This window comes from Hymenobacter baengnokdamensis, assembly GCF_008728635.1.
In the GTDB taxonomy this organism is placed as follows: Bacteria; Bacteroidota; Bacteroidia; order Cytophagales; family Hymenobacteraceae; genus Hymenobacter; species Hymenobacter baengnokdamensis.
The window spans coordinates 2175312-2290654 of record NZ_CP044285.1 but is presented as its reverse complement, the minus strand read 5'-3'; the positions used below and the strand labels follow the sequence as shown (position 1 = coordinate 2290654).

General features: G+C 60.5%; 89 protein-coding genes, 1 other RNA gene and 1 pseudogene (1 of these 91 only partly in view). 48 read left to right on the top strand and 43 right to left on the bottom strand.

Annotation, left to right across the window (positions count from 1 at the left end; genetic code table 11):
* From F6X24_RS09760 to F6X24_RS09745, 4 genes are all read left to right on the top strand, one after another.
* Positions 1–1081: the 3' portion of an SDR family oxidoreductase gene (locus tag F6X24_RS09760; protein WP_151087812.1), read on the top strand. The gene continues 386 nt to the left of window position 1, outside the view; only the last 1081 of its 1467 coding nucleotides appear in the window; the start codon falls outside the window, past its left edge; its stop codon occupies positions 1079–1081.
* Between the two features lie 655 nt (positions 1082–1736).
* Entirely contained in the window at positions 1737–4250 is a 2514-nt protein-coding gene (locus F6X24_RS09755) for an outer membrane beta-barrel family protein (protein ID WP_191906274.1), read from the top strand.
* Between the two features lie 102 nt (positions 4251–4352).
* Positions 4353–5180: a hypothetical protein gene (locus tag F6X24_RS09750; RefSeq protein ID WP_151087810.1), complete on the top strand. Its 828-nt coding sequence runs from the start codon at positions 4353–4355 to the stop codon at positions 5178–5180.
* A gap of 228 nt (positions 5181–5408) precedes the next feature.
* Positions 5409–7103, top strand: a complete 1695-nt coding sequence (locus tag F6X24_RS09745; protein WP_151087809.1) for a M28 family peptidase — start codon at positions 5409–5411, stop codon at positions 7101–7103.
* A gap of 124 nt (positions 7104–7227) precedes the next feature.
* On the opposite strand, the gene F6X24_RS09740 is transcribed toward F6X24_RS09745, so the two are convergent.
* Positions 7228–8091, bottom strand: a complete 864-nt coding sequence (locus F6X24_RS09740) for a transporter (protein ID WP_151087808.1) — start codon at positions 8089–8091, stop codon at positions 7228–7230.
* 112 nt (positions 8092–8203) lie between these two features.
* On the opposite strand from F6X24_RS09740, the gene hisS reads away from it, so the two are divergent.
* From hisS to F6X24_RS09700, 8 genes are all read left to right on the top strand, one after another.
* Entirely contained in the window at positions 8204–9652 is a 1449-nt protein-coding gene (gene hisS / locus F6X24_RS09735; RefSeq protein WP_151087807.1) for a histidine--tRNA ligase, read from the top strand.
* A 4-nt stretch (positions 9653–9656) separates the two neighbouring features.
* Positions 9657–10442 (top strand): SDR family NAD(P)-dependent oxidoreductase, encoded by a 786-nt coding sequence (locus F6X24_RS09730; RefSeq protein ID WP_151087806.1) that lies wholly within the window; start codon positions 9657–9659, stop codon positions 10440–10442.
* A gap of 50 nt (positions 10443–10492) precedes the next feature.
* Complete coding sequence (hutH, locus tag F6X24_RS09725; protein ID WP_151087805.1) at positions 10493–11983, top strand: histidine ammonia-lyase; 1491 nt, start codon at positions 10493–10495, stop codon at positions 11981–11983.
* 19 nt (positions 11984–12002) lie between these two features.
* The gene (locus F6X24_RS09720; RefSeq protein WP_151087804.1) at positions 12003–14042 is read left to right on the top strand and encodes a T9SS type B sorting domain-containing protein; all 2040 of its coding nucleotides are present in this window, start codon (positions 12003–12005) and stop codon (positions 14040–14042) included.
* Positions 14043–14136: 94 nt separating this feature from the next.
* Positions 14137–15858 (top strand): hypothetical protein, encoded by a 1722-nt coding sequence (locus F6X24_RS09715; RefSeq protein ID WP_151087803.1) that lies wholly within the window; start codon positions 14137–14139, stop codon positions 15856–15858.
* Positions 15859–15993: 135 nt separating this feature from the next.
* On the top strand, positions 15994–16206 hold the full coding sequence (locus F6X24_RS09710; protein WP_151087802.1) for a PID-CTERM protein-sorting domain-containing protein: 213 nt from the start codon (positions 15994–15996) through the stop codon (positions 16204–16206).
* 285 nt (positions 16207–16491) lie between these two features.
* Positions 16492–16830 (top strand): YbaB/EbfC family nucleoid-associated protein, encoded by a 339-nt coding sequence (locus F6X24_RS09705; RefSeq protein ID WP_151087801.1) that lies wholly within the window; start codon positions 16492–16494, stop codon positions 16828–16830.
* A gap of 30 nt (positions 16831–16860) precedes the next feature.
* On the top strand, positions 16861–17898 hold the full coding sequence (locus tag F6X24_RS09700; RefSeq protein WP_229725013.1) for a glycosyltransferase family 2 protein: 1038 nt from the start codon (positions 16861–16863) through the stop codon (positions 17896–17898).
* On the opposite strand, the gene F6X24_RS09695 is transcribed toward F6X24_RS09700, so the two are convergent.
* A complete protein-coding gene (locus F6X24_RS09695; RefSeq protein WP_151087800.1) occupies positions 17895–18113 on the bottom strand; it encodes a PspC domain-containing protein in 219 nt (72 codons plus the stop codon). The two genes, F6X24_RS09700 and F6X24_RS09695, sit on opposite strands and share 4 nt — an antisense overlap.
* A gap of 122 nt (positions 18114–18235) precedes the next feature.
* Here F6X24_RS09695 and F6X24_RS09690 point away from each other — a divergent pair, with 122 nt between their 5' ends.
* Together F6X24_RS09690 and F6X24_RS09685 are read left to right on the top strand one after the other, a co-directional pair.
* On the top strand, positions 18236–20071 hold the full coding sequence (locus F6X24_RS09690) for a tetratricopeptide repeat protein (protein WP_151087799.1): 1836 nt from the start codon (positions 18236–18238) through the stop codon (positions 20069–20071).
* Positions 20072–20278: 207 nt separating this feature from the next.
* Entirely contained in the window at positions 20279–21262 is a 984-nt protein-coding gene (locus F6X24_RS09685; protein WP_151087798.1) for a pyruvate dehydrogenase complex E1 component subunit beta, read from the top strand.
* 89 nt (positions 21263–21351) lie between these two features.
* Here the strand turns inward: F6X24_RS09685 and F6X24_RS09680 are convergent, their stop codons facing one another.
* From F6X24_RS09680 to F6X24_RS09660, 5 genes are all read right to left on the bottom strand, one after another.
* Entirely contained in the window at positions 21352–21834 is a 483-nt protein-coding gene (locus F6X24_RS09680; RefSeq protein WP_151087797.1) for a phasin family protein, read from the bottom strand.
* 288 nt (positions 21835–22122) lie between these two features.
* Positions 22123–23298 carry a lysophospholipid acyltransferase family protein gene (locus F6X24_RS09675; protein ID WP_151087796.1) on the bottom strand — a complete coding sequence of 392 codons (1176 nt, stop codon included), beginning with the start codon at positions 23296–23298 and terminating at the stop codon, positions 22123–22125.
* Positions 23299–23366: 68 nt separating this feature from the next.
* Positions 23367–24608, bottom strand: a complete 1242-nt coding sequence (locus F6X24_RS09670; protein WP_191906273.1) for an aspartyl protease family protein — start codon at positions 24606–24608, stop codon at positions 23367–23369.
* A gap of 204 nt (positions 24609–24812) precedes the next feature.
* The gene (gene menC / locus F6X24_RS09665; RefSeq protein ID WP_151087794.1) at positions 24813–25883 is read right to left on the bottom strand and encodes an o-succinylbenzoate synthase; all 1071 of its coding nucleotides are present in this window, start codon (positions 25881–25883) and stop codon (positions 24813–24815) included.
* Positions 25884–25908: 25 nt separating this feature from the next.
* Positions 25909–26184 carry a KGG domain-containing protein gene (locus F6X24_RS09660; RefSeq protein WP_151087793.1) on the bottom strand — a complete coding sequence of 92 codons (276 nt, stop codon included), beginning with the start codon at positions 26182–26184 and terminating at the stop codon, positions 25909–25911.
* Between the two features lie 280 nt (positions 26185–26464).
* Here F6X24_RS09660 and egtB point away from each other — a divergent pair, with 280 nt between their 5' ends.
* Positions 26465–27814, top strand: coding sequence for an ergothioneine biosynthesis protein EgtB (gene egtB / locus F6X24_RS09655; protein WP_151087792.1), 1350 nt, complete (start codon positions 26465–26467; stop codon positions 27812–27814).
* A gap of 42 nt (positions 27815–27856) precedes the next feature.
* Here egtB and F6X24_RS09650 read toward each other — a convergent pair whose 3' ends face one another.
* The 4 genes from F6X24_RS09650 to F6X24_RS09635 are packed head-to-tail and all read right to left on the bottom strand — an operon-like array spanning position 27857 to position 32319.
* Positions 27857–28438, bottom strand: a complete 582-nt coding sequence (locus F6X24_RS09650; protein ID WP_151087791.1) for an LOG family protein — start codon at positions 28436–28438, stop codon at positions 27857–27859.
* A 13-nt stretch (positions 28439–28451) separates the two neighbouring features.
* Positions 28452–29465, bottom strand: a complete 1014-nt coding sequence (locus tag F6X24_RS09645; protein WP_151087790.1) for a PDDEXK family nuclease — start codon at positions 29463–29465, stop codon at positions 28452–28454.
* Positions 29466–29497: 32 nt separating this feature from the next.
* Positions 29498–31291, bottom strand: a complete 1794-nt coding sequence (gene argS / locus F6X24_RS09640; protein ID WP_151087789.1) for an arginine--tRNA ligase — start codon at positions 31289–31291, stop codon at positions 29498–29500.
* Between the two features lie 53 nt (positions 31292–31344).
* Positions 31345–32319 (bottom strand): arginase, encoded by a 975-nt coding sequence (locus tag F6X24_RS09635; RefSeq protein ID WP_151087788.1) that lies wholly within the window; start codon positions 32317–32319, stop codon positions 31345–31347.
* A gap of 219 nt (positions 32320–32538) precedes the next feature.
* Here F6X24_RS09635 and F6X24_RS09630 point away from each other — a divergent pair, with 219 nt between their 5' ends.
* The 4 genes from F6X24_RS09630 (at position 32539) to F6X24_RS09620 (ending at position 35877) form a co-directional block, all read left to right on the top strand.
* Positions 32539–33957 (top strand): type III PLP-dependent enzyme domain-containing protein, encoded by a 1419-nt coding sequence (locus tag F6X24_RS09630; RefSeq protein ID WP_151087787.1) that lies wholly within the window; start codon positions 32539–32541, stop codon positions 33955–33957.
* Positions 33958–34087: 130 nt separating this feature from the next.
* Complete coding sequence (locus F6X24_RS18960; protein WP_191906272.1) at positions 34088–34234, top strand: hypothetical protein; 147 nt, start codon at positions 34088–34090, stop codon at positions 34232–34234.
* 94 nt (positions 34235–34328) lie between these two features.
* Positions 34329–35075, top strand: coding sequence for a DUF2625 domain-containing protein (locus F6X24_RS09625; RefSeq protein ID WP_229725011.1), 747 nt, complete (start codon positions 34329–34331; stop codon positions 35073–35075).
* Between the two features lie 166 nt (positions 35076–35241).
* Positions 35242–35877, top strand: a complete 636-nt coding sequence (locus F6X24_RS09620) for a DUF4304 domain-containing protein (RefSeq protein ID WP_151087786.1) — start codon at positions 35242–35244, stop codon at positions 35875–35877.
* A 4-nt stretch (positions 35878–35881) separates the two neighbouring features.
* Here the strand turns inward: F6X24_RS09620 and F6X24_RS09615 are convergent, their stop codons facing one another.
* The 7 genes from F6X24_RS09615 to F6X24_RS09585 form a co-directional block, all read right to left on the bottom strand.
* Positions 35882–38284, bottom strand: a complete 2403-nt coding sequence (locus tag F6X24_RS09615; protein WP_151087785.1) for a transglycosylase domain-containing protein — start codon at positions 38282–38284, stop codon at positions 35882–35884.
* Between the two features lie 51 nt (positions 38285–38335).
* Positions 38336–38767 carry a hypothetical protein gene (locus tag F6X24_RS09610; protein ID WP_151087784.1) on the bottom strand — a complete coding sequence of 144 codons (432 nt, stop codon included), beginning with the start codon at positions 38765–38767 and terminating at the stop codon, positions 38336–38338.
* A gap of 373 nt (positions 38768–39140) precedes the next feature.
* Positions 39141–39941: a ferritin-like domain-containing protein gene (locus tag F6X24_RS09605; RefSeq protein ID WP_151087783.1), complete on the bottom strand. Its 801-nt coding sequence runs from the start codon at positions 39939–39941 to the stop codon at positions 39141–39143.
* 515 nt (positions 39942–40456) lie between these two features.
* Positions 40457–41914 (bottom strand): B12-binding domain-containing radical SAM protein, encoded by a 1458-nt coding sequence (locus F6X24_RS09600; protein ID WP_151087782.1) that lies wholly within the window; start codon positions 41912–41914, stop codon positions 40457–40459.
* Positions 41915–41932: 18 nt separating this feature from the next.
* Positions 41933–43579, bottom strand: coding sequence for a DUF4153 domain-containing protein (locus F6X24_RS09595; RefSeq protein WP_151087781.1), 1647 nt, complete (start codon positions 43577–43579; stop codon positions 41933–41935).
* A 115-nt stretch (positions 43580–43694) separates the two neighbouring features.
* Positions 43695–43988, bottom strand: a complete 294-nt coding sequence (locus F6X24_RS09590; RefSeq protein ID WP_151087780.1) for a winged helix-turn-helix domain-containing protein — start codon at positions 43986–43988, stop codon at positions 43695–43697.
* Positions 43988–44653: a hypothetical protein gene (locus F6X24_RS09585; RefSeq protein WP_151087779.1), complete on the bottom strand. Its 666-nt coding sequence runs from the start codon at positions 44651–44653 to the stop codon at positions 43988–43990. Before F6X24_RS09585 ends, F6X24_RS09590 begins: the two co-directional genes overlap by 1 nt.
* A 242-nt stretch (positions 44654–44895) precedes the next feature.
* On the opposite strand from F6X24_RS09585, the gene F6X24_RS09580 reads away from it, so the two are divergent.
* The 3 genes from F6X24_RS09580 to F6X24_RS09570 all read left to right on the top strand — a co-directional run bounded on the left by F6X24_RS09580 (position 44896) and on the right by F6X24_RS09570 (position 47484).
* Positions 44896–45669 carry a DUF4197 domain-containing protein gene (locus tag F6X24_RS09580; RefSeq protein WP_151087778.1) on the top strand — a complete coding sequence of 258 codons (774 nt, stop codon included), beginning with the start codon at positions 44896–44898 and terminating at the stop codon, positions 45667–45669.
* A gap of 118 nt (positions 45670–45787) precedes the next feature.
* On the top strand, positions 45788–46585 hold the full coding sequence (locus F6X24_RS18955) for a class I SAM-dependent methyltransferase (protein ID WP_191906271.1): 798 nt from the start codon (positions 45788–45790) through the stop codon (positions 46583–46585).
* Between the two features lie 17 nt (positions 46586–46602).
* The gene (locus F6X24_RS09570; protein WP_151087776.1) at positions 46603–47484 is read left to right on the top strand and encodes a UbiA family prenyltransferase; all 882 of its coding nucleotides are present in this window, start codon (positions 46603–46605) and stop codon (positions 47482–47484) included.
* Positions 47485–47845: 361 nt separating this feature from the next.
* Here F6X24_RS09570 and rho read toward each other — a convergent pair whose 3' ends face one another.
* Positions 47846–50002, bottom strand: a complete 2157-nt coding sequence (rho, locus tag F6X24_RS09565; RefSeq protein WP_151087775.1) for a transcription termination factor Rho — start codon at positions 50000–50002, stop codon at positions 47846–47848.
* Positions 50003–50489: 487 nt separating this feature from the next.
* Here rho and serS point away from each other — a divergent pair.
* The 3 genes and pseudogenes from serS to F6X24_RS09550 all read left to right on the top strand — a co-directional run bounded on the left by serS (position 50490) and on the right by F6X24_RS09550 (position 53687).
* Positions 50490–51766, top strand: a pseudogene (gene serS, locus F6X24_RS09560) (serine--tRNA ligase).
* 479 nt (positions 51767–52245) lie between these two features.
* Positions 52246–52692, top strand: coding sequence for a hypothetical protein (locus F6X24_RS09555; protein ID WP_151087774.1), 447 nt, complete (start codon positions 52246–52248; stop codon positions 52690–52692).
* A 98-nt stretch (positions 52693–52790) separates the two neighbouring features.
* Positions 52791–53687: a DUF2911 domain-containing protein gene (locus tag F6X24_RS09550; RefSeq protein WP_151087773.1), complete on the top strand. Its 897-nt coding sequence runs from the start codon at positions 52791–52793 to the stop codon at positions 53685–53687.
* 79 nt (positions 53688–53766) lie between these two features.
* Here F6X24_RS09550 and F6X24_RS09545 read toward each other — a convergent pair whose 3' ends face one another.
* The 6 genes from F6X24_RS09545 to F6X24_RS09520 form a co-directional block, all read right to left on the bottom strand.
* A complete protein-coding gene (locus F6X24_RS09545) occupies positions 53767–55734 on the bottom strand; it encodes a CocE/NonD family hydrolase (protein ID WP_151087772.1) in 1968 nt (655 codons plus the stop codon).
* Positions 55735–55907: 173 nt separating this feature from the next.
* Positions 55908–57284, bottom strand: coding sequence for an aspartate kinase (locus F6X24_RS09540; protein ID WP_151087771.1), 1377 nt, complete (start codon positions 57282–57284; stop codon positions 55908–55910).
* Between the two features lie 55 nt (positions 57285–57339).
* Positions 57340–57951, bottom strand: coding sequence for a Uma2 family endonuclease (locus F6X24_RS09535; protein ID WP_151087770.1), 612 nt, complete (start codon positions 57949–57951; stop codon positions 57340–57342).
* Positions 57952–57979: 28 nt separating this feature from the next.
* Positions 57980–60601: a PIG-L family deacetylase gene (locus tag F6X24_RS09530; RefSeq protein WP_151087769.1), complete on the bottom strand. Its 2622-nt coding sequence runs from the start codon at positions 60599–60601 to the stop codon at positions 57980–57982.
* A gap of 120 nt (positions 60602–60721) precedes the next feature.
* The gene (locus tag F6X24_RS09525; protein ID WP_151087768.1) at positions 60722–61009 is read right to left on the bottom strand and encodes a hypothetical protein; all 288 of its coding nucleotides are present in this window, start codon (positions 61007–61009) and stop codon (positions 60722–60724) included.
* 212 nt (positions 61010–61221) lie between these two features.
* Positions 61222–61419 carry a hypothetical protein gene (locus F6X24_RS09520; RefSeq protein ID WP_151087767.1) on the bottom strand — a complete coding sequence of 66 codons (198 nt, stop codon included), beginning with the start codon at positions 61417–61419 and terminating at the stop codon, positions 61222–61224.
* A 198-nt stretch (positions 61420–61617) separates the two neighbouring features.
* Between F6X24_RS09520 and F6X24_RS09515 the strand changes: the two genes are divergently transcribed.
* The 3 genes from F6X24_RS09515 (at position 61618) to F6X24_RS09505 (ending at position 67932) form a co-directional block, all read left to right on the top strand.
* Positions 61618–64611: a PD-(D/E)XK nuclease family protein gene (locus F6X24_RS09515; RefSeq protein ID WP_191906270.1), complete on the top strand. Its 2994-nt coding sequence runs from the start codon at positions 61618–61620 to the stop codon at positions 64609–64611.
* Between the two features lie 94 nt (positions 64612–64705).
* Positions 64706–66514, top strand: coding sequence for a chloride channel protein (locus tag F6X24_RS09510; RefSeq protein ID WP_151087765.1), 1809 nt, complete (start codon positions 64706–64708; stop codon positions 66512–66514).
* A 239-nt stretch (positions 66515–66753) separates the two neighbouring features.
* Positions 66754–67932: a BaiN/RdsA family NAD(P)/FAD-dependent oxidoreductase gene (locus tag F6X24_RS09505; protein WP_151087764.1), complete on the top strand. Its 1179-nt coding sequence runs from the start codon at positions 66754–66756 to the stop codon at positions 67930–67932.
* A gap of 82 nt (positions 67933–68014) precedes the next feature.
* Here F6X24_RS09505 and F6X24_RS09500 read toward each other — a convergent pair whose 3' ends face one another.
* Complete coding sequence (locus F6X24_RS09500; protein ID WP_151087763.1) at positions 68015–68266, bottom strand: hypothetical protein; 252 nt, start codon at positions 68264–68266, stop codon at positions 68015–68017.
* Positions 68267–68490: 224 nt separating this feature from the next.
* On the opposite strand from F6X24_RS09500, the gene F6X24_RS09495 reads away from it, so the two are divergent.
* The 5 genes from F6X24_RS09495 to F6X24_RS09475 all read left to right on the top strand — a co-directional run bounded on the left by F6X24_RS09495 (position 68491) and on the right by F6X24_RS09475 (position 75507).
* Positions 68491–69957: a diadenylate cyclase gene (locus tag F6X24_RS09495; protein WP_191906269.1), complete on the top strand. Its 1467-nt coding sequence runs from the start codon at positions 68491–68493 to the stop codon at positions 69955–69957.
* A 100-nt stretch (positions 69958–70057) separates the two neighbouring features.
* The gene (locus F6X24_RS09490; protein WP_151087761.1) at positions 70058–70909 is read left to right on the top strand and encodes an N-acetylglucosamine kinase; all 852 of its coding nucleotides are present in this window, start codon (positions 70058–70060) and stop codon (positions 70907–70909) included.
* A 139-nt stretch (positions 70910–71048) separates the two neighbouring features.
* Positions 71049–72797, top strand: coding sequence for a cellulase family glycosylhydrolase (locus F6X24_RS09485; protein ID WP_151087760.1), 1749 nt, complete (start codon positions 71049–71051; stop codon positions 72795–72797).
* Positions 72743–73633: a hypothetical protein gene (locus F6X24_RS09480; RefSeq protein ID WP_151087759.1), complete on the top strand. Its 891-nt coding sequence runs from the start codon at positions 72743–72745 to the stop codon at positions 73631–73633. Before F6X24_RS09485 ends, F6X24_RS09480 begins: the two co-directional genes overlap by 55 nt.
* 122 nt (positions 73634–73755) lie before the next feature.
* Entirely contained in the window at positions 73756–75507 is a 1752-nt protein-coding gene (locus tag F6X24_RS09475) for a glycosyl hydrolase 53 family protein (protein ID WP_151087758.1), read from the top strand.
* A 73-nt stretch (positions 75508–75580) separates the two neighbouring features.
* Here the strand turns inward: F6X24_RS09475 and F6X24_RS09470 are convergent, their stop codons facing one another.
* Both F6X24_RS09470 and F6X24_RS09465 read right to left on the bottom strand, forming a co-directional pair.
* Entirely contained in the window at positions 75581–76828 is a 1248-nt protein-coding gene (locus F6X24_RS09470) for a T9SS type A sorting domain-containing protein (protein WP_151087757.1), read from the bottom strand.
* 185 nt (positions 76829–77013) lie between these two features.
* Complete coding sequence (locus tag F6X24_RS09465; RefSeq protein ID WP_229725477.1) at positions 77014–79866, bottom strand: alpha-amylase family glycosyl hydrolase; 2853 nt, start codon at positions 79864–79866, stop codon at positions 77014–77016.
* 248 nt (positions 79867–80114) lie between these two features.
* On the opposite strand from F6X24_RS09465, the gene F6X24_RS09455 reads away from it, so the two are divergent.
* The 5 genes from F6X24_RS09455 to F6X24_RS09435 all read left to right on the top strand — a co-directional run bounded on the left by F6X24_RS09455 (position 80115) and on the right by F6X24_RS09435 (position 84724).
* Positions 80115–81320: a Smr/MutS family protein gene (locus tag F6X24_RS09455; protein WP_229725476.1), complete on the top strand. Its 1206-nt coding sequence runs from the start codon at positions 80115–80117 to the stop codon at positions 81318–81320.
* Positions 81321–81344: 24 nt separating this feature from the next.
* Positions 81345–81914, top strand: a complete 570-nt coding sequence (locus F6X24_RS09450) for a DUF6642 family protein (RefSeq protein ID WP_151087756.1) — start codon at positions 81345–81347, stop codon at positions 81912–81914.
* A gap of 7 nt (positions 81915–81921) precedes the next feature.
* Positions 81922–82845 (top strand): metallophosphoesterase, encoded by a 924-nt coding sequence (locus F6X24_RS09445; protein ID WP_151087755.1) that lies wholly within the window; start codon positions 81922–81924, stop codon positions 82843–82845.
* Positions 82846–82998: 153 nt separating this feature from the next.
* Positions 82999–83395: RNase P RNA component class A (gene rnpB / locus F6X24_RS09440), an RNA gene on the top strand.
* 165 nt (positions 83396–83560) lie between these two features.
* Complete coding sequence (locus F6X24_RS09435; RefSeq protein WP_151087754.1) at positions 83561–84724, top strand: sigma-54-dependent transcriptional regulator; 1164 nt, start codon at positions 83561–83563, stop codon at positions 84722–84724.
* A 284-nt stretch (positions 84725–85008) separates the two neighbouring features.
* Here the strand turns inward: F6X24_RS09435 and F6X24_RS09430 are convergent, their stop codons facing one another.
* Together F6X24_RS09430 and F6X24_RS09425 are read right to left on the bottom strand one after the other, a co-directional pair.
* On the bottom strand, positions 85009–85689 hold the full coding sequence (locus F6X24_RS09430; RefSeq protein ID WP_151087753.1) for a hypothetical protein: 681 nt from the start codon (positions 85687–85689) through the stop codon (positions 85009–85011).
* Between the two features lie 124 nt (positions 85690–85813).
* Positions 85814–86842, bottom strand: a complete 1029-nt coding sequence (locus F6X24_RS09425) for an acyl-CoA synthetase family protein (RefSeq protein ID WP_151087752.1) — start codon at positions 86840–86842, stop codon at positions 85814–85816.
* A gap of 140 nt (positions 86843–86982) precedes the next feature.
* On the opposite strand from F6X24_RS09425, the gene F6X24_RS09420 reads away from it, so the two are divergent.
* On the top strand, positions 86983–87555 hold the full coding sequence (locus F6X24_RS09420; RefSeq protein ID WP_151087751.1) for a hypothetical protein: 573 nt from the start codon (positions 86983–86985) through the stop codon (positions 87553–87555).
* A gap of 86 nt (positions 87556–87641) precedes the next feature.
* Here the strand turns inward: F6X24_RS09420 and F6X24_RS09415 are convergent, their stop codons facing one another.
* Positions 87642–90062 carry an alpha-ketoacid dehydrogenase subunit alpha/beta gene (locus F6X24_RS09415; RefSeq protein WP_151087750.1) on the bottom strand — a complete coding sequence of 807 codons (2421 nt, stop codon included), beginning with the start codon at positions 90060–90062 and terminating at the stop codon, positions 87642–87644.
* 162 nt (positions 90063–90224) lie between these two features.
* Here F6X24_RS09415 and F6X24_RS09410 point away from each other — a divergent pair, with 162 nt between their 5' ends.
* The 4 genes from F6X24_RS09410 to F6X24_RS09395 all read left to right on the top strand — a co-directional run bounded on the left by F6X24_RS09410 (position 90225) and on the right by F6X24_RS09395 (position 93613).
* The gene (locus F6X24_RS09410) at positions 90225–90995 is read left to right on the top strand and encodes a DUF1573 domain-containing protein (RefSeq protein ID WP_151087749.1); all 771 of its coding nucleotides are present in this window, start codon (positions 90225–90227) and stop codon (positions 90993–90995) included.
* A 116-nt stretch (positions 90996–91111) separates the two neighbouring features.
* Positions 91112–91639 carry a VOC family protein gene (locus F6X24_RS09405; RefSeq protein WP_151087748.1) on the top strand — a complete coding sequence of 176 codons (528 nt, stop codon included), beginning with the start codon at positions 91112–91114 and terminating at the stop codon, positions 91637–91639.
* 111 nt (positions 91640–91750) lie between these two features.
* On the top strand, positions 91751–92878 hold the full coding sequence (gene ald, locus F6X24_RS09400) for an alanine dehydrogenase (protein ID WP_151087747.1): 1128 nt from the start codon (positions 91751–91753) through the stop codon (positions 92876–92878).
* Between the two features lie 189 nt (positions 92879–93067).
* Positions 93068–93613, top strand: coding sequence for a DUF4833 domain-containing protein (locus tag F6X24_RS09395; RefSeq protein ID WP_151087746.1), 546 nt, complete (start codon positions 93068–93070; stop codon positions 93611–93613).
* On the opposite strand, the gene F6X24_RS09390 is transcribed toward F6X24_RS09395, so the two are convergent.
* Positions 93610–94080: a type I restriction enzyme HsdR N-terminal domain-containing protein gene (locus F6X24_RS09390; RefSeq protein WP_151089574.1), complete on the bottom strand. Its 471-nt coding sequence runs from the start codon at positions 94078–94080 to the stop codon at positions 93610–93612. The two genes, F6X24_RS09395 and F6X24_RS09390, sit on opposite strands and share 4 nt — an antisense overlap.
* 230 nt (positions 94081–94310) lie before the next feature.
* Here F6X24_RS09390 and F6X24_RS09385 point away from each other — a divergent pair, with 230 nt between their 5' ends.
* Together F6X24_RS09385 and F6X24_RS09380 are read left to right on the top strand one after the other, a co-directional pair.
* Positions 94311–95081 carry an AMP nucleosidase gene (locus F6X24_RS09385; protein WP_151087745.1) on the top strand — a complete coding sequence of 257 codons (771 nt, stop codon included), beginning with the start codon at positions 94311–94313 and terminating at the stop codon, positions 95079–95081.
* 216 nt (positions 95082–95297) lie between these two features.
* A complete protein-coding gene (locus F6X24_RS09380) occupies positions 95298–96911 on the top strand; it encodes an amidohydrolase (RefSeq protein ID WP_229725500.1) in 1614 nt (537 codons plus the stop codon).
* Positions 96912–96998: 87 nt separating this feature from the next.
* On the opposite strand, the gene F6X24_RS09375 is transcribed toward F6X24_RS09380, so the two are convergent.
* The 8 genes from F6X24_RS09375 to F6X24_RS09340 form a co-directional block, all read right to left on the bottom strand.
* A complete protein-coding gene (locus tag F6X24_RS09375) occupies positions 96999–97517 on the bottom strand; it encodes a DinB family protein (RefSeq protein ID WP_191906529.1) in 519 nt (172 codons plus the stop codon).
* A gap of 40 nt (positions 97518–97557) precedes the next feature.
* Positions 97558–98985 carry an MFS transporter gene (locus tag F6X24_RS09370; protein ID WP_151087742.1) on the bottom strand — a complete coding sequence of 476 codons (1428 nt, stop codon included), beginning with the start codon at positions 98983–98985 and terminating at the stop codon, positions 97558–97560.
* Between the two features lie 84 nt (positions 98986–99069).
* Positions 99070–99675, bottom strand: coding sequence for a nucleotidyltransferase family protein (locus F6X24_RS09365; RefSeq protein ID WP_151087741.1), 606 nt, complete (start codon positions 99673–99675; stop codon positions 99070–99072).
* 150 nt (positions 99676–99825) lie between these two features.
* Positions 99826–102159 carry a xanthine dehydrogenase family protein molybdopterin-binding subunit gene (locus F6X24_RS09360; protein WP_151087740.1) on the bottom strand — a complete coding sequence of 778 codons (2334 nt, stop codon included), beginning with the start codon at positions 102157–102159 and terminating at the stop codon, positions 99826–99828.
* Between the two features lie 94 nt (positions 102160–102253).
* A complete protein-coding gene (locus F6X24_RS09355) occupies positions 102254–103234 on the bottom strand; it encodes an FAD binding domain-containing protein (RefSeq protein WP_151087739.1) in 981 nt (326 codons plus the stop codon).
* Between the two features lie 71 nt (positions 103235–103305).
* On the bottom strand, positions 103306–103944 hold the full coding sequence (locus tag F6X24_RS09350; RefSeq protein WP_151087738.1) for a (2Fe-2S)-binding protein: 639 nt from the start codon (positions 103942–103944) through the stop codon (positions 103306–103308).
* Positions 103945–104267: 323 nt separating this feature from the next.
* On the bottom strand, positions 104268–104669 hold the full coding sequence (locus F6X24_RS09345; RefSeq protein ID WP_229725474.1) for a DUF983 domain-containing protein: 402 nt from the start codon (positions 104667–104669) through the stop codon (positions 104268–104270).
* Between the two features lie 86 nt (positions 104670–104755).
* Positions 104756–105622: an AraC family transcriptional regulator gene (locus F6X24_RS09340; protein ID WP_151087737.1), complete on the bottom strand. Its 867-nt coding sequence runs from the start codon at positions 105620–105622 to the stop codon at positions 104756–104758.
* Between the two features lie 57 nt (positions 105623–105679).
* Between F6X24_RS09340 and F6X24_RS09335 the strand changes: the two genes are divergently transcribed.
* The 3 genes from F6X24_RS09335 to F6X24_RS09330 are packed head-to-tail and all read left to right on the top strand — an operon-like array spanning position 105680 to position 107542.
* Positions 105680–106930, top strand: a complete 1251-nt coding sequence (locus F6X24_RS09335; RefSeq protein WP_229725472.1) for an AAA family ATPase — start codon at positions 105680–105682, stop codon at positions 106928–106930.
* A complete protein-coding gene (locus F6X24_RS19450) occupies positions 106931–107044 on the top strand; it encodes a DUF3696 domain-containing protein (protein WP_394349940.1) in 114 nt (37 codons plus the stop codon).
* Positions 107045–107047: 3 nt separating this feature from the next.
* Entirely contained in the window at positions 107048–107542 is a 495-nt protein-coding gene (locus F6X24_RS09330; RefSeq protein ID WP_151087736.1) for a PIN domain-containing protein, read from the top strand.
* Positions 107543–107605: 63 nt separating this feature from the next.
* Here the strand turns inward: F6X24_RS09330 and F6X24_RS09325 are convergent, their stop codons facing one another.
* The 3 genes from F6X24_RS09325 to F6X24_RS09315 form a co-directional block, all read right to left on the bottom strand.
* Complete coding sequence (locus F6X24_RS09325; RefSeq protein WP_151087735.1) at positions 107606–109969, bottom strand: M1 family metallopeptidase; 2364 nt, start codon at positions 109967–109969, stop codon at positions 107606–107608.
* A gap of 142 nt (positions 109970–110111) precedes the next feature.
* Complete coding sequence (locus F6X24_RS09320) at positions 110112–110717, bottom strand: HupE/UreJ family protein (RefSeq protein ID WP_151087734.1); 606 nt, start codon at positions 110715–110717, stop codon at positions 110112–110114.
* A gap of 135 nt (positions 110718–110852) precedes the next feature.
* A complete protein-coding gene (locus F6X24_RS09315) occupies positions 110853–115301 on the bottom strand; it encodes a T9SS type A sorting domain-containing protein (RefSeq protein WP_191906528.1) in 4449 nt (1482 codons plus the stop codon).
* Positions 115302–115343 lie beyond the last annotated feature (42 nt).

The window sequence follows — 115343 nt, the reverse complement described above, 5'->3', positions numbered from 1 at the left end:
GCGCCAGGCCGTGGAAGACGTATTGGGCGAGGCCCGCACGGCGCGACTCACGGTACTGCGGGCCAGTATCATCATTGGGTCGGGCTCGGCATCGTTCGAGATTATCCGCGATATTGTGGAGAAGCTGCCGGTGATGATAACGCCGCGCTGGCTCAACTCGCGCTGCCAGCCGCTGGGCATTCGCGACGTGATGTTTTACCTCACGGCCGTGCTCAACAACCCCGACTGTTTTGGTCAACGCTTCGACCTGGGCGGGCCCGACATTCTGACCTACAAGGAGATGCTGCTCGGCCTGGCTGCCCAGCGCGGCTACCGGCGCTGGATACTTACCGTGCCCGTGCTCACCCCGCGGCTGTCATCGTGGTGGCTGTACCTGGTTACGAGCACCTCGTTTTCACTGGCCCAAAGCCTGGTCGAAAGCCTGAAGAATGATACCGTAGTCGACCCGGCGCGCAGCATTGCCCGCGTGGTGCCGCACGCCTGCATGAGCTACCGCGAGGCGCTGGCGCTGGCATTCCAGCGCATTGAGCAAAACGAGGTAGTGAGCAGCTGGAGCGATGCCATGAGCAGCGGCACGCTGCGCCAGAACTACATGGATGCCATTCAGATACCCAAAAACGGGATGTTCTTCGACCGGCAGCGGCGCACGTTTACGCGGCCGGTGGCCGAAGTGCTGGATAATATCTGGCGCATCGGGGGTGAGCGCGGCTGGTACAAAACCGACTGGCTCTGGCGCATACGGGGGCTGATGGATAAGCTGGTAGGTGGCGTGGGGCTGCGCCGGGGCCGCCGCTCGCCCAACCACCTGCGGGCCGGCGACCCGCTCGATTTCTGGCGCGTGCTGGTGGCCGACCGTACTGCCCGCCGCCTGCTACTCTACGCCGAGATGAAGTTGCCTGGCGAGGCCTGGCTCCAGTTTCGCATCGTCGACAACCCCGACGGCACCCACGCGCTGGAACAGCTGGCCGCCTACCGCCCCCAGGGCCTGGCCGGCCGGCTGTACTGGTATTCCGTGCTGCCGTTTCACGGCATTATCTTCAAAGGCATGATAAAGAACCTGCTGGACTATGAAAAGGAATAGTCGCTTTACATAGTAAATTTACTATACAAAGCGGCTATTAGTCGCCCTGTCCTTACTGCCCTGCCGCAACTGCTTTAGCAAGCGTTGCGGCAGGGCAGTTGCGCAAGCGGCCTTTCCCCAACGCCTTGCCTGCGGGGCCGAGCAACCGCTCAGCCCTGCGCTGCATCTGTCAGGTTTCGGGAAACAACCTGCAAAAATTGCCCTTCACGCCGCGTAACGTTTGGCACTCTGCCCGGTAGTAGGGCTTGCAAGGAGGCTAAAACGGGCAAGCCCCAAGGCACCATAAAAAATATTTTACTTAAAAACCGGCGCTAGGACGCTGCAATCGCAGTATTGCAAAAATATTTTGAAACAGTACTATGCGAAACAAAGTACCTGTTGTAGATTTGTTCTACCAAAAGCCAAGTACCACCTTACTACCTACAACCTTGCCGCGCCTAGCTGCGGCTGAAAGTAGCCTCTCAGCTGCCAACCGGGCCGCTGACTTGGGCCGGAAATAGTACCGGCCACCCATCCCGACTGGTTCGCTAGTCAGCCTGCTTACTCGCTCCAGTGCTTCTGCACCGGGCACTGATTCTTTCACTCACCAGAACTGCAGCTGGTTGGGAACGGACTCGCCATGCCCAAAAAAACCTACTTCTTCGCGCCAATTCCTATGTATTACTCTCTGAAAATCAACACACTGCTCCCGGTCGCCAGCTTCGCCTTGCTGCTGACGCTGCCGGCCGGGCTGCACGCCCAGGTGGCGCCGGCCGCCACTCGCGCTACCATCACCGGCACGGCGGTGGATGGCGGGGCCAAAGCGGAGCCGCTGCCTTTTGCCACGGTGCTGCTCCGCCACGCCGAGGCCGCCGATACCAGCCTGGTGGCCAGCGGCCAAACAACCCTGGAAGGCACCTTTGAGCTGCCCAAGGTGCCGGCCGGCGCCTACCGCCTGCGGGTATTGGCGCTGGGCTACCAGAGTCTGGCCCAGGCCGTGCGGGTGGCTCCCGGCCAAACCAGCGTAGCCCTGGGCTTGCTCAGGCTGAGCGCGGCCACGCACCAGCTGGCGGAGGTGAAGGTGACGGGCGAGAAAGCAGTTGTGCAGCAGGAGCTGGGCAAAACGGTCATCAACGTGGAGAAAGACCTGAGCAGCGTGGGCGGCACTGCCGTAAACGTGCTCGAAAACGTGCCCGCCGTGGCGGTGGATGCCACCGGCACGGTGAGCCTGCGCGGCTCCAGCAACCTCACCATTCTGATTGATGGCAAGCCGGCCGGTACCAGCAACGGCGGCCCCGGCCCGCGCCTCGACCAGATTCCGGCTTCGCAGATTGCGCAGGTGGAGGTAATGACCAACCCCTCGGCCAAGTACGATGCCAGCGGCGCGGGCGTCATCAATATCATTACCAAAAAGAATAAGAAAGAAGGCTGGAACGGCCAGGCCGCCCTGGTGGTGGGCAATGGCGACAAATACTCGCCCAGCCTGAGCTTGAGCCGGCACCACGGCAAGGCCACCTGGAACCTGGGCTACGACGGCCGCGACCAGCTTTACCGCACCCGCTCGAACAGCCAGCAAACCGCCCTGCTCACCGATGGCACCACTACCAGCAGCCTCTACACCACCCAGGACGGCACCGGCACCCAACACAATCGCAACCACAGCCTGAACCTGGGCCTGGACTACGACCTGACCAAGGAGCAAACCCTGAGCGTAAGCGTGCAGCCCCACTGGGAGCATCAGAGCGAGGTCGAAAACCAGACCCTGACCCAGCAAACGCTGGGCTCGCCCACCGTGACGACGCAGTACGGCCAGCAAACCGCGGACGTGAAGGTGACCGTACTGGAATCATCGGCCGACTACCGCCACACCTGGGAAGCCCACAAAGGCCGCGAGCTGACCGCCAACGCGGGCATGGTAAAAATCGACGCCAACATTCCGGTGAGCCAGCTGATAACCGGCAGCGCCCAGCCCGCCGGCTTCAGGCAGGCGCAGCAGGTAAATGCCCAGATTTACTTTGGCCAGGTAGACTACACGCTGCCCAGCGCCGATGGCAAGGGCAAGCTGGAAGCGGGCCTGAAAAACCAGGTGCTGCACAACACCGGCAGCACGGCCATGCTGAAGCCGACTTCGGTTGACCCTGGCGCCGAGTTTCAGCTCGACCCTGCCAACTCGTTTGCCTACAATTTTACGCAGGTGATGCCGGCGGCCTACGCTACCTACTCGCAGCAACTGGCCCACGGCTGGAGCGCCCAGGGCGGCCTGCGCAGCGAGGGCACCTTTCTAAACGGCGGCGTGGCCAACAACACGACGGCGGTAAACCGCCAGTATGTCAGCCTCTTTCCCTCAGCTACGGTGGCCCGCGAGCTGGGCAAGGAGGCCGGCCAGAGCCGCCTGCAATTCAGCTACGCCCGGCGCCTGAACCGGCCCGACTTTATGCAGCAGCTGCCCATCCAGCTCTACCAGGACCCGCGCAACTACCGCCAGGGCAACGCTGGCCTGCTCCCCGAGTTCAGCCACAACTTCGAAGCAGGCCACCAGCTGAACCTGGCCAACGGGGCCAGCATTACGAACACGGTCTTCGCCCGCTTCACCCAGAATGCCATCCAGCGCATCCGCACCATCGACAGCGCCGCCACCCGCACCAACAACGTGGGCGTGGTGACCCGCGAAACCTATGGCAACGTGGGCACCACCAACAGCTTCGGCCTCGAAACCACCTGGGCCCAGCCCCTGGCCAAGTGGTGGCGCGTGTCGGCTACCGGCTCAGTCTATTACGCCCAGATTGCCGCCAACGCCCTCAACACCGCCAACCGCGCCGCTCTGGCCGGCACCGCCCGGCTAGCCAACAACTTTACGCCCCGCCCGGGCCTCGACGTACAGCTGACCGGCAACATCCGCTCGACGGTGCTCACGGCCCAGGGCCGGCAGCTGGCCACCGGCGGCCTCGACCTGGCCCTGCGCCAGCGCCTGTTCAGCGAGCGCGCCGCCCTCACGCTGCGGGTTTCTGACTTGCTCAATACCCAGGTGCGCCGCACCGAAATCGCCACCCCCGAGCTGCAAACCGCGCTCTACAATAAGTTCGAGACCCGTGTGGCGTGGCTAGGCTTCACCTGGTACATCGGCGCCACCAAGGCCAAGCCCGGCCGCATCGACGCGGCCCCCAGCAGCAGCGGCGGCTTCGGCGGCTAATTATTTCCAACTACCTGGAATACAACCCTTTTTTGGAGCCTCCCAACGGCTACCCGGCCTCCTGTTGCCCTTCTTTTTCTTAACCCTTTATTCTTTGCTCATATGAAAACCACCGCTTTGTTGCTCGCCGCCGCGCTGCTGCCCGCTACCGGCGCCTTCGCGCAGTCTTTCGCCTTCACCGCTCCCGACCCCGACCTGCGCGAGCTGGTGGGCTGCCACCCAGCCGCCAGCCGTCCGGCTACACCTGCTGCCGGCACGGTCACCTACTTCGGCGTCGAAACCTCGCACAACACCCAGCACGAGCAGTTTGCCCGGCTGCGGCAGGTAGTTGAAGCCAGCAAGCCCACGCTGGTTTTCTTTGAAAAGCCTGACCTGGGCGTCGATAGCAGCGAATCCCTTACCATTACCCGCCTGGGCGAGTCGGGCTATGCCCGCTACCTGGCCCAGCAGCACGGCGCCAAGGCCGAGCGCCTCGACGACCCGGTGGCCGAATACGACTACCTGCGCGCCCGCCTCGAGCCCGCGCAGCTCAAGCTGTACTACCTGCTGCGGGTCGCCCGCCAGTACCAGCTGAGCACCGGGGCCTCGCGGGCTCAGGTGCGGCAGGCCGTGGCGGCCCTCATCGCCCAAAGCGCGCACTGGCTGCCGGGCACCGAGCAAGTGGTGCCAAACGTAGCCGCGCTGCAAGCCACCTACCGCGCGCAGTGCCCCAGCGGCCACTGGGAGCGGGCCGCCACGGCTGGCCCCAGCGGCCAGGCGGCCACCTTTATGGCCGCCATCGAGGCCCAGGTGCGCGAGTATCGTGCCCAGCGCCTGCAGCGTCAGGTAGCCGAGGCCGTGGCCCAGGGCGAACGGGTGCTGGTGGTGCTCGACCGGGCGCACCTGCCGGCCGCGCCGGCTACCCTGGCCCAGGCACAGCCCCGCCGCTAGCCCTACCCGCCCAAAACGTAGCATCTTGCTGCCGCCGGCTGCCTGGCGCGAAGACTTTATAGGGCAGCGGGGGGCGGCAGGGTGTTGCGTTTTGGGCCTCGGGCGGGCATTTTACTAAACTTCGTCGCGGCAGCGGAAGGTGTTTTCTCCCTCAATGAGCAAGCGCTGCCCAGCTGGGCGGCTTTACCTTAGCACCCCTACTTTTTTCTCACACCACCTGCTTTTCTCATGCGAAAACACTTTTTGCTGGCGGCCGCGCTCGGCCTCTCCACGGCTGCCCTGGCCCAGCCTGCGGTACCGGCGCCCACGTCGGGCAAGGTTAAAATCAAGACCAAGCCTGGCCACCACGCCGCCCCGGCCGATGCGCCGGCTACTGCCGATGCCGCCCCCACCGACTGGAGCCTGCCTTACGCCGCCACCATCACGCCCGATGCGCTGAAAGCCGACCTGTCGGTGCTGGCCTCCGATGCTTATGAGGGCCGCGAAACCGGCGCCAAGGGCCAGAAAATGGCCGCCGACTACATCGCCAAAGCCTTTGCAGCCGATGGGCTGGCCGGCCCGGTCAAAGACTCGGACAACCCCTATATTCAACATTTTACCATGAACCGGGTGAGTGTGGACCCGGCGACTTCGGTAGTTATCAAGGGTAAAACCTACGTGCTGGGCAAGGATTTTTATGCCTTGGCAGATGGCAAGTATGCCAAGGCCGCGCCGGTTACGCCCACGTTCGTGGGCTACGGCATCGGGGCCGAGGGCTACTCCGACTATGCCGCCGCCGGCAACCTCAAGGGCAAAGACCTGGTGATGCTGCTGGGCGAGCCGCTTACCAAAGCCGGCAAGCCCCTGCTGGCCAAGGGCGATGAGCCCAGCCCCTACGGCACGCCCGGTATGGGCGAGCTGATGGGCCGCGTGCCCAGCCTGCGCACGGCGCAGCCGGCCTCCGTGTTTATGATTGAGCCCACGGCCGCCGCCTTTGCCGAGGTGCCGAAGCTGATGAGCCAGATTTTTGGGGAGGAGCAGATGGAGTTTGCCGATGCCAAGCCCCAGCGGGGCCAGAACCTGTTCGTGGTATCGCCCGAGATGGGGGCGGCGCTGCTCGGCACCACGCCAGCCGGCCTGGCCAGGTACGGGCAAAGCGTAGCCGCCGCCGGCAAGCCGGTAGCTTCGCCCTTCAAGCCCGCCACGGCCACCGTGCACGCGGTGAAAAAGCGCGAGCCCTTCACCACCGAAAACGTGCTGGGCTACCTCGAAGGCAGCGATAAGAAAGATGAAATCGTGGTCATTTCGGCGCACTACGACCACCTGGGCATCAAGAACGGCGTGGTCTTCAACGGTGCCGACGACGATGGCTCGGGCACGGTGAGCGTGCTGGCTATGGCCCGCGCCTTTACGCAGGCCAAAAAAGATGGCCACGGTCCGCGCCGTAGCCTCTTGTTCCTGGCCAACGTGGGCGAGGAAGAGGGCCTGCTCGGGTCGCAGTACTACACCGACCACCCCATCTTCCCGCTCGAAAACACGGTCACCGACCTCAACATCGACATGGTGGGCCGCGTGGATAAGGAGCACGAGGGCAAGGGCGACTACGTGTACCTGGTGGGCGATGATAAGCTGTCGTCGGAGCTGCATACGCTCAGCGAGGCTACCAACCAGCAGTACAACCCGGTGGCCCTCGACTATAAATACAACGACCCTGCCGACCCCGAGCACATCTACTACCGCTCCGACCATTACAACTTTGCCAAGCACAAGGTGCCGGTTATTTTTTACACCAGCGGCCTGCACCCCGACTACCACAAGGAAACCGACGACGTGGATAAAATCGACTTCCCGGCCATGGCCCGCCGCGACCAGCTCGTGTTTCACACCGCCTGGGCCCTGGCCCAGCGCGATGCCCGCGTAGTCGTCGATTCGGCCAAGCCGTAGAGCGGGCAGCGTAAGCTTTAGCTTGCTTTTTGTGCCCAAAAAGGCCGGCTAATCCGCCCCCAGGAAAGCCCCGCTACCAGCAAGGTAGCGGGGCTTTTTGGTGCCCCGGCCAGCTAGCCAGCGCTTACCTTCTGAAGCTGATACCCAGAAAATATTCTCTGTCTACGGAGTGCGTAATGGGCAGGTGGGTCCCAAAATCAAGCTGCACATTGTCCGAGATGTCGAGCTGCGGCCCCACATTAATAGAGCTGCGCCAGGCGGCCTGGCGTAAGTCCCAGTACCCCACCAGCTCTACAAAGGATTGAAAGACTTTCGTAAACTGGTAGTCGGTGGTGAGCGTGGGGGTGAGCTGCACATAATGCTGGCTCACTGAGCGGTCGTAGTAGAGGTGGGCCGCCACCTGGCCGCCCACGCTCCACTTCTGGGTGCATTGAAATACGGCGGGCATCGTCAGGCCGGGCTCGTAGCCGCCATCGCCCACCAAGCCGCCGGTAGGCAGCTGCACGTAGCCAATGAGGCCCAGGGCCCAGCGGCTGTCGTCGTCGCCTACCAGCGTCTGCTTCACGCGCAGGGTGATATCGCCCACGCCATGTGCCACTACTGTGGCAGTAGGGTCGGCCGAATCGTAGTTGCGGGTATCGGTATACATATCGAGGGCCACCTGAAAATCGGTGCGGTCGGTGAGACCCACTTTCGCCAGGAAGTGGTTACCGTACCAGTCGTGGCCATAAGCGGTACCCTCGCGCCGGGTGAGCAGGCGCAGCACGTCAGACTCGTACTGCAAATGCCCCGCATCAACCGAGTAGGGACTTTCGGTAATGCCGGGGCGGTCGGGCACCATGGGCCGCATCACGGCGCGGGGCGTTGGGTGAAACAGGTTGAACTGCCGCTTATTGGTCAGCGTATCGTTCAGCAGCTTGGTATTTTGGGCGGCGGCCGGGGCGGCCAGGGTCAGCACCAGCACCAGGCAGGCGTAAAGACGAAGCATTGTATGAAGGCAAATTAAAGAAGGTGCCCCACATACGCAGGGTTTGCCTTAACAGTCATTACTCACGGCGCGCTATATCATTGCTCCCTGTCAAACCTACCTTTGCGGGGTAATGGAAAAACCCAGCATTCCGCAAGGCACCCGCGATTTTGGGCCGGCCCAGGTGGCCCGCCGTCAGCACATTTTCAACGTCATCCGGCGCACGTTCGAAACCTTTGGCTACGCCCCGCTCGAAACCCCGACGCTCGAAAACCTGTCGGTACTCACCGGCAAGTACGGCGACGAGGGCGACCAGCTATTGTTTAAAGTACTGAACTCCGGTAACTTTCTGGTAAAAGAGCGCCGGGGCGAAATCACGCCGCTCGTGACGGCCGCCGACCTCGAAGCCGGCCCCAGGGCCGTGCTGCCCAAGATTGCCGAAAAAGGCCTGCGCTACGACCTCACGGTACCTTTTGCCCGCTACGTGGCCATGAACCGGGGCACGCTCACCTTCCCCTTCAAGCGCTACCAGATGCAGCCCGTGTGGCGCGCCGACCGCCCCCAGCGCGGCCGCTACCGCGAGTTTTACCAGTGCGATGCCGACGTAGTAGGCACCGACTCGCTGCTCTGCGAAGCCGAGATTGTGCTGATGATGGCCCAGGTGCTCAATGGGTTGGGCCTGGAGGATTTTACCATTAAAATCAACCACCGGGGCGTGCTGCGCAATATTTACCAGGCGCTGGGCGGCGAGGGTAAGGAAACCGACTTATTCGTGGCCATCGACAAGCTCGACAAAATCGGGCGCGAGGGCGTGAGCAAGGAATTGCTGGAAAAAGGCTTTTCGGAGCCAACTATCGACACGCTCTTCGCCCTGCTGAGCGTGAGCGGCGACTACGGCGAGAAGCTGGAGCGCCTGCTGGCCGGCTTCGTCACGGCCGGCGTGGAGCCCGACGGCCAGCGCCCGGGCGCCACCAGCGAAGACGACGATGACGCCGCCTTTTACCGGGGCCTCAACGAGCTGGCCGAGGTGCGCGACTTGCTGGTTGCCAGTGGTTTCCGGCAGTTCGACCGCCTGGAGTTTGACCCCACGCTGGCGCGGGGCCTGAGCTACTATACGGGCTGCATCTTTGAAGTAAAAATCAACAACGTAGCCATGGGCAGCGTGAGCGGCGGCGGACGCTACGACAACCTCACCGGCGCGTTTGGCCTGCCGGGCGTGTCGGGCGTAGGCTTCTCGTTTGGCGTCGACCGCCTCTACGACTGCCTCGAAACCCTGAACCTGTTTACCGAAACCGGCGAAACACCCACGCGGGTGCTGCTCACGCACTTCAGCGCGGCGGCCGGCCGTGCCGCCCTGCCGCTGCTGGCCGAGCTGCGCGCCGCCGGCATTCCGGCCGAGCTCTACCCCGACGCGGGCAAGCTGCAAAAGCAGTTTAAATATGCTGATGCCAAAGGTATTCCGCTGGTGTTGGTGCTGGGCCCCGAGGAGCTGGCCGCCGGCGTGGCCAAGATTAAAATTATGAAAACCGGCGAGGAGAAAACGCTGGCAATAAGCGAGGTAGTAGCTGCCCTAACGATATAGCACTATGACCCGCAGCTCCACGCTAACCGGCAGGAAAGCCCTGATTACCGGCGCTTCCAGAGGCCTGGGCCTGGCAATGGCCGAGGCCCTGGCGGCGGCCGGGGCCTCGGTCGTACTTACGGCCCGCCACGAAGCAAGCCTCAACCAGGCACTGAACCAGTTCCGGGCCGCGCACCTGGATGCGCAGGCGCTTGTGCTCGATGTGCGCGACGAAGCATCCATTGCCGAAGCCGTGGCGTGGGTGCAGGCGCACTGGGGCGGGCTCGATTTGCTGGTAAATAATGCGGGCATTGGGATGCGCACTGTCAACCCCGACTTTCTGACCACGCCGCAGCCATTCTATGAGGTGAGCGCCGCTGGCTTCCGCGACTTAATCGACACTAACTTAACCGGCTATTTTCTGGTTGCCAAAGCCTTTGTGCCGCTGTTTCTGGCGCAGGGCCGGGGCAAAATCGTGAACATCTCGATGAACCACGAAACCATGCGGCGGCGGGGCTTCATCCCGTATGGCCCCTCGCGGGCCGGGGCCGAGTCGCTCTCGCTAATCATGGCCGAGGACCTGCGCGACGCCCACATCGACGTGAACATGCTGCTGCCCGGCGGGGCTACCGATACGGGCATGATACCGGCGGCGGCCAAAGCGGAGATTGCGGGCAGGTTTGAGCTGCTGAGCCCGGCCATCATGGCTGAGCCCATTGTATTCCTGGCTTCCGACGCCAGCAATGGCATTACCGGCCAGCGTCTTATCGCTACGGAGTTTGGCAGCTGGCAGGCCTCGCGGCCGCAGTAGCCGCGCCGGGCGGGCTAGAGCCGCAGCCGAAGCGCCTACTTTTGCAGCCTATGCCCCTGCTCTCCCCCACCCTGCCGCTTACCCTGCCCGAGCTGGCCGCTGCTCTGCAAAGCCGCGACGCCCTCCGCCTGCCCGCCGAAGCCGAAACCCGGATTCAGGCCTGCCACGATTACCTGCATCAGCGCCTGACCGCTGCCCCCGACCAGCCCATCTACGGCATCAATACCGGCTTTGGCTCGCTCTATAATGTCAGTATTCCGGCCGAAGCGCGGGCCCAGCTGCAAGTCAACCTGGTGATGTCGCACGCCTGCGGCACTGGCCCCGAAGTACCCGCCGACCTCGTGCGCCGCATGCTGCTGCTCAAAGCCCAAAGCTTGAGCTACGGCCACAGCGGCGTACAGGTGGCCACGGTTAAGCGCCTGCTCGACTTTTTCAACCGTGATGTGTGGCCGGTGGTGTACGAGCAGGGCAGCCTGGGGGCCAGCGGCGACCTGGCCCCGCTGGCTCACCTATGCCTGCCGCTGCTGGGCCTGGGCGAAGTAAACTACCAGGGCTATCGCCTGGCGGCCAGCGATGTGCTCAGCCTGTTTGGCTGGGAGCCCTTGCAGCTGCAAGCCAAGGAAGGCCTGGCGCTGCTCAACGGCACTCAGTTTATGCTGGCCTATGCCACCGAGGCGCTGGAGCGCACCCAGCGCCTGCTCAACGCCGCCGATGTTATCGGAGCGCTGTCGGTCGAGGCTTTTGGGGCGCACGCCCAGCCCTTTGCCGAGCCGCTGCACCGCGTGCGGCCGCACGCCGGGCAGGTGCGGGTGGCCGCACGCCTGCGCCAGCTGCTGGCCGGCTCCGAATTGCAGGCCCAGGACCGCTACGCGCTGCAAGACCCGTACTCCTTTCGCTGCCAGCCGCAGGTGCACGGAGCCAGCCGCGATGCCGTGGCATATGTCGAAAATATAGTAGAAATTGAATGTAATTCAGTTACCGACAATCCCAATATCTTCCCCGAAGAAGACCTGGTTCTGAGCGGTGGCAACTTTCACGGGCAGCCGCTGGCGCTGGCCCTCGACCACCTGGCCCTGGCCGTGGCCGAGCTGGGCAGTATTTCGGAGCGGCGCACCTACCAGCTCATTTCGGGGCAGCGCGGCCTGCCCGCCTTTCTGGTGGCCGAGCCGGGGCTGAACTCGGGCCTGATGATTCCGCAGTACACCGCCGCCGGCATTGTGAGCCAGAACAAGCAGCTGTGCACCCCCGCCAGTGCCGACAGTATCACGAGCAGCAACGGCCAGGAAGACCACGTGAGCATGGGCGCCAACGCGGCTACCAAGGCCCGCCGCGTAGTCGAAAACGTGGAGCAAATCCTGGGCATCGAGCTGCTGACCGCCGTGCAGGCCCTCGACCTACGCCGGCCCCACCGTAGTAGTCCGGCGCTGGAAGCCGTAGCCGCCGCCTTTCGTGAGGTGGTTACCTTCGTCCCGCGCGACCGGATTCTCTACCCCGACCTGCACCGCGCGGCCCGCTTCGTGCGCGAGCACGATTGGGTATAAAAACGCCGTTACCGTGGGCATGAAACCGCTTTTTCTTTTCTTGCTGCGGCAGCTGCTGCCGGCTCTGCTGCTGGGCGCACTTCTTTTTAGCGCCGCTACGCCGGCGCTGGCGCAGTGCATCATTAGTCCGCCGCTGCCGGGCTGCCCGGCGCCCTTTATTGCCATCGACGTAGCAACGGGCCAGGAAGTACAGGCCTTTTGCGTGGGCCGGCCAGTTCGGTTTGAGCCGGCTTGCGGGCGCACGGTATCGCCCAACCTCCTGTACTATAACGCCACGCTGACCAGCGGCGGCACCTTCACCACTCCGCCCAACTGCGACTTTGTGCCCGGCAAGCTGCCCAATAACACCTACACCCCCGTGCCCAGCAGCTTTGTTACGGTATCGGAGCTCACTAACCCCACGCTCAACGGGGGCACCGGCACCGTGTATGCGCGCAATTTTACGGTGTATAATCCCATACCGCCCATTATATACAGCCTGCTGCCCTGCGTAAATAATACGGCGCTCCTCATTATTGGCGACCATTTTTTTGACCAGTATTTCGCGCAGGTCAATAATGGCCCGCGTATCGGGCCCTTATATCCGGGCCGGCAGATTTTTCTGCCCGCTGCGCCCGGCAGCACGGTTACCGTAACGGGCAGCTTCCTGGCCACGGGCCTGTGCGAAGCCAGCGTGAGCCAGGTGGTGCCGGCGCTGCCGGCTTCCCCTGCCCCGCTGCTGCTCAGCCGCCTCACCATCATGGGCAGCTTGCCGGGCAGCATTCAGCTCGCCTTCAGTGGCTTGCTGGCCCCTTATGAATACAGCCTCGAACAGGCTTCGGCCGGCAGCGCGGGTAGCTTTAGGCAACTGGCAACGCTGCCGCCCGGCGCGGGCAGCCTGACTCTTACCGGAGCCACGGCCGGCGTGTACCGCCTGCGCCGGCGCGACGTATGCCATACCGATTCGGCTTTTTCAACCCCGGTACCAACCGTCGTTCTCACCGGTACTTCGCTGAATAATGTCAACACGCTCACCTGGCAGACCGCCGGCCCGGTAGCTGCCTACACGCTGCTGCGCGATGGCAAGACCCTGACTACGCTGGCCGCTTCCGCCACCACCTACGTGGATGCGGCCGTCACCTGCGGCACCAGCTATACGTATGAGGTACAGGCCATTGCGGCAGGCAGTAGCCAGTCGATATCTAACGACGTGCCGGTGCAAACGCTTTCCACCCTGCCCCCGCCCGCGCCGCTGCTCAACGCCAGCTTCGACTTGTCTAACCGCCTGGTGCTCACTGCCTCGCTGGCGGGGAGGGGTGCGCTCCCCACCGGCGGCCAGCTGCTTTACAGCCGCCAGGGCGGCCCGGCCCCTACCGACTTTGGCCCCGTGCCCGCCGCCACCGATACCCTGCGCGACCCTACTACCCTGGCCGACCTGCTGACCGCGCCGCCCTGCTACACGGCCCGCCTGCTCGACGTGTGCGGCAATACGTCGCCCGCCAGCCCGCCCACCTGCCCGAGCCTGCTCAGCGTAGCTGCGGCCGACCCCGAAGGCCTCACCGCTCAGCTCAGCTGGTCGGCTTTTCGGGGGCCGGGCAGTCCGGCGGTCGGCGTGAGCTACCGGGTTATCTCGTTGGCTGCCGATGGCACGGTGCTGACCACTTCGGCTCCTACTACCACGCTCAACTACCTCGACCCGGCCCCCCCTACCGACCGCCAGGTGCTACGCTACCGCATCGAGGCCAGCGGTGGGGGGCTGCCGGCCGGCGCAGTCAGCTACTCCAACGTAGCCAGCCTGGCCCGGCAGCCACGCGTGGTGGTGCCCAATGCCTTCACGCCCAATGGGGATGGCCTTAACGACGTGCTGGAGCTGAAAGGCCGTTACCTAAGCAGCTTTACTTTCGTAGTAGTTGACCGCGATGGCCAGGAGGTTTTCCGCGCCACCGACCGCAGCCAGACCTGGGACGGTACCATCCGGGGCCACGCTCCGGTAAACGCCGCCTACGTGTGGCGCTTTACCATGCGCGAGGAAACCGGCCAGGATTTCAGCCAGACCGGCACCGTTACTATCTTAAAATAGCCTTTGGCAGCTGGCAGCTAGAAGTTTTTGCTACGCTTCCGCTTATAGCTGCCAGCTGCCAACCAATAACTGCCAACCAACCAATAACTGCCACATGCCAGACACTCATTTTTCCGCCACCTACCACCTGGGCCAGTACCAGCCCGCCGTTGAGGCTGAAATTGCTACGCTCAACCAGCACGATTTCACTACCCGCTTCTGGCAAAAGGATGCCACGCTGTGGACTCAGGACGCCGAGGCTCAGCAGAGCATTCGCAGCTTCATGGGCTGGCTCCGGACTCCCGAAATCATGCTGGCGGCCGTGGCCGAAATCAAGGCTTTCGTACACGAGGTCAAGCAGGCCGGCTTCCAGCACGTGGTGGTGATGGGCATGGGCGGCAGCACCATGGCCCCGATTGTGTTTAAAAGCTCATTTCACTGGGGCGCGGGCGATTTACCGCTTTCCATCCTCGACACCACCGACCCCGGCACCGTAGCCGCCCTCGAAGCGGAGCTGCCGCTGCGCCACACGCTGTTTATCGTGGCCAGCAAGTCGGGCACCACGGCCGAGCCGCTGGCCTTCGGCGATTATTTCTACGATAAGCTCAAAGCTATTAAAGGCGAGCAGGCGGGGGAGAACTTCGTGGCCATTACCGACCCCGGCTCCAAGTTTGTGGACCAGGCCCGTGCCCAGGGCTACCGGCATATCTTCCTGAATTTCAGCGAAGTAGGCGGTCGCTTTTCGGCGCTTACCTATTTTGGCCTGGTGCCGGCCGCCTGCTACGGTATCAATATCGGTGCCCTGCTGCACGGAGCCGTTCAGATGATGCACGCCTGTGGCTCGCAAGGCCCCGTGGCCGATAATCCGGGCCTGGCCCTGGGAGCAGCGCTGGGCGTGCTGGCCCGGCAGGGGCGCGATAAGCTCACGCTCATCACCCCCGATAACCTGAGCAGCCTGGGCCTGTGGCTGGAGCAGCTGCTGGCCGAAAGCACTGGCAAGCACGGCAAAGGCATTCTGCCCGTAGCCGGCGAGCCGCTGGGCACTCCGCAGGAATATGGTACCGACCGTGTATTCTTGTATATCGGCTACGAGGAGTTTACCGATACGCCCAATCTGCACAAGCTTCAGGCCCTGGAGCAGGCCGGGCACCCGGTCATCATCATCCGCCTGAAGGAAGCCATGGACCTGGGCTCCGAGTTTTACCGCTGGGAGATTGCCGTAGCCGTAGTAGGCATCGTGCTCGGCATCAACCCCTTCGACCAGCCCAACGTGCAGGCCGCCAAAACTGCCACCGATGCGTTGATGAAGGTAGTAACCGAGAAAGGCCAGCTGCCCAGCCCCGGTCAGCCCGCCGCCAGCCAGAATGGCGTAAGCTACTACGCCCCCGTAACGGGCTCCGACGCGGCGGGGGTGCTAGGCGCTTTTTTTCAGCAAGCCAAGCCCGGCGACTTCCTGAGCCTGCAAGCCTACCTCCACGAATCGGAAAAGCTCAATGCCGAGCTGGCCGAGTTTCGCCGCCTGGTGCAGGATAAGCTGCGTATTGCCACTACCTCGGGCTACGGGCCGCGCTTCCTGCACTCTACCGGCCAATACCACAAAGGCGGCCCCAATACCGGCCTGTTTGTGCAGTTCACCGCCGACCACCCGCAGGATTTGCCGCTGCCCGGCCGCACGTACACCTTCGGCACCTTCGAAAATGCGCAGGCGCAGGGCGACCTGGAGGCCCTGCGCAATAACGACCGCCGGGCCCTGCACATTCACCTGGGCCCCAACCCCGAGCAAGGTATGCAAACGGTGCTGGCTGCGCTGCAAGCCGCCCTGGCGCACGTAAGCTAACGCGGGAAAATTTGGGGCAACATCGCGCAATCACCACGCGTACACAAACCCTGGCAGTAGTAAAGTGGCTGGCTTATTCAGGCCAGCCACTTTACTAGTCAGCCTGTTACCCTTCAGATTTATTTCCTGCCGCTTATGAGCTTCTGTACGCTAACTCGTCAATTTGCGGCTGCGGCTGCCCTGCTACTTGCTACCGGCGCGGCCCAGCAGGCACTGGCCCAGGCGCCCGGCTCGGGCGGCCCCGCACCTACCGACCCCACCGCCGTCCCAATTGATGGGGGAGCTTCGCTGCTGCTGGCCGGCAGCGTAGCCTACGGCCTGCGCAAGCTCCGCCAGCGGCGCAAGTAGTTTGCATTTAGCTCGTATCTGTTATAAGCCTGCCTTCTACCCGAAGGTAGGCTTTGCAATTTTAAATATAATAATTTTTTAATATTTAAAATTGCAACTTCTCTAGTATCTGTTTATTCCCAACCAGCTTTCTCCAGCCAGCTGCCGCAGGCCCGCGAAGCAGGTTTGAACTAAATTTGCGCTGCTGGGTTGCCCTTATCAAAGGCATCCGCAGCATTGTGCGCGCCTTTCAACTACCTACTACATTCACTGTTCCGGCTCGCCAGAACTACATATTTAATATATATGGCATTCGACATGATGGGCATGATGAGCAAGGTGAAAGAGCTGCAAGATAAGATGCAGTCGGCCCAGGCTCAGCTTCAGCATCTTACGGCTACCGGCGAGGCCGGCGGCGGCCTGGTAAAAGCCACGGCCAATGGTCACCGCACCCTTACCAAGCTCGAAATTGACCCCTCGCTGCTCACGCCCGAGGACCGTGACATGCTGCCCGACCTTATCGTGGCGGCCGTAAACAAAGCCCTCGAAGCCGTGGCTGAGCAGGCCCGCCAGGAGCTCCAGCGCCAGACCAGCGGCCTGATGCCCAACATCCCCGGCCTCGACCTTGGCAGCTTTGGCGCATAAGTTTAGGGCGCCGAAGCCAAACCAAACGCCTTGACTCCTCTTTCAACCTGTACTGATGTCGCCATTGTAATCCTGAATTACAATGGCGAGCATTTTTTGCGGCGATTTCTGCCCGGCGTGCTGGCTCACGCGGCCGGGGCGCGCGTGGTGGTAGCCGATAATGCTTCGACCGACGACTCTGTGCCCCTGCTGCGCCACGGCTTTCCGCAAGTCGAGCTGCTGCTTTTTGCGGAAAACCTGGGCTTTTGCGAGGGTTACAACCAGGCACTGGCCCAGCTCGAGAGCCCGTTTTTTGTGCTGCTCAATTCCGACGTGGCCGTGCAGCCCGGCTGGCTGCCGCCCCTGCGCGAGCTGCTGCAACACAACCCGCACATTGCCGCTGTGCAGCCTAAAATACTAGCTTACAGCGACCCTGCCTTATTCGAGCACGCGGGCGGCGGCGGTGGCTACCTCGACCGCCTGGCGTATCCCTTTTGCCGGGGTCGGCTCTTCGACACCCTCGAAACCGACCACGGGCAGTACGACGACCCGCGCCCCGTGGCCTGGGCCAGCGGGGCCTGCTGCCTGGTGCGCACCAGCGCCTGGCGCGAGCTGAGCGGCCTGGAACCCGCCTTTTTTGCCCACATGGAGGAAATCGACTTCTGCTGGCGCGCCCAAAATGCGGGCTACGAAATATGGTACCACGGCGGGGCCAGCGTGCACCACGTAGGCGGCGGCACGCTGCCCAAATCGAGCCCGCGCAAAACCTACCTCAATTTTCGCAACGGGCTGGCGCTGCTGTATAAAAACTCAGCTCCCAGCGAGTTGGCCGGTGCTTTTCTACTGCGCCTGGTGCTCGACTGGGTAGCCGGCCTGCGCTTTTTGCTGGCCCGCAACTGGCCAGAGGCCCAGGCCGTAGGCCGGGCCCATCTGCACTTTTTTCAGAAGCTTGGCTATTGGCGGCAGCGGCGGCAGCTCGCCAAGCCGCATTTACGGGTGCGCCAGCGGGCCGGCACCTACGCGGGCAGCGTGGTGTGGGCATATTTTGCCAGGGGCAAAAAGCGCTTTTCAGAATTAATGGAACGCTAAAGGTCCCACACCGTGCTACGCTGCTGGCGCCAGGCCCGGCGGATATTCATCCAGAATACCCCGGCAAAGTACAGCACAATGGGCGAGCCAAACGTAAAGAACGAGGCATACACAAACGACAGCCGGATGCTGCGCGTACTAAAGCCCCAGCGCTGCCCCAGCGCCGAGCACAGCCCAAAGGACTGCGATTCGATAAAGTCGGTAAGGCGGTGCATACGGGTAGTTTTAAGCGGCGCGATGCAACTTTGCCGGGCTAAGATACAACTCAACCAACGGCAAACGTTACGTACCAGCTTACGTTAAGGCGCGAACCGGGTTACTACCCGCCTGGTCTTATTTGTCGTCAATTTTCTTCGATTTGCATTTATACTCAATAAGTAAGCTCTATTTGCCGGGCCTGCTGCTGGCCTGGCTGCTCGCGGGCTGCTCACCGCTGCCCAAGATGCTGCAGCAGGCCGAAGCCGGCCGCCGCGTGTCGGTAGAGCCGGCGCCGCTCACGGCCGTGGGCGAATCGGTACCCTTCGAAGCTACTGCCCGCGTGGCTGGCCGCCACCTGCGCAAAGGGGCCGTGTATGAGGTGCTGCTTACGTATCGCTACGACCATGACCTGCGCCTCGATACCGTGGGCCGGCTCTCCTTTGCGCAGGGCGAGTTTACCTACGACGACTCGGTGAAGGGCCGCCTCGTGAGCCGCCGCCGCTTTACCATTGCCAACACGCCGGGGCGCTCGCCGGGCCAGCTGCTGGCCCGGGGCCAGGTGCGCGAGCTAAAGCCCCACGGCAAAAGCCTCACGGCAAAAACCGAAACCCTGGTAGCTCGCGGCATTGCCGACCCCGCCCGCCGCGTGGTGCTGGAAGACACGCTGCTGGCGCTGCTGCCCGAGCACGCCACTAATACCATGAGCGGCACCCGCACGCTGCCGCTGTATTTCGACCAGGGCCAGTGGTTTATCCGCTCGCACCTGGGCACCAATATCGCGGCCCTCGAAGACCTGATTGACCAGAATCAGCATACCCAGCGGGTGCTCATCGCGGCCGGCCACTCGCCCGATTCGCTCGATGCGCACAAGCCGCAGCTGGCCAGCAAGCGCGTAAAAATGCTGCTTTACTACTACAAGCAGCGCGTAAAAGGCTTTTCGTATCTCAATAAGGTAGAAGATATTACCTTCGACACCCTGGCCTACCGCAATAGCTGGGAGCTGCTGCTCAACCAGGTGCAGAACTCGGTGCTGAAGCCCGCCCAGCAGGATTCAGTAGTGAGCATCATCAACGACACGCACGGCACCTTTGCCCAGAAGGAGAAGGCGCTGCACAAGCTCAGCTACTTCGATTATCTGGAAGATTATATATATCCGGTGCTGCGCTGGGGCACCGTGGCTGTCACGTATACTGCGCCGCCGCGCTACGATTCGGAGGTATATATCCTGAGCAAGAAAATTCTCGCTAAAGAAGCCGATATCGACGCCCTTACGCCCGAGGAGCTGCGCTACTCGGCCACGCTCACCCCGCTGCTGGCCGAAAAGCAGCGCATCTACGAGCTGGCCGCGGCCAGCACGGCGCGCTGGGAGGCATTCTACAACCTGGGCACGGTGCTGGCCCTGCGCGCCGAAAAGGAAGTATCGCTGCGGGTGCAGCAAAACTATTACCACCGGGCGGCCGTCAACTTTACGCTGGCGGCCCACCGCCATCCCACGGCCGAGCTGTTTTACCGTGCCGCCTCGGCCCACCACCACGCCCAGGAGCGCCTGGAAGCCTTGCAGGACTACGACTATGCCATTAAGCTGGGTGGCGCCCGCAATATATTACGCAAGGTATTTTCCGACAAGGCCGCGCTGGAAATTCAGGTGGGCCAGCCCGACCAGGCGCTCACCAGCCTGCGCCTGGCCGGCCCTAGCTACCAGAACTACATGAACCAGGGGCTGCTGCTGGTGCAGCGTGGGGCCTACGATGCCGCCGCTGCCCAGTATCAGCTGGCGCTCGACCTGCGCCCGCAGGCCGCCGCCCCGCACTATGGCTTGGCCGTGGCGGCCGCCCGCCGCCACGACGAGCCCGCCCTGGCCGATGAGCTGCGCAAAGCCATCCACCTCAACCGCGCCCTCGCCACCCAGGCCGTAGAAGACCTGGAGTTTCAGGACTATGCCCAAGGCAAGGCCTTTCGGGAAGCGCTGAAGTAGAACAAGTATCTGTCTTGTTGCTGGCCCCGTCAGTCATTGCGAGCCTGCGAAGCAATCGCACCGGCACGATACCCAAACGATTTCGTTCTGCTGCGATTGCTTCGCAGGCTCGCAATGATAGACGTTTTATAGTCCTCGATTCCCAATTCTTGCTTCCCTATCGTAGCTTTGCGTACCGGCCGTGTGCCGGCTTTTGCTAGTCTATTGATGCGTACCATTCAATTCCGTGAGGCCCTGCGTGAGGCCATGAGCGAAGAAATGCGCCGCGACCCGTCGGTTTTCCTGATGGGCGAGGAAGTGGCCGAGTACAACGGCGCCTACAAGGTGAGCCAGGGAATGCTCGATGAGTTTGGGCCGGAGCGCGTGATTGATACCCCGATTGCCGAGCTGGGCTTTGCCGGCATTGGTGTGGGCGCGGCCGCCAACGGCCTCAAGCCGATTATCGAGTTTATGACCTTCAACTTCTCGTTGGTGGCTATTGACCAGGTGATTAACTCAGCTGCTAAAATCTATTCCATGTCGGGCGGGCAGTACTCCTGCCCCATCGTATTTCGCGGGCCCACCGGCAACGCCGGGATGCTCAGCAGCCAGCACTCGCAGAACTTTGAGAACTGGTACGCCAACTGCCCCGGCCTGAAGGTGGTGGTGCCGTCGAACCCGTACGACGCGAAGGGGCTGATGAAAGCCGCCATCCGCGACCCCGACCCCGTTATTTTCATGGAGTCGGAGCTGATGTACGGCGACAAGGGCGAGGTGCCCGAAGAAGAATACATTCTCGAAATCGGCAAGGCCAACATCGTGCGCGAAGGCAAGGACGTGACCTTGGTGAGCTTCGGCAAAATGATGAAGCTGCTCTACACCGCCGCCGACGAGCTGGCCAAGGAAGGCATTTCGGCCGAGGTAATCGACCTGCGCTCGGTGCGCCCCATCGACTACGATACGCTCATCAACTCGGTGAAGAAAACCAACCGCATGGTGGTAATTGAGGAAGCCTGGCCGCTGGCCAGCATCTCGGGCGAGCTGGCCTACATGGTGCAGCGCCGCGCATTTGACTACCTCGATGCCCCGGTTATCCGCATCACCTGCGCCGACGTACCGCTGCCCTACGCGCCTACCCTCATCGAAGCGTCGCTGCCCAATGTAGCCCGTATTCTGAAGGCGGTGAAGGAAGTAACCTACGCCAAGGCATAGCTTCGCCCAGGGCACTCAGTAAACACGAACAAGAACGCCTTGCTGCACACTGTGCCGCAAGGCGTTCTTGCATTCAGGCATTTAGCTGTCTACTTCGTATCAAGCGCCTCGCCGCTGTCGTCGGCCGATAATACGGGGGCTTTTTTGGGCGCGCCGGCTTTGGCCGCGGCCGAGTGCTGCGCCTTGCTGGTGGAAGCGCTCACTTTATCGGCGGCTTTTTTGGTAGTGCCGGCTGCTTTGGCAGCAGAACTCGCGGCTGGTTTTTTAGCGGCCGGCGCTTTGGGGGCGGGCTTAGCAGCGGCTTTGGCTTTGCTGGCCGGCGCGGCTTTTTTGTCGTCGGCTCCCAGGCCCACGCGCTCGCGCAGGCCGTCGGTGAGGTTCTTGAACTGCTTTTCGAGGTCCGTGCGCTTGGTTTCGCCGCTTTTCAGCAGGTCTTCCATTATTTTTTTACCTTCCTGCTCCGAAAGCTTGCTCTCCTTTACCAGCTTTTCGATGGCCGTTTGCACGGCCTTGTTGCCCTGCGAGAGAAACCCGACGCCGGTGTTGATGAATTTCTTAAACAGGTCATCCATGAGTGAAAAGGGTAAAGAGTGAAGAGTGAAGAAATTGAACGTGAACACCTTGTCTCGCTACAATAGTAGGCTTGCCTACTACCTGCCGTAAACTTACGTGCCCCAGGCGCGGCAACACCCCAAGGTACGGTTTTTAAAGCTGGAAGTACGCCGGCCGCTGATTAACAGGGCTGAACAGCGGAGTTATCAGGTCGGGAAATGCTGCTGCCTTTCTAGCCATGACACCCGAGAGCAGGAAACCAATCAATTCTTAATATTTATTATTTAATATATATTTTATAATTAATATTACCCCAGCTTTTCACGCCCCAGCTTGTTATCCCGGTAGCCTTTGATGGCCAGCGGCACCCAGCCTAGCACCGGAATAAAATAGGCGATTATGAGCGGGTTGCGCCAAATCATTTTCCAGAACGACCCCGGCTTATCGAGCTGCATATCGAAGTCGCGCTCGCCGTTTTTGACGAAGCGGCGCTCAAACTCGGTAAAGACGGCCGGCCAGGCGAACGGCAGGAAAAACGGGAAAAAGCGCCGGTTTTCCTGCATGCGCTGCCAAAGCTCGCGCCAGCGGTAGGGGTGCTGGCCATGAGCGGCCACGGCGGCATCCATTTCGCCCTGCATACGCTGGCGAATCTGCTCACTGATAGCCAGCAGCTCATCGCGGCTTAGCTCATCGTGCTTTTTAGCAGTAAGTTCGGTAGGCCGGATGCGGGTGCCCATTACGTAGGTAAGCTGGGCGGGCAGGGCCAGGTAAAACGCCCAGGGCTGAATAATGACCAGCAGCAGCAGCAGCGTAATGGGCAGGAACGGAATGCCGATTTTTTTGGTCAGCCGGTTTATCCAGTCAAAGCTGTAGGCGTAGGGGTTGAGGTACTCGGCGTTGATGGTGTAAAACGGCATAATATCGGTGCCGTGCATCAGGCTGAGCCTCAGCATACTGGTAGCCAGGCGCTGCAGCTGGTACTTGCGATTGAAGCCCTTGCCGATGCCCGGCACCCCTTCGGGATAAAGCATCAGGTTGTGGTCCTGGTAGTACATCATGGTTTCGAAGTTGAGCGTGGTGGCATCCACGCTGCCGCACTTCTTCCAGAAGTCCGTGATGAGGTAGGGGTTCATCAGCCTGGTAGCCGAAAGCATGGGCGCCGATAGCGGCCGGGGCAGGTCGCGCAGGGTGCCACGGGTGCGCAGCAGGTAGCGCCACAGGTGCGAGAGCGAGATAATGGCATCCCAGGGGAAGGCCATACCCGAATGATTGGAAGCAAAAATGAGCGGCCGGTCCGGGTTGTTGCGCTGCGGAAACGGCTCAAAGCCTACCAGCCGCGAGCGAAACCACACCCGGTCGAGCAGCTGCAGGATATTATCGTCGAGCGTCTGGGTAAACTCTTCCCGGAAATAATCGCTGTAGATGTGCTGATTGGCCTGGATAAGCGGGGGAGGCAGGGTATCGGGCACGGCAGCGGCAGACATAGCAGAAAATTAAGCAGCCGCGAAAGATAGGATTGTAACGACGAATGACTGAGGGTCAGTCTGCAAAATCATATTTGCCGCTTGAGCTTTACGCTGGCCGGATGCAGCTCGCCATCGGCGCGGCGCAGCACCATAAACAGCACCCGGCCATCCTGCGAGTGCAGCAGGCGGCTCAGCTCCGTAATGGAAATATTCGTGAGTGGCATAAAATTGATGCTGACCAGCTCTTCGCCTTCCATAATACCCGCTGAGGCCGCCGGGGAGCCGGGCACCACGCGCTGCACCAGGAAGCGATGGTAGCCGGGGCCGGCCGCCAGCAGGTCGAGGCCGCACATATCGTGCTCGAAAGGGTCGTGCAGCTCCGGAGTGGGCCGCAGCAGCAGGCGGCCATGTGGGTAGTCGATAACGGCCGTGAAGCGCTTGAGGACCTCAAAGCCCAGGCTGCCATTGCGCGAGCGCTCGGTGCCGGTGAGGCGGCCGTGCACCTGTGTAGAGTCGGGAAACGAGGTAAGGACCTGCGGCAGCTGGTAGCGCCCCAGGTGCATAGTGGCCACGCGCCCCAGCGAGCCGCTGATAAGCCCCGTGAGCCCCCGGCCCAGGTCGGTGCGCAGGCAGGTAGGCGGCAGGCTCAGGCGCTGGTCGGAAGTCGTTTCGAGGCTAAGCGCGTGGCCCGCGCCGGTATCGAGCAGCAGGCGTAGGGGCAGGTCGGTGCTGCCGGCAGTTGCCGTAAGCTGCTGCACGCTGGCCGTCAAGTATGCCTTATTGTTGTCGAGGGTAAGCGGCAGCGTGGTCCAGCGCCGGCCTTTGGGGGCTTTGTAGTAAGCCGGGTCACAGAGCTCGAGCTGCTGCTGCCCCGAATAAATAGTAACCACGAACGAGCGAAAGAGGTCGGCCCCGATAATGCCGTGCACGGGCATTCCCACGTAGCCCGAGAGGTCGAGCACATCGCTGCTGAGCACCAGCCAACTCATATCCGCGGCTTCGGCTCCGGCTACTTTCACGCGCACATTGGTTGCCTCATAAGCCCGCAGGCCGCTGTCGGCACCCCCTACGCCCAGGAGCTTGTACTGGGCTCCGTGCATCAGGCCCAGCGAGTCGGCCAGCTGTGGGTCGGTAACCAGGCTGGCGCTTACCCCGGTATCGAGCAAAAAATTGTAAGGCCCGCAGCCATTAAGGAAGGCCGATATAATTAGCAGGTTGCGCTGGGAGGTAAAGGGCAGCCGCACCTTATGGCAGCCCGGCTTGGTGAGTCGAAACGGGGCCCCAGGCGCTTGGGCAGCGCACAGGCGCGGGCCGGCCGACAGCAGCAAAAGCGCAGCTATCAGTCGCCAGCCTACCCAGCACGGGCAGCTCCACCTAAACAACACGCGAACTCGCATGGCCCCCGGCATACTTTAGCCTGTGAAAGGCTAAATATACAACGGTTTAGCAGCTTTAGCAAGCCCTTTACCGGTAAGCTTTTCGGCAGCACTTACCGCAGCAAATACAGCACTGCTTGCCTCCTGAACCCGGGGCTATCCGGGATGCTGCCAGTGGCCCGCCGGGTCGTAGTGCAGGGCCCCGGCGCCAATAGTGAGCGGCGCCGCCAGGTTGTTGCGGTAGAGCTGCCCGGTGCCCAGGCCCTGGGCAAAATCACCCACCGCGTACTCGCCCGTAAGCTGCGCCACGGCGTTGAGACCGATGTTCGATTCCAGCGCCGAGGTTATCCACCAGGCTATACCCCGGGCTTCGGCCAGCGCTATCCAGCGGCGGGTAGCGGCGTGGCCTCCCAGCAGCGTGGGCTTGAGCACCAGGTAGGGCGGGCGCACCTCCTCAAGCAGGGCCTGCTGGCGGGCCGGCTCGGTAAGGCCAATCAGCTCCTCATCGAGCGCAATGGGGATGGGCGACTCGCGGCAGAGCGTAGCCAGCGCCGACCACTGCCCGGCTTTGATAGGCTGCTCGATGGAGTGAATGTGAAAGCGGGACAGCGCGGCGAGCTTGGCGGGCGCCTCGGCGGGCGCAAAGGCACCATTGGCATCCACGCGCAACACCAGCTGTGCGGGGCCGGCCTCGGCTCTTATCTCAGCCAGCAGCTCCAGCTCGGTGGCAAAATCGAGGCTACCGATTTTAACTTTCAGGCACCCGTAGCCAGCAGCCAGCTTCTGCCGAATCTGCTCGCGCATGAAAGCGGCATCGCCCATCCACACCAGGCCGTTGATGGGCAGGGCGGCCCGCCCCTGGCTAAAGTCGTTGGCATACAGCTGCTGCCGCCCACCGCCGGCCAGGTCGAGCACGGCGGTTTCGAGGGCGAAGCGCAGCGCAGGCAGCTGGGCGGGCACCAGCGCGGCGGCCGCGGCGGCCGTTAGCTCATCGTGCCGGGCTTGGTTGAACTGCTGGCAAAATTGCGCAACAACCTCTTCAAAATCAGCCCGGTAATCGAGACTCAGACCTTCGAGCGGCGCGGCTTCGCCCCACCCGGTTACCTCAGGCTGCTGCTTGTGGTGCAGGCCGAGGTAATAAGCTACGTGCTGGCTGAGCGCGCCGCGCGAGGTGCGGGCCGGAAAGTTGAAGTGCAGCACCCGCCGCTGGTAGGTTAGAGTCAGCATGGTGCAAAGGTGCAGCCCAGCAGGGCTATGCGGCGTCAGAACCAGGCTTACTGGGACCGCGGCGGCTTATCTGGCCCCCTTTGCGGCCCGCGGCGCGTGCCTCCTCCGACGAAAAGCGGTGGCCCCGGCCACTTTCGTGCGAGGCCCGACCGCCTTCGCTGGCAATGCGCCGCTGCTGCTCGGGCGACATGGCCGCGAAGCCGCGGCGGCTTTTTTCACCAATGCGCCGGGCCGGACGCTTGGGCTGCTTGGCAGTAGGAAGGGAAGCGGGCGCAGTAAAATCAACACCAGTCGTACTCATAAACAACAACTTACTAAGCAAGGAAAAACCGGTCGAAACCATTTGGATGGCTACCACTACCGGCGGCTAGTGCAAACCACCTTAGCATGCGGTAAATTCCTTAGCGTTACTTTTTTCTTGGCTATTTTCATATTATTCAGCGGCCCGTAGCGCGTCAGCTTCACTGAACGCGGCCGGGCCGCCCCAGCCGGCCGGTTTTGGGCCGGGGCGCGTAACCCTGCGCCGGTCGGCGCGGTTACAAGGGTGGCTCGTCTGCTACCTTACTTTTTAGCTTCCATCTATGGCTTCTGCTGCCTCGCTTCTCCCCTCTCCCGCCGTAGCGCCTGGCGCTGTGGCCGGCTTACCGGCTCACTATCAGGCCGTGCGGGCCCAGTCGGTAGCGCTGGTGCAGCCGCTGCTGCCCGAAGACACGGTGGTGCAGCCCACCCTCGACGTGAGCCCGCCCAAGTGGCACCTGGCCCACACTACCTGGTTTTGGGAGACGTTTCTGCTCAAGCAGTTTTTGCCCGGCTACGCGGTATTTCACCCCGATTACGCCTTTTTATTCAACTCTTACTATAATTCGCTCGGCTCCAGAGTAAATCGGGCCGACCGCGGTACGCTCTCGCGCCCGCCGCTGGCCGATGTGTATCGCTACCGCGCCTACGTCGACGAGCACATGGCTAGGCTGCTGGCTGGCCTGAGCGAACTACCCCTCACGGCCACCGAGCTGGTCGAGCTGGGCCTGCACCACGAGCAGCAGCACCAGGAGCTGCTGGCAACCGATATTAAATATATCCTGAGCACCAACCCGCTGGCTCCGGCTTATATAGAAAATTTTGAATATAATAAAAGCTTCTTACCTTCCCTTGAGGCCAGCGACTTTTCCAGCCCCGGCGCTACGGCGCGGCCCGCTGCCTGGCTGCCGGTGCCCGGCGGAATCTACAGCATTGGTCACCAGGCGGCCGGCTTTTCATTTGACAACGAATTGCCGGTGCACGAAGTATTGGTGGCGCCTTTCGAGCTGCAAAACCGGCTCGTGACCAACGCCGACTATCTGCAATTTATCGAGGCGGGCGGCTACCAGCAGTTTCAGTTCTGGCTCGGCGAGGGCTGGGATTTAGCTAGCCGCGAGGGTTGGACGGCCCCGCTCTACTGGTCGAAAAATGCGGAGGGCCAGTGGCTGCGCTATGGCCCTACCGGCCTGGAGCCGCTTAAGCTGGCGGCGCCCGTTTCGCACATTAGCTTCTACGAAGCCGATGCGTATGCCCAGTGGGCCGGCGCCCGCCTGCCTACCGAGGCCGAATGGGAAACCGCGGCCCGCCACTTTAAGGCCACGCCCCAGGGCGGCAACTGGCTCGAAAGCGGCTACTTCGACCCGCAGCCGCTCGCCGCCGACGCCGACCCCACGCAGTGCCACCAGCTGCTCGGCGACTGCTGGGAGTGGACGTATTCGGCCTACCACCCCTACCCCGGCTATCAGCGCGCCGCCGGGGCGCTGGGCGAGTACAACGGCAAGTTTATGCTAAACCAGCTGGTGCTGCGCGGCGGTTCGTGCGCCACGCCCGAGAGTCATATCCGGGTGAGCTACCGCAATTTCTTTCATGCCGACAAACGCTGGCAGTTTACTGGGCTGCGGCTGGCGCGGTAGCAGAGCCAAAATCGCCGGTTATGGCAACGATTAATCTGCGGCTCAGCTCTTTTCCGACGTCAGCCATTTTTCCACTCGCAGGGGCTGGTACTGGGTCATGGCATCGAGCAGGGCCGTCGCGTTGGCATTTTGTAATACCTGCTTGCGATTTTCCGTGCGTACAAAGCCTTCGCTCACCATGTGGTCGCAGAGGCCAAGCAGCTGGTCGTAGAAGCCCGCTACATTGAGCAACGCAATGGGCTTGGCGTGCAGGCCCAGCTGGCCCCAGGTCAGCACCTCAAACAACTCTTCGAGCGTGCCGAAGCCGCCGGGCATGGCAATAAAGCCTTCGGCCAGGTCGGCCATCAGCAGCTTGCGCTGGTGCATGGTTTCGACTACGTGCAGTTCGGTGCAGCCCTTGTGCGCCAGCTCCTTATCGGCCAGAAAGCCGGGAATAACCCCGATAACCTTACCGCCTTCGGCCAGCACGGCATCGGCGATAACGCCCATCAGGCCCACGCAGCCGCCGCCGTACACCAGGGTAATACCGCGCCGGGCCAGCTCGCGGCCCAGCTCCTGGGCCTGCTGGGTATATACTTCCTGGTTGCCGCTGCTGGAGCCGCAGTACACTGCTATGCTACGCATTTTTATTAGTACACTAATTTTCTGATTCTAGTTTTTTAGCGACATCTGATAGCCATGTCACATCTCCTTGACGTGCCCAATTATCTGGCCCTGCAAAAGCATAATCAGCGGCAAACAAATTGGGGGCGAATTTAGCACATATCACATTACAAAGTCCCGAGAGAGAGTAAACCTGATTATTGAAAAGCCATTCAACTTGATTTTCATCCAGCAGTTTTGCAAGGCGGGCATCATGCGGAACTTGTTTCAATACGTTTTTCGGCAACCTTATTAATTCAAGTATACTCCCAGAATGCAGATAATTAGCGGCTAAGAGCGTTGGCAATGTGCGTGCTCTTCGTTTTTGAGTTTCTAATTGTTTTTCTGCCTTCTCTTCTTTCTCACGTTTCTTAACCACGTATTCAGTCGCGGATGGTAAGGGAAGTATCTGTTGAATTTCAAGCAGAACATTACCTTCTACCTTATATGGTTCTACTGAAAGACAACGTATATCCAGGCCCCGTTCGTTTAACCACAAAACAGTAGTTGTCATTTCTTTAGAAAAACTTGGTGCCATCAATATAATACGCGGCTTATCTGATATAAGAACTTCATCACTACTGGCTACACCCAGAAAATCCAGTATTTTTTGCTCAGCCTGTGCCTCATTAATATCCTGTTGTTGCGCACTAGACGAATTTTTAATCATATTCTTGTATGCTTCTACCACCTGAGGAAAATCCACAGTGGAAAGCATGGCCGCATAGCGCAGTGCTTGTAGCTCCATATGGCCTCCCTCCTCTACTCGCTTTAATTCAATAACTACCAGATTTGCCTTTCTATCTAGTGCCAACAAATCCACCCTTCGTTTACTTTCTTGCCAATTGCTGAATTCTTCAGCAAACACAAATAGGTCGGGACTAATAGCTTCAGAATTATTACGCAACAGAACTTGGAGGTCTTGGCGCTCTTTTAAACCTAACTCTGCGAAACCACTAGCAGCAACACGCGTGAGCTGTCCCTGTTGACCTACCCGGAAAAAAGCCATATTATGATAGTATTGTTTTGAGCAACAAATATTTACATGCGCTCGGGCACGTCGATGCCGAGCAGGCCGAGGGTGGTTTTGATGGTTTCGGCCGTTTTGGCCGAGAGCGCCACGCGGAAGGCTTTTTTCAGCGGGTCAGTTTCGGCAAAAATCGGCACTTCGGTATAAAAGCGGTTGTAGCTCTTGGCTACGTCGTAGGCATACTGCGCCACCACGGCCGGCGAGAGCGTGCGGGCCGCTTCGGCCACCACGCCCGCGTAGCCGGCCAGCTGCTGAATAAGCTCCTGCTCAGTGGGTTGCAGCTCGCCCAGCTGGCTGAAATCGCTGGTTTCTTCCACACCCTGCTCCAGCGCCTTGCGGCGGATAGACGATATACGCGCGTAGCTATATTGAATAAAAGGACCCGTGTCGCCTTCCAGCCGCACCGATTCTTCGGGGTTGAAAAGCATGCGCTTTTTGGGGTCCACTTTCAGCAGGTAGTATTTCAGTGCGCCCAGGCCCAGCGTGTGGTAGAGCTGCATTAATTCCTCGTCGCCCAGGCCTTTGGTTTTGCCTTTTTCAAGGGTAGCGGCTTTGGCGGCTTCCTCTACTTCTTTCACCAGCTCATCGGCATCGACTACGGTACCTTCGCGGCTTTTCATCTTGCCCGAGGGCAAATCGACCATGCCGTAGCTGAGGTGATGGATGGCGTCGGCGTAGGGCTTGCCCAGCTTTTTGAGCGTGGCTTGCAGCACCTGCATGTGGTAGTTCTGCTCGTCGGCGATGACGTAGATGCTGCTGTCGTAGCCGAAATCCTGGTATTTCAGCTCGGCTGTGCCCAGGTCCTGGGTGATGTAGACGCTGGTACCGTCGGCGCGCAGCAGCAGCTTTTCGTCAAGGCCTTCGGCCTGCAGGTCAACCCACACCGAGCCGTTTTCTTTCTTGAAGAACACGCCCTTTTGCAAGCCTTCCTCCACGCGCTCCTTGCCCAGCAGGTAGGTACCCGACTCGTAATAAAACTTATCGAAATCAACGCCGATGTTGGCGTAGGTGGCGTTGAAGCCGTCGTATACCCAGCCATTCATGCGGTGCCAGAGGGCCATCACGTCCTCGTCGCCGGCTTCCCAGGCTTGCAGCATCTGCTGCGCTTCGAGCATCAGCGGGGCCTGTTTTTTAGCGATTTCGTTGGCTACGCCTTCGGCTTCGAGCTGCTTTATTTCTTCGCGGTAGTGCTTCTCAAACAGCACGTAGTACTTGCCAGCCAGGTGGTCGCCTTTGATGCCCGCGCTCTCGGGCGTTTCGTCGTGGCCGAAGCGCTGGTAGGCAATCATCGACTTGCAGATGTGGATGCCCCGGTCATTCACCAAGTTCACCTTTGCCACAGTGGCGCCGGTGGCTTTCAGAATCTCGGCCACGCTGTAGCCCAGAAAGTTGTTGCGCAAGTGGCCCAGGTGCAGGGGCTTGTTGGTGTTGGGCGACGAGTACTCGACCACCACCCGCTGCGGGCCGCCCGTGGGCACGGGCGTACCGGCCGGCCGGCGGTAGAGCTCACCAAATAGCTTGAGCCACTCGGCATCGGCGATTTCAATATTCAGAAAACCCTTTACTACGTTGTAGCCGCGCACGGCGGGCGCGTGGGTTTTCAGCCACTCGCCCAGGGCCTGGCCAATTTGCTCCGGGCCTTTGCCAAAGGCCTTGGTGAGCGGAAACGTGACGAGGGTAAAGCTGCCGGCAAACTCCTTGCGGGTGGGCTGGAGCACGAGGCTGGCGGCGGGAATCTCCTGATTGAAAACGGCCTGCGCGGCCGCTTGCAGGGCGGTTTTTAGGGTTTGTTCAAGCTGTTGCACGAGGGCAAAGGTACGCAGGGCAGCAGCGCAGACTCGCGCATGCTATGCGCTGCTTACCGGCTCACCACCTCTTCCAGGCGCAGCCGCCGCTCAATGGCCGCCGTGGCTTTTTCGAGAATATTAAAGGCATTTTTAGCCATCGTGTTCTCATTATCGAGCGTGGGGTTGATTTCGACCATCTCAAAGCAGATAACCCGCTCGTTTTCGAGCAGGTCCTGGCACAGGTTTTCGGCTTCCGACAGGTAAAGGCCCTTCTCAACCGGCGTACCGGTGCCCTTGCTGAACTCCGAATCGAGGCTATCGACATCAAAGGAAATGTACACCAGGTCGCAGAAGCGCAGGTGCTCATAAATCTCGCGCACCAGTCGGCGCGAGCCTTTGGCTTGAATTTCGGGCAGCTTTATCCACTTGATATTCAGACGCTCGATAACGGCGTTTTCTTCTTCCTCAGTATCGCGCACGGCTACGTACACCAGGTGCTCGGGGCGCAGCTTGGGGCCGGGCTCGGCCAGATTTTGTAGCCGCTGCCAGAAAAACTCGGTTTCGGCGTCGGGCTGGTTGCGCTGGCAGGGCCGGTTATCCTCGTTGAGGGCCGCCGCCAGGGGCATGCCGTGCACGTTGCCGCTGGGCGTAGTGTAGGGCGAGTGAATATCGGCGTGCGCATCTATCCAGATAACCCCCAGCGTTTTATGCGGGTACGCCGCCTTGATGCCGGCAATAGTGGCGTTGGCGCTGCTGTGGTCGCCGGCCAGCACCAGCGGAAACTCGCCGAAGCGCAGCGTCTGCTCCACGGCGCTGGCAATGCCTTTCTGCACTGTGTAGATGGAATCTATGTGCTTGGCATAGGCAAAGTGGTTTTTCTCAAACAGCACGTGGTTGAGGTCCGGCGTGACGACCGAGTTGTAGCGCCGGAAATAGTCGGAGCCTTTGTTGAGGCAGGCTACGCGCAGGGCATCGGGGCCCAGGCTGGCGCCCCGCGTGCCGGCGCCCAGCTCGGAGCGGACTTCAATAAGCTTGATGCGTTTCATCGGGTGGGAAATGGAAAGCGAATAAAACGGGCTGCATCGTGACGCCCGCCGCCCCGAGGGGCCGCTGGCGCGCGCTGCCTTGCGACGAAGAATCGCCGTAGCCATGTCGCTTCCTTTCACCGGAGTCCGATGCGTGCGGGCCGGTCGTTTCCGGCCCCCGGCGGTACTTTTGACCTGCCCGCCGCAAAGGTCGGGATTATTTGCCGTTTTTCCGCCTCGATGGATACCTATCACGACCTGATTTCCCAGACTTTCGATTTTCCTACGGCCGATTTTACGGTGCAAGCCAATGAGCTGCGCTTCCATGATATCGACCTTATGGCTTTAGTAGCAAAACACGGCACGCCGCTACGCCTCACCTACCTGCCCAAAATCAGCTCCCAGATTCAGCGGGCCAAGCAGTGGTTTGCCGATGGCATTGCCCAGACTGGCTACACGGGCTCGTATTCGTACGCCTACTGCACCAAGTCGTCGCACTTCCGCTTCGTGCTCGACGAGGCGCTGAAGAACGACGTACACCTCGAAACCTCGTCGTGGTTCGACATCAGCATTATCCGCTCGCTGTTTGAGCACGGCAAGTTTGGCAAGGATAAGTACATCATCTGCAACGGGTTCAAGACCGAAGAATACAAGGCGGCTATCTCCGACCTCATCAACGATGGGTTTGTGAACTGCCTGCCCATTCTCGACTCGCCCAACGAAATCGACTACTACCACGCGCACGTCAACACCAAAACCAACCTGGGTTTGCGCCTGGCGTCGGATGAGGAGCCACGCTTTCAGTTCTACACCTCGCGCCTGGGCATCCGCTACGCCGACGCGGTGCCGCTCTACAAGCAGAAAATCAAGAGCGACCCGCGCTTTGAGCTAACGATGCTGCACTACTTCATCAGCACGGGCATCAAGGACACGTCGTACTACTGGTCGGAGCTGAGCCGCTTTATTCACAAATACTGTGAGTTGCGCAAAATCTGCCCTACGCTCCAGACCATCGACATCGGCGGCGGGCTGCCCATCCAGACTTCCATTCAGCTGGAGTACGACTACCCGTACATGATTGCCGAAATTCTGCGCACCATTCAGCGCATCTGCGCCGAAGAAGGTGTGCCGGAGCCGAACATCTTCACCGAGTTCGGCATCTTCACGGTGGGTGAAAGCGGGGCTACGATTTACTCGATTCTGGATGAAAAGCTCCAGAATGACAAGGAGCTGTGGTACATGATTGACGGCTCATTCATCACCAACCTCCCCGATACCTGGGCCCTGAACCAGCGCTTTATCATGCTGGCGCTCAACGGCTGGAACCGCCCTTACCGCAAAATTCAGCTCGGCGGCCTCACCTGCGACTCGCAGGACTACTACAACTCCGAAAAGCACATCTACCAGACCTTCCTGCCGCAGCTGCAACCCGCTCGCAATCAGCCGGCTACCGCCGAGCCCATCTACGTGGGCTTCTTCCACACCGGCGCCTACCAGGAAAGCTTGAGCGGCTACGGCGGCATCAAGCACTGCCTGATTCCGGCGCCCAAGCACGTCATCCTGGACCGCGCCGCCGATGGCACGCTCACCGATACCGTCTTCGCGCCCAAACAGGAAGCGGCCAGTATGCTGAAAATTCTGGGCTATACCGCATCATAAATCAAGCGTTTAGGAAGTTGCCCAGGCTGAAAAGTACTATTTTTAGAAAACTTGCCTGGGCCTACCTGGCAACCGCCCGCCACTCGTATCTTTGAAGCCTAACTGCGTCTTCGTCAACTACTACCTTTTTATGAAAAAGCTCCTTATCCTCGCCGTTGGGGCCGCCACCCTCGGCCTCGGCGCCTGCAACCGCCAGACCTGCCCCGCCTACACCTCGGCCAAATCGGCCGCCGCGCCGGTTACGGCCAGTACCGCCACGGCGGTCGAGCGCCAGTAGCTTTCAGCTGCGTTTTTTACGAAGAGCGCCCGGTCTGCACGTATGTGCGGGCCGGGCGCTTTTAATTATATTCTCATTGAATAGCTTTGTTGGCATGTCAACCATTATTTCGCGGCTGCTCCAAATTGCGCTTGCTGGATTTCTGTGCGTTAGCTACGCTTTGCCAGCCTATGCTCAGCAAATGCCTAAACGTACGTTGTCCGAACTTATTAATAAACAAGAGCCTGGCTGGGAGTTGGTAATTGACTGGATTAAGCACGCTAAGAACAAGGTTCAGATTTTACCAAAAACACCAGCCCGTGCGGATAGCGCTTTGCTCGCTGCCCAGGTTACTACCAGGTCACCGATGGGCGCTATCGTTTATGAGACGGGCGGTATTCTGGTGGATAATGGTTGGCTCCGCATTCTGGGTTCCGGTTGCCCAGCTATGGACCGCGACCTGATGGGCTGGAACAAAAACAAACAGCAAGGATTTTTGCTGGTTGCTGACGATGTGTTGGGCGGCTTCTACGCTATCAATGGCGGTGCTTTCGGCCCGGAATCTATCGGAAAAATATTTTACTTCGCGCCGGATAGTCTGCGGTGGGAAGCTACCAATAAAACCTACTCCGACTTTTTGATTTTCTGCTTTTCCGGCGACTTAGCCAGCTATTATAAAAATCTGCGCTGGAAAGGCTGGGAGCAGGAAACACCTAATATAACTGGTAACCAAGGATTTACCTGCTATCCTTTTCTATTTACCAAAGAAGGAAAGAACGTAGCTAAGGACAAGCGAGGCGTAGTGCCTATTGCTGAGCTATGGACCTTCGGCCAGGATATGCAACGTCAATTAGACCACTGAATTTGGCTAGCCTTAGCACACATTGTTTTTCCCCAGTGCTGCAACTGCTTTAATAACTTGTCGACCACTATGGTAGCGCGGGTGGCGCTTTGATGCAGTTTTACGCCCGAGCTATACCTGTGTGCAGGCCGGGCGCTTTTAAATTGAGCGTGTAACTTGATAAAGTATGGCTGACCTCCACGCAACTTTCAACGATTTAATAAGAACTGTGCTATGGCCTGGATTTAAAGCAATGGGCTATAAAAAATCGGGGAATAATTTTCGCTATTACAATTCCGAAGGATGGGGTAAAATTGTACAGTTTCAAAAGTCTCAGTACAATTCGGTTGCTGAATTATCTTTTACGGTTAACGTAGGCCTTTACCTACCGGAAGTTGAATATTGGTTATGTAGCCGAGACACGGGACCAAAGTTTCAAGAGCCAGCTTGTGTAGTACGTAAGCGCATTGGCCGACTCGCTGACAAGCAAAGCGATAATTGGTTTAGGCTAACGCCTGGCTTAAATACAACAGAACTCTTCGCTCAACTAGTCGATGATTTTAATCAATATGTTCACCCGTACTTAGCAGCAATAAATAGTAAGGTAGATATTTATTCCGTATTGGTCGCAGGTTATCAATCTGATTGTCCTCCTGCCCAGATTCACGCAATGTTTTGCGCTGGTTACCAAGACAGCGCCCTGAAATTATTTAGAAGCGAGCTTGCCCGGTCGAAGCATAATAATGGTTACCGCAATACTTTACGCGCTCTGGCCAAGGAGTTGGAACTACCAGCAGAATTATGGACAGTAGAAATTCAGTAATTTCCTAACGCACGCTATCCTTCCCGCCCCCGTTCAGCTGCTCCAATAGATTATCGGCCGCTACGGTATCCTTGGCCGCCTCGCGGTGGCGCGGCTCGTATTCGGTGTAGCACACGTACTTGCGGTTGATTTTGGAGGGCGGCTTAGGGAAGGGGCCGTAGTCGTAGTTCAGGCTTTTATCCTTGTAAATCGTTTCCATGTAGCGGCCGAAGATGGGCAGCGCCATGCGGCCGCCCTCGCCCTGCTGCGAGCGGAAGAAGTGGATGCTGCGGTCTTCTCCGCCCACCCACACGCCGCTCACGAGGTCCTTGGTGAGGCCCATGTACCAGCCGTCGGAGTAGTTGGAGGTGGTGCCGGTTTTGCCGCCAATCTGGTTGTCTTTGCGCCAGAGGTCCTGGAAGTCCCAGAGGCTCTGCGAGGTACCGCCCGGCTCCTCCATGCCGCCGCGCAGCATGTAGGTCATCAGCCAGGCCGTTTCGGGCGAGATGGCGCGCTTCTGCACGGGGTCGAACTGCTGGATGACGTTGCCGTTGCGGTCCTCGATGCGGGTAATAATGCGCGGCTCGGAGCGGAAGCCGTTGTTGAGAAAGGTAGCGTAGGCGTCCACCATCTCATACACACTCACGTCGCCGGCCGAGCCCAGACCGATGCTGGGCACCGGCAGCAGCGGACTGGTAATGCCCACTTTATGCGCGTAGTCGGCCACCCTGCCCCAGCCTACCTTTTCGGTGAGCTGGGCCGTGACGGAATTTACCGAGCGGGCCATGGCTGAGCGCAGCGTCATATTGATTCCGGTATATTCGCGCGTCACGTTATCGGGCTGCCACTCCATGGGCTTGCCGTTTTCGATGTACTTTATCGTCACGCGCTGGTCGCGGATGCGGTCGCAGGGCGAGTAGCCGTTATCCAGCGCCGTGAGGTACACGAAAGGCTTGAACGTGGAGCCGGCCTGGCGCTTGCCTTGCTTCACGTGGTCGTACTGGAAGAAGCGATAATCCAGTCCGCCTACCCAGGCCTTGATGGAGCCCGTGAAGGGGTCCATCGTCATCATGCCGGCTTGCAGAAAATGCTTGTAATAGGCCAGCGAATCGAGCGGCGACAGTACCAGCGTGGTATCGCCGTCGGTTTTTTTCCAGGTAAATACCTTCATCGGCCGCTTGGCGTGCAGGGCCGAATCGAGGCGGGCGGGCTGGCCGTGGTAGCGGGCGGCCAGGGCCTTGTAGCTCTGGGTGCGCCGCATCTGGGTTTCGATGAAGTCGGGGATTTCGTGGCCTTCCTCATCTACCCACGGGTTCTGGCCCTTGTTGCGCCAGAAGTTATCAAACTGCTGCTGCAGCATTTTCATCCGCTGGTGCACGGCCTGCTCGGCGTGGTCCTGCATGCGCGAGTCGATGGTGGTATAAATGCGCAGGCCATCGCGGTACATGTCGTAGCCGTGGGCCTCGCACCAGTGATTCACGGCCTGGCTGATGGCCCCGCGAAAATACGTATCGGGGCCATCGACGTGCTTTTCAATCTGATAGTCAAGCACAATAGGCTCGGCCTGCAGGGCCTTCACTTCGGCGGGCTTCAGGTCGCCGGCCTGGCCCATACGCTGCAGCACCACATTGCGCCGGTGGCGCGAAGCGGCCGGGTGAAAGCGCGGATTGAAGGCGGTGGGGTTATTCAGCACCCCGATAAGCGTGGCTGCCTGCACGGGCGTCAGACTATCGGGCGTGGTGCTGAAAAACGTCTTGGCCGCTACCTTAATACCGAAGGCGTTGGAGCCGTACTCCACGGTGTTGAGGTACATCCGCAGAATCTCTTCCTTGGTGTAGCGGCGCTCCAGCTCCACGGCCGTAAGCCACTCCTTGGTTTTGGCCACTACCGTGCCCACGCCCGGAATGTGGCTGAGGCCACCCTGGCTTTCGCCGCGCCGGGTTTTGTATAAGTTCTTGGCCAGCTGCTGGCTGATAGTAGAGCCGCCGCGCTTATCGCCCCGCAAACCATAGTAAAAAGTCGATACCAGCGAGGGCGCATCGATGCCCGAATGCTGGTAGTAGCGGGCGTCCTCGGTGGCAATGAGGGCCTTCACCAGCCAGGGCGAAATCTGATTGAGCGGCACCGGCGAGCGGTTTTCGCGGAAGTAGCGGCCGATGAGCACGCCATCGGAAGTGAACACCTCGGATGCCTGCTCCACCTTGGGGTTTTCTAATTCTTCGAGGCTCGGCGACTTGCCAAACAAGAACAGAAAATTGCTGCGCACCAGCAGCGGATACACCAGAAAAAAGCCTGCGCTGATAAAAAAGATGGTCCAGGCAATGCGCACCAGGCGGCGCGTGCCCCGACCGGGGCGCTTACGAGAAGCGCCCGAAGGGCGGGCGGGTAGAGAATCGGGGGCAGCAGGCGGAATAGTTTCGTCGGCCATGAACGGCAAATCAGGGGCAGGGAAAGGCAAAGATACCAGCCAGCCGCAACGCTAAGCCGTGCGCATCAGTGCCCGCCGGCCAATTCGCTCCCGATAGTAGCGGTAGCCGATTTCGAGCAGCCCGGCCAGCGTGCAGGCCAGCCCCAGGCCGTAGCTCCAATCCAGATAACGCAGCTGCCGGGCGGTGGGCGCATCGTAGGCGTGCAGGTACAGGCTCAGGCCCCACAGCTCATCCACAAACGTGAACCCCCAGATGAGGGCGGCCGCCCGCCGCCGCATCCGGCCCAGCACCATCACCCAGCGCGCCAGGTAGAGCACCAGCCCCGGCAGGGCCGCCGGAGCCAGCAGCGGCTGCTGCCAGAGCAGCGGCAGACCCAGCAGCACAATGGTCAGCGTTTCTTTAAACAGCTGCAACGCGCCAATAGCCCGCCCCACCCGGGAAAGGCGCTTGGCAAGGGGCAGGGTGGCGGAAGAGCGGGGCATGGGGCAGGGCGTTGAAGCGCAGGCAAGATACTGGCGAAGCGCGCAGTAGCAAATTTTTGAGCCAACGGGGTAGCCGAAACTCAACTATCCCTAGTTGAACTGAAGTTGCAATTGTTTGACGAATAAACCAGGCAAAAGTTACCTGGTGCCCACAAGCAGGTTTCAAACGTCCCGTTGGTTTTTGTCCTTTTACCAGTTTCGCATAGGATAAAAAATTAGCAGTTTAATTAAATTTAGCGCAAATTTCCGGTCCGGGTACAGTGTGGCCAGCAGCCCGCCCGGTACCCGAATTTGAAAACTACTCTGGTTGCCCGGCGGCCCTTGTGGTAGCAGGGTATTAGGCATGCTTATCTTTTGCGATGCTGCCTGCTGCCTACCGGGTCGAGCGTACCAGCGGCGCCGGCCACTGCCAGGCGCCGACCAGCTCAGTCGGCGGGCCGGCCGCCGGCGCGGCCCCGCCGCGCATGGCCAGCAGGCCGGTGGGCCGCTGCATCTGCTCGACGCGGGCATACTCGTCGGCAATCGCCGCGCAGAAGCTCAGCAGGCCGTAGCCGCCGGCCCGCAGCGTGCGCCGGCTGGTGGCGTACACGACCAGCGCCGTGCCTGCCAGCAGCGCGCGGTAGGCTTGCCGCCAGAGCCAGGCGCTCAGCCGGTTGCGCCAGGGCGACAGCTGCCGGACGGCCAGGCAATGAAAGACGAGGTGCAGCTCCTTATCGAGCAGCATGCGGCGGCAAATCTGCTGCAAAAGCCCCGAGTACGTGGCATTAAACAGGGCGCGGTAATAAACGGTGACTACTACCTCGGCCGTCAATATTACGCGCACCATATGTACCAGCCCCAGCGACCGGCCCAGGCTCCGAAAAACTGCGTGCAGCCAGTTCCTTTCCAGGCGCGGGATGCCTTGCCGGTCCATAAACCGGCCCAGCAGGGCCGCGTGGCCTTCTTCTTCCTGAATGTAAAGCTGCATGGCCGCCGCGTAGTCGGCATCGCCGACCTGCCCGGCCAGAGCGGTAAGGTGGGCGCCACCGGTGCCCTCGCCGCGCTGAAACGTCTGGAGGGAAGCGCGCACGGCCCGCAGCTCGGCCGGGCCGAGCTGGTGCGGGTCGTCCCAGGCCAGGTCGGCAAAGCGACTGCGGTTGGCGTGGAAATAGGTTTTAATGTCGTGGAAAGTCATTTTATTTATTATATTATATATTTTTTTTAATTAATAAAACCATACTGTGCAAACAAGAGCGACAGCGTTGTGCCCACTATGCCAATTAATAGTGCTAGCATTTGAAACAAAGTCAACAAAACCAGCCAACTATTTGCCGCCATTTTAACCATTCTAGGGTCCGCATTTGATAACTTGATTCTAAGCGAACCCCCATCTATTGCCTGCCACCATACCAGCAGATGAGAGGGCCAAAAACTAATAAAGAATAGTGATGCTTCAGTACCAATATTTAGATTCAATGACTTGCATAGAAGACTAAGCAGCATGAAGATGAGTGGCCAGACAATCAGGGCTCCTACCGTCCAGCACATACTATGCAACAGCCACTGAGACAGCGAAAAAGGCTTAAGGAAGGGATTGGGCATCGGGTTTGGCTTGTTAACTTCAGAAAAACGGTTAGCTATCTCAGCAAACTAATACTAAACTACCCTGGCAAGATGCTTCGCAGGCTAAACCTGAACGTTAGCAGGTAATCATGGCAGCACCGGCAGCTTCAGCAGCATCTCCGGCGGGGCGCTGGCGGTGGGCGGCATCGGCCCCACCGCTGGCCTGGCTTTTTCATCAGTGCCGCGCACCTTGCTCAAGATGCCTTCGAGCAGCGGGCGCATGGCGTCGAGGTGGCGGGTTTTGATGACGAAATTCCAGAGTGGCTCAAATTTTTTCCAGCCGCCGGCGTAGGCGAAGTGCTTGAGCTGGTGGCGCAGGGTGTCGTGCACGAGACTGGCCCGAGTGATATTCGTCCAGGAATAGAAGTCGCGGTAAGCCTGGTCGTAGCCGTTTTTGAGCTGGCGCGCAGTGAGGTGTGGCCCCGGCCGGCACACCACCGTGCGGGTGTCATACTCATTCCAGCGACGGTGCAGCAGGCGGCCCTGGGCTTCCATCTGCTGAAAAAGCGCCGTGCCGGGATAGGGCGTGGCAATGTGGAAAGTAGCGGTGGTAATCCCCTGCTTCACTGCCCATTCCACGGTGCGGTCGAACACGCTGGGCCGGTCGTCGAGCCCAAACACGAAGCTGCCGTTCACCATAATGCCCAGGTCGTGCAGCCGGCGGATAGCCGCCGCGTAGTCGCGCCCCAGGTTTTGGGGCTTGTTGCTCGCTTTCAGATTCGCCGGGCTCAGCGTCTCAAAGCCCACGAACAAGCTGCGCAAACCTGCCTGCGCCGCCTTTTCCAGCAAGCCATTGTCGCGCAGAATGCTATCGACGGTGGCTGCGCCCTGAAACAGCCGGCCCAGGCCGCGCATTCCCTCGAAGAGGCCGGCCGCGAAGCGCACGTTACCCAGCAGGTGGTCGTCGAGAAAGTAGAGGTGGCGGCCGGGCAGGCGGTTTATCTCGGCCAGCGCGTCGTCCACGGTCTGGGTATAAAACGACTTGCCACCGGCAAAAAAGGCATCCTTATAGCAAAAATCGCAGTGGTGCGGGCAGCCGCGCGTCACCACAAGCGAGTTGGGCACGAGGTAGCGCTCGCGCTTGATGAGGTCGCGCCGAATGGGCGGCACGCCCACCAGCGTGCGCCCCGCTCCCGATACGTAGCGCGGCCGGGCACGGCCGGCCCGCCAGTCGGCCAGAAACGCCGGGAACGTCTCCTCGCCCGGCCCCAGAAAAATACTATCGGCGTGGGGCGCGGCCTCGTCGGGCAGGCTCGTTACGTGCAAGCCGCCCAGGCACACGTAGGCACCCCGGGCGCGGTAGTGGTCGGCCAGCGCGTAGGCCCGGTACGCGTTGGTGATGTACACCTGGATGACGACCAGGTCGGGCGCATCGTCGAGGCGCAGCGGCTCGACGTGCTCGTCCTGCATATCCACGGCCCAGTCGGGCGGCAGGTAAGCAGCCAGCGTGGCCAGCCCCAGCGGCGGAAACAGCGAGTACTTGATGGGCCGCCAGTACGGGTTGGTGGCCTCGGTGAGCGCGGGCAGAATAAGCTTGACTTTCATGGCAATAGCGAAAAAAACTTACTTCCGGGCCAGGTCGGCTGCTCCGGCAGGTGGCCCAAGGTGAGCGGTCAGCTCCTTGTAGGCCTGCCCGGCCGCGATGGTCCGGCTCTGCCAGTTCCGGGCCGGGTACCCGGCCCGGAACCCGGCCAGGCGGGCACGGAGCAGCCGCTGCGCGGCGGCCGGGCTCACGGGCCGGAAAACGCCGTACTCGTCTTCCACAACCAGCTCTTTGGCCTGGCTAATCAGCTGTGCGCGGGCGGCCAGCACCGGCAGCACGCGGGGCGGCATATTCAGCAAAAACCCTATATCCAGGCGCGAAAAGCGGGCTTGCAGGTTGTAGTCGGCAATCCAGCTTTCCCAGTTGCCGGCCGCCAGTAGCAGCATTACCGCATAAGCCGCCCACGAATTGAGGCGCACGAGGCTGAAGGCCGAGCGGCGCTGCCAGATTTTGAGCAGCAGCGTGCCCAGTCCGAATACCGTGAGCAGCAGAAAGGCATACACCCCGATACGCTTGTAAGCCAGCCCGGTATAGCTGATATAGTAGTAATTGCGCAGCGCTACCGACCCGGCCAGTACCACGTTTTGCACCACCCACAGCGTAGCGCCCCAGCGCAGCAGCGGCAGGCCCGGCTGGTAGAAATTCAGGTTGCGCCGGAAAAACCACAGCATAATGCCCGCCGCCAGCAGAATACTAAAAATCAGCACGTAAGTGCCCTCGTGCACAAACTGTGTGAGGTCGAAGCCCGTCGCGGGCACGAAGCCAAACCACAGCCAGCGGATATCTACCACGTTCACTACCAGTAGCAGGCCATTGAGCAGGCCAAAGCTCACCACGGCCGCCAGCCACTCCTTGCGCAGGTCGGGCAGCCGCCGGGTAGTGAGCCCAAAATCGGGCCGCCGCACGCCCAGCGAGGCCACCCGGTCGCGCTGACGCCGCACAAACTCCCCAAAACGGGCCTCCCGGTCGCTCAGAGTATGCACGGGCACCGTTACCAGCGCGCCCGCCGCCCCCACCCCACACAGCACCAGAAAAAGCAGGTGCGGCACCGAGATAGTATCCAATAGCCGCGCCAGCCAGTGGGCTGCTACTGCCCACAAGCGGGCCGAAAGCGCGCCATACTGCGGATTTGCCACCGCAAATAAGACCTGAAATATTCCCAGCGCCAGCAGTGGTACCAGCAGCAGGCGCCCATAAAACCACGCGCGCCGCAGCTGTGGCCCTACCTGGCCGGGCGCTCGCACGCTGCCCAGCACCGCCGCCACGGCCGGCAGCACGCCCAGGGCCGCCGTGAGCACCGCCGAGGCCACCAGCTGCAGCGATGGCTGGTTTACCAGCCCCACCAGCAGCAAGCCCGAAGCCAGCGCCGCCAGCAGGGCTGCCCCCGAGCCGTACCAGGCTACCAGCGCCCCGCTCCCTACGCAGCCCAGCGCCGCTACCCAAAACCTCAGCGTGCGCCGTACCGGCGCGTGGCGCGGCAGCACTACCAGGTGTGCTCCCACCAGAAACACCATGTAAGCCAGCACATTCATCCCGGTCGACTCGTGCCAGAACAAATAATCGCTCAGCACGGTGGCCGAAGCCAGCAGGCTGCTTAGCAGCACGGAGAGCCGGAAAGCCGGCGCGGCGGCGGGGGCTTTCGCGCCCCAGGGAATGGATGGGTTCATGTTGAAAGAACTTTGTTAGGCAAAGTATAAATGGGTAAAAAAACCGCTTGTAGCGGACTGATTTGTTGGGGCTGAATACGTAAGCTTCTTAACATTACTGCTTATCAGTGCGGCGCTATCCGCGCAGCAGCTTCTCCAGCGCGGCCAAATGCTCCTGAAAGGCTTGCTTACCCGCTGCCGTGGCGGTGTAGGTGGTATTCGGTTTTTTCCCAATAAACTGCTTGCTAACCAGCACATAGCCTGCTTTTTCGAGGGCCGAAACGTGCGAGGCCAGGTTGCCATCGGTGAGGTCGAGGCTTTCTTTTAAGTCATTGAAGCTCACCAGTTCGTTGGCCAACAGCACCGCCATTACGCCGAGGCGTACCCGGTGGTCAAAAGCTTTGTTGAGAGTGTGGATGGCGTACTTCACTAGTCGGTAAAGTTCGCCCGGCTTGGGCGCTCATAACGAGTATACAGCAGCAGGCCATAGAAGATGTGCCCCAGGCCAAAGCCCAGCCCGAACAGCAGCAGGCCATGCTCGGGCAGCAGCACGGCCACCAGGCCCAGGCCTACTTGCCAAAGGCCCAGGTATTTAATTTCATCGAGGGTGTATTTGCTGCCGTTGAGCAAAGCCAGTCCGTAGAATACCAGCATGCCGGGGATTACCAGCTCAGGGGCGCCCGTAAGGTAGAGTTTGAGGCAGAAAAGCCCGCCTGCGGCCAGCGGAATGAGCAGGGCGGCCAGCAGGCGTCGGGCGGGGGCCGTCCAGAGTGAGCGCAGTCCCTCGCGTCGGGTGCGGCGTAATGTAAAAAACGCGGCTACCAGCAGCGCCGCGCCTATCATCGCCAACGATAGCCCCAGCAGGAATGGAAGCATCTGCCAGCGCTCGCTTACGGTACTCTGGGCCAGTTCGCGGTAGTTGTGTTGCAGCGCCTGAATGGTCAGGTAATAATTGCCCACGGCTGTGCCCACCAGCGCCACCACGCCCGCTCCTACCCCACTCAAGCCGCTCAGCGACAGAAAGCGCGAGCTGCGTTCCATAATGGCGCGAATCTCAGTAAGCTGAGCCAGGGGGTCTTGGGCGGCGGGCTTCATGCAAGCGATTGAAGTACTTTGTGACGCAAAGCTAGTATATTCGGGCCATATAGTCAGGCTACGGCTTTATTTTTTTCTTAAAATTGCTTGCAGCTTATTTCTGGCCGGTGGCATTCCAAACTTTACAGAGTTTGGTACATGTTTTGGCTAAGCGCTGGCACCTGGCCGCCGCAGGGGTTACTACCTGTGCTAGCTGGGTTGCCTGGCACTTCCTTTGTTGCTCTCCGACTTCTTTTTTACTTATGACTAATCGTTTTCTGCTCGCCCTGCTTGTGCTTGGCAGCTTTGCACAGGCAGCTGTGGCCCAAACTATTACCATTCCTGGCCTGGGCGGCTTTAAGCTGCCGAGCACCAAAAAAACCACGACTACCACCACTACTACCACCACAACCGGCGTGAGTGGCCTCACCAATACGGAAGCGGCCAACGGGCTGAAAGAAGCATTGATTCAGGGTATTTCGAAGGGCTCGGACCAGGCTTCGCAGACTGACGGCTTCAACCTGAATAAGCTCATTCATATTCCCTTCCCGCCCGATGCGCAGAAGGTAGCCACTACCCTGCGCAGCATCGGGCTGGGTAGCCAGGTCGATAAGTTTGAGCTGTCGCTGAACCGGGGCGCGGAAGATGCGGCCAAGAGCGCCAAGCCGATATTTATTAACGCCATTAAGCAGCTGACTTTCACTGATGTGTGGAATATCCTGACTGGCCAGAAAGATGCGGCTACTCAATACCTCAAGCGCACCACTACCTCGCAGCTCACCACGGCCTTTATGCCCATCATGCAGCAAAGCCTTGATAAAGTGGAAGCTACCCGGTATTATTCCACCCTTACCACTACCTACAACAAGCTGCCGCTCGTAACGCCGGTGCAAACCGACCTCAACCAATATGCTACCGGCAAGGCCATTGATGGGTTGTTTACGCTTATTGCTCAGGAGGAAGCGGATATCCGCACCAATCCGGTGGCCCGCACTACCTCGCTGCTGAAGAAGGTATTCGGAATAGGCGGTAATTAAGAGACAAGCTGGCCGACTGGCGAAATCGGGCTATTGGGCGGCGTGAATGCCACCCGATAGCCCGATTTTTTCGTTTATTCTTATCTGCCAGCAGGCTATCCGCCGTAAGTGCTTTTTTGTGAAGCTACGCCTACGTTTATTCGAGTTTGAGGACCTGCCGTGGTTTCCGGCCGTTATTCGGGCGGGGCAGATGGACTACCTGCGCTTTATGATATCGGGGCTGGGCACTTACCGCCCGGTGGCCCCGCTACTGGCCGAGGGCCTGCGTCGCACTGGCCAAACCCAGCTGCTGGAGCTGGGGGCGGGCGCGGGCGGTGGCACCGAAACCGTGCTGGCCGCCCTGCGCCACCAGCAGCTGCCCAACGTTTCCATCACACTCACCGACCTCTACCCGCAGCCAGCTGCCTGGGCCGATGTGTCGCGGCGCACCAGCGGAGCTATTCAGGGTCATTCGGCACCCGTCGACGCGCTGGCCGTACCCGCTGGGCTATCGGGCTTGCGGGTTATTTTTTCGGCTTTCCATCACTTTGCGCCGCCCCAGGCGCGAGCTCTGCTACGCGATGCCGTGGCGGGCGGCACGGGCATTGGCGTATTTGAGGGGGCGGCCAAAAGCTGGCTCGAAATCGGGCTGGCGCTCACGGTACTGCCGGTGGCGCAGCTGCTGCTCACGCCATTTTTTCGGCCTTTCCGGCTCAGCCGACTGGTGTTCACCTACCTACTGCCACTTATTCCGCTCACTACTATCTGGGATGGCGTGGTTTCTATCCTGCGCATGTACCCTACGGAGGAGCTGCTGGCCCTGGCCCACGAGGCCGACCCGGCCAGACGCTACCACTGGCAGGCCGGGCAGCTGCGCCACTGGTGGGGGCCGCGCGTTACGTTTCTGGTGGGCTGGCCTGCTCATCCCACTACCTAGCCTGCTACCTTCGCCCGATGCTGCCCGCCTACCGCCGAGCTTTTGCGCTGCTGCGCCTGCCGTTTTCGCTGTTTTTGATGCCCGTGTTCTGGTTCGGGCTCAGCGCCTTGCGCGAACCGTTTAGCTGGAGCCGGGCGGCCGCGGTATTTACGATTTTGCACCTGCTGGTGTATCCGGCCTCCAATGGCTACAACTCCTACTACGATAAGGACGAGGGCAGTATTGGTGGCCTGAAAGCACCACCACCCGTGACGCCCGAATTGCTGCACCTGGTGTGGCTATTCGAAACCCTGGCGCTGCTGACGTCGCTGCTAGTAGGCTGGCCCTTTGCAGCAATGGTAATAGTCTATATTCTAATTTCCCGAGCATACAGCTACGAAGGCATTCGCCTCAAGAAATACCCTTTGCTAAGTACTGCCGTAGTGGTTGTATTTCAGGGCGCCTTCACTTTTTTGATGGCCCAGGTGGGTGCGGGCGCTACTTCGGCCCAGCTTTTTGAGCCGACCAACCTACAGCTGGCCCTGGTGAGCACCCTGTTTCTTTGCGGCTCTTATCCGCTCACCCAAATCTATCAGCACCAGGAAGATGCCCGGCGCGGCGACCGCACGCTGAGTTTGCGGCTGGGTATTCGGGGCACGTTTGTATTGGCGGCAGTGGGGCTGCTGGCGGGAGCTCTGCTGCTGGGCTTTACCTACTGGCTACGGGGTGAGCCGCGCAGCCTGCTGTTGTTTTTGCTGGCTACTGGGCCGGTAGTGGCACTGTTTTCGCGCTGGTGCTGGGTAGCGTGGCACGACCCCACCCAGGCCAGCTTTGAGTGGACCATGCGCATGAATAAAGTATCTTCGCTATGTTTGAGCGCGGCCTTTATTACGGTGCTGCTACTGAGCCAATCGCATTAAAAAGCGGCGGGGCAGCTGGCTGGGCGTTTGCTCAAACACCTCACCACGAATAGTAGCGCAGTTTGCAAGTCTAGGGTATAGCGCACTGTAGAGACGCATCTTTGCGTCTTGGCGTTGATTAAACCGCGCAGTTATAGTCGTTCAACTCCGAGACGCAAAGATGCGTCTCTACAGCAGGTCGCAAGCTGCGCCAGAAAGACTATGATGAGGATTAAGAGCCTGCAAGCATGCGGCTTTCTACCCTTTATATATAATAGAAGCAGCTGTTCAATAAAGGAGAATAGCATTAAAACGGGCCAAACCCTACTTCCTTTGCGGAGATAGCGCTTGGCCCGTCTGGCATTATAAAGCTGGCGGCAGCTTAGCCGTTCATCGCCAGCAGGAATTCTTCGTTGTCTTTGGTGCCTTTCATACGGTCTTTCAGGAATTCCATCGCCTCGGTGGCGCTCATGTCGGTCATGAACTTACGCAGCACCCACACGCGGCTCAGCTCGTCGCGGCTCATCAGCAGGTCTTCGCGGCGGGTGCCGGATGCCGGAATGTCGATGGCCGGGAACACGCGCTTATTGGCCAGCTTGCGGTCGAGCTGAAGCTCCATGTTGCCGGTGCCTTTGAATTCTTCGAAGATAACCTCGTCCATCTTGGAGCCAGTTTCGATAAGCGCCGTAGCGATAATCGTCAGGGAGCCAGGTCCTTCGATATTACGGGCTGCGCCAAAGAAGCGCTTGGGCTTTTGCAGCGCCCCGGCATCGATACCCCCTGAGAGGATACGCGAGCTGCTAGGCTGCACCGTGTTGTAGGCCCGCGCCAGGCGGGTAATGGAGTCGAGCAGAATGACGACATCGTGGCCGCATTCCACCAGGCGCCGGGCTTTGTCGAGAGCCAGCTCCGCGATTTTTACGTGGCGGTCGGCCATCTCGTCGAAGGTCGACGACAGCACTTCGGCCTTTACCGAGCGGGCCATGTCGGTTACTTCCTCGGGGCGCTCGTCAATTAGCAGAATAATGAGGTATACCTCGGGGTGATTTTCCGAAATCGCATTGGCAATTTCCTGCAAAAGCACCGTCTTACCCGTTTTGGGCTGGGCTACAATCAGGCCGCGCTGCCCCTTGCCAATGGGGGCAAATAAGTCGAGCACGCGGGTGCTTACCTGCGTAGACTTGGTGCTGAGCTTGAGCTTCTGGTCGGCAAAAAGCGGGGTTAAGTGGTTGAAGGGCACGCGGTCGCGCACTTCTTCCACGGTACGGCCATTGATGCTGTCTACGTTCACGAGGGCAAAATACTTCTCGCTTTCGCGGGGTGGGCGCATGGTGCAGCTTACCGTATCGCCGGCCTTGAGACCAAACTGCCGCACCTGCTGCGGCGACACGTAAATGTCGTCGGGCGAGGTGAGGTAGTTGTAGTAGGGCGAGCGCAGGAAGCCGTAGCCTCCGTCGGCCATCAGCTCCATTGTGCCCGAGCCGGGCACCACCAGGTCGAGCTCAGGGGCGCGGGGCGGGCGCGGGGCCTGCTGCGGGCGCTGGCTTTCTTCGCGGCGTTCCTGAAGCTGGCCATTAGCTGCGACGGGTTGATTACCAGTTGCTTGCTCGGTCACGGGCTGACCATCGCCGCCGGTGCGCTGGCGCTCTTCGCGGCGCTGCTGGCGTTGGGCTTCACGCTGGGCGTAGCGCTCTTCGCGGCTCAGGCGGGGCTGGTCAGTGGCACCCAGGCCATTTACCCGCTGCTCGCGGGGCTGGTCGTTGGGGCGGGGCTCGCGGTTTTCGCGCGGCTCCCGGTTTTCGCGAAACTCGGGTCGGCCCTGGCGCTGATTGTTATCCCGGTTCTCGCGGGGCTCCCGGTTTTCGCGGTCAAAGCGCTGCTCGCGGGTTTCGCGGCGGTCGGGGTAGGTTTCGGCCGTTGGGGTTTCTACGGCGGGCTGCTCGCCATCCGAGCTGCCCTCGGGGGTATCGGTGGTTTCGGCAGCGGCGGGCTGATTAGGGTCGCGGCGGGGCAAGGGCCGGCCGGCCCGGTCAACGCGCTCGCGGCGCTCACGCCGGAGGGGGGCGCTCTCACCGGCCGAGTGCGTTTCGGCCGTCGGATTCGTTTCGGTGGGCGGCACGGTAGCTTCCTCAGCGGCTACCGAGGCCGTAGCCAAAGCTGCCTCATCGGCCGCTACTACTTCAAAGCGAGTAGGTTGAGGCGTTTCAACAACGGCCACATCGGTAAAAGGCTGCTCCGCCATCGGCGCGGCGGGCTGGCGGCGGCCAGCCCCGCCCCGAGTGCCGCGGGTAGGGGCCGCCGGGCGGGCGGGCTCGGCCGGCTGGGCGTCGGCCACCCCGGCATCGGCATCGGCCGGGACGGGAACCGAAGCGGGCTTTTTGCCGGGCAGTTGGTCGGTAGGCAGCACGGCCTGCTGGTCGAGAATTTTATAAATCAAGTCCTGCTTGCTTAGGCGCTTGAAATTGCCAACATTCAGTTGCTCAGCAATTTCCTTAAGGTCGGACAGCAGCCGGTCCTTTAGTTCGTTGAGGGTGTACATAAAGGGGAATAAGAAGAATCAGAGTAGCAGGGGCCGCTGCCCAACGGCTCAGGCAGGCCCCTAAACAGGCCGCGCCCTGCCCACCCGGCCCACAAGCCGGAAAACCAACAACACGGAGCGCTAAAGCGCCACACAACCAACAAAGCGGCGGGCAAACAGACAGGAAATGAGTGAGGTGTAAGGAAGGGCAGCCGGCAGCTCCACCAAAAGCAACCTGATTGAGCCAGCTACGCAGCGGATTAGCCCGGTGAGCCAACCCTGGCCGACCCCGCGGGCCGGCTTGCAGCTGCAATATTAAGACATTACGGGCAAATGGCCAACGGGTTGGTGGTAGGGAGGAATGATTAATGGGGAATTGAGCACAGTAAATTCAGACTCGTTACAAATATTCATAATTTACTATATTATAGCCCTGACTTGACTGAGCAACATTCCTCAGTTGTACTTACGCATTCGTCGGTATTCAAAAACTACCTTTGCCCGCATTATGCTGCAAATTTCCGTTCTTAAAGAGCAGACCGCCCGCGTGCTGGCCGGCCTTGCCAAACGAAACTATCCTACGGCCGAAGCCGATGTGCAAGCCGTGCTCGACCTCGACCAGCGCCGCCGGGCTATTCAAACGCAGCACGACGCGGCGCAGGCCGAAGCCAATGAGCTGGCCCGCCAGATTGGAGGCCTGATGAAAAGCGGCGACCGCGCCGGGGCCGACGCCCTCAAAACCCGCACCGCCGAGCTAAAGGTTCAGATAAAGAGCCATGCCGACGAGCTGGCCGAGGCCGAAAAGCAGCAGACGCAGCTTTTATATAAATTACCTAATATTCCGCAGGAGAGCGTGCCCGCCGGCCGCTCGGCCCATGATAATGAGGTGGTGCGCGAGGGCGGCACCCGGCCCGAGCTGCCCGCCGATGCCCTGCCCCACTGGGAATTAATTAAAAAGTACGATATCATTGACTTTGAGCTGGGTATCAAAATCACGGGTGCGGGCTTTCCGGTGTACAAGGGGCAGGGCGCGCGCCTGCAGCGGGCGCTGATTAACTTTTTCCTGGATGAGGCCCGCGATGCGGGCTACCAGGAAGTGCAGCCCCCCATATTAGTGAACGAGGCCAGCGGCTACGGTACCGGCCAGCTGCCCGATAAGGAAGGCCAGATGTACCACGACGCGGCCGATAACCTGTACCTGATTCCGACTTCGGAGGTGCCGATTACCAACCTCTACCGCGACGAGATTATCCCGGTCGAGAAGCTGCCCATCCGCAACACCGGCTACACGCCCTGTTTCCGGCGCGAGGCCGGCTCGTGGGGGCCGACGTGCGCGGCCTCAACCGCCTGCACCAGTTCGACAAGGTAGAGATTGTGCAGATTACCCAGCCCGAGCACTCCTACGCGGCCCACGAAACGATGGTGGCGCACGTCGAAAGCCTGCTGCAAAAGCTGGAGCTGCCCTACCGCGTGCTGCGCCTGTGCGGCGGCGATATGGGCTTTACCTCCTCGCTCACCTACGACCTGGAAGTGTGGAGCGCGGCCCAGGGCCGCTGGCTCGAAGTATCGTCGGTTTCCAATTTTGAGGCTTTTCAGGCCAACCGCCTCAAGTGTCGCTACAAGACGGAGGGCGGCAAGACCCAGCTGCTGCACACGCTCAACGGCTCGGCGCTGGCCCTGCCGCGCATCGTGGCCGCGCTGCTCGAAAACAACCAGACCCCCGAAGGCATTCGCCTGCCGCAAGTGCTGCACAGCTACTGCGGCTTTTCAAAAATTTCGGCTTAAAGGTTGATAGTTAATTGGTTTTCATTATAAGCAGCAGAAATTTATATACTTGGTTTAAACATATGGCTTAAGAGAGCCAGTTTATAGTTAGCCTGAACGTCATGCTGAGCCCCGCGAAACATCTCGCTCGTGTCGTTGAACGAGGCGGTAGAGATGCTCCGCGGGGCTCAGCATGATGTTCTTTTTTCGTTCCCACACTTTCCATTTCCGGTAGAATTCATAATTAACAAGGTCCATATTACTGGCCTCATAGCTGCCTCTCATCGGTATAGTACCTCCAAAACTCTGTAGCAAAAGGGAAGTTGACATACCGCCCAAAAACTGTAAGAGTATGCAGGGCTGCAAAAAGGGTATTGCCAAAAGGTTTTAGCTTGGAGAAAGAATAAGTATAAACTTTCTCTTTTCTCAGTAAAAAACATTTCGCTATTGGTTAGGCTGCTCTATTTTAGCCTCGTAAATTATTTTCAACCACAGCGTTTATGGCAATTTCTACTTTTCGCATTGGGTTTTCTTTCGCTTTATGCGCTGGCTTGCTGGCTCTTTCGCCAGGTGCGCGGGCCCAGTCGCTGGTCACCGGCGGTACCGAAGTAGCTGCTATTTCAACCACGCCTTCGGAGGCAGCGCGCAACTTGAGCCCCGCGCCGCCGGCCCCAACCGAATTTGCACTTTATTACGACGACTCGCACAAAGACCTGCGCCAGGCGCTGGATTGGATGACCCAGACCAACGCCCTGGACCCCAAGTTCTGGAATGTGTATACGGAAGCCCGCATTCGCTTGAAAATGAATGACTACCAGGGGGCCATTGAGGCGGCGCAGCACTCGAAGCAGCTGGCCCTGGCGACCACGCCGCCCAACCTCACCTACGCCCACCTCGACGATGCGCTCATAGCCGAAGCCCAGCGCCAGGCCCAGAATTCGAAGTAAGCTGTTTGGCCCTGATTTTAAGGCAACGCCCGCCCTACCCGGCGGGCGTTGCTATTTTTGGCTCCGCAAGCCGGTTCATTAGCCCGGCTGGCCCGTTCATGAAATTTATTGCGCCCTCTTTCAGAACCGCCCTGGTCCTGACTACTACCCTGTTGGCGGCTTCGGCCGCGCAGGCTCAGATTACCACGCCGCAGCCCAGCCCGAAGGCCACCGTGAACCAGCGGGTGGGCCTGACCGACGTAACGATTACGTATTCGCGCCCCAGCGTGAAAAACCGGACAGTTTTTGGCGACTCGACCACCAAGGCCGTGGTGGCGTATGGCAAGCGCTGGCGTACCGGCGCCAATGCCACTACCAGCATCAGGTTTTCGGATGATGTGACGGTGGAGGGCAAGAAAGTGGCCGCCGGCGAATATGGCATTTATACGATACCTGGCAAAGCTGCCTGGACTATCGTGCTCAACAAAAGCCTGAAGCAAGGGGCCGACGTGGCCGGCTTCAAGAATGCGGAGGATGTGGCGCGCTTCACGGTGAAGCCTTATAAGCTGGGGGCCAAGGTAGAAACCTTTACCGTGACCTTCGCCGACCTGACGCCCGCCACCGCCAACGTAGCGCTGGAGTGGGAAACGACCGGCGCAAAATTTAAAATCGTGAGCGACGTGGACAGCAAAGTGCTGGCTCAGATTGACGAGAAAGTGACGAAAAATGCCAGTCCTTCGGCCAACGACCTGGCCGGCGCGGCCGTGTATTACTACGACAACAACAAGGACCTGAAGCAGGCGCTCGCCTGGATTGAGAAGGCCAACGCCACCGACCCTAAGTTCTGGAACATGAATACGGAGGCAAAAATCCGCCTCAAGATGAAAGACTACAAAGGCGCCATCGCGGCCGCCGAGCGCTCGAAAAAGCTGGCGCTGGCCGCTACGCCCGCCAACACGGAGTATGCCAAGATGGACGATGAGCTGCTTGCCGAAGCGAAGAAAATGGGCAAGTAAGGGAGTAGTTAAAAGTAAAAAAGCCCATCCGGTAAGTCCGGATGGGCTTTTTTACTTTTAGCGCAGCTTGCGAACTGCTTTACGGCAACACCTTCACTACCAACTGCGAAGCGTGCGCCGGGTCGTGGTAGAGCCGGTGCGTGGCCGCCTGGAAGTCCGCTGCATCGGCCGCGTAGATGTTGGGCACATACTTCTGCGGATTTCTGTCCACGAGCGGAAACCAGGTGCTTTGCACCTGCACCATGAGGCGGTGGCCCTTGCGGAAGGTGTGCATCAGGTCCTGCACGGTGAAGGGCACGGCCGTTACCTCATTGGCCACGAAGGGCTTGGGCTGGCTAAAGCTGTCGCGGAAGCGGCCGCGCATCACTTCGGAGCGCACCATTTGCTGGTAGCCGCCGAGGTGCACGCCGGGCGCGGTGCGCGGGTTGTCGGGCGTATCATCGGGGTACACGTCGATGATTTTCACCACCCAGTCGGCGTCGGTGCCGGTGGTGGCTACTTGCAGCAGCGCCTGAATGGGGCCGGCCATGGTCATATCCTCAGTCAGCGGCTCGGTCTGGTAGGTGAGCACATCGGGGCGACGGCTGGCAAAGCGCTGGTCGTCGGTCATGTACTCGCGGGTCATGCCGATGTTGGTTGTTTCGATAAACGGTACCGGGTGCGCAGGGTCGCTAATAAACTGGTCGAACTCGGAGTCGACCCCGGCCATGCGGCGCTCGTTTTCGCCCGAGGTCGGCGCATTGAAGCTGAGGCCGCCGGCCTGCCGAAAATAAAGCGTTTTGGTCTGGGCCTGCTTTGGCGGCCAGGCATCGAAGGTGCGCCAGCGGTTGGTTCCGCCCTCAAACACCGTTGCTTCGGGCAGGTCAGAGCCGGGCTTTTCAGCTTTCAGGTATGATTTGAAGAAGGGCGCTTCCACGTTTTGCTGGTACCACAGCGAGGGCGACGGGCCGTAGGCCACGTTGCCGACCATCTCGCCGGTGCCGCGCGCCCAGCCTCCGTGCACCCAGGGGCCCATTACGAGGCGGTTGGAAAGGCCGGGATTTTTCTGCTCAATGGTCTGGTAGGTATTCAGCGCCCCAAACAGATCTTCGGCATCATTGAAGCCGCCCACCGTGAGCACGGCCGCCTTCAGGTCGTGCAGGTGCGGGCGCAGGTTGCGAGCCTGCCAGAAGGCGTCGTAGTCGGGGTGCTGCATGAGCTGGTTCCAGAACGCCACCTTGCCCTTGTAGTACTGCTCGTTGGCATTCTTTAGCGGACCCATGCGCAGAAAGAAATCGTAGCCATCGGGCGTGCCGTGCTTGATGCCGGGGTTGTTCAGGGCCGTGGGCTGGGGCCGCGCCTGCCCGAAGCTGTACAGAAAATTGAAGGCATGGGGCAGAAAAAATGCCCCGTTGTGGTGAAAGTCATCCCAGAACCAGTCGGCAATCGGAGCCTGGGGGGAGGCGGCTTTCAGGGCCGGGTGGCGGCTCAAGAGGCCGGTTGAGGTATAGAAGCCGGGGTAAGAAATGCCCCACTGACCCACGCGGCCGTTGCTTTTGGGGCCGTGCTTGAGCAGGTACTCGATGGTGTCGAAGGTATCGGTGCCCTCGTCGGTATCCTTTTTGGTGGCGTGCTTTTCCAGCTCGGGGCGCATGTCCAGAAACTCGCCTTCCGACATATAGCGCCCGCGCACGTCCTGGTAGGCGAAGATGTACCCTTCCCGCATCATCAGGCTGCTGGGGCCGATGTTTAGCTTAAACCTGGTGGGGCCGTACGGGCCAATTGAGTAGGGCGTGCGGTTGAGCAGGATAGGATAGCGCACCTTATCGGCATCCCGGGGCGCGTACACGATGGTGCAGAGCTTCACCCCGTCGCGCATCGGCACCTGGTACTCCGTCTTGGTATAATGCTGCTGGATGTAGAGGGTATCGGCCGCCTGGGTGGCTTTATTTTCGGCATCGCTCACCGACTGCGTGGCCGGCGGCAGCGCAAGGGCCTGCTGGGCGTAGGCTGCCGGCGCAGCCAGGCCGAGGGTGAGCAGAAAAGCGGCGGGTAGGAGTTTTTTCATGGGAAAGAGGTGCGAAGCAACAAGAATACTTCGAAAAAACTAAGAAGCTATTTCGGAAGTCGGGGCCGAAGCGGGCCGCCGGGAATACCGCCCAAGTTCGACTTCCTAAATGCTTCAAAAATAAAGGTCGTCCTACTGAGTAGGACGACCTTTATTTTTAGTTTTTTATGCCACTACCCCAGCGCCTTATTCAGGGCGATAATGGCGGTTTTATAGTCTTCGCGCGCTAAAATAAATTGAATATTTACTTTTCTTAATGCAAAGCCGGCGCTGCGAATACTGATGCCCACCTCGGCCAGGGAGCCGGCCGCCTTGGCGAGCAGGCCGGGCTGGTCGATATTGGAGCCAATCAGGCAAACCAGCGAGGCTTTTTCGATGGTCACCTTCTCGTATTTAGCTTCCAGCGCTTCGATAAGCTGCGGCTTCAGGTCTTTTTCCCAGATAAGCATCGAGATGCTGTTGGCACTGGTAGCCTTGAAGATGTAGCTGACGCCCAGGTCATAAAACGACTGCATGAGCTGCAAATCGAACCCCACGGTACCCACCATCAGCGGGTCGTAGATGTCAATCATCACCACTTTATCGGTGCCGGTGATGACTTCGACGTGCTTGCGCGGGGCTACGTAGTCGCGGGTGATGAGTGTGCCGGGATGCCCGGGCTCGAAGGTATTTTTGATGCGCAGGTCGATGGCATTTATTTCCAGCGGCTTCGAGGCTTTGGGATGAATCGCCTCCATGCCCACGTCGGCGAGCTGGTCGGCCACGTCGTAGTTGGTGAAGCCTACGGGGTGGCAGTGGTCTACGCCCACCAGCATAGGGTCGGCCGAGCAGAGGTGGTACTCTTTGTGAATAATGGCCTCCTGGGGCTTCACCGCCACGGCTATCTTGCTGAACGTCACTTCCGAGTAGCCCCGGTCGAACTCGCGCATAATGCCCTCGGTGCCCTTGGTGTAGCCGGTGGCCACGCAGATGGTAGTGGCAAAGTCGATGCCCGCGAAGGCTTGCCTGATGCGCTCGTCGATGGTGAGCGCCCGCGCATCGTCGAAGCCGCTGAGGTCGATGAGCGTCGCATTTACGCCCCGGTTTTGCAAAATATTCACCGAGTTGAACGCTGAATGCGCCTCCCCGATGCTGGCCAGAATCTCGCGGGCCGCCTGGAGGATATTAGCCCCGTTAACATAGCCCGAGGCTAATATATTCACCAGGCTTTCGAGGTAGGTCTGGGCCTGGGCTATGCGCTGCTGAATGAAGGCGTCGGCCACGGCCAGGTCAAGGCCCAGCGGGGCATAGTGGGTATTCAGCTCCTTGAGCCGGGCCGCCACGTCTTGCAGCGCGGCCCGAAACTCCTGGTGCTCGGTGATGCGGTGATACACGCCGGGCGCGCCGGTTTTCTTGTTCTCCAGCAGCCAGTTGGTAACGTTGGCGTAGGCCGACACCACGAAGATGCGGTTGTAGAGGGCTGCGCCCTCGCGTTGGTGCAAGATGATGTTCTGGAGAACATCGGCGAAGGCGGTCATGGAAGTGCCGCCGATTTTTTCTACTGTGAGCACGGGCAAAAAGCAATAACAAAAAAAGGGGGCGAGGTGCGCCCCCGCCCCTACTGGCTTACACCAGCTTATCGGCAAAAATATCGGCCCAATCCAGGGCCAGGGCAGGGAGCGTGCGGCACGGAATCGGCCCCGGCCCGGCGTACTCGCCCACCAGGCGGTAGCGGCCGGTAGCCTCCTCCAGCACAAACACTGAAATATCTTCCTCCTGGGGCAGCACTATCCAGTACTCGCCCACGCCGGCTTCTTCGTAGAGGTCAAACTTATCCTGCCAGTCGCGGGCGGCGGTGCGGGGCGACACCACTTCCACGATGAGGTCGGGGGCGCCGAGGCAGCCGCGCGGCTCAATCTTACTAGGGTCGCAGATGACGCAGACATCGGGCTGCACTACCGTGTGGATGGCCGCGTCGGCGGTGGCGCCCCGCTTGGGTAGGCGCACATCGTAAGGCGCCACGCGCACCTGGCAGGCCTGCCGCCGCAGGTGCGCATGAAAGTGAGCAAATAGATTTCCCACCAGCGCCTGATGGCGGTCGGTGGGCGCGCTCATGCGGCGCATGATTTTGCCGCGCAGCAACTCTACCAACTCGGCAAACTGCCAGCTGAGGTAGTCGGCGTAAGAGTACGTGCCGTTGGGGTCGAGGTCGGCCAGGGAGGTGACGGTAGGAGTCATGCGGCAAAAATAGGGCGCGCCGGGGTTGTTACTTCCCGCCCGACTCGACCAGATTGGCCAGCACCCGGAAGGCGCCCGGCACGCCGGCCGGCAGCTCCCGAAACAGCGACAGGCCGGTGTAGATGTAGCGGCCCTTGCCATAAGTCGCCACCAGGATGGCGCTCTGCTTGTCCGTCTCGCCGGGGTCGTGGCTGGCGATAACGGGCTGGTAGTGCGCATCCCAGGCCGACGGGTAGTAGAGGCCCTGCTCCTGCACCCAGCCTTGCTCAAAGTCGGCCTTGGTGAGCTTGTTGGGCGCGTTCAGCACCGGCGCGCCGGGGTTCAGAAACGTAACGGGCGTGTTCTCCACCGTCACGCGGTCGGCGGAGAGAGTGAGCGGATACGGGCCAATCTGGGGCAGCACGGTGCCGCGGTTCACCACGTATTGCACCAGCATAGTGCCGCCGTTTTCGACGTATTTGAGTAACTCGGGCTGCTGGGTTTTGAGGCGGTCGAGCACGTTGTAGGCGCGCACGCCGAGCACCACGGCATCGTAGCGGGCGAGGCGCTCGGCGGTGAGGTCGGTGGCAGGGTCGAGCAGGGCCACGGAGTAGCCGAGCTGGCGCAGGGCCTCGGGCACCTCGTCGCCGGCACCCATGAGGTAGCCGATGTTTTTGGTGTGGCCGCGCGCCACGTTCAGCTTTACGAGCGGCGCCGTGGCTTCGGGGAAGAGCGTCTGGGTCGGAATGTGCGGGTACTCAATTGTTTGAATACCCCGGCTGTATTTCTCGGTGCCTACGGTAGCCACGGCGCGCAGCTCGCTCTTGCCCTCAGCCGCGCCGGCCAGCGGGCGTAGCTGGAAATTGACCGTTTGCTGGTCGTCCTTGTTCTTTAAGTCAAATGCTACCGTGGCGGGCTCGGCCTGCCAGCCGCTGGGCACCTGCAAGACCAGCGACCCGGCTACGCCGGCCTGGCCGGCGCGCAGCGTCACGGGCACTTGCTTGGGCTGCTGGTCGGCAAAGACGTAGGCGCGGGCGGCGGGGATATTGACCATCACCGGCGGCACCACGGCTAGGGGCTGGTAGAGCTCGCCGAGGACCGGGTCGGTGTGCTTGTATTGGACGGGAACGGTGATATAAGTAGATGCCCCCTGTAACACAACTTCAAGCGTCACATTCGGAGAAACCGGATTTTCGGGCTGACCAATCAGGTGCTGCCGGTCAATCGTTAACCAATTTTCTTGCTTTGATTTCTTGCGCACCGCTAGGTCAGCCTGCGCAAATGGTAGTTCGGTGGGTACCGTGTACATACCAATGGTACCGGGCTCACGCAGCCAATAAGGCTGCGAAGGCGGTACCTGCTTACTGATTGGCAGGCGCAAAGCGACCCGTAGCACCTGGCCCATTCGTAATTCTTTATTCACGAGCGTATCGCGGCTAAAGCCCTCGGCCCATACCTGGCGCACGGTAACGAGCGCATTACCTTGGTTCACGGCTTCAACTGTAACAGCAGCCGTTTGCCCGGTCGCGATAGCAGCAGCGGGCGCAGTAGCCTCAATGTGCAACCCCAAGCAGGCTTGAATCAACTTGTCAATTTCTTGACTTTTCATTTCTTCCCAAACTCTTCCATCGTAGTTATCAGAGTAACCAACAGCTTTAACAGTGGCATCTAATAGATTTTTTCTGACGCTCACTAATCCCGCCACACTAGCACTCGGATTACCCGCATCATATTTCCGAATCACCTCATCCACCATTTTCCCCACGGCCGCACCGCCTGGCACGCGGTTCCAGGTCTGGTCGATGCCTTCGAATAAATCGGTTTTGGCAGGCGTGCCTTTCACGAACTGGAAGTACTCGATGGCCTCGCCACGCTGGGCGGCCGCGCCGAAGCCCTGGCTGCGGTGCTGCGAGCGCGAATGGGCCGCGATTTCGCCGTAGCTCTGGCCCAGCAGCGGGTTGTAGCCGCCGGCATCGAGGGTGAGGTAGGCATCCATGTTTTCGCCGGGCTTCACGAAGAAGCTGCCGGTGTTCCAGTACAGGCGCTTGGGCTGCCACACCTGCACGTATTTGAGCTGCTCGGGGAAGCGCTTGGGGTCGCCGGCGGCGTCGAAGGCTTCGGCGGCCAGGATGGCGCTGGCCTGGTGGTGGCCGTGGCCGGCGCGGGCATCGGGCGGGAAGCGGGTGATGAGCACGTCGGGCCGCCGCTGGCGGATAACCCATACCATGTCGGAGAGCACCTGCTCGTGGTCCCAGATGCGCAGGGTTTCCTCGGAGGTCTTGCTGAAGCCGAAGTCGTTGGCGCGGGTGAAATACTGGTGCGCCCCGTCGATGCGGCGCGCCGCCAGCAGCTCCTGGGTGCGGATAACGCCGAGCTGCTCGCGCAGCTCGGGACCGATGAGGTTCTGGCCGCCGTCGCCGCGGGTGCAGCTGAGGTAGCTGGTTTCGAGCTGGCGGCCGTTGGCCAGGTAGGCCAGCAGGCGGGTGTTCTCGTCGTCGGGGTGGGCGGCGATGTACATCACCGAGCCCACCACGTTGAGCTTTTTGAGGCCCAGCAGAATCTCAGACGAAGAATAGGTTTTGGGGGCCTGGGCTTTCGCAGAAAGCAGGAAACAGGACGTGAGGAGCAGCGCCAGGCAAAGGCGGGCAGTAGCGCGGAAGAAAAAAGGCATAGCGTGCAAACCGGTTCGGGCCGTGAAGTTACCGGGCAGCGGGGTAGTGGGCGGTAGCGCCGGTCAGCAAAAAGGCGGCCCCGCAGGAGCCGCCTTTTTGGCAGTAGCCGTGGGCAGTGCTTACGCGTGCTTGTGCAGCATTTTGGTATCGGGGGCAGATTTTACGCCCGCCCCCTTCATGGCCGCGTGAAACTCGGGGTCGGCAAAATGCCCCCGGATGGCCTCCAGGCTGGGCGCCTCGCCGTGAATAGTTACCAGGTTGGCATTGTCGGGAGCGGTATACACGCCATGCACCTGGAGGCCGTGGCGCGCACGAATCGGCGCGGCAGCATCGAAAGCTTTTTTCCAGGTAGTGAAGTCTTCAACTTCGTGCGTGGTGATGCTATGAACGGGGGTGGGGTTTGCCATAAAAATGCGGGCAGAAAAAGATGAGCAAAGACACGAAATCCGTGCCGGACTACCTGTCTCGAAAGCAGCTAGCCAGCCAAATGTACCCGCTATTCTTTACCCAGCAAATAGCTCCAGCGCGTTTTTTTTATAAGGCCCCTTACAGCCAGGGCTACCCCACCTCTTCCCGCTCGGTTTTGGCCGAACTGGCCCACGGGCAGCGGAATCCGACCTTAGTATAGTTGTTTCGACGCACCGCGCCGTGGTAAGCCTGAGTCGCTGCCAGCCTGGGCCGACAGGGGGCAGGCCGGAGGCGTGATGAGGCTGGTGGGAGCAAACGCCGCGCAGTAGCCGGCGGCCCAGCAGCCCGCGCAGCCCCGGTCGGTCGGCGGCCACTCGGTAGCGGCCGAATAGTTGGTAATAGTAGTCATAGCGGGATAAAAAGAAGCGGAAGAAGCGAGTAGACGGCCCCCACAAGGCGAGTAGCAAGTGGGTTGGTTCAAATATCTGACAGATTATCTGCTGCAAACGATTGGGGGATGCGAATAGCCGGCTTTGCTTTCCGAATGGCGCTAATTACCAGCCTGAGCCGGGTAGCACGCCAAACGCCGGCCTTATCTTTGGGTAGTATGCTGCCCTCTCCTACTTTAGTTGTGCCGGCCCCGCCTCCGCCGGCTTCCACCCGCACATTTCTGGCCGATATCGCCCACGAGCTGCTGGCCAGCTACGACGTCGATGCCCTGGCCGACCTCGTAGTGGTAGTGCCCACCCGCCGGGCGGTAGTGTACCTGAAGAATGAGCTGGCCCTGGCCACGCCCGACGGCCAGGCGCTGTGGGCCCCGCGCATCGCGGCCATGGAAGACTACATGGTGGAGCGCGCCGGCGTGCAGATAGAAGAGCCCATTGCCTTACAGCTCCTGCTTTTTGATATATTCAAAAACATCGACCCCGACTTGCAGTTCGACCAGTTTGTGGGCTGGGGCGGCCTGCTGCTGCAGGATTTCTCGACCCTCGACCAGCACCTGGCCGACACCAAGTCGATTTTTGAGTACCTGGCCGAGGCCAAGGCCCTGGAGCGCTGGCAGCTCGACCCCGGGCTGAAAACCACCGGGCTCGACCGTTACTTTGGCTTTTGGGGGCAGCTGCACAAAGTATATCTGCGGTTTAAGGCGCGGCTCAAGCCCCAGCACCTGGCCTACCCCGGCCTGGCCTACCGGCGGGCCGTGCAGCGCCTGCGCGCCGAGCTGGCCGATGTAAAAAAGCCGCTGCCGCCCCAGCACGTTTTCGTGGGCCTGGGCGGGCTCAGCAAGGCCGAGGAGACCTTTATCAGCCTGCTGCGCAAGGTGAAGCGGGCCGCTATCTACTTCGACGGCGACCCGTTTTACCTGGAAGACGACTCGCCCAACCGCGCCGGGCAGGCGCTACGCCGCTACTGGCGGCAGTGGGATTTGCCCCGCGATACCTTCACTTATCAGGAGCATCTGCGTGGCCGGCCTCACCACGTGCGGCTGCTGGGCGTGGCCAATGCCAGCATGCAGGGCAAGCTGGCCGGCCAGCTGCTGGCCGAAGCCCGCCGGCTGAGCCCCAATGCCAGCGTGGCCGTGGTGCTGCCCGACGAAACCCTGCTGCTGCCCGTGCTGCACGGCCTGCCGCCGCAGGCGCTGGTGCCCGACTTCAACGTGACGATGGGCCTGAGCTTCCAGAGTACGGCGCTGTTCAACCTGGTCGATTTGCTCTTTGAGGTGCACCTGACGGGCATTCGGGAAGGCGAGCCGGGGCCCGACTACGGCGTGCCCAAGTACCACCACCTGGCCGTGACCAAGCTGCTGGCACACCCGTTTTTGCGGCGCTTTCAGGCGTGGCAGGATGCCCAGACCGACCAGCCGCAGTACCACAGGCTGCTCGACCGCATTTGCAGCGAGATTGTGCGCCGGCACCTGGTGCTGCTGCCCGCCACCGAGCTGCTGAAGCTGGGCCAGGGCCACCCGCTCATCGGGGCGCTGTTCAAAACCTGGGACAACTGCGATGGCATCATCGGGGCCTGCTACACGCTCATCGAGCTGCTCAGGCAGGTGTATGAGCAGGCGCACGGGGCTATTGAGGCTGAGTACCTGTACCTGTTTTACACCTTGGTGCGGCAACTCGACTCGGCCTTCGATTGCCGCGAGCAGCGGCTGAGCGTGCGCTCGTTCCGGCGCTTTTTGTATGACCAGATGCGGCGCACGCGGCTGCCCTTTGCCGGCGAGCCGCTGGCCCAGGTGCAGATTATGGGTCTGCTCGAAACCCGGGCTCTTGATTTTGACCACGTTATCATTCTGAGCTGCAACGAGAACTCGCTACCCGCGCCCAAGCGTCAGCAGTCGCTTTTCCCCTACGACGTGCTGGCCGAGTACAAGCTGCCCACCTACGCCGACGCGGAGGCCACGGCGGCCTACAATTTCTGGCGGCTGCTGCAACGCGCCGGCCGCGTCGATTTGGTGCACGTGCTGCCGGGCGCGGAGGGTGTCAAAACCGGCGAGCGCAGCCGGTTTTTGCGGCAGCTGGAGTTCGACCTGGCGGCCCAAAACCCGGCATTGGTAGTCGAAGACCGCACGGTGGAGGTACCGGCCGGGGAGGCTGCTGAGGGCGCATTGCTGAATGACCTGGTCTTGGAGAAAGACGTGCCCATGCTGGCCGGCCTGCGCGGGGTGCTGGAGCGCGGCCTCTCGCCTTCGGCCCTCAACGAATACCTGGCCTGCTCCCTTAAGTTCTACTTCTCGCGCCTGGCGCGCTTTCAGGAAAACGAGGAAGTGGAAGAAGCCCTGGGGGCCGATGGCTTTGGCACGGTGGTGCACGATGCGCTGGAGCAGCTGCTTAAGCCCTTTGAGGTAGAAAAACGCGACCTCACCGCCGCCGACCTGCCCGCTATTCTGGCAAAAGTGCCCGCCGAGGTGCGCCGCCAGCTGCGCCAGGAGGGTGCCGACCGCCAGGCCCGCCCCGAAGACGGCCTCAACCACGTGCTGGGCCAGGTGGCGGTGCGGCTTATCCGCAAGTACCTGGAAAGCCTGCCGGGGCAGCCGGGCGTGCTGCCGCTGCGCATTGCCGCCCAGGAAACGCCCATGGCGGCCACCGTTTTTGCCGATATTCCGGGCGAGGAGGCACCGCTGGCCGTGCGCATATTTGGCCGGGCCGACCGCATCGACGCGCTGCCCGACGGCCGCCGCCGGGTGGTCGACTACAAAACCGGCCTCGTGGAGCGCCGCGAGCTAAACCTGCGCGGCACCCAAAAGCCCCTGAGCGCCGCCGATACCGTGGAGCGCCTGCTCACCGACAGCTCGTCGGGGGCCGATAAGGTGCGGCAGCTCTGGCTTTACCGCTTCATGCTCGAAAGCGATGCGCTGAACCCCGCCCCGCCCGGCTCGGAGGCCGCAATTATGTCGCTGCGCAAAATCGACGAGGGGCTGCTCAGCGCGCCGCTCGACTTTATTACCGAAGCCACCGGCGAGCCCGACTTTTTGAAAGCCAGCGCCGGGCTGATTGCCCGCCTGGCCCGGCGCATGCTGGACCCCGCTGAGCCCATTCGCAAGACCGACGACCTGGCAAAATGTGAATATTGCCCGTACCGGGGCATCTGCGCCCGGTAAGGTTTTTGCGGAGCAAGGCCCAACCCAGGTAAAGCGCTTTCGCAAAAAAGTGCTTTACTTACAACACTTAGCCAAGGCCCTGCGTCTTACTCTAATGGTTACCCCCCACGCTGGCACTCACAAAAGCCGTATTTACCGGCTGCTCAACCCGCTGCTGCTGTGGCGGCTGCGGCATGTGAGCGAGCGGGTGTACGTGGTGTACCTGGCCGTGCTGGTGGGCGTGCTGGCGGGGCTGGCCGCGGTAGGGCTTAAGCTGGCTATTCACTGGCAGCAGGCCCGGCTCGCAACGGCCGTTACGGAGCCCAACCGGGTATTTGCCCTCTCGCTTTACCCGATTGTCGGCATCTCGCTTACCGTGTTGGTAACCAGATATTTATTGCACGGCAACCTGGGGCGAGGCATTGGCCCCATCATTTATAATACGGCCCGCGAAAACGCCATTGTGCCGCGCTCCAAGCTCTACTCGCAGCTCATCACGGCGTTTCTTACGGTATCGTTTGGCGGCTCGGCGGGTACGGAGGCCCCCATTTCGGTAACGGGCGCGGCCATTGGCTCCAACGCGGCGCGGGTGCTGCGGGCCGGCCGGCGGCGGCGGCGGCTGCTCACGGGCTGCGGGGCGGCGGCGGGCATCGCGGCCATCTTTAACGCGCCCATCGCAGGCGTGCTGTTTGCGGTCGAAACCATCCTGCTGGAGCTGCCGGCGCAGTATTTTATTCCGCTGCTTATTTCTTCGGCTACCGCCACGGTGGTTTCGAAAGCCTTGTACGCGGGCCAGCCGTTTGCGCTTATTACCCACTCGTGGGTGCTGAATACAGTGCCCTTTTACGTGGTGCTGGGGCCGCTCACGGCGCTGCTGGCCGTGTACATGATTCGCATGTACCACTGGTTCGACCACTTCTGGGAGCGCTGGCCCGGCCTGCGCTGGCAGAAGGTACTGGCCGGCGGGGCTACGCTGGGGCTGCTCATTTTCCTGTTTCCGCCACTCTACGGCGAAGGCTACAATATAGTAGAATTACTATTATCCGGCCATGCCCAGGCCATCACCGACGGGAGCCTGTTTTCGGTGTATGGCGACAATAACGTGTGGCTGCTCATCCTGCTCGTGTTTTTCTCGATGATGATGAAAGTAGTGGCCACGAGCGTAACGGTGGGCGCGGGCGGCAACGGCGGCATGTTTGGCTCGTCGCTGGTGGCCGGGGCGCTGTGCGGCTTTTTGTTTGCCCGGCTCGTTAACATGACCGGCCTGGTGGCTATTCCGGAGGTGCATTTTGTGGTGCTGGGCATGGCCGGCGTGCTGGCGGGCGTAGTGCACGCGCCCCTCACGGCCATCTTTTTGATTGCTGAAATCACGGGCGGCTACGCGCTGTTTGTGCCCCTGATGCTGGTTACCAGCTTTTCTTACCTCATTACCAAGCACTTCGAGCCTTACTCGGTGTACACCCGCAAGCTTACCCTTAAGGGCGTGGATGTGTATGCCAACCGCGACCACGACCTGCTTTCGCGCCTCGACCTGCACCGTCTGCTCGACACCGATTTTCTGGCCCTGCGCCCCAGCGCCACGCTCGGCGAGCTGGTTGATGTGTTTCGGCACGCGCACCGCAACGTGTTTCCGGTGGTAGGCCAAAACGGCAAGCTGCGTGGCATTATCAGCCTCGATATGGTGCGCGACACGCTTTTCGATGGGGCGCACTACCAAACTACCAAGCTCAGCGAGCTGATGCGCAGCCCGGCGGCTATCATCCACCCCACCGACACCGTAGAACACTGCCTCGACTTGCTGGAACGTACTGAAAGCACCGCCCTACCCGTCTGCGATGAGGAAGGCAACTATTTGGGATTCATCGTAAAAACAACCATTTTGGCCCGTTACCGCCGCGAGCTGATTGAGGAAGGACAAGCGTGAGAATAAGCTGGTAGTACAGGCTTCACATAACCGTCGAAACAAGGGAAGCCCGGGCAGTTTCCAGCTTGATGCGCGGGGCGGGCTGCCGGCTTTTGGCCGGCAGCCCGCTCTATACGATTCCGGTACACCAACCTGAAAAACGCTTCAGGTGCCTGGCTGCGTTTATAACGCCCGTTAAAGCAGAAGCCGCCGGGCCGTGCGTCCTTTGCGGGCCGGCTGCTCAGGCAGGCGCCTTACCAATGGCTGAAGTTGTGATTATCGGCGGAGGCCCGGCGGGCTTGCTGGCCGCCCAGCGCCTGGCCGAGCGCGGCCACCGGGTGCGCGTATTTGAGCAAAAAGCTACCGTGGGGCGCAAGTTTCTGGTGGCCGGGCACGGCGGCTTCAACCTCACCAACAGCGAAGACGCGCCGGCCTTTGCCGGCCGCTACGGCGAGGCGGCAGCATTTTTTCAGAAGCTGCTAGCGCACTTCTCGCCGGCCGACCTGCGGCGCTGGGCCGCCGACCTGGGCATTGCCACCTTTGTGGGCACGAGCGGGCGGGTTTTTCCCGAAAGTCAGCACAAGCCCGCCGACCTGCTCCGCGCCTGGCTGCGCCGCCTGGCCGAGCTGGGGGTAGCGCTGCACGTGCGCCACCGCTGGCTGGGCTGGGCGGGCGACACCGGGCTGCGGCTCCTGAACGAGGCCTCGGGCGAAGAATTTACGCTGGTCCCCGACGCTACCGTACTGGCGCTGGGCGGCGCGAGCTGGCCCCAGACCGGCTCCGACGGCCTCTGGGTGCCGCTGCTCGAAGGCATCGGGGTGCGCTGCCGCCCCTGGCAGCCCGCCAACTGCGGGGCCGAGGTGGCCTGGTCGGCTTTTTTTAAGGAGAAAGTGGGCCGCGCCCCCCTCAAAAACATCGCCCTGAGCTGCGGCAATTATACCGTGCGCGGCGAGATAATGCTCACCGACTATGGCTTGGAAGGTACGCCGGTGTATGCGCTTACGCCGGCCCTGCGCGCGGCCCTGGCCACGGGCAGCGCCACGCTGCACCTCCAGCTAAAGCCCGATTTAACGCCGGAAGAGTTGGCCCGGCGGCTGGCCCGCCGGCGGCCCGGCACCTCGCTGGCCGCCTTTCTGAGCAGCGCCTTTCACCTCAGGCCGCCGGTGCCTACACTGCTGCGCGAGCTGGCTGCCGCACCCGATAACCTGCTGGCTGCCCTTACGGCCCTGCCGATTCCGGTGGCGGGCCTGCGCCCGCTGGCCGAAGCTATTTCCTCGGCGGGCGGCGTGCCGCTTTCCGAAGTAGATGAGCACCTGATGCTGCGCCGCCGCCCCGGCACCTACGTAGCGGGCGAAATGCTCGACTGGGAAGCGCCAACCGGCGGCTACCTGCTGCAAGGCTGCTTCAGCACCGGCGCATGGGTAGCTTCTTTCATTTAACGGGTACTGTTTGACAAGTAACAGTTACCAAAAAATATAAGTTATTATATATGTTAGTATTTAAACAAGAAACTGCTCATAATCAACTGCTGATTTCCTTTTTCTCAGCTTCTTTGAGAATCTGGCGGGCCTCGCGCAGCAGCTGGCGGCCGGGGTCCAGCTCGTCGCGGGCAATGAGGGCGAAAAGCAGCAGAAATGAAATAATCGGCAGCACCCAGCCCAGCGCAAACCACAGCCAGAAGGAGTAGCCGCGCGAGGCAGCGCAGTAGCCGGTCATGATGGGAATGAAGGACAGCGCCACCACCATCACCAGGAGCATGTCGACGAAGAGCATAAGCTGGGGCGAATGGTGGAAAAATGGGCCGGCGGCCGGGGCAGAGGGGCCGGCAGCAATCCGAAGATACGATGAAGTATTGTAAAAATACGCCACCTTTATGGCTTAGACATTACTGTTGGCCGTTTGTTTACGTATGCCGGGAAAGCCAGTGCTGCGTGCGGACGTGCAGGTCGCCCTTCCGGCCCTGGCGGCCACCGCTCCATTGCCCCCGACTGCCACCTATGTGGGAACACCAAAGTCTGTTTCGCGTTTCGGCTCAGCTTTTTGCCGAAGGTATTTTTAATTTGCTCGACCGCAACCTGCGGCCTGAGGTTTTTTTGCTGGGCCTGGCTTCGGGCCGCGAAGCAGATGCGTCCCAAAGCGTAGTGGTAGAGCCCGTGAGCCTGCGGTACGCCCCTGCCGACTTTGCCGGCATTAAATCACTGGCCGCTTCCTTTGAAACTGCCGACCTGCTGCCGCGCGACAACGTGTACCACCTGCACCCGCAGGACCACGACCGCCTGGAAAAGCAGCACTGGTACGAGCTGGTATGCAAGGCCACCGACCTCACCTTGCAGCAGCTGGTAAACAAGCGGGGCGAAAACCGCCGCTGCTTCTGCTCCACGCCCCTCAATCTTAACGGCTACCTCGTGACCGTTGTGGTGCAGCTGGCGGCCGATACCTATAACTCGTACTATACGCTGCCGGGCAAGCCCGGCCCCAACCGGCCCTGCTCCCTGCCCCATGCGGCAGTGCTGGAGTTTTTGCACGAGTGCACCCGCGCCCTGCGCGAAGCCGACACTGCCGACAACGAGCAGCCGGTGCTCGACCGCGACTACAACGAAGTGCTGCGCGGCGCCGGGCGGCGCCTGATGCTGCGCATCTCGCCCGGCAATGCGCACGGCCTCTACGATGCCTGCCTGGGGGTGGCGGCCCTGCGCCACGAGGGCGACGAGGGCCGCGGCACCATGCTGCTGGGCCGCCGCCAGCACCCGGCCCTGGTGCCGGTGCTCACCCTGGAAACGCCCGTGCCCCTGCGCGACCACCGCTCTATCCGCAAGCTGCTGGAGCTGACGGAGGGCCCCACGGGCCTGGTGTCGGACGCGGCGCACGTATTCGGCCTGGGCCACATGGTAGACGAAAGCTCACCGCAGTATGAGCCGCTGGCTACCGTGCACTTTACCAACCACTACGGCTGGGAGCTGCGCCACGCCGGCCACACCCTGATGCGGGTAGTCAGCAATACGCCGCGCCTGCCCCAGGGCAAGGTGCAGGCCGATAACTTTGCCCGCGTTATCAAGCAGGTGTTTCCCGACACTACGCCCGAAGGGGTGGCCTACCTCTGGGAGCTGGCCCTCGAAGCCTCCAACCAAAGCCACGGCACCATGCTCTGCATCACGGTCGGGGCCAAGCCCGAGGCCGAGCGCCTGCGCCGCCAGTGCTTCCGGGTAGTGCCCCGGCCCATGACGGCCCCGGTGCTGCGCCAGGCCACGAGCATTGACGGGGCCGTACTCATTGAGCCCACCGGCGTATGCCACGCCATCGGGGTTATTCTCGACGGCCAGGCCACTGAAAAAGGCGATTCGAGCCGGGGCGCGCGCTACAACTCGGCCGTCCGCTACGTCAGCTCCTCCCCTTATCCGTGCCTGGCCATTGTAGTAAGCGAAGATGGGTGGATTGACCTGCTGCCCTCGGCTACGCAGGCGTAGGCGGCCGCTGCTCATTTGCCACTATACTACGCAGCTGCTAAGCCTTCTGCCTAGCGCTGCTGTACTTTCGCAGGCTTAAAACATCCTCATCCCTTATACCATGATTCTTATTGCCGACGGCGGCTCGACCAAAACCAGCTGGTGCCAGCTTTCTGATACGGGCCAGCGCGTGTACTTTAACACGGAAGGCTATAATCCCGATTTTATCGACACGCCCGGCATCGTGGCCTCGCTCGACAAGAACCTGCCCGAGACGCTGCCCCGCACCGAAGTGCGCGAGATTTATTTTTACGGGGCCGGCGTATCGAGCCAGGCCAAAGGCGACGTAATCGCCAACGCCCTGCGCCGGATTTTTCCGAACCTGAGCAAGGTAGAAGTAACCGAAGACCTGCTGGCCGCCGCCCGCGCCCTGCTGGGCCACGCGCCGGGCTTCGCGGCTATTCTGGGCACGGGTACCAACTCGTGCATCTACGACGGCCAGAAAATCACCTATAATGTCGATTCGCTGGGGTATTTTCTGGGCGACGAGGGCAGTGGCTCGTTTCTGGGCAAGCGCCTGCTGCGCGACTACCTGCGCGGCCTGCTGCCCGATGGCTTGCAGGAGGCGCTGCGCGTCGAATATCACCTCGGCTCGCGCAACGATATCATCGACCGGCTCTACAACCAGCCGCTGCCCAACCGCTTTCTGGCCAGCTTCGCCAAGTTTGCCTACGACCACAACAACGTGAGCTACTGCCGCCAGATTGTGGTAGAGGCCTTCGAGGCGTTTTTTCAGAATATTGTGCTGCACTACCCTGGCTATCAGGAGCTGACGTTCAACTGCGTGGGCTCGGTGGGCTATAACTTTCGCGATGCGCTCACGCAGGTGGCCAACAGCCACGGCATGCAGGTGGGCAAGATTATCCGCTCGCCCATTGATGACCTGGTGAGCTTCCACGAGCACGCGGGCTAGCCAACATTTTCCCAAAAAGAACGTCATGCTGAGCTTGCCGAAACATCTTGCACGAATCGTTGAGGATAGCACCCCAGCGGCACGCCAGAGATGCTTCGGCAAGCTCAGCATGACGTTCTGTGTTAATTAGCTATTTCTTATGCTTCGTTGCTTTTTGCTATCCCTCGGCGTGTTGCTGGCCTTATCCACCCGCGCCCAAACGCCCGGTACGCCGCCCACGGGCGACGTGTTTGTGGATGCCCACGGGATATTGCGCTGGCAAAAGACCAAGCGCGAGGTGGCGCTGTTTGGCGTGAATTATACGGCGCCGTTTGCCTACTCCTACCGGGCGCTGGGCCAGGTGGGGGCCGACCGCGAAAAGGCTATTGACCAGGATGTGTACCACCTGAGCCGGCTGGGCCTGGATGCGTTTCGGCTGCACGTGTGGGATATTGAGATTACCGACACGCTCGGCAACCTGCAGCAGAACGACCACCTGCGCCTGCTCGACTACCTGATTTCCAAGCTTAAAGCGCGGGGCATCAAGGTTATTCTTACCCCTATTGCCTACTGGGGCAATGCCTACCCCGAGCCCAGGAACACCGGGCCGGGCTTTTCGAGTATTTACGATAAAGGCGTGGCGTATACCAATCCGCGCGCCATTAAGGCCCAGGAAAACTACCTGGGGCAGCTGCTGAACCACCGCAACCAGTACACCGGCGAGCGCTACCGCCAGGACCCCGACATCATTGCCTACGAGGTGTGCAACGAGCCGCACTACCACCTGCCGCTGGCCCCGGTGAAGGACTTTGCCAACCGCATGGTGGCCGCCATGCGCGCCACGGGCTACACGAAACCTATCTTTTACAATATATCGGAAAGCCCCGAAGTACACGACGCGCTGCTCGATGCTAACGTGCAGGGCTTCAGCTTTCAATGGTACCCAGAAAACCTGGTGGCCGGCCACGAGCTGCGTGGCAATTTCCTGCCTTACGTAGACCAGTACCCGCTGCCCTACAAGGGTGATGCCCGCTTCGAGCGCCGGGCCAAAATGGTGTACGAGTTTGAGTCGGCCGATGTGCTGCAGCCCATTATGTACCCCAGCATGGCGCGCAGCTTCCGGGCGGCGGGCTTTCAGTGGGCCACGCAGTTTGCCTACGACCCGCTGGGCATTGCCTACGCCAACACCGAGTATCAGACCCACTACCTCAACCTGGCCTACACGCCGGCCAAGGCGCTGAGTATGCTGATAGCCAGCAAGGTATTTCACGAGATGCCGCGCGCGCAGGCCGGGTCGCGCTACCCGGCCGACTCGGTATTCGGGGCGGCGCTCGTCAGCTACCGGCGGCAGTTGAGCGAGTGGAACGCGCCGGGCGAATTTTATTATACCAGCAACACAATCGATAATCCGGTGAAGCCCGCCGCGCTACGCCACGTGGCGGGCGTGGGCTCGTCGCCGGTGGTGCAGTACGGCGGCAGCGGCGCGTACTTCCTCGACCAGCTGGCGCCCGGCGTGTGGCGCCTGGAGGTGATGCCCGATGCCGTTCCTGTGAGCGACCCGTTTGCTACGCCCTCGCTGCGCAAAGCCGTAACCCGCATTGAGTGGAACGAGCAGCCGCTGACCCTTGCGCTGGCTGAGCTGGGCGCTGATTTTCAGCTCAAAGGCCTGAACGAGGGCAACACGGCCCAGGCCCAGGCCAGCGGCGGCAAGCTGCTGGTGCGGCCCGGCGCCTACCTGCTTACCAAAGCCGGCAAGGACGCCCGCGCCTGGACGGCCCAAACGCCGGCCGGCCCCCGGCAGCTCGGCGAGTTTGTGGCCCCCCGGCTACGGCCGGCCCGCCGCAGGTGCGGCACTTGCCGGCAGCCCAGGCCACGGCCGGGCAGCCGCTCAGCATTACGGCCACGGTGAGCGGTGCTAGTTCGCAAGACACGGTATTGCTGGTAGCCCAGCATTATTTTGGCCCCACGCGCAGCCTGCCCATGCGCTCGCTCAGGGCCAATACCTGGGCCGCCACTGTGCCCGGCACGCTCACCTACCCCGGCCTGTTGCGCTACTGGGTGGTGCTGAAACGCGCTGGTCAGCCCGCGCTGACTTTCCCCGGCGGCCAGCCGGGCACGCCCCGCGACTGGGACTTTTACCCGGCGGCTACGCCCTGGCAGGTGCCGCTGGTGGCTGCTGCCGCGCCGCTGCCCCTCTTTACGGCCGCCCTCGACCGCGATGCCGTGGAAGCCAAAGGCGTTAGCTGGATGAACTGGACCGACTACCCCACCACGGCCAGCGGCGCGCTGGCCCTGCGCCTGCTCGTGAACCCCGCCAAAGCGGGCCAGCCCACACCGGAAGCCGGCCCCGCCTCGGCCCTACGCGCCTACCTGGGCTCCAAAACGGCCGGCCGGGTGGCCGACCTGGGTAATTTCAAGGAGCTGCTTATTAAAGCCTCCAGCAACCAGCCGGCCGCTACCCACCTGCGCGTAGCGCTCGTAACCCGCGACGCGGTGGCCTACGAAGCTACCGTGCCGCTACCGGCCGCCGGCGGCGAGGTGCGGGTGCCGCTCAGTGCCCTACGGGCCGCGCCGCTGCTGCTCACGCCCCGGCCATATCCTGGCTTTCTGCCGCTTACGTATACGCCGGCAGCAAGTCCTGCCTTCCGGCTGGCCGAGGTAGAAGTGCTGCAAGTGATTGTGGACCAGCCCGCCAGCCTCACCGAGCAGCTGCGCGTGGATGTCGAGTCAGTGACGTTGCAATAGCTTAATAATATTAAATTTTTACTATATTATTAATCGTACTGAAAGCCCGATGACCCGTTAACTCCGCAGGCGTTTTTATTTCCGCTAACTGCCTCTCCAACTCTCACTTTTTTCCTATTTTTATGCGCACCCTTACGCGATTGGTAGCCAGCGTGCTACTCTTGTTTTCCTGCTGGCACCCCGCAGCAGCCCAAACTTCTTCGGCCTTTGCCAAGGGAGCCGACGTCAGCTGGGTGACTGAGATGGAAGCTTCGGGCTATAAGTTTTATAACAAGGCCGGTGCCCAGCAAGACCTGTTTCAGCTGCTGCGCGACGACTACGGGCTGAACACCATCCGGCTGCGGGTGTGGGTGAACCCTACCGGCGGCTACTCGGGCCCCGATGATGTGCTGGCCAAAGCCAAGCGGGCCCAGGCCCTGGGGCTGCGCCTGCTCATCGACTTTCATTATAGCGACAACTTTGCCGACCCCGGCAAGCAAACCAAGCCCGCCGCCTGGCAGAACTACACCGTGGCCCAGCTTAAGCAGGCCGTGTACGACCACACCACGGCCGTACTTACCAGCCTCAAAAACAACGGCATAACGCCCGAGTGGGTGCAGGTGGGCAACGAAACCAACGACGGTATGCTCTGGCCCGAGGGTCGCATCACGGTAAACGGCTTCGGCAACTTTGCGCAGTTTGTGGACCAGGGCTACGCGGCCGTGAAGGCAGTAAGCCCCACCACCAAAGTCATCGTGCACTTCGCCAATGGCCAGGACAACGGCGCCTTCCGCTACTTTTTTGATGGCCTGCAGGCCAACAGGGCCCGCTGGGACGTGATGGGCCTCTCGCTATACCCCGATGCTGCCACCTGGTATACCTACACGGCGCAGGCGCAGGCCAATATGAACGACCTGGTGACGCGCTATCCGGGCAAGGAAGTGATGGTGGTAGAAGTCGGCCTCGACAACTACGTGCCCATCGCCACCCGCCAGATGCTGCTCGACCTCATTGCCAAAACACAGGCCGTGGCGGGCGGCAAAGGGCTGGGCGTAGTATACTGGGAGCCGGAGGTGTATAACTGGCAAGGCTACAACAAGGGAGCCTGGGGCAGTGATAACCGCGCCACGGTTGCGCTAGACGGCTTCCTGCCGGCGCCGCCGGCTCCGCTGGTGTACAATCCCGGCTTCGAGTACACGGCGGCTACCCACAACTCAGCTATCCAGACTCCGCTGGGCTGGAACACCACCAGCGACGCTAATAACTACACCGAATCGGGCGGCCACAGTAGCCAGTTTCGCCTTACCCACTACAACGCTTCGGCCTACCAGGTGCGCACCTCGCAGGTTCTTAAAGTGCCCAATGGCACCTACACGCTGCGGGCCTGGGTGCAGAATGGCGGCGGCCAGACTACCTGCCAGCTTTATGCCCAGGCGGGGGGCGGCGTTGAGCAAAACGTAGCGCTGCCCGTGGCAGGAACCTGGACCCAGATACAGGTGCCCGGTATTGTGGTCACCAATGGCCAGTGCGAGATTGGCCTGCGCTCGGTGGCCAATGCCGGCAACTATTGCAGCCTCGACGATGTGGAGATGGTAGCGACAGTGCTGGCCACCATTGCGCCGGCTGGCGCCAATCCGCTGGGGATGCAGCTGTTTCCGAACCCGGCCACCGGGCCGCTGGCTCTGAGCTATACGCTGGCCCGACCAGCGGCCGTGCACGTTGCCCTCTACAGCCTCACCGGCCAGCTGCTGCGCACCCTGGCTGAGGTGCCGCTGGCCCCTGCCGGCACCCACAGCCTGCCTCTCGGCCCACTCGAAAGCATAGCAAAAGGGGTATATGTAGTGCAGCTTACCGCCGATGGCTACACCAGCAGCCAACGCCTGGTTAACCCCTAATCACGGCTCAGCCACCCATTAAAAAACCCTCCCTGCCGCAGCAGGGAGGGTTTTTTAGTACCGGAAAGTAAGTTTACAGCACCGACACTTTGCTGGTCGATACGTTGTCGCCTACCTGCACGCGCATCAGGTAAGTACCTGCGGCCAGCGAAGAGGCATCAACTGAGGCAGTCTGCGCGCCAACTGGCTTCAGACCGTTTTCGATGGTGCGCACGGTGCGGCCCATTAGGTCGGTAAGTACGATGTTGACGTTGGTAGCGCGGTCGGCAACCTCATACGTAACGGTCGAAGCACCACGAACGGGGTTAGGATAAACGCCCAGGTTCATCGACGAGGCGCTAACGCGGGTAGCCAGCGTTACGGTAGCTAAAGCAAAAGTGGCTGATTGCGTACCGGGGAAGGTGGTATTATTAGTAAAATCGGGGCTTGCCCCGGAAGCGCCTAAGTTGGCACCACTAGCTACAGCGTTAGGGAGGAAGTCGCCCGATGCATAGTCACCACCGCCGTTATTTTGAACAGCGAACAAGCTAAGCGATGGGTTGCCAGTAGGCAGACCCAGTGAGGTGCGGTCTAACTCCATCTCCCAACCCGTAGTACCGGCTGTCTGACCAAAGCCTGCTACCGGATAAGAAGTTACGGTAGTAGTTTGCGGGGCAGTATAGCCTGGATTGGTTGTAATATCGCCGCTGGGAGCCATATACGAGAATCGTGCGCCAGAGAGGCCAGCAAACCGGCTCTTAGTAGAAATACGCCCAACCGTTACGACGGTGCCCGTAGAAGTGATAGGTGCAATAACCGTATCCTGAGCCGCGTAAACGGCTGGCGTGGTACCCGCCGCTGGCGTCATAACGTAATAGGCAGCCGCCTCGATTTGGTAGGCCGGATTGGTCGCTACCGTCGGATTAAGACTGTGCAAAGCTATCGCAAGCTCTGCTCCTTGGTCGAGCTTAGCAGTGAATTTATCCAGCGAAGTGCTTGTGGCTTGAGTAGCACCAGGAAGGGCTGTACCAGAAGGCACGCCGGTGCCAGACGGTAGATGCATATAGAGCTGTAGGGAGTTAGTAGCACTGGCCTGCAATGTCCCGCCCAGGAATATCTGGACTTTAGAAGCCGTATTAGCGCCGTACATAGACAGTAGTCCCCAGGGACCAAAGTTATGGGCATACGGGTATTGCCCCAGCAATACATATTTGCCGGCAGTAGCGGCACCGCTTGTTTCGGTAGCGCCTAGCGTACCGTTAATCGTGATAACCTGCGCCTGCGCGCTGAGCGATGCAACAGCCAGCGAACCGGCAGCAGCGAGAGTAAAAAGTTTTTTCATGGTGATGAAAAAAGGGTGGGGTAAAGTGAAAGAAATTTAGCTAAACCGCAGCAGCGGGTGACGCGGGCAAATATGCAGGTAATATACTGAATATCTGCTGAATAGTTACTATTTTTAAAAATTATTTTTTAACCTCGCTGGCAAGGGCGGCGGCCAAACCGGCCGCCGCCCTTGCCCAGGAAGTATTACTGCACCAGCAGGCGGGCCGTCTGGGCCTGGCCATCAGCTTGCAGCTTAATGAGGTACACGCCGGGGGCAAGGCCCTGCAGCGCCAGCGACTGAGCCTGCGCACCGGCGGCCTGACGGGTCGGAGCCAGCTGGCGCACGGTCTGGCCGAGCAGGTTCTGCACCGTAACGGTGGTAGTAGCGGCGGCCGGCAGCTCGTAGGCCAGGGTAGTGGTGCCGGCCGCCGGGTTCGGGGCCAGGCTTAGCTTAAATACGGCGGCTTCCTGGGGCCGGGTAGCCAGGGTAGTACCGGCCGGCACGCCGATTTTCTTGCTCGTATATACGGCATACTGGCCGGGCTGCAGGTTGAGCGTAGTGCTGGCGCTGGTTACGTTCAGCTGCTCACCGGTGAGGTAGTTATACCAGATGCCGGTTTGCGGAAAATTAATAGTGGTTGAATTAGCTACCACATCAAAATTGCCGAAAGCCACCACGCCCAGGTTCGCGTTGGAAGTGATGATAGATTTTACAGCGCCCGTGAGGTTCTGCGTATAGGCCGAGTAGAGGCTGGCAAAAACGGGCTGCTGCCGCAGGGCAATCAGGGCGCGGTAAGTATCGTAGAGGTGGCGGCGGTTGGGGTCCTGGTAGTAATTCCAGAGAATGGGCTTGTTGCCGGTGCGCCCGTTCTGGTTGATGCTGATATCGTAGCCCAGCTCTTCAAACTCCGAAATCATGCGGGGGCCGGGCTGCGTGAAGAAGATGGCGGCGGCCAGCTCTTCGCGTTTGAGGGCCGTCACGGGGTCGGTGGTCGAGTAGCTGCCGCTGGAGTTACCGTCGGTCGTGGTGGTGTACACCGTGCGCTCTTCGTCGTGGCTTTCCATGTAGCTCACCAGGTTGGGCTTGCCCCAGCCCCGGCCACCCTGCCCGCCGTAGTAGCCGTAGCTCAGGTCCCAGCCCGACTTGCCTTTGTCGGCCTGCTGGTAGTTGCCGCTCATGTTGCCCCACAGCATAAGGCCCATATTGGAGAGCACCACCTCTTCATTGTTGTCGGCAAAATGCTCCAGAATGGGGTACAGCGTGGGGTCGGTGGCCACCATCGTGTTGTAGTAGTCTTGCCAGATGTTGATGCGCGACTGGTCGTAATGGCCCCACAGGGCCACGTCGCCGCCCGAGTTAAATTGCGTAAAGCCCTTGCTCAAATCGAAGCGGTAGCCGTCGATGTGGTATTCCTGGAGCCAGAACTTCATCACGTTTTTCGAGAAATAGCGCGTGTAGGGGCTTTCGTGGTTCAGGTCGTTGTACACGCTGAAGGGGTGCGGGGCCGTCACGTTAAACCAGGGGTTATCGGCGGTCGGGCCGGTCGTCACGTTGCCATACAGCTGCACCATCGGGCTGTTGCCGGTCGAGTGGTTGAGCACCATGTCGAGGATAATGGCGATGCCGCGCTTGTGGCACTCGTCAATCAGGGCTTTCAGGTCGTTTTTGGTGCCGTAGTATTTATCGGGCGCAAAGTAAAAGTCGGGGCTGTAGCCCCAGTTCAGGTTGCCGTCAAACTCATTGACCGGCATCAGCTCAATGGCATTGGCGCCCAGGCGCTGAATGTAGTTGAGCGTATCGCGCAGGGTTTTGTAGTCGTGGCGCGCCACAAAGTCGCGCACCAGCAGCTCGTAGATAACCAGGTTGGTACGCGCCGGCCGCTGGAAGTTGGTGGCAGTCCAGGTGTACGCCGCCTCCCCCGGCGAAAGCACCGATACGATACCCGTTGCTTTGCCGGTAGGATACGGCTTCAGGCCCGCGTACACGGTATAGCCGCCGGAGTTGATGTAGGGGTCGTTGTCGGGGTCCAGAATCTTTTCGCAGTAGGGGTCGGCAATGCGCAGCTGGCCATCTACCAAAAACTGATAGGCGTACTCCTGGCCCGGCGTCAGGCCATCGACCTGAATCCACCAGCGGCCGGTGGTAGCGTCGGTGTTCACGGTCGAAGTCTTGTTCATCAGACTGGTGCTCGTAGCCTGCCAGTTATTGAATTCACCTAACACGTATACAAAGTTCTTGTTGGGGGCCGTGAGGCTGAGGATGGCCGAAGTACCGCCATTTATATAGGTGATGCCATCGGGCTTGGCCCCGGCGGGCAGCGGGGCGGTGGTTACGGGCGGGGCCACGATAACCGTGGTGGTAGCCGAAGCGGTAGTGATGCCGTCATTAGCCGTGAGTACCAGCGTATTGATACCCTGCTGGCTGATAATAACGTTGGTCGAAAGCGTGGTGGCGTTGGTTTGCTGCGCCACCTGCGTGCCGTTGAGCGTGAGCGTAAGCGTAGAAGGCGCCGTTGCGGTGCCCGCCACCAGTACGGAAGCACCGGCCGCCACCTGCGTATTAGGGGTGGCCGGGCTGGTGAAGGCTACCTGCACGCCGGCCCCAATCAGGATATCGGCGCCGCCGGGGCCTTTGCCCTCGGGCGAACCGCCGGCGGCGCGAAACACCATCGCCAGCTTTTTCAGGACCTCGCCCGAGGAGGCGAAGCCGGGATAATAGGTACGGGGCGTAAAGCTGATGGTGTACTTATGAGGACTACCCGGCACCGGGGTCATCTTTTCGGCTGCAATCGGGGTGCTGTAGCTGTTGCCCACCACGAAGCGCCAGTTGGTATCGTTGGTGCTTTTGTCGGTGATTACGCCGGTCCAGATATATACGTCGCCCGTGTAGTTGGCCAGCCCGGCACTGCCCTGGGTTGCGTCAAAGGTGAGGGTAATAGGCGTGCTGTCGGTAAAATAGGAAGGGGAAACCGTAACCTGCGCCCAGGCCGCCGACGACCAGCCCAGCAACAGCAGCAAAGCCGAAAGCAGACGCCCGTAGAGTTGAGTTTTTTTCATAAAATGGGTGGGGAAAGTATCAACTGCCAGGCGGCGGGGGCGGCCAGCCTGGCAGTGCCTGGCTAAGATACTACCATTTTTTTGCGTTCCCACACACTTTCATGCACATTTCATAGGCCGGCTCTGCAAACGTTTGCGCTCCCAGGAGCCCGCGCCGGCCAGCTATTTTGCCGCCTGCCTGGCCGCCGCGGCTACCTTTACGGCCCACGACGCGTACTGGGTAGTATTCGCGAAAAATTGCAGCTAGTATGAACGTAGGAGATAGAGTGCGCCTGCTCACGGGCACCGAAGAAGGTATTATTACCCGCCTGCTCGACAGCGAGCTGGTAGAGGTGGCGATTGACAATGACTTTACCATTCCGGTGCTGCGCCGCGAGCTGGTGCCCGTGGCGGCCGAAGAAGGCCAGGCCTTCCGCCGCCCGGTGCCCGAGGTGGCTCGCCCCGCCACCGGCAGCAAGAAAAATAAGCCGCAGGGCGGCCAGCCCAAGGCCCAGCGCCCCGGCGTGCCCCCAGCGGCTAGGGCCACCCGGCCGCAGCCCGCCGGCCCCAGCGCGGCCATGCCGCCCCGCCCGGCCCCGGCCTCCCCGCCCCCACCGGCCGCTAAAGGCCTCTACCTGGCGCTCGTGCATCAGGCCCCCGAGCTGCTGGCGCTGCACCTGCTCAATAACACGGAGGCGGAGGTGGTCTTCACCTACGGCGAGGAGCGCCAGGGCAAGTACCGCGCCCTGGCCGCCGACAAGCTCAAGCCCAAGGCTGCCAGTGCCGCGCTCGCCCACCTGCACCTCAAGGATTTTGAGCAGTGGCCGGCCGTGGTGTTTCAGCTCCTGAATTTCAAGCTGAACGCCGACACGGCCTACGACCTGCTCACCAAGCGCCAGTCGTTTAAGGCCAGCACGTTTTATACCAGCCGCCGGCCCGCGCCGGTTATCGGCAAGGAAGCCTACCTGTTTCAGCTCGACGAAAAGCCCGCGCCCGCCCTCAGCCCCGAAAAGCTGGCCCAGGCCGAAGCCGCGCTGGAAGCTGCGCACGAAGCCGCCGCCAACCCCGCCCCGGCGCTCGGTGCTAAACAGGCCAACGTGCTTCAGCAAGCCCTGGGCGGCGACAAGCCCGCGCCTGTTCCGGCCGCTATTGCCCCGGCTCCGCCCCAGCCGGCGGCCGCCCTCGTCGCCCCACCTCACGAAGTAGACCTGCACATCGAAGCCCTGCGCCCCGAAGGAGCCGAAGGCCTCAGCAACACCGCCATGCTGCGCCAGCAGCTCGATGCCTTTGAGGATACGCTGAGCCGCGCGCTGGCCACGAATATGCACGAAATCATATTTATCCACGGGGCCGGCAATGGCACGCTGCGCAAGGAAATTCACCGCCAGCTGAGTCGGAATAAAGATATCAAGTTCTTTGAAGACGCTCAGAAGGAGAAGTTCGGCTACGGCGCTACGCTGGTACGGCTGAAGTAACCGTCGAAATTAAGTTAATTATTTATGCCTCCTCACAAAAAAAATATAGTTTGTATTGAAGGTCGATGGGAAAGAGACTTAACAAAGCTCAATAGCGTAGCTGCTGGCTTACAGCTACTATACGAAAACAAGGTTGTAGCCAAGCAGTGTTGCAAACAATCTCATTCCGCAGCAACTACTCTGAGTCTACTAGTTGAATTTACTCAAAAAAAGTATGCAAGCTTCAGCATAATTTATTTATCTTTTCATGGGTCCCCCAATATTATTGGTTTCGCAAAAGAGGCTGTGACATTGGAAGAGTTACAAGAGAAGTTAGCCAACAAGCTTCACGGAAAAATTCTGCATTTTGGTTCTTGCCAAACCCTTAATGTAAATAAACGTGTTCTCACAAAATTTCTAAAAGTGACTGGTGCTAGAGCAATTTCGGGCTTTACCAAGGACATACCATTTATAGAAAGTACTCTACTTGACTTGTTATACTTTGAACGGTGTCAGTACAGAAAAGAAATGAATCATGTAGAGCATGATATGAGTTCTCACTACAGTCAATTGTGTAAGAGGCTTGGTTTTCGACTAGTTACGCAAGAACAATAACCATTCAATGTACGACCTCATCGGCGACATTCACGGCCACGCCGATGAGCTGCGGGCCCTGCTCCACCACCTCGGCTACCGGCCCGATGCGGCCGGCGTGCCGCGCCACCCCGACGGCCGACAGGTGATTTTTCTGGGCGATTACGTGGACCGGGGCCCCAAAATCCGGGAAACCCTGCAGCTGGTGCGCGGCATGGTGGAAGGCGGCGCGGCACTAGCCATCTTAGGCAACCATGAGTACAACGCGCTGGCTTTCTGGCAGAAAGACCCGGCCGGTGGCCACCTGCGGCCGCACCGGCCCTGGCACATAATGCAGCACCTCGAAACCATCAAGGAGTTTCGCACGCCCGAGCTGTACCGCGAGTGGCAGGGCTACCTGGCCTGGTTCCGGACGCTGCCCCTGGCCCTGGAGCTGCCCGGCCTGCGGGCCGTGCACGCCTGCTGGGAGTCCCGGCACATCGAGTACCTGCGCGGCGAGCTGCCCGACCTGTGCCTCACCCCCGACTTTATGCTGCGCGCCAGCCGGCGCGGCACGGCCGAGTTCGAGGCCATCGAGGTGACGCTCAAAGGCCGCGAGGTACGCCTGCCCGGCGGCCTCACCTTCCAAGATAAAGATGGCCATCACCGCGACCTTACCCGCGTGCGCTGGTGGCAAAACCCGGCCACGGCGGCCGCCTACCACGAGTATTTTCTCGAAGACCTACCCGAGCTGCGCAACCGCGCCTTCGATTTTGCCAGCCTCGACCCGTGGTATTACCAAGACGAGAAACCAGTATTTTTCGGTCACTACTGGCTGCGCGGCAAGCCGCAGATTTTGCAGCCGCACGCCGTGTGCCTCGACTACAGCATGGCGCGGGGCGGCCAGCTCATCGGCTACCGCTGGGACGGCGAGCAGACGCTGAGCGCGGATAAGCTGGTGTGGGTGCCTTAGCAAGCGGAGACGATAACATATATCATTTAAAATATTTATAATATTATTCATCTGCCTTTTGGCCTCGCCGCTAACCTCGCTTGGGCATCGACTTGCTTTGCCTTTGCGCGAAGATTTTCTGCCTGCCGCCAAATAGCCCGTACCTTTGCCCTTGCAGTGAGCCACCCCACCGCCGCGCCCAACGCAAATGCGGGCGGGGAGGAAAGTCCGGGCAACGCAGGGCACCCTGCTTCCTAACGGGAAGGACTGGCCAAACGGGCCAGGACAGCCAGTGCCACAGAAAATAACCGCCCGCAAGGGTAAGGGTGAAAAGGTGCGGTAAGAGCGCACCAGCGGCTGGGTGACCATGCCGGCTGGGTAAACCTCAGGGGTTGCAAGACCAAATAAGCGAACGCGTCGGCGGCTTCGACCGGCGGCACCGGGCGGCCCGTTCGGGTTCGCGGGTAGGTCGCTGGAGCCCGTCGGCGACGACGGGCCTAGATAAATGGTGGGGCCGCTCCGGAAGAAACTTTGGGGCGGACAGAACCCGGCTTATCGGCTCACTGCGTAATTTCGGCGGCTGCTTTCTTCCGAAAGTAGCCGCTTTTTTGTATAAAATCGTTTGTCCTTGCGAGCGTAGCGCGGCAATCTCACCAGCACGCTGCCCGAACGATTTTGTTCAGGTGAGATTGCCGCATTGCGCTCGCAAATACAAACGCACTTTAATTTCTTCTTCATGCCCCGCATTCTTATCATCGACGACGAAAAGTCTATCCGCCACACGCTTAAGGAAATCCTGGAGTTTGAGAATTACCAGGTCGACCAGGCCGAGGATGGGCCGGCGGGGCTCGATTTACTGATTCAGCAGAAATACGACGTCGTGCTCTGCGACATCAAAATGCCCAAGATGGACGGCCTCGAAGTGCTGGAGCGGGCCCGCACGCTGGCCCCCGATGCGGCCTTTATTATGGTGTCGGCGCACGGCAATATCGAAACCGCCGTGGAGGCCACCAAAAAGGGCGCGTTCGACTTTCTGCCCAAGCCGCCCGACCTCAACCGCCTGCTCGTAACGGTGCGCAATGCCCTCGACCGCAGCAAGTTGGTGACGGAAACCAAGACCCTGAAAAAGAAGCTGGCAACCACCAAGGGCTCCGAAATGGTGGGCGCCTCGGCGGCGCTGGGGGCCGTGCGCAAGGCCATCGAAAAGGTAGCCCCTACCGATGCCCGCGTGCTCATTACGGGTCCCAATGGCGCGGGCAAGGAGATGGTGGCGCGGCAGCTGCACCAGCTCAGCCCCCGCGCCAATGGCCCGCTGGTGGAAGTCAACTGCGCCGCCATTCCGTCTGAGCTAATTGAGAGCGAGCTATTTGGCCACGAAAAAGGCTCGTTTACCTCGGCCGTGAAGCAGCGCATCGGCAAGTTTGAGCAGGCTGATGGCGGTACGCTGTTCCTGGACGAAATCGGCGACATGAGCCTCTCGGCCCAGGCCAAGGTGCTGCGGGCCTTGCAGGAAAGCAAAATCACCCGCGTGGGCGGTGAGAAAGAGATATCGGTGAACGTGCGCGTGGTGGCGGCCACCAACAAAAACCTGTTGCAGGAAATCGCCGACAAGAACTTCCGCGAAGACCTTTACCACCGCCTCTCGGTAATTCTCATCCAGGTGCCCGCCCTCAACGACCGCCGCGAGGATATTCCGGAGCTGGTGCAAAAATTTCTGCAAGACATTGCCGCCGACTACGGCAATAAGCCCAAAACTATCTCGGCCAGCGCCCTGAAATACCTGCAGGGCCTCGACTGGCGCGGCAATATCCGCGAGCTGCGCAACGTGGTCGAACGCCTCGTAATTATGAGCGACGCCACTATTGAAGAAGCTGATGCCAAGGCGTTTGCGGGTAAGTGAAACCCTTATACTAAACTGATTAAATAAATAAAAGGCAGCATAAGAATCGGTTGATTCTTGTGCTGCCTTTTATTTTACACTTTTCTCATTTGCAAATAGAAGACGCGCTAAACCTATAAGCCTGTTCAGGAAGTAGTAAAAGCCCAAAAGAACGTCATGCTGAGCTTGTCGAAGCATCTCGCTCGCTTCGTTGGGATGATACCTGATGGCGCAAGCGAGATGCTTCGACAAGCTCAGCATGACGTTCAAGAGGAAATTGACAGGCTTCCTAAACAGCTTCTCTATTAGTGACGGCTCTCTACCTTATGAGGACTCATGATTTTTTTGTAATCTGATACGGTCCCGTAGTGCTCAAAACCTTCTAAGTAGCTTATTTTCCAACTTCCATTTATTTTTTTTGCTTTCATCTCATATTTGAATGGCGGGTCAATTCCCTCTTCTTTGCCCCAACTCCAATTAAAGGCCGCAGTTTCGCCGTTGAATTTTAAATTATTGATTTTAAGCCGCTGCCAATAATTATCAGGATAATCCTGGCAGCCACACCAGTCATCGGTGTCCGTACTCCACACTGGAACACCGTCTTCTGGGTTTCGCCACTCAACGCTTGCCTGTCTGATTGACGAATCCAAGGTCATCGCAATTGCCCGATGCCTTGCCAGGAAATCATCGGAGAAGAAATTAGTTCGCTTAAATACTTCGTAGTCCCTGTTGTAAGCGTTCCAGTCAATACCAGTGAATAGCCCGTGTGAAGCCGAATCAGCTTTTAACGGGAAGCCGACATTAAAATAACTGGTTTCGTGCCATTTATAAAGATTTCTAACTAACGCTGCGAGTTCAATACTGTCTTTGTTTGTTGTTGTCTTTTCGCTTACTTTCTCTACCTCTTTCGAACCCTCCGGCTTGCTGCAACCGGTCAGCATAATGACTCCTGATATGATTGTCAGAACATAATTTCTACTTTTCATTTTAGGTTGGTAAGTTTGAAGTTTATACTGCGCCAAAGTTGTGACTACCAGGTAGCATTTGGGAAATAGGCTATCATCAGCTGAATTTGCGAAACAAGGTAATTCGGAATAGTCTTGCCACTATTTACACCAGCTGGCTGCATCCCCGAATATCGGAATTATCCAGCCGCCCTAATACCTCAAACGAGCCGTCGGGGTGGCTACGCGCCAGGTCCTTGGTTTCGATGAACGCGCAACTGTCCGCATTAGCTAAATCAATGATATTGATAGCCCCATCGGGTCGGTTTTCGCTCACCGAAAATGGGTCGGCGGGGTCGCGCAGCAGTACGCGCAGCTGGGGCGGGCAGTAAAAGCGGCCGTGGCCCGGCGAGTACGCTTGGCTCAGCAGCTCGGTCATGCCGTACTCGGAGTGAATGGGCGCGGGGCCAAACGCCTGCTGCAACTCCTGGTGCAGCTCTTCGCGAATCATCTCGCGGCGGCGGCCTTTCATGCCGCCGGTTTCGAGCACTACCAGGTCTTGCAGCTCGGGCGCGGAGCTATACTCGGCCGCTAAATCCAGCAGCGCGTACGTAACGCCAAACAGCATGACGCGGCGCCCCGGCTGCTGCTTGGCCTCGCCCAAGGCCCGAAGCAGACCGGCGTGGTCGCGCAGGAAAAATGCCGGCTGCGCCTGCCCCGAGCGCTGGGAAAAATCTTCTACCATGGCCACCAGCGACGACTCGCCCTGCTCCAGATACGAGGGCAGCAGCGCCAGAAAAGTCCATCCCGTGAGCGGGCCATATACCCGCTCAAAAATGGCGGCCGCGTTGGCCCGGTACAGCGCTGGGTCGCGCACGAGGTGGCGGCTGCGCTGCTGCAAGGTGGTGCCGCTGCTGCGAAACACCTCCTGCGGCTGCCACGCAGTGGGGTCGGTACGCACTTCCTGGGTTTTGAAAAACTCGATGGGCAGAAACGGAATATCGGTAAGCCGCTGCACCGAAGCGGGGTCATAGTCGTCGCCCTTGCGCGCCAACCCGGCCAGGTAGGCCTGATAGGGCGGGCAGTGCCGCGCTTGGTAGCGAAACAGCGCCAGGGCCGCCGCCTCGAAGGCAGCGGGCGTAAGCTGGGTCAGCAACTGATAATCAGCGCCCAGAAAAGAAGTACGGAAACTCATAGCAAGCAGCAGGGGTTAAGTCAAAAGGCCGCCGGTATAACCAGGCGGCGGCTGGCTTACATTTACGCCTTTACAACAATCAGGCGGCCGACGCGTTGGGTTAACGGCGGCGCAGACGTGGACTCCTCTTTTTAGTATTTATGACTTTACTTCGACTAGCAGTTGCGGCAGGCATGTTGGGCGTGCTGGCAACGGGGCTGAGCAGCTGCCTGGCTGAGCCCAAATTTTCCACTACGCCGGAGATTTCCTTTAATAATATAAACCTGACGCATATTAGCAGCCCGACTCTGACCGGCGACTCGGTAACCGTTACTATTAATTATCAGGATGGCGACGGCGACCTGGGCCTGACCGCGTCGGAAAGCGCTGCCGCCCCTTACGTAGGCACCCGCTACGCGCAGAATTACTTTGTGGAGGCATTTATTAAGGATAAAGCTTCGGGGCAGTTTGTGTCGCTGGCCAGCCTGAACCGGCAAAAAACCACTACTGCCCCTATTCTTTACTATACTGCCAGCGAGTATTATAGCCGCTTTGAACCAATTACCTCGGAGGACAACCACGCCCCTATTAAAGGTGTGCTGAACTGGAAATTTGTATTCCCCAGGCAGGCTCCCTTCTTCTCCGGGGAGGAAGTACGCTTTCAGGTCAGCATCGCCGACCGGGCACTGCACGAGAGCAATACCATTACGACCGCCAGCGTTATCTTTCCTTAGCGCTAAGGCGCTGTACTACTGGCAGTAAATAACACTGTAAAAGGGTGAGCTAAGCTTCTTAGCTCACCCTTTTATCTGGTCGGAACTCAATATATAGCCGGAAACTTCGCTGGCTCTACTTCGCGCATTAGCTCGTAGGCCAGGTCGAACACATCCTCCGTATTAGGCTTGGAGAAGTAGTCCCCATCGGAGCCGTAGGGCGGGCGGTGGGCCTGCGCGGCCAGGCAGCGCGGCGGCGAGTCGAGCAGCTGATAGGCATTCTGTCCGTCGAGTACCTGCTGCATCATGTAGGCCGTAGCCCCGCCCGGCACATCCTCATCGGCGAAGATGACGCGACCGGTTTTGCGCAGGCTGTCGGCAATCAGCTGGTCGGTATCGAAAGGCAATAGCGTCTGCACATCAATCACTTCTGCCGAGATACCGACTTCGGCTAGCTGCCGGGCGGCCTCCAGCACAATGCGGCACATCGAGCCGTAGGTGACGATGGTCAGGTCTTCGCCTTCGCGCAGCACCTCGGGCCGGCCCAGCGGCAGCGTAAACTCGCCCACGTTGGCCGGCAACTTTTCCTTGAGGCGGTAGCCGTTCAGGCACTCAATGACGATGGCCGGCTCATCGGAGCGCAGCAGCGTGTTGTAGAAGCCCGCCGCCTGGGTCATGTCGCGCGGCACGCACAGGTGCATACCCCGAATGGCCCCGAGTATCATCTGGATGGGCGAGCCCGAGTGCCAGATACCCTCCAGCCGGTGCCCGCGGGTGCGCACAATGAGCGGCGACTTCTGCCCGCCCTTGGTGCGGTATTGCAGGCAGGCCACATCGTCGCTGAGAATCTGGATGGCATATAATAGATAATCCAGATATTGTATCTCGGCAATGGGCCGCAGGCCGCGCAGCGCGGCCCCGATACCCTGCCCGATAATGGTGCATTCGCGGATGCCGGTATCCGTCACGCGCAGCTCGCCGAACTTCTCCTGCAAGCCCGCAAAGGCCTGGTTTACATCGCCAATGCGGCCCACATCTTCCCCAATAGCAAAGATGCGGGGGTCGCGCTCGAAGTTGGCCGTGAAGCAGGCTTGCAGCACCTCGCGGCCATCAACCAGCGCGGCATCGGCCGCAATTCGTGCCGGCACTTCCTCGATATTGCCCACTGCTTCTTCGCTCTGGCTGAAGAGGTACGAGTTGTAGCGGTCGGCATTTTCGGCCTCGCACTGCTCAAGCAGGCGCTGGGCGGCGCGGCGGCCGGCGGTGGGCTTGTTGCCGCGCACCTGGCGCAGGGCCTTGCGCAGGGTGCGCACAATGTCGGCCCGAATGGGTGTCACATTGGTTTTCAAGGCATTAACCAGCTCAGCCAATTGGTGTTCCGCGCCGGCTTCGGCTACCAGCTGGTTGAGCACCGTCAGGGCCTCATCGCGCTCCTGCTGAATGGGGTCGAAAAACGCGCTCCAGGCCGTGGTCCGCGCCTGCTTGATAGTGGCGGCGGCGGCTTTCTCAATCTGGGCCAGCTCGTCTTCGCTGGCAACGCCCTCGGTGAGCAGGTATTCGCGAAACTTAACCAGGCAGTCGTACTGCTCTTCCCAGCTCAGACGCTCCTTGGGCTTGTAGCGCTCGTGCGAGCCGCTGGTGCTGTGGCCCTGCGGCTGCGTCACTTCCGTCACGTGGATGAGCACCGGCACGTGCTGCTCGCGGCATACGGCCGCCGCCCGCTGATAGGTATCAACCAGGCTTTGATAATCCCAGCCACGCACCACAAAAATCTCGAAGCCCTCCTGGCCTTCGCCCTCGCGCTGGAAGCCGGCTAATATAGCCGAAATGCTTTGTTTGGTCGTCTGATACTCAGCCGGTACCGAAATACCGTAGTGGTCGTCCCACACCGACATCAGCAGCGGAATCTGCAACACGCCGGCCGCATTGATAGCTTCAAAAAACACGCCCTCCGAGGTGCTGGCGTTGCCGATGGTGCCAAAAGCCACCTCGTTGCCATTCACCGAGAAGTCGGTAAACTGGTGCAGGGCAGGGTTTTGGCGGTAGAGCTTGCTGGCGTAGGCCAGGCCCACGAGCCGGGGCATCTGCCCACCGGTGGGCGAGATATCGGCCGACGAGTTTTTGCTGGTAGTCTGGGGCTTGAAATGGCCGTCCTCATTGAGCAGACGGGTGCCGAAGTGCCCGTTCATGGCGCGGCCGGCGGTGCTGGGGTCGGCCTCGGGGTCGGCGTGGGCATAGAGCTGGGCAAAGTACTGCTGCCAGGTAAGCTCCCCGATTGCTACCATAAAGGTCTGGTCGCGGTAGTAGCCCGAGCGAAAGTCACCGGCCTGGAAAGCCCGGGCCATAGCCAGCTGCGGCAATTCCTTGCCATCGCCAAAAATACCGAATTTGGCCTTGCCCATAAACACCTCCCGGCGGCCCGCCAGCGACGCATGACGGCTCTCCCACCCGAGGCGGTAGTCGTCCAGCAGCTCGGCTTTGGAAAGGGAGAGGTGCGCGGGGGCCGGGGCTAGCAGCGTGTCAGACATACAGAACGAAGTAAGAAGTAGTGGGTGGGAAGGACGTACGATGCCGCAAATTTACGGAATCGGCCGGGGGCGGGCTGTATATTTGTCTACGCCCCCGGCCGACTGGGGTTAACTAACTGTTACTCTATCTTATTACCCAGGTTAAACCCTGGCTTTTAGCTTATGCGTTTCGTTTCTACCCTGGCCCTTTGCCTGCTGGCGCTGGCCGCCCACGCCCAGGGCGTGCTTACGTTTGAGAACACCGACCACGATTTCGGCAAGGTAGCCGAAGGCACGATGGCTACCTACGAGTTTCGCTTTAAAAACACGGGTAACCAGCCCATCGTTATTGCCAATGCCCAGGCCAGCTGCGGCTGCACTACTCCGGAGTGGACCAAATCGCCGGTGCTGCCGGGCAAGTCGGGCATTATCAAAGCGGTGTACAACAGCGCCGGCCGCCCCGGCGTATTTGCCAAAACCGTAACGGTAATGAGTAACGCCACCGAAGCCAGCAAGGTGCTCAGCCTTAAAGGCACGGTACTGACGAAAGACGAGCTTCGGGCGACGCTGACGCCGGCCCAGCTGGCCGCGTCGCCCAAGCTGCTGCTGGAGCGGGCCAGCTACGACTTCGGGCGCCTGGAGGCCGGCACGCAGCCGGTAGCCCGCATCGGCGTGCGCAATACCGGGCCTAAAGACCTGGTGTTAACCACGGTATCATCCAACTGCTACTGCGTGGGCTACCGCTCCGCGCCCGCGCCCATCAAGCCCGGCCAAAGTGTCGTAATTGAGCTGGTGTACGCGCCCCGTACCCTGGGCCCCGCCGCCGAGGTCGTTACGCTGGCTTCCAACGACATGCACGGCGATACCAAGCTGACGCTCAAGGCTACGGTGGTAAAAGACCTGGTGCCTACGAGCCTGGTAAAGGAAAGCAGCTCCTCGGTGCCGTTTAAGTAGCCAACCTATCAAGCTGTAGCGTATAGCCCTGCCGGATTGGCAGGGCTTTTTTCGGGCCTGATTGTTGATTGATGTAGGTACATTATTTAAATCCCTCAAGTAGCTTTTTATATACGATGAGCCCTAACCCCAGCGCTTCCAATCCTTCCGCTTACGCCGTGCCCGCGGGCACCAGCATCGGCCACATCCATTTGCAGGTAACCGATATGGCGCGGGCCCTGCGGTTTTACCACGACCTGCTCGGCTTCGAAGTGATGCTGGAAGCCGGCGAGCAGGCGGCGTTTTTGTCGGCCGACGGCTACCACCACCACATCGGGCTGAATACCTGGCACAGCCAGGGCGGCAAGCCAGCCGTGCGCGAGGGCGTGGCGGGCCTGTATCACGCCGCCATTCTGTACCGCGACCGGGCCGGCCTGGCGGCCGTGTTGAAGCGGCTGCTGGCCGCCGGCTACCCGCTGCGCGGGGCCTCCGACCACGGCGTGAGCGAAGCCATATACCTCGACGACCCCGATGGCAACGGCCTGGAGCTGTACTGGGACCGCCCCCGCGCCGAGTGGCCCACCACCCCCGACGGCAAGCTGACCATGTATACCCGCCCGCTCGACGTGCAGGGGCTGCTGAAATCAGTGCGCAGTGAGCAGTGAACAATTGCGGCTTCGAAATAATTGTTCAGTGTTCCTTGTTCACTGCGCACTGATTTCAGCAGCCGTATCTTTACGGCACGTTTCTTCTCCACTTCTCCCCTCCCCTGCCCCATGATTATCGGTGTTCCGAAAGAAATTAAGAATAATGAGAATCGCGTTGGTCTCACGCCGGCCGGCGTAGCCGAATTGCGCAAACATGGTCATTCGCTGCTGGTGCAGGCTAGCGCGGGCGAAGGCTCGGGCTTCGCCGACGCCGAGTATGAGCAGGCGGGTGCCAAACTGCTGCCCACCATTGCCGACGTGTATGGCCAGGCCGACATGATTATCAAGGTGAAGGAGCCGATTGCGGAAGAGTATCCGCTTATCAAGGAGAACCAGCTGCTGTTCACCTACTTCCACTTTGCCAGCGGCGAGGAGCTGACCCACGCCATGATAGCGCGCAAGGCTATCTGCCTCGCGTACGAAACTGTGGAGCTGCCCTCGCGGGCGCTGCCGCTGCTCATCCCGATGAGCGAGGTAGCCGGCCGCATGGCCCCGCAGGAAGGTGCTAAATACCTCGAAAAGCCCTTGAAAGGCCGCGGCATTCTGCTCGGCGGCGTGCCCGGCGTAAAGCCCGCGCACGTACTCGTGCTGGGTGCGGGCATCGTGGGCACCCAGGCGGCTAAGGTAGCCGCCGGCCTCGGGGCGCAGGTGACCGTGATGGACATCAACCTGAACCGTCTGCGCGAGCTCGATGACTTCATGCCCAAGAATGTGGTAACGCAGTACTCCAACGAGTACAACATTCGCGAAGCCATCAAAACCGCCGACCTCGTGGTGGGTGCCGTGCTCATTCCGGGTGCCAAAGCCCCGCACCTCATTACCCGCGACATGCTCAAGACCATGCGCCCCGGCACCGTGCTCGTGGACGTGGCCGTGGACCAGGGCGGCTGCATCGAAACCTGCCGGCCCACGACCCACGAAAACCCGACCTTCATTATCGACGATGTAGTGCACTACTGCGTGGCCAACATGCCCGGCGCGGTGCCCTACACCTCGACCCTGGCCCTCACCAACGCCACGCTGCCCTACGCCGTGAAGCTGGCCAACCTGGGCTGGCAGGAAGCCTGCCGCCGCGACCCGGCCCTGCGCCTCGGCCTGAACGTGGTGCACGGCGAAGTGGTGTACCAAGGCGTAGCCGAAGCCTGGAACCTGCCCCTCGTAGACGTGGAATCGGTGCTGGAAGGCGCCGCCGTCTAGTTGGTAGCGTGGACGCTGCGAGTCCGCGCGTGTCAACGTTCCGGTGATAAGACGCGCGGACTCGCAGCGTCCACGCTATTACTCAAAAGCCTGCCGGACGCGCATCCGGCAGGCTTTTTTGCGGGCGTTGCCCGGCTCGCCCTGAGCTATTTCGTCGAGTTGGGTGTTGTAGGTATTCTTCTTGAAAAAATGTCGATTCTTACGTTGTGGCCGGCTTTGCTGCTGGCCTTGCTGGTCCGGACTATTTCGCCCACGGTTCCACTCCCGCTCACGTTTCCGGTGCCCGCCGGCGTGCCTAATCAGCTGTTTTACCTCCAGCGCGACCCGAACACCAATACCGTCATCTACCAGCTCAACGTGAACAGCGCGGGCCAAGTCGATGCGGACGAGCCCATTAACGTGTTCTGGCTGCGCTACGACGAGCAGGGGCAGCGCAAAGACCTGAATTTTATTCAGCGCAAATTTGCCTATGGCCTGACGGCTACGAAGCTGGCCCCTGATAAGTATGAGCTCAAATTTGCCGCCTACAACAAAGTGCCCTTTTTGCTCATGAAATCAAGCGTCGATAAGGCCTTTCACGTGTTTACGGTAGTTGGCGGCAAGCAAATCGTGCTCACGCGCGTGTACCTGCGCATTGAGGGCGGCACGTTTTGGGTTCCCAACGTGCGGTACATCGAATTTAAAGGGTGGAACGCCGCTACCCGCGAGCCCATCGTAGCGCGCGTCAGTGTTTAGCCGCCAGCCAACTCAATGGCTACGGCATAGGGCGGAATCTCCGCCAGCCGCTCATTTACGCCTAGCGCAAAGTCGACGCGCCAGCAGTAGTGCATCAGGCCGTTGGTGAGCAGCAGCAAGGGCGCCCGCAGGGTCTGGTTGTAGGTAGCGGCCTGCCGGGCCACGGCCGGCGTGATAGCCACCGAGGGCCGCTTGCACTCTACCAGCAGCAGTGGGCGGCCGGCGGGGCCGAGGGCCACGAGGTCGGTGCGCTTCTGGCGCTGGTTGTAGCGGTGGCCGCGCTCCAGGCTGAGCAGGCCGCGCGGGTAGCCCAGGCTGGCCATCAGATAGTGTACTACGTGCTGCCGCACCCACTCCTCGGGGGTGAGTGCTACGTACTTGTGGCGCAGCTCATCCCATATCTCCGGGATATTTGCTAAATTTTGCCTAGTTTTGTGGGCGAAAGGCGGCAGGTCCAGCACTTGCATCACCTCCAAAGGTACGGGTTTTGGCTGCCGCATTTCACCTGGGTTTCCTGCCCGCTGCGCCGCCGTACCCTACCGGGTAGGCGGCTTTTTTAGTTTCTGGCGATTGTTTTTGCTGTCATGATGAGCACAGCGAAGCAATCGCACCGAAACGACACCCGAACAAGTCGTTTGGCTACGATTGCTTCGCCGGCTCGCAATGACAAGCTTATTTTTCACATAACCAGCACCTTATGAAGACCAAGGAAGAAATTGTCAACAACTGGCTGCCGCGCTACACGGGCGTACCGCTGAACGAGTTCGGGCAGTACATCCTGCTTACCAACTTCAGCAACTACGTGTACATGTTTGCCGAGCAGTTTGGCTGCGCGGTGCGCGGCACCGACAAGCCCATGCAGTCGGCCACGGCCAACGGCATCACCATCATCAACTTCGGCATGGGCTCGCCGATGGCGGCCACCGTGATGGATTTGCTGTCGGCCATCAAGCCCAAGGCGGCGCTCTTCCTCGGCAAATGCGGGGGCCTGAAAAAAACCAAGCTCGGCGATTTGGTGCTGCCCATCGCGGCCATTCGCGGCGACGGCACTTCCGACGACTACCTGCCCAAGGAAATTCCGGCGCTGCCTTCGTTCCGGTTGCAGCGGGCCGTTTCGTCGATGATTAAGAAGCACGAGCTCGACTACTACACCGGCACCGTGTACACCACCAACCGCCGCGTGTGGGAGCACGACCAGGACTTTAAGGACTACCTGCGCCGGGTGCGCGCCCTGGCCGTGGACATGGAAACGGCAACCATCTTCGTGGTGGGCTTTATGAACGATATTCCGCACGGGGCGCTGCTGCTCGTGAGCGATAACCCCATGACGCCCGAAGGCGTGAAAACGGCCGAGTCGGATTCGAAAGTGACTACCAACTTCGTGAAGCAACACCTGTTGATTGGCATCGAATCGCTGCTGGAGCTGAAGAACTCGGGCGAATCGGTGAAGCACCTGAAGTTCGAATAGACCGCAGATGTAACGGATTTAACGGATTTCGCAGATACGCCCGCTGCGCGGGCTGGCTGGTTTGACGGTAATATTTTGCGGTTGTTTCTAGGAGCCCGTTCTCTGGTGAGAACGGGCTTAGCTTTGCCCGGTGGTTTCGCTCCGGAACTTTGCGTACCTTTTTGTACTATGCGGCTTGTTTATAAACTTGGGAGTACTGTTGCGTTTGTGCTTTTGATGGCCCTGACCGGCTGCCAGCCTCAGCGCGAGGCAGTTGACCTGCTGGTGACCAACGCCACGGTCTATACCGTGGATTCGACGTTCAGTAAGGCCGAGGCGTTTGCCGTGCGCGACGGGCACTTTGTGGCCGTGGGTAAGTCGGCCGACTTACAAAGCCGCTACCAGGCCGCGCAAACGGTGGATGCGCAGGGGCAGTTTATCTACCCCGGCTTTTACGACGCGCACTGCCATTTTTACCGCTACGCGCTGGGCCTGCGCTCGGCCAACCTGGTGGGCGCAACCTCGTGGCCCGAAACGGTGAGCCGCTTGCAGGCGCACCAGCGCGAGCAGCCCGGCGCCGCCTGGCTCACGGGGCGCGGCTGGGACCAGAACCGCTGGCCGGGCCGGCAGTTTCCAACCAAGGATACGCTCGACCAGCTGTTCCCGAACGTGCCGGTTTTTATCATTCGTATCGACGGCCACGCGGCGCTGGTCAACCAGAAGGCCCTCGACCTGGCCGGGGTCACGGCCGCTACGCCCATCAGCGGCGGCATAATTGGGCACGATGCGGCCGGCCGGCTCACCGGTCTGCTGGTCGATAATGCCGTGAAGCTGGTCGCCACCAAAATCCCTGAGCCCAGCCCGGCCGAGGCTGACGTGGCCCTGCTGCAAGGCCAGCAAAACTGCCTGGCTGTGGGCCTCACCAGCCTCGCCGACGCGGGCCTCGACCGGGCCGACATTGAGCGCCTGGCGGCTTTGCAGCAAGCCGGCAAGCTACACCTGCGCCTCTACACCATGCTCAACCCCACGCCCGAAAATAAGGCGTACTATATACCAAAAGGACCCTATTTCAGCGACAACCTGACTATCAGTGCCTTTAAAGTGTATGCCGATGGGGCGCTGGGCTCGCGGGGGGCGACGCTGCTGGCCCCCTACACCGACCGGCCGCACGAAACCGGCTTTTTGCTGCAACACCCGGAGTATTACCGGAGCTTAGCCAAGGAGCTGGCGGCCACCAGGTTTCAGATGAACACCCACGCCATCGGCGATTCCTCGAACCGCCTGCTGCTGGATATCTACGGCGCGGCGCTGAAAGGCCAGCCCGACCGGCGCTGGCGCATCGAGCACGCGCAGGTGGTTAGTAAAGAGGATATTCCGAAGTTCGGCCTATACCACATCGTGCCCTCGGTGCAGCCCACGCATGCCACCTCCGACATGTACTGGGCCGGCGAGCGCCTGGGCGCGCAGCGACTCAAAACCGCCTACGTGTACCAGGATTTGCTGAAGCAATACGGCCAGGTAGCCCTGGGCTCCGACTTTCCGGTCGAGGACATCAACCCGCTCTACGGCTTCCACGCCGCCGTGGCCCGGCAGGATGCGAAGAACTTCCCGGCCGGCGGCTTCCAGATGGAAAACGCGCTCACCCGCGAGCAGGCCCTGCGCGGCATGACCACCTGGGCCGCCCACGCCGCCTTCGAGGAGAAACGCAAAGGCCAGATAAAGCCCGGTATGCTGGCCGATTTCGTAATGTTGAAAACCGATTTGCTCACCGCGCCCAACGAGCAGCTGCGCAACGCGCCCGTGCAGCAGACGTGGATTGGCGGACGGCAGGTTTTTTCAAGTAAGAAATAAATAGGCCGAATTAAAAAATGGGTCGTTCAACCCTCCTTTACGAGGGGCTGAACGACCCATTTTTTAATTCCGCCTATTTATTTCTTACTAAAACCCACCGGGCTCGTCGGCGCTGGGGCCGTACACGCCAGGCACCGGAATGTCGAGCAGGCGCAGGTACACCGTGAGCTGGCCGCGGTGGTGGATGCTGTGGTTGAGACCCATAATGCGCAGGGCGGCCCCTTTTGGACGGCTCATCAGAACCTGCTCGCCGCGGCGGAGCTGGAAATTATCAGTCAGCTTTTCGCTGCTACTCTCGCTCAGGGCCTGGCGCAGCTCGGCGCTGAACTGGTCGAAGCGCTTGAGCAACTCGGCGGTACTCGTGGGGCTGGGCGGCGGCTTGGGCGCATTGGGGTCAAGGAAGTCGCGCTGGCTGGCTTCTACAAACAGCTGCTTGAATTTCAGCAGATTGACAATGTGCGAGGCCAGCTGGCCCAGCCTCATCGACTTGGGATGCGGTTGGTAGTCGAACTTATCGTCGGGCACGCGCTCGAGAACTTTGCGCGTGACGGCCAGCTCGTGGTCGAGCTCTTCGAGGATGTTTTGTTGGAGGGAGGACGTGTGCATAGGGTGGGAGGAAAAGTATGATGCCTCAACCGCAGTCGGGCTAAACAGTTTGCGGGCGGCCCATCTCGGCCGGGGCCGAAGCGGGCGGAGGCGGCAGGAAGGAAGCATCGGCCGGGTCTTCGCGCAGCTTCTTGCCGCGCAGCTGCAGCAGGAAAATCAGCCCCAGAATAAAGAAGACAATCAGAGCCAGGATGCTGTTGCGCATCGAGCCCGTCACCTGGTTAATAATGCCAAACGTGGCCGTGCCGATAACGATGCTGAGCTTTTCGGTTACGTCGAAAAAGCTGAAAAAGGCGGCCGAGTTGGGCGTGTTTTCGGGGATAATTTTGGAATAAGTAGAGCGGCTCAGGCTCTGGATGGCGCCCATCGTGAGGCCGATAACGGAAGCCAGCGCGTAGAAGCTCCAGCCGGCCTGCACGAAATAGCCCGCGATGCAAATCAGCATCCAGATAAACACCGACCAGCTCAGGGCCCGCGTGTTACCGATGCGCTCCGAGAGCTTGGCAAACAGCCAGGCCCCGGCGATGGCCACCACCTGCAAGAGTAAGATGGTGAGAATGAGCGAACCGGATTCGAGGTGCAGCTCGTCGGTGCCGAAGAGCGTGGCCACGTACATCACCGTTTGCACGCCCATGTTGTAGGTGAAATAGGCGAGCAGAAACTTCTTCACGTTGGGCAGCTGCCGGAGCTGGTCCCACACTTTGCCCAGCTCGCGGAAGCCGTTGAGCAGCCAGCCGCCTTCGGCAGTCGGTGCATCGGCCGGGCGGCCCAGGTCGGGCGGCAGCGTGGCAAACGGAATCTGGGCAAAGCCCGCCCACCATAGACCGGTGAGCAGAAAGGAGAGCTGGGCCGCCCGCGCCCCACCAATCCCGATTTTATCGTGAAACTGATTGATAATGAGACAAATTACCAGCAGAATTACCGAGCCCACGTAGCCCATCGAAAAGCCTTTGGCCGAGAGCGAGTCAAACTTCTCCTCGGAGCTGATTTCGGGCAGGTAAGAATTATAGAACACAATGCTGCCCGAAAAGCCCACCGTGGCCGCCACGAAGATGAAGGTAGAGAGGGTAAGGGTATCGGGACCAAAGAAATACAGCCCGGCGCACGCTGCGGCCCCGATGTAGCAAAACACCTGTAAAAACAGCTTCTTGCGCCCCGAAAAATCGGCCAGCGACGTCAGAAACGGACTAACCAAGGCAATGAGCAGAAACGAGGCCGAGATGGCGTAGTTGAGCAGCGAAGTACCCGGCACCTGCATCCCCAGGAAGTTCACCGGACTCTGCCCGTTGTCGGTATGGGTTATCTGTTTGATAACACTCGACCAATATATAGGAAAAATACTACTTGTTATCACCAGCGGATACACCGAGTTGGCCCAGTCGTAGAACGTCCAGCCGTTGGTGATGCGCTTGTTGTCTTTTTCGACGGTGCCGGGGTTGGAAGCCGGTAGCGTAGCGGGTGCAGCCATGAAACAGCGGCGCGGGAAGTAGCGCGCACCCGGCTAAGGTAACGGATTTCAGACATCCACAACGCAGCGTAACCCGGCGGTAATCTACGGCGCCAGCGCCGCGTACTGCGCCTCGGTATCCACATCGGTAGCACCGCCGGGGAAAGCTACGCTGGGCAGGTGGGCGTATTGCTGCAACAGCTCACGGGCCCCGCTGGCCCCGCGCAGCGCCAGCAGCTGCGGAAAAACAGCCCGACCGAACAGCGCCGGTACGCCCAGCGTACCGGCGTAGGCCGACGCCACCACCGGCTGCCCGGTAGCCTGAAACTGCACGATTAGCTGACCAATAATCTCTTCAGTGAGCAGCGGCTGGTCGCAAAGCATAACCACCACGGCATCTACTGTGGGGCCTTCGGCGGCCGTTTCGAGCTCGGCGAGGCCAGCGGCGATGCTGCCGCCCATGCCATCGGCCCAGCTATCGTTGCGCACCACGTGGAAGGGCAGGCCGGCAATTTCGGGCAGCAGCTCGTCGTGCAGCGCGCCGGTTACGAGCACCAGCGGGCGGCAGGGCGAGGCCACGGCCACCTCCGCGGCGTGGCGCAGCAGCGTTTTACCCTGGTAAGGCAGCAGCTGCTTGGGGCGCGCCAGCCGGGACGACGAGCCGGCCGCCAGCAGCAGCAGGCCCACGGTGGCAATAGAGTCGTTGTGCATGAGGTGTGGGGTATTGCGTGGTTGTTTATTGATTAACCCAAAGAAACGTCATGCGGAGCCTGTCGAAGCATCTTTGCCGAACTACCCAAGCGGCGCGGCAGAGATGCTTCGACAGGCTCCGCATGACGTTCTTATTGGAATGACTAGGAACTAGCTGTTTAAGCCGGCCAGCATCACCTTATCGGGCGTCAGGGGCAGGTCGCGCAGGCGCTTGCCGGTGGCGTGGTACACGGCGTTGGCCACGGCCGCAGCTACGCCCACCATCGCGATTTCGCCGATGCCCTTCACCCCCATCGCATTGATAAACGGGTCGTGCTCCTCCACAAACTCAACGGTCATATCCGGAATATCGGCGTTTACCGGCACGTGGTACGTAGCCAGGTCGGCATTAGTATAGCGCGAGAAATGTTGGTCGCGGATGGTTTCTTCCATCAAAGCCGAACCGATGCCGAAGATGGCGCCGCCGATAATCTGGCTGCGGGCAGTTTGAGCGTTCAGGATGCGGCCCGCGCCCATCACGCTCACCCACTTCGACACCCGCACGGTGCCCAGGTCCATATCGACCCGCACCTCGCAGAAGTGCGCTCCGAACGAATGCATGGCGTGCTGGCCGGCCGAGTCGGTATTGTTGCCGGGGCCGGCCGGACTGCCCGACTGCCCGGTTTCGTAACCCGAGCCGTACTTACCCTGGCCCATGCCTTCGATGTCGGTCATTTCGGACCGCTTCATGAGGTCGGCGAAGCTTTCGCCTTTGCTGGCGTCTTTTTTCAGGAAAAGACGGCCTTTTTCAACTGTCACCTCTTCGGGCTTGGCTTTGAAAAGGGGGGATTTTTTATCGGCCACCGCCACTTTGATTAGCTTCTGCCACACGTCCTGCGCGGCCATATAAACCGACGACGAAACCGTGCCGGCCGCCACCGAGCCGCCCGAGTTGGGCGCGGTAGGCAGATTGGTATCGCCCAGCTCGAAGCGGATTTTCTCCATCGGCAAACCCAGCGCGTCGGCGGCCACCTGGGTCATTACGGTGTAGGTGCCGGTGCCGAGGTCGGTTGCGCCCGACTGCACCACGGCATGGCCGTCGGCGTAGAGACGGGCGCGGGCCGTGCCCTGCGAGTTGTGCACCGGGTAACTGGCCGTGGCCATGCCCATACCCACCAGGTAGCGGCCGTCGCGGGTGGCACCCGGCTGGGGGTTGCGCTTGCTCCAGCCAAACAGCTCGGCCCCGCGGGCGTAGCACTGCTTCAGGCTTTTGCTGCTCCAGGGGTGGCCGGTGCTGTAGTCGTGGTCGGCGTGGTTGCGCAGCCGGATTTCGATGGGGTCGACGCCGATTTTATACGCCAGGTCATCCATCGAGCACTCAATGGCAAACGAGCCCGGCGCCTCGCCGGGAGCCCGCATAAACGTGGAAGTCATCACGTTGGCCCGCGCCAGCTGGTACGTCGCCTCAAAGTTGGGCGTCGCATAGAGCATATCCAGTATCTTGGAGTTCGACTCGGCGTAGTTGTCCCAGGGCGAGGTGGTCGAAGTCTTCGTGTGCACTATCGACGTAATCCTGCCGTCGGCCGTCGCCCCGAGCTGCACGGTCTGGGTCTGGTCTTCGCGGTGGCCCATGCTCGTAAACATCTGCTTGCGGGTCAGCATCAGCTTCACGGGGCGACCCACCGCTTTGGCGGCCTGCACCGTAAGCACAGTATGCGGCCAGCACGAGCCCTTGCAGCCAAAGCCGCCACCCAGGTACTTGGTAATCACCCGAATCTGCTCGCGCGGAATGCCCAGCATGGCCGTCAGGGCCGACTGTGTGCGCGTGACGCCCTGCGTCGACTCGTACACCACGAGGCGGTCGGGCGCTTCCCAGTGCGCGGTGGTCGAGCCCGGCTCCATCGGATTATGGTTATATATAGGATGGTTGTAAGTCGCCGTAAGCTGAATGGGCGCGCTCTTAAATGCGCCCTGCGCATCGCCGCGGCGGGTGTGGCCATCCTGCTTGCCGTCCTGCACCTTCTGGGGGTCAAACAGCTCGGCTTTGGGGTCGAGGAAGCTGGCGATGGGCGCGCCGGTTTGCTGGTACGTTACCTGCACGAGCGTGGCGGCATGCAGGGCATGGTCGAGGGTATCGGCCACCACGAGCGCCACGGGCTGGGCGGCATAGAAAATCTCATCGCCGGTAAGGGGCAGAAAACCCATCGGCGCCCCAATGTCCTTTTTGCCGGCCGCATCGTTGGGCGTTTTAGCCAGCTTGGGCAGGTTCTGGTGGGTGAGCACGGCAATAACGCCCGGCTCACGAGCAGCGGCCGAGGTGTCGATACGTTGAATTTTGCCCTTCGCTACGGTGCTGGTAGCCAGCACGCCGTAAGTAAGGCCCGGCAGCGGAAACTCGGCCGAGTACTTGGCCCGGCCGGTTACTTTCTCGCGGCCCTCCACGCGAACCAGCGGCTGGCCGACGAAGCCGCCCGGCTGGTCAAAAAATTGGGGTTCAGCAGACATAAAGTAGGATGCGGGGCTTGCCCCCGCCCGTCGAATGAACGACAATTAGGATAATAAGAAAGGCCTGGCCGCCGGGCAGGAGCAAGCCGGCACCCTACGCCGTTACCTCCAGCAGGGCCCGCACCAGCGTGCGCTGGGCCAGCTCGACTTTGAATTTGTTGTGCTCGCGCGGCGACGCGTCGCGCACGGCCAGCGCGGCGGCAGCGCGGAAGGTGCTCTCGGTGGCTGGCTTGCCCACGAGGGCTTTCTCCACGGCCGGTACGCGCCAGGGCACGGTGCCCACCCCGCCCAGCGCCACCCGCGCCGAGTGAATGGTGCCGCCCTGCACGTCGAGCCCCACGGCGGCCGACACCAGCGCGTAGGCATAGGAGGCGCGGTCGCGCACCTTGAGGTAGTGCGACTTGCGGGCGTGCGCAGCGGCCGGCACGGTAATGGCGGTAATCAACTCGCCGGGCGCCAGGTGGTTTTCAATATGCGGCGTCGAGCCCGGCAGCTTGTAAAAGTCGGCCAGCGGCACGGTGCGGGTCGTGCCTTTGGGGCTTTCCAGGGTCAGCTTAGCCTCCAGCGCCACCAGCGCCACGGCCAGGTCGGAGGGGTGGGTAGCGATGCAGCTCGGCGAGCCGCCCAGGATGGCCAGCGTGCGGTTGTCGCCCTGCTGGGCGGGGCAGCCCGAGCCGGGCACCCGCTTATTGCACGGGAAAGCTACGTCGCGGTAGTAGCCGCAGCGCGTTTTCTGCAGGAGGTTGCCGCCCATGCTGGCCATATTGCGCAGCTGCGGCGAGGCCGAAGCCAGCAGCGCCTGCGAAATAACGGGGTAGTTCTGCACCACCAGCGGGTGCTCGCCTACGTCGCTCATGCGCTCCAGCGCCCCGATGCGCAGGCCGGACGCGCCGTTCTCGATACCCACTAACGGCAGCTTGTTAATATCAATCAGCAGGGAGTGCTGCTCGATATTCGACTTCATAATGTCGAGCAGCGTAGTGCCGCCCCCGATAAAAGCGGCTTGCTTATCGGCTTCCCTGGCCGTGGCGGCCTCCTTTGTGGTGCTGGCCTGCGTGTAGGCAAAATTATTCATAAGAGTAGCGCGGACGATGCAGTCCGCGTTTGAAGCGATAGAGATGAGCCCGAACTACGACGTCCGCGCTACTAGCCGTGGCCAGCCACTTCGCGCACCGCGGCCAGAATGTTGGGATAAGCGCCGCAGCGGCAGATGTTGCCGCTCATCCACTCGCGGGCCTGGTCGTCGGTGGTGGCGTGGCCTTCTTTTACGCAGGCAACGCCGCTCATAATCTGGCCGGGAGTGCAGTAGCCGCACTGAAAGCCGTCGTGCTTGAGGAAAGCTTCCTGCATGGGGTGCAGCTCCTCGCCTTTCGCCAGGCCCTCGATGGTCGTGATTTGCTTGCCCTGCGCCATCACGGCCAGCGTAAGGCACGAGTTGACGCGCCGGCCATCGACGTGCACGGTGCAGGCGCCGCACTGGCCGTGGTCGCAGCCCTTCTTGGTGCCCGTCAGGTCGAGATGCTCGCGCAGGGCGTCGAGCAGCGTGGTGCGGGGCTCGAGGCGCAGGTTTTTGGCCTGGCCATTGACCGTGAGACTGACGTTGGTCTGGCCCGAGAGAATGGGACTGGTGGGAGCCAGCTTATCAGCCAGGGCTTCGGCCTGGCTGGCAAGAGGCGGGGCCAATGCTACGCCCAGCAGGCCGCCGGTTTGCTTCAGAAAGGAGCGGCGGGAGGGGCCGGCCGGCACAGAGCTGGCCCCGTCGGGAGTTTGGTCGTCGGAATGCATGCAGGGAGCGCGTAAAAAACTGTCCTGATACTACGCGAAACCGGGGCGGGCTGTTTACTATTTTACCCCTTATAAGCCAGGCTTTTTGCTAATGCTGCTCGTAAGCTCGAACGTAGCTTTGCCTAATCCTGTCATTCTGTTGGCACTGAGTCCGGCCTTAATCTTGCACCTACAAAAAAGCCTGCCGCTTACGCAACAGGCTTTTATAAGTTTTTACTATGAAGCGGTTTCGGCAGTCCGAGCCGAAGCGGGCGGCCGGGGTTGAGCCGGCAGCCCGCTGGCGACACCGCCCAGCTCCACTTCCTAAACCGCTTCTATCAGAATCATCGCGTGTGCCGGGCAACCCAGCCGGCATCGTAGCGGGCACCGCCAAACAAATATAGCATCAGGGCGCGCGAGTAGCGAAAGATAAGGGGCGTAAGAGCCAGGCTGATAACGGCTACCGTACCCACGTACACCCACAGGCCGGGGTCATTGGCCAGGTAATAGAGCGAGACGCCGCAGACCAGAAAAATGGCCAGCGCAAACCCAAAGCTGATGTACATGGCCCCGTAGTAGAAGCCTGGCTCCGGCTCGTAGCTTTGGCCGCACACGGGGCACTCGGCCGGCATATCCGTAAATTTGGTGAGACTGGTAGCGGGGTGCAGAAACAGCGGCCCCTGGTGGCAGCGCGGGCAGCGCAGCGCCAGCAAGGCCAGGGACGAAGATTCGATGGGAGCAGGCATAGGAATCGAAACGCTTAATGACCCGACAAAGGTACCCCGACCAGCCACCGGCCACCAGAGCTGCATACGGGCAAAAACCGCACAAATCAACGCTGCCGCCGAAAGGCTTCGGGCGTTATACCTACGTGTTTTTTGAAGGCCCGGCTGAAGTAAGAAGCATCGTCGTAGCCCAGCACGGCGGCCACCTGGGCCACCGAATCGGCGGAGTGATGGAGCAGGCGCCGGGCTTCGGCCATCACGCGGGCCAGAATCAGGTCGCGCGCCGCCTGCCCCACCACGCGCCGGCAAATGGCGGTGAGGTGGTTGGGCGTCACGCTTAGCTGCCCGGCATAAAAAGCCACGGTTTTTTCGCGCCGAAAGTGCTGGTTGAGCAGCCGGCTGAACTCGCGTACCTGCTGGCGGCCCAGCGCGGCAGCCGGCGCGGGCGCAGCCGGGTAGTCGCGGGCCGCCAGCTCCAGGGCCAGAAACAGATAAGCAGCCACCACCTCATCGGTGGGCGTTGTACTGACTTCCTGCCACAGCCGCTCAAATATAGACAATATCCTATTATTTCCGTCCAACAGGTAGTTAACCGGCAAGTGGCCGGGGTCGAAAAACGGGTAGCCGTGCAGGCGGCCGGCCGGGTAATGGCGCTGGTAGAATGCGGCCTCGAAAAACACGATGTAGCCTGCCGCGTCGGCACTCAGCGCCCAGCCGTGCACCTGCCCCGGCGCCAGGAAAAACAGCGCGCCCGGCCGCAGCTCGTAGGCTTGCAAATCAATAGTATGCGTGCCGCTGCCCTGCGTGATATAGAGCAGCAGGTAGAAGTCGTGCGCGTGCGGCGCGCTCACGCCCGGAAACCGCGCCGCGTGGCTTTCGAGGCGCTGCACGTAGTAGGGCCGGCGGCCGGCTGGCGCGGCCTCGGTCGGCGGAAAGGCGGCCAGCGGCAGCACGGGCAGGGTGGCAGGCTTCATATCGGCCGCAAGAAACGAGAGCCAGGTGGCACTAGCTTTGTTTTCCGCCTCACCCCTATGCCCATGCTCGAACGCCTCCGCATCCAAAACTTCAAATCCTGGCAGGATACCGGCGACATGGCCTTTGGCAGCCTCACCGGCTTCTTCGGCACCAACTCGTCGGGCAAGAGCAGCATCCTGCAATTTCTACTGATGCTCAAGCAGACGGTGGAGTCGTCGGACAGGTCTCGAGTTTTGCATTTGGGAGATGATAAATCTTATGTGGATTTGGGAACGATGTATGATATTCTGCACAATCACGAGGACCCTGGCCTACTCATGTTTGATTTTGATTGGAAAGCTCGCACTAATTTTTTTGATTGGCTTGAAGATAACAACAAGTTTTGGGACGATAATAAATTCTCTTTTGGTGCGGAAATATTGCGGACAGACGACTATGTCGAATTAATGAGCTTCGCCTATACCTATAATAGAAAAACTACAGGAATCAAAATAGCAGGCCAACCCTCAAGTGAATTCTTTTTCGAAAATCACAATGTTTTTCACATCATAAAAAATAAAGAAATAATCGGACAACATACAAGCCCACTAAAGTTTTATAATGCCCCTCACTTTATTGACATAACTCTTGATGAATTTAACAAGGATTATGCAACTGATAGTCTACCTAGAGAATTAGAAAATTTATTTGAACGCATAGAATACCTTGGCCCGCTTAGGGAATATCCAAATCGTCTTTATATATGGGCTGGTGAGCAAACTCAAAGTGTAGGTAGTCGTGGCGAACGTGCAATAGCAGCGCTACTCTCCTCTCGTAATAAGGGACATACTATTGACATGGGCGAAGGTCAGCCTAAACGCACTGTCGAGGAACACGTAGCGCACTGGCTGAAAGAATTGGGCCTGATTTATTCCTTCAAAGTGCAACCCATTGCGCCTAATCGCAAGGAATATGAAGTGCGCATCCAGCGCACAGCCGAATCGGCAAGCGTATTTCTGACTGATGTAGGCTTTGGTGTGTCGCAGATACTGCCGGTGCTGGTACTGCTGTTTTATGTACCCGAGGGTTCCACGGTTATTCTGGAGCAGCCCGAGATTCACCTTCACCCGGCCGTGCAAGCGGGGCTAGCTGATGTATTTATCGACGCTATCAAGCGGCGGAAATTACAGATTATTCTGGAGAGCCACAGCGAGCACTTATTGCAGCGTCTGCAACGCCGTATGGCTGAGGAAATAATAGAGCCTGATGCAGTAAAGCTTTATTTCACCTCCATTGAAGAAGGAAAATCAAAATTAACGCCTTTGTAGTTGGACGAGTACGGCAATATTCACAACTGGCCAGCGGGCTTTTTTGGCGATGCTTTTGCCGAAGCAGCAGCCAAGATGAAAGCGGAGATGAAACGCAAATTGCAAAACCAGTAAAGCATGCGTTATCTCATCGACACCAACGTGGCCATCGTGGCCAATGGCAAGTCAAATGCTGGCCCGGCTTGCGTCATCGCGGCTATCGAGCGTTTAGAGAGGCTCATCGCTGGTGAAATACTCATTTTGGATGACGCCGACCATATTGTTACCGAGTATCGGCGGCACCTCAGCCCCAGCGGGCAGCCCGGCACGGGCGACCAGTTTTACCGCTGGCTTTATGAGCAGGCCGCCTACAATCCGCAGCACTGTGAAAAAGTAACGCTGGCCACGGACGAGGACGGTAGCTTCACTGCCTTCCCCAAGGCCGCCGAACTAGCCAGGTTCGACCTTTCCGACCGCAAGTTTGTGGCGGCAGCGCTCACGCACCACGCGGCCCCACCCGTCGTAAACGCCAGCGATACCGATTGGCACGAACACCGAGAAGCACTTAAGGCACACGGTGTAGTAATCGAGTTTATCTGCCCAGAAGAAATGGCTAAGCTTCGTAATAAGTAGAAACAAAAAAAGCGTCTGCCGGTACTGGCAGACGCTTTTTTATAGACTAAACCAACCGCTCCCCTACTGCGGGTTCGGCTTGTTCTCGCGCTTCTCAATCTGCGGCTCTTTGGCCACCTGCATGGGGTTTTTAAACTGGGCGTTGTTGCCAAACTGCCCGGCCTGGAACAGCTCGAAGCGCGAGGGCGCGGCCTGGCGCGGGTAGGCGTTGTTGCTCAGGTCGGTATCGGCGGTTTGCTGCAAGGGGTCGATGACGAACGACACCACGTTCTTGGTCGACACGATGAGCTTGGTGACCTGCTCGTTGTTTTTGCGCCAGATTTCGGCCGGGATGGTCTGGGTTTCCTGGGTGCCGTCGTCGTAGGTCATTTGCAGCACCACGGGCATTACCAGGCCGCCCACGTTGCGCAGGCTCAGCTCGTAGAGGTTCAGGTTGCCGTTGAGGCGCTGCTGCTGCTCGGGGGTAAGGCTGCTCAGGTACTGGTTGTAGCGCTGCTTATCGCTCTCGCTCACCGCGAGCGGGTCGTAGCTGTTGTAAAAGTCCTTCAGCTCGGGCTTGTCATCGACGGCGGTGGTTTTGAGGTCGGTCGCGTTGCGCTGGGCCGAGAGGCTGGCCGCCTGGGCGGTGCGCTCGTTTTGCAGCCGGGTGTTTTCCACCAGCGGGTTTTTGGTGTTGGGTCGGTAGTACTTCACGCCGTCGAGCGAGATATCGCAGCGGTCGGTGCCGTAAAACCAGCCGCGCCAGAACCAGTCAAGGTCTACCGCCGAGGCATCTTCCATCGTGCGGAAGAAATCGGCCGGCTGCGGGTGCTTGTAGGCCCAGCGCGTGGCGTAGGTCTTGAAGGCGTAGTCGAACAGCTCGCGGCCCATCACCGTCTCGCGCAGGATGTTGAGGGCAGTGGCGGGCTTACCGTAGGCGTTGTTGCCGAACTGCAACACCGACTCCGAGTTGGTCATAATCGGGGTTTGCAGGCTCTTGTCGGTGCGCATGTAGTCCACGATGTTCTTGGGCTCGCCGCGGCGGCTGGGGTAGTTGCGCTCCCACTCCTGCTCGGTCAGGTACTGGCAGAAGGTATTGAGACCCTCGTCCATCCAGGTCCACTGGCGCTCGTCCGAGTTCACAATCATCGGGAAGAAGTTGTGGCCCACCTCGTGGATAATCACCGAAATCATCCCGTACTTCCGGTCGGCCGAGTAGGTGCCGTCGCGCTCGGGCCGGCCGCCGTTGAAGCAAATCATCGGGTATTCCATGCCGCCCACCGGCCCGTGCACCGAGATGGCCACCGGGTACTGGTAAGGAATAGTGAATTTTGAATATGTCTTGATGGTGTGCGCCACCACCTCGGTCGAGTACTGCCCCCAGAGCGGGTTGCCCTCCTTGGGATAGTAGCTCATGCAGAGCACCGGCTTGCCGCTCTGGCTGATACCCATCGCATCCCAGATGAACTTGCGCGAGCTGGCCCAGGCAAAGTCGCGCACGTTTTTGGCGGCGAAGGTCCAGGTTTTGGTGCCGCTGGCCCGCTTGCCTTCGGCCTGGGTAGCCTCGGCCTGGGTCACGATGAGTACCGGCTTTTTGGCGGTGCGGGCCTGGGCCAGGCGCTGGCGCTGGACCGCGCTCAGCACCTGGTCGGGATTCTGGAGCGTGCCGGTGGCGCCCACGATGTGGTCGGCGGGGGCCGTGATGCTCACTTTATAATCCCCGAAGGGCAGCGTAAACTCGCCGTTGCCCAGAAACTGCTTGTTCTGCCAGCCCGTAGCGTCGGAGTACACCGCCATGCGGGGGTAAAACTGCGCAATTTCGTAGAGGTAGTTTTTATCCTCCGGGAAATATTCGTAGCCGCTGCGCTCGTTGATTTTCAGCTGATTGCTGATATTGTAGCTCCACTTCACCCCAAACGACACGGCCTGGCCCGGCCGCAGCGCGGCGGGCAGGTCAATGCGCATCATGGTGTGGTTGATGGTGTATTTCAGCGGCTGGCCGCCGGCCGTGGTCACGGCCGCGATTTTGTAGCCGCCGTCGAACTCCGCTACCGCGAGCTGGTTGTCAAGCTCCTGAAACGAGAGCCGGCCGCCCGTCACCTGCCCCACGTTAGTAGCCGCCGTGATGGAGTTTTTAGCCAGAATATTCTGGTCGAGCTGCACCCAGAGGTAGCTCAGCACATCGGGCGAGAGGTTGGTGTACGTGATGGTCTCCGAGCCGGTGATGGCCTGCTTCTGGTCGTCGAGGCTCACCTTGATGTTGTAGTCGGCGCGCTGCTGCCAGTACTTGGGGCCGGGCGCGCCGCTGGCGGTGCGGTACTCGTTGGGTGTGGGCAGCTCGGTACCGAGCTGGGCAAATTTATCGGTGCCGGAGTTGGTCGTCTGGGCCCGGCCGATAGCCGGGGCCAGCAACAGCCCCAGCCCGGCGGCCAGTAGCGAAATGCGCATAGAAGAAGTAGTAAAAAAGAAGTCGGTGGCTAAAGTCGGCGAATATACAGCGAGGGTTGCGGGGATTGATAAAGGGCAATTAGGTAATTACTAATTGATAATGTTTAGATATATTTTTTATTCATTATTTATTCACCTATCATCATCTACTACTCAATTGCAGCAGCAGCAACGTAGCCACGCCCAGCGCGGCTCCGCTGGTCACCAGCACCCAGTCGCGGCGGGCTATCCGAAACACGCGCAGCGCCACAAAGCCCAGCAGCAAAATACCACTCACTACCAGCAGCTGGCCCAGCTCGACGCCCAGGTTAAAGGATAGCAGCTCGGTAATAGGGCGGCTTTGCGCTCCCAGCAGCGCGCGCAGGTAGTTGGAAAAGCCCAGACCGTGAATAAGCCCGAAGGCAATCGCTAGCGCATTGGGCGCGGTGAGCAGCACCGGCTCGGGCCGGGCTGGCCGCCGCGGTAGCACCGGGCCGGCGCGGTACATATCAACCAGCGCCGTAAGCATAATGGTAACCGGAATCAGGGCTTCGACCAGCGGACCATTTACGCCTACCACGCCCAGCGTGGCCAACGCCAGCGTGATAGAGTGGCCTATTGTGAAGCTCGTTACCAGCGCCAGCACGCGCCGCCAGTCGGCCAGCACGTAGGGCGCGCACAGCGCCAGCAAAAACGTGAGATGGTCGGTGGCCTGCCAACTGCAAATATGCAGAAAACCTAATTTAAGGTAGGTAAGAAAGAGGGACATCGACCGCAAATCTCCTAAAAATCTTCCGAAAACCCGCCAAACGCAAAAAGCGCCTGCCGCAGAACGGCAGACGCTTTTTGGCGCTTTAAGTCAGGAGCTTGGGGCTACGGCCTTAGCTCGCGCAGCTGTCGTGAGCTATTCGCGCACAATGCGCCGTACTTCTACCCCACCGCTGGCGGTGCGGGCCTGCAGCACATACACACCACCGGGCAGAGCCGAAAGGTCAATAGCCTGCTTATGAGCCGCTGATGCCGCCACGCTGGCTTCGTACACGCGCTGCCCCAGCGCATTGCTGATAGTCAGCTGCACCGCTTCGCGGTAGCCGCTCAGCTCTACGGAGAGGTGGCCATCGGGCGTCGGGTTCGGATACACAGCAAGGGAAGTAGCCACTTGGGCCGCAGTTGAGGCCGTGACCGTAACGCTGACAGGGGCCGAGCTGGCCGAGGCGCAGCCGCCCGTGCTCGTCACGACCACCGTGTAGGAGCCGTTGCGCGTGCCCGAGTTTACCACGTACGTCTGGCCCGTGGCCCCGGCAATAGCCACCCCGTTGAGGTAAAACTGGTTGCCCGTGGCCGCAGACGACGTCAGCACCAGCCCCGTGCTCGGCGTGCCCGTTACCGTCAGCGTCGGCGTAGCCGGCGTGGCGTTGATGGTAACGGTCGTGCCGCCCGTCACGGCCGCGCACCCGCCCGAGGCGGCCACCGTGTTGGTGATGAAGTACGTGCCCGGCGTGGAGGTCGAAGGCGTCAGCGTGCCGTTGGCCGCGATGCTCAGGCCCGTGGCCGGGTTCACCGTGAGCGTGCCCAGCGTCGAGCCCGTGCCGAGGCCCAGCGCCACCGTGCCGCTCGTGCCCGTGCAGTAGCTGCTGGCCCCGTAGCCGATGTTCGCCAGCGGTGCCGCCGTAATGGTGATAGTAGTGGTAGCCGTAGTAGCGGCGCAGCCACCGGCAGCGGCTACCGTATTGGTTACGGTATAGGTGCCGGCGGTGCTGCTGCTAAGGGTAATGGCCCCCGTAGTGGCATTGATGGTCAGGCCCGCGGGCGTAGCCGTGAACGTACCTGCCGAGGCACCCGTACCGAGCGTTACGGCCGGGTTTGTCGTGCTGCTCTTGCAAAAGGGCGAGCCGCTGTAGCTGAAGGCAGCTACCGGCGCGGCCGTGATAGTGACACTAGCCGTGGCCGTCACGGCCGCGCACCCGCCCGAAGCGGCCACCGTGTTCGTAACCGTGTAGGTGCCGGGCGTACTGCTACTAAGCGTAATGGCTCCGGTAGCAGCGTTGAGGGTAAGGCCCGCCGGTGAGGCCGTGAACGTGCCCGCCGTAGCGCCCGTGCCCAGCGTCACCGTGGGATTGGTGGTTGCGCTCGCGCAGAAGGGCGAGCCGCTGTAGCTGAACGCCGCCACCGGCGGCGCCGTGATGGTGACGGTCGTGCCGCCCGTCACGGCCGCGCACCCGCCCGAGGCGGCCACCGTGTTGGTGATGAAGTACGTGCCCGGCGTGGAGGTCGAGGGCGTAAGCGTACCATTGGCCGCGATGGTGAGGCCCGTGGCCGGGTTCACCGTGAGCGTGCCCAGCGTCGAGCCGGTGCCGAGGCCCAGCGCCACCGTGCCCGTGGTCGTGGTGCAGTAGCTGCTGGCCCCGTAGCCAATGTTCGCCAGCGGTGCCGCCGTGATGGTGACGCTCTGCGTGCTGCTGCTGCCGCAGGTGCCGCTCACAGTGTAGGTTACTACATAGGTACCGGCGGTACTGGCGCTTAGGCTGATAGCGCCAGTGCTGGCGTTCAGGCTCAGGCCCGTGGTCGAAGAGAATACACCGCCCGCCGTGCCCGTGATGGTGGGCGTGGGCGTAGCCGTGCTGCTCTTGCAGAAGGGCGAGCCGCTGTAGCTGAACGCCGACGAAGCTAAGGGCGTAACGGTTACCGTAACCGGAGCCGAGTACACGGTGCGGTTGTCGGAAGTCAGGATAACGGCCCGAAAAGTAGTCGTAGCCGTGAGGTTGGTGAAGGCCAGCGTGGTGCCGGTGTTAGTGCCGGCTACGTCGGCGAAGCCGCTACCGCTATCAGCCTGGTACTTTACAATAGTGCTGCCGGCCGCGTTGCCGCTCAACGTGAGCGTGCCCGAAGTAGAGCCGGCGCAGCCGCTGGCTACCGAGGTAGCGAGGGCCCCGCCTTCGGTGTTAGCCAATACGAAGAAGTCGTTGCCAGGTGTAATACCCTGAGTGGAAACGATGCCCGTGGTAGGCGCGGTTGCAGCGGCACCACCTAGCGAAGCGTATACGCCGTTGGCGGTGGCCGCCTGGGCTACTACGGCCGTGGCCGGGCTGCCTACTACATCGTCGGCCCCGTAGCTGAGCTGCACAGTGGCCGTGGCGGGCAGGTTGGCTGAGTTTTGCAGGCGTACGTAGCGAGTGGGGTTCAGGCTCGAAATACCGCCCGAAACCGAGCCGTTGGCTGCACCATTCACGACGGTAGCCGTGAAGGTCTGGGCACTGCTGGTGGTGATGCCATTGACCACTACCGGCCGCCAGCCAGCGGCGTCGCCCACCCCAAAGGTGCGGCTCACGGCCGTGGCACTGTTTACGGTGATACCCAGCGGGCCTTTCACATACGAAGTAGCCGAACCGGTTGGATACGTGCCAGCGGCAGTGCCTATGGTCGCTATATTAGCCGCCGAGGTAGTGAAGAGGCCAGTGGTTAATATGAGGGAGCCGTTTGATACGCCGCTGCTGTTGATGGTCAGGTTACCGCCGGCCAAGATTACCCCAGCTGCATTGCTGATAGTAACTATGTCGACGATGCGAGTGGCCGGGATTTCAAAGCCGGTAGTACGGGCCGTCAGCTCTGGCGCGTAAATCAGTTGCAAGGCACCACTGCCAATATTGAACACCGGGGCCGAAGTAATGGCACCACTGGTGGCAGTGGCCGACACCCCAATCTGCACGACAAAGAAAGTGGCTGAGGCGTCGCCGATGGTCAGGTTGCCGGCACCATTAAGATTGCCCGTGAACATATTCACACGCGTTACTACCAGCGGCACCGTCAGCGTGATGCCGCTGCCAGCGTTGTCTACGCTAAGCGTACGCAAGGTGGTAAACGTACCCGAGCCGCCCAGCGTCTGCGCCACCGAGCCACCAAAATATAGCGTGCTGCTGGCCGTGGTACCCGTAACCGTACCATTGTTGGTGATAGTTGAACCCAACTGCAACAGGAGCTGCCCATTTAGGTTCAGGTTGCTGCCGGGGGTAGTCAGCGTTGTGCCGTAGACGTTGGTCTGGCCTTGTAGCAGGGCGCTTTTGGCGTTGGTTGTATTGTCGATGGTAAGGTTCGGAAACGTGCCCCGAATGCGGAAGTCGAAATTGGTAGCCGTAGCCGCTACGCCCACGTTTACGGCACCACCCGTAAAATTGTAGGTTCCAGCCACGTAGTAGTCGAGCGGCGTAGTGGCCGTGCTACGCTGCACCAGGTTAACGACCCCACCCGAAATGGTTGTTGTGCCATTTACGCCAAATGAAGGCGTACCCGACGTATTCCCGATAGTGCTGACGTTTAACGCCCCGGCACTCAGGTTGAAGGTCATGGCAGCCGCCGCTGTTGCGGAAGTGAACGACCCAAACCGGCCGGCCACGTTCAGCGAGCCACCTTCCTGGGTATAAACTGAGCCCGAGCCAAATGAGAGGGAGTTGCCGATGCTCGTGCCCACGTTAAACGTGCCCGCCGTAATGCGCAGCTGGCCGCTAACGGAGGGTGAGCCCGTCTGGGCGCTCACCGTAAAGTTGGCATTATTGAGCCAGAATGCGCCCGTGGCCGGAATGACGTAAGAGGCAGCGTTGCCGAAAACTCGGTTGGTAAGGGTGGCCGTACCCGAAATCTTCAGGGTGCCGGTCATGTCATTTACCGGGGTAGCGGCAGTGGTTTGGGTCAGCAGGAAGCCCGTAGTGGCCGCCGCCGTGCCTTTTACCGACAGCGTCGGCAGGCTCATCTCCACCACGTCGGCCAGCGTCGATTTAGCCAGGGTCATGGTATAGAGGTCGGTAGTGCCCGTGCCGCCAAACGTGACGCTGCCCGCACCCACGAAGCGCAGGTCGGAGCCGATGGTGCTGCTGGCGCTCATCGTCAGGGTGCCGTTGTTAGTCACGTTGCCACCCACCTGCAACGAGTAGGCCGTAGTGGCCGATGTAACGAGCGTGCCCCCACTGGCAATGGTAAGCGAGCCGGCCGCCGCCGCCACGTCGAGCGTTACGGTGGCGCCGCTGGCAATTGTTACGTCGTCGGTAGCAGTTGGCACCACGCCGCCTACCCAGGTGCTGGCGGCACTCCAGTTACCACCCGTAGCCGTTGAGGCAATCGCCGCCTGAACCCGGTACGTAGCGGCTGGGCTGGGCACAAACGGCTTGGCGGCGGATGTTGCGCCGGCTGGCAGCCCGGCCGCGATGCTTTCCCGTGTGGCCACGGTGGCATTCGGCATGAGGCGCTGCTGGCCCCAGGAGGTGCCCAGCGCTAGCAAGCTCAGTGCAGCAGCCAGCAGCGGCCGAATCCGCCGGCTTGCCATCGGCCGCACACCATAGGCAAGGAGTATTTTTTTCGTCATACAGCAAACATTAAAAAAGATTAATATTCCCCGGAAATTTTC

Excerpts from the sequence above, each read along its gene's own strand:
- F6X24_RS09510 (WP_151087765.1), top strand. The coding sequence starts at position 64,706 with ATGGTTACCCCCCACGCTGGCACTCACAAAAGCCGTATTTACCGGCTG.
- F6X24_RS09375 (WP_191906529.1), bottom strand. The coding sequence starts at position 97,517 with ATGCACACGTCCTCCCTCCAACAAAACATCCTCGAAGAGCTCGACCAC.
- F6X24_RS09455 (WP_229725476.1), top strand. The coding sequence starts at position 80,115 with ATGAACGTAGGAGATAGAGTGCGCCTGCTCACGGGCACCGAAGAAGGT.
- F6X24_RS09445 (WP_151087755.1), top strand. The coding sequence starts at position 81,922 with ATGTACGACCTCATCGGCGACATTCACGGCCACGCCGATGAGCTGCGG.
- F6X24_RS09675 (WP_151087796.1), bottom strand. The coding sequence starts at position 23,298 with ATGTCTGCCGCTGCCGTGCCCGATACCCTGCCTCCCCCGCTTATCCAG.
- F6X24_RS09325 (WP_151087735.1), bottom strand. The coding sequence starts at position 109,969 with ATGCGCATTTCGCTACTGGCCGCCGGGCTGGGGCTGTTGCTGGCCCCG.
- F6X24_RS18960 (WP_191906272.1), top strand. The coding sequence starts at position 34,088 with ATGAAAAAGCTCCTTATCCTCGCCGTTGGGGCCGCCACCCTCGGCCTC.
- F6X24_RS09370 (WP_151087742.1), bottom strand. The coding sequence starts at position 98,985 with ATGGCTGCACCCGCTACGCTACCGGCTTCCAACCCCGGCACCGTCGAA.
- F6X24_RS09615 (WP_151087785.1), bottom strand. The coding sequence starts at position 38,284 with ATGGCCGACGAAACTATTCCGCCTGCTGCCCCCGATTCTCTACCCGCC.
- F6X24_RS09415 (WP_151087750.1), bottom strand. The coding sequence starts at position 90,062 with ATGTCTGACACGCTGCTAGCCCCGGCCCCCGCGCACCTCTCCCTTTCC.
- F6X24_RS09395 (WP_151087746.1), top strand. The coding sequence starts at position 93,068 with ATGTCGATTCTTACGTTGTGGCCGGCTTTGCTGCTGGCCTTGCTGGTC.
- F6X24_RS09335 (WP_229725472.1), top strand. The coding sequence starts at position 105,680 with ATGCCCATGCTCGAACGCCTCCGCATCCAAAACTTCAAATCCTGGCAG.
- F6X24_RS09390 (WP_151089574.1), bottom strand. The coding sequence starts at position 94,080 with ATGCAAGTGCTGGACCTGCCGCCTTTCGCCCACAAAACTAGGCAAAAT.
- F6X24_RS09605 (WP_151087783.1), bottom strand. The coding sequence starts at position 39,941 with ATGACTTTCCACGACATTAAAACCTATTTCCACGCCAACCGCAGTCGC.
- F6X24_RS09545 (WP_151087772.1), bottom strand. The coding sequence starts at position 55,734 with ATGAAAAAACTCCTACCCGCCGCTTTTCTGCTCACCCTCGGCCTGGCT.
- F6X24_RS09410 (WP_151087749.1), top strand. The coding sequence starts at position 90,225 with ATGCGTTTCGTTTCTACCCTGGCCCTTTGCCTGCTGGCGCTGGCCGCC.
- F6X24_RS09750 (WP_151087810.1), top strand. The coding sequence starts at position 4,353 with ATGAAAACCACCGCTTTGTTGCTCGCCGCCGCGCTGCTGCCCGCTACC.
- F6X24_RS09630 (WP_151087787.1), top strand. The coding sequence starts at position 32,539 with ATGGATACCTATCACGACCTGATTTCCCAGACTTTCGATTTTCCTACG.
- F6X24_RS09470 (WP_151087757.1), bottom strand. The coding sequence starts at position 76,828 with ATGAAAAAACTTTTTACTCTCGCTGCTGCCGGTTCGCTGGCTGTTGCA.
- F6X24_RS09495 (WP_191906269.1), top strand. The coding sequence starts at position 68,491 with ATGTGGGAACACCAAAGTCTGTTTCGCGTTTCGGCTCAGCTTTTTGCC.
- F6X24_RS09740 (WP_151087808.1), bottom strand. The coding sequence starts at position 8,091 with ATGCTTCGTCTTTACGCCTGCCTGGTGCTGGTGCTGACCCTGGCCGCC.
- F6X24_RS09550 (WP_151087773.1), top strand. The coding sequence starts at position 52,791 with ATGAAATTTATTGCGCCCTCTTTCAGAACCGCCCTGGTCCTGACTACT.
- egtB (WP_151087792.1), top strand. The coding sequence starts at position 26,465 with ATGGCTTCTGCTGCCTCGCTTCTCCCCTCTCCCGCCGTAGCGCCTGGC.
- F6X24_RS09680 (WP_151087797.1), bottom strand. The coding sequence starts at position 21,834 with ATGGATGACCTGTTTAAGAAATTCATCAACACCGGCGTCGGGTTTCTC.
- F6X24_RS09660 (WP_151087793.1), bottom strand. The coding sequence starts at position 26,184 with ATGAGTACGACTGGTGTTGATTTTACTGCGCCCGCTTCCCTTCCTACT.
- F6X24_RS09520 (WP_151087767.1), bottom strand. The coding sequence starts at position 61,419 with ATGACTACTATTACCAACTATTCGGCCGCTACCGAGTGGCCGCCGACC.
- F6X24_RS09530 (WP_151087769.1), bottom strand. The coding sequence starts at position 60,601 with ATGCCTTTTTTCTTCCGCGCTACTGCCCGCCTTTGCCTGGCGCTGCTC.
- hutH (WP_151087805.1), top strand. The coding sequence starts at position 10,493 with ATGCCCCTGCTCTCCCCCACCCTGCCGCTTACCCTGCCCGAGCTGGCC.
- F6X24_RS09425 (WP_151087752.1), bottom strand. The coding sequence starts at position 86,842 with ATGAGTTTCCGTACTTCTTTTCTGGGCGCTGATTATCAGTTGCTGACC.
- F6X24_RS09450 (WP_151087756.1), top strand. The coding sequence starts at position 81,345 with ATGCCTCCTCACAAAAAAAATATAGTTTGTATTGAAGGTCGATGGGAA.
- F6X24_RS09475 (WP_151087758.1), top strand. The coding sequence starts at position 73,756 with ATGCGCACCCTTACGCGATTGGTAGCCAGCGTGCTACTCTTGTTTTCC.
- F6X24_RS09580 (WP_151087778.1), top strand. The coding sequence starts at position 44,896 with ATGACTAATCGTTTTCTGCTCGCCCTGCTTGTGCTTGGCAGCTTTGCA.
- F6X24_RS09385 (WP_151087745.1), top strand. The coding sequence starts at position 94,311 with ATGAAGACCAAGGAAGAAATTGTCAACAACTGGCTGCCGCGCTACACG.
- F6X24_RS09355 (WP_151087739.1), bottom strand. The coding sequence starts at position 103,234 with ATGAATAATTTTGCCTACACGCAGGCCAGCACCACAAAGGAGGCCGCC.
- F6X24_RS09570 (WP_151087776.1), top strand. The coding sequence starts at position 46,603 with ATGCTGCCCGCCTACCGCCGAGCTTTTGCGCTGCTGCGCCTGCCGTTT.
- F6X24_RS09625 (WP_229725011.1), top strand. The coding sequence starts at position 34,329 with ATGTCAACCATTATTTCGCGGCTGCTCCAAATTGCGCTTGCTGGATTT.
- F6X24_RS09650 (WP_151087791.1), bottom strand. The coding sequence starts at position 28,438 with ATGCGTAGCATAGCAGTGTACTGCGGCTCCAGCAGCGGCAACCAGGAA.
- rho (WP_151087775.1), bottom strand. The coding sequence starts at position 50,002 with ATGTACACCCTCAACGAACTAAAGGACCGGCTGCTGTCCGACCTTAAG.
- F6X24_RS09435 (WP_151087754.1), top strand. The coding sequence starts at position 83,561 with ATGCCCCGCATTCTTATCATCGACGACGAAAAGTCTATCCGCCACACG.
- F6X24_RS09535 (WP_151087770.1), bottom strand. The coding sequence starts at position 57,951 with ATGACTCCTACCGTCACCTCCCTGGCCGACCTCGACCCCAACGGCACG.
- F6X24_RS09710 (WP_151087802.1), top strand. The coding sequence starts at position 15,994 with ATGAGCTTCTGTACGCTAACTCGTCAATTTGCGGCTGCGGCTGCCCTG.
- F6X24_RS09705 (WP_151087801.1), top strand. The coding sequence starts at position 16,492 with ATGGCATTCGACATGATGGGCATGATGAGCAAGGTGAAAGAGCTGCAA.
- F6X24_RS09620 (WP_151087786.1), top strand. The coding sequence starts at position 35,242 with ATGGCTGACCTCCACGCAACTTTCAACGATTTAATAAGAACTGTGCTA.
- F6X24_RS09380 (WP_229725500.1), top strand. The coding sequence starts at position 95,298 with ATGGCCCTGACCGGCTGCCAGCCTCAGCGCGAGGCAGTTGACCTGCTG.
- F6X24_RS09515 (WP_191906270.1), top strand. The coding sequence starts at position 61,618 with ATGCTGCCCTCTCCTACTTTAGTTGTGCCGGCCCCGCCTCCGCCGGCT.
- F6X24_RS09420 (WP_151087751.1), top strand. The coding sequence starts at position 86,983 with ATGACTTTACTTCGACTAGCAGTTGCGGCAGGCATGTTGGGCGTGCTG.
- F6X24_RS09720 (WP_151087804.1), top strand. The coding sequence starts at position 12,003 with ATGAAACCGCTTTTTCTTTTCTTGCTGCGGCAGCTGCTGCCGGCTCTG.
- F6X24_RS09405 (WP_151087748.1), top strand. The coding sequence starts at position 91,112 with ATGAGCCCTAACCCCAGCGCTTCCAATCCTTCCGCTTACGCCGTGCCC.
- F6X24_RS09365 (WP_151087741.1), bottom strand. The coding sequence starts at position 99,675 with ATGCACAACGACTCTATTGCCACCGTGGGCCTGCTGCTGCTGGCGGCC.
- F6X24_RS09635 (WP_151087788.1), bottom strand. The coding sequence starts at position 32,319 with ATGAAACGCATCAAGCTTATTGAAGTCCGCTCCGAGCTGGGCGCCGGC.
- F6X24_RS09730 (WP_151087806.1), top strand. The coding sequence starts at position 9,657 with ATGACCCGCAGCTCCACGCTAACCGGCAGGAAAGCCCTGATTACCGGC.
- ald (WP_151087747.1), top strand. The coding sequence starts at position 91,751 with ATGATTATCGGTGTTCCGAAAGAAATTAAGAATAATGAGAATCGCGTT.
- F6X24_RS09645 (WP_151087790.1), bottom strand. The coding sequence starts at position 29,465 with ATGGCTTTTTTCCGGGTAGGTCAACAGGGACAGCTCACGCGTGTTGCT.
- F6X24_RS09600 (WP_151087782.1), bottom strand. The coding sequence starts at position 41,914 with ATGAAAGTCAAGCTTATTCTGCCCGCGCTCACCGAGGCCACCAACCCG.
- F6X24_RS09485 (WP_151087760.1), top strand. The coding sequence starts at position 71,049 with ATGCTTCGTTGCTTTTTGCTATCCCTCGGCGTGTTGCTGGCCTTATCC.
- F6X24_RS09525 (WP_151087768.1), bottom strand. The coding sequence starts at position 61,009 with ATGGCAAACCCCACCCCCGTTCATAGCATCACCACGCACGAAGTTGAA.
- F6X24_RS09595 (WP_151087781.1), bottom strand. The coding sequence starts at position 43,579 with ATGAACCCATCCATTCCCTGGGGCGCGAAAGCCCCCGCCGCCGCGCCG.
- F6X24_RS09505 (WP_151087764.1), top strand. The coding sequence starts at position 66,754 with ATGGCTGAAGTTGTGATTATCGGCGGAGGCCCGGCGGGCTTGCTGGCC.
- F6X24_RS09345 (WP_229725474.1), bottom strand. The coding sequence starts at position 104,669 with ATGCCTGCTCCCATCGAATCTTCGTCCCTGGCCTTGCTGGCGCTGCGC.
- F6X24_RS09340 (WP_151087737.1), bottom strand. The coding sequence starts at position 105,622 with ATGAAGCCTGCCACCCTGCCCGTGCTGCCGCTGGCCGCCTTTCCGCCG.
- F6X24_RS09360 (WP_151087740.1), bottom strand. The coding sequence starts at position 102,159 with ATGTCTGCTGAACCCCAATTTTTTGACCAGCCGGGCGGCTTCGTCGGC.
- F6X24_RS09715 (WP_151087803.1), top strand. The coding sequence starts at position 14,137 with ATGCCAGACACTCATTTTTCCGCCACCTACCACCTGGGCCAGTACCAG.
- F6X24_RS09490 (WP_151087761.1), top strand. The coding sequence starts at position 70,058 with ATGATTCTTATTGCCGACGGCGGCTCGACCAAAACCAGCTGGTGCCAG.
- F6X24_RS09745 (WP_151087809.1), top strand. The coding sequence starts at position 5,409 with ATGCGAAAACACTTTTTGCTGGCGGCCGCGCTCGGCCTCTCCACGGCT.
- F6X24_RS09685 (WP_151087798.1), top strand. The coding sequence starts at position 20,279 with ATGCGTACCATTCAATTCCGTGAGGCCCTGCGTGAGGCCATGAGCGAA.
- F6X24_RS09610 (WP_151087784.1), bottom strand. The coding sequence starts at position 38,767 with ATGCCCCGCTCTTCCGCCACCCTGCCCCTTGCCAAGCGCCTTTCCCGG.
- F6X24_RS09350 (WP_151087738.1), bottom strand. The coding sequence starts at position 103,944 with ATGCATTCCGACGACCAAACTCCCGACGGGGCCAGCTCTGTGCCGGCC.
- F6X24_RS09320 (WP_151087734.1), bottom strand. The coding sequence starts at position 110,717 with ATGTCCCTCTTTCTTACCTACCTTAAATTAGGTTTTCTGCATATTTGC.
- F6X24_RS09315 (WP_191906528.1), bottom strand. The coding sequence starts at position 115,301 with ATGACGAAAAAAATACTCCTTGCCTATGGTGTGCGGCCGATGGCAAGC.
- F6X24_RS09500 (WP_151087763.1), bottom strand. The coding sequence starts at position 68,266 with ATGCTCTTCGTCGACATGCTCCTGGTGATGGTGGTGGCGCTGTCCTTC.
- F6X24_RS09330 (WP_151087736.1), top strand. The coding sequence starts at position 107,048 with ATGCGTTATCTCATCGACACCAACGTGGCCATCGTGGCCAATGGCAAG.
- F6X24_RS09465 (WP_229725477.1), bottom strand. The coding sequence starts at position 79,866 with ATGAAAAAAACTCAACTCTACGGGCGTCTGCTTTCGGCTTTGCTGCTG.
- F6X24_RS09430 (WP_151087753.1), bottom strand. The coding sequence starts at position 85,689 with ATGAAAAGTAGAAATTATGTTCTGACAATCATATCAGGAGTCATTATG.
- menC (WP_151087794.1), bottom strand. The coding sequence starts at position 25,883 with ATGCTGACTCTAACCTACCAGCGGCGGGTGCTGCACTTCAACTTTCCG.
- F6X24_RS09695 (WP_151087800.1), bottom strand. The coding sequence starts at position 18,113 with ATGCACCGCCTTACCGACTTTATCGAATCGCAGTCCTTTGGGCTGTGC.
- F6X24_RS09755 (WP_191906274.1), top strand. The coding sequence starts at position 1,737 with ATGTATTACTCTCTGAAAATCAACACACTGCTCCCGGTCGCCAGCTTC.
- F6X24_RS09555 (WP_151087774.1), top strand. The coding sequence starts at position 52,246 with ATGGCAATTTCTACTTTTCGCATTGGGTTTTCTTTCGCTTTATGCGCT.
- F6X24_RS09585 (WP_151087779.1), bottom strand. The coding sequence starts at position 44,653 with ATGAAGCCCGCCGCCCAAGACCCCCTGGCTCAGCTTACTGAGATTCGC.
- hisS (WP_151087807.1), top strand. The coding sequence starts at position 8,204 with ATGGAAAAACCCAGCATTCCGCAAGGCACCCGCGATTTTGGGCCGGCC.